Genomic DNA, 112,650 nt, shown 5'->3' on the forward strand with positions numbered 1-112,650 from the left:
GACTGGTCCAGGGAGATCTTCGGTGACCAGCCGAGCTCGTCGCCGATCAGGGTGGTGTCGGCCTGCTGCCACGGGGCGCCGAGGGCGGTTTCCTGGCCGGTGTCGTCGACGATCGTCGCCGGCTGGCCGCTGAGCTCGAACAATTGCCCGGCGACGTCGCGCGCGAGGGTCGCCCGGCCGGTCCCGACGTTCAGCACCGGTGGCAGCTTCCGGTCCGCGAGCGCGACCGCGAGCACCGCCTCGGCGACGTCCCGGACGTCGACGAAGTCGCGCCACACGTCCAGGGATCCGACCTCGATCAGCTGCCGCGACCGCAGGTCCCGGATCACCCGGCCGGTCAACGTGCTGTCCGGCGCCCCCGGCCCGATCACGTCGAAAATGCGCAGTACGACGGCATCGGCGCCGGCCCGCTGCGCCCGGAGGACGAGCTCGGATCCGGCCAGCTTGGTCATCCCGTACGGCCCGACCGGCCGGGCCGCACTCTCCTCGGACAGGCTGGTGCCGTGTGGCGCCCCGCCGTACTCGGCCGCGGAGCCGAGCTGGACGAACCGGGCGTGGCCGGCCTGGTCACGGACCGAGGCGAGCAGGGCCTCGACCGCGATCACGTTCGCCCGGACGAGCTCGGCCGGCTCGCCGACCGTGGCGCCGACCGCGTTGACGATCACGGTCGGCTTGTACATCCCGATCTGGGTGTCCAGCGCGTACGGGTGCATCGCGGCCAGGTCGCAGCGCCGGTGCGGCTCGCTCCGGGTCCGGCTCAGCCCGCGGTACTCGATCCCCCGGTCGGCGAGCAGCGCGCAGATCCTGGCGCCGAGGAAACCTCCCGCGCCGAACACCATCACCCGCTCAGTTCCGGTCACCCCTCCATCGTGCGGTCGTTATTTGTCGGTCGCGTGGGGGTTGTCGATCGTCAGCATCACAACTCTGTCCGTACGGCGTGGCACTGTGGGCGCCATGGCTGATCGAGTGGACGGGCGTCCGGCGGCGCCGACCGAGTCGACGATCCGGGACTGGGACGACGCGGACCCGTCCGGGCAGACGTACCGCCGGGTGCTGTTCGTGGACTCCGACCTGACCGAGGTGGACAACCGCGGCGGCGTGTTCGAGGAGTGCACGTTCCGCGGGGTGCGGTTCAACGCCTCGACGCACACGGACGCCGCGTTCGTGAACTGCACGTTCGTCCGGTGCTCGCTGTTCGACACGACGTTCGCCCGGTGCAAGTTCGTCGGCAGCTTCTTCGACGACTGCACGTACAGCCTGATGAAGGTGACCGGCGGCGACTGGTCGTTCACCGGACTGCCCGGCGCGGACCTGAAGGGCGCCGAGTTCACCGGCGTGAAGTTGCGCGAGGCCGATCTGACCGGTGCCCGGGCCCCGAAGGCGGTGCTGCGGGACCTCGACCTGTCCGGCGCGTCCCTGCACAGGGCCGATCTCACCGGCGCCGATCTGCGCGGATCCGACCTGTCGACGCTCGATCCACTGACCGTCACGCTCAAGGACGCCCGCATCGACGTCACCCAGGCGATGGTCGTCGCGGCCGCGCTCGGACTCGACGTCCGGCCCTGACCTGTGGATATCCCCAGGTAGTCACGCGGTCATCCACGGTCCTATCCACAGCCTGTGGATAACTATCCGGATAACTGTGTATTCGTACTGTGATATCTGACCGGCCGCGTCAGGGTCCCCCGGCGGTGCCGGGCCGGATGTCGCGGTCGCCGGACGACGAGCATCGCGGCGTGTTCGACCACCGCCGGGCTGACGACCAGGAAGCCCGGGCGGACGCGCCGGCTCAACGTCTGGACGCCGGCGGCCAACCCGACTCCGCAGACGGCGCCGAGCGAGTTCGCGATCAGGTCGTGCAACTGGCACGACCGGCCGAGTTGCGGCACCAGCGCCTGGACGGCCTCGACGGCGGCCGACATCCCGATTCCGGCGGCGATGCCGTCCCCGGGGCGGCCGCTGGCCAGCGTCAGCATGCCCGCGGCCGGCACGAACAGCACGACGTTGAGCAACCCCTGGAGTGACGTCAGCCCGCCGGTGGTGGTCAGGTGCGTGCCGCACTGGCCGATCTGACCGAGCCGGTGGGTCGTCGGGCTGAGTGTCGCCGCGATCACCAGCGCGAACGCGGCCGGTACGCAGAACGCCGCCAGCCGGGGGACCAGCTCGCCCGGGCGCCGAAGCGCGGACAGCGCGACCGGAAACGCCATGCCGGTCAGCACGAGCCAGGTGTCCAACAGATGTGGGATCCCGCGATAAGTCTCGAGCACGTGTCCGGACCCTCCCGTGGTCGACCTGACTCGAACTCTTCTCGACTTCCTGACTCGACGATCAGCCGCCCGCCGGTACCGCCGCCAGCCCTGTCCGGACATCTGCACGCAGCCGTAAACCCGCCGTGACAGTCTGTGACACTCCGTGCACAAATTGACACGGAAGGAAGGTGCTCGGGGCAACTATCTTGTGCCAGCCGGGGGGTGGGTACAGGGACCTCAGCCGACTCGGAGGGAGCAGTCGTGGCCGACCCGCAGCTGCGTGCGATGACCTGGAACATCTGGTGGCGGTTCGGGCCGCGCTGGCGGGAACGGCAGCCAGGGATCCTCGCGACGATCGAGCGGTTCACCCCCGACGTGATCGCGCTGCAGGAGGTGTGGGGCGCCGACGGCACCACGCAGGCGGAGGAGTTCGCCCACGCGCTCGGCTTCCACGCGGTCTTCGCGTCGCCGTCGTACCCGCGGTCCCCGGATCCGGCGTCGGCGCCCGACCACGACGGGGTCGAGCTCGGCGTCGCGCTGCTGAGTCGGTGGCCGATCGCCGACCACGAGGCGGTCCCGATGCCGGCCCGCCACCGGTCCTGGGATCCGGTCGCCCTGCGCGCCCGGATCACTCATCCGGCTGGTCCGGTACCGGTCGTGGCGGCCTGCCTGGAACACGCCACGACCTTCAGCGACGACCGGCTCTCCCAGGCGGCACTCCTCGCCGATCTCGGCACCGATCCCGCCGTCGACGGGCCGTGTCCGTCGCTGGTCATGGGCGATCTGAACGCCGCGGCGGACAGCGCCGTACTGCGTCCGCTGCGCGACGTGCTGATCGACGCGTGGACGGCAGGCGACGGCGCGCCGGACGCGGTCACGCTGCCGTCGACGCATCCGTCCGCCCCACTCGAGGCCGGCCCGGAGTTGGTCGACCAGCGGATCGACCACATCTTCTACCGCCCGGGCCACGAGGATCAGCTGGTCAACGTCGAGTCGGCCGTCATCGCGGGTGACGCCGTCGACGGCATCTACCCGTCCGACCACCGAGCCGTCGTCTGCGACTTCCGGTGGCGCAACCGGACGGCCGAACCCGGCCTGCTCTAGAGGCGGTAGTCGCTGTCGCGGCGGTCGGTGATGAACATGTAGCCCGGCGCGTGGGTGATCGCGTACGGCGGCCGGGACGCCATCAGCGCCGCCTGCGGCGTCACCCCGCACGCCCAGAACACCGGTACGTCGCCGTCGGCCGCGTCGACCGGATCGCCGAAGTCCGGTCGCGCCAGGTCGGTTATCCCCAGCCCGGCCGGATCGCCGATGTGCACCGGGCCGCCGTGCACCGCCGGCATCGCGCGGGTGATCCGGACGGCGTCGTCGACCCGGTCCGCGGGGATCTGGCGCATCGACACGACGAGCGGACCGTGCAGCCGGCCGGCGGGTTCGCACTCGCGGTTGGTCACGTACATCGCCACGTTCCGCCCCTGGTCGACGTGCCGCAGCGGGATGCCCTCGGCCGCCAGGGCGGTCTCGAACGTGAAGCTGCAGCCGAGCGAGAACGCGACCAGGTCGTCGCGCCACGCCTCGGTCGCGTCCGCCACCTCGGCCACCAGCACACCGTCGCGCCAGATCCGGTACTGCGGGAGGTCCGTCCGCAGGTCGGCTCCGCGCGCGAGCCGGGTCGTCGGGTCGCCCGGGTCGCTGACGTCGAGCACCGGGCAGGCCTGGGCGTTGCGCGTGCAGAAGAGCAGCACGTCGTACGCCCAGTCCGCGGGGACCGCGATGAGATTGGTCTGCGTGTAGCCGCCGGCCCAACCGGTGGTCGGCCCGCTGTAGTCGTCCCGGAAGAGCGAACGCGCCTGGGCCGGGGTGAGCGTTGCGATCGTCATGAGACCCCCTTCGCCGGTGATCTCACGATAGGGATTGTTGAACAATACGACAAGAGGTCAGATGACGAGTTCGTGGATCCATTCGCCGCGGGGCTGCTGGTGGAGACGCCAGTAGTGGTCGGCGATGTCGTCCGGGTCCCAGAGGCCGCCACGGGAGACGCCGCCGCTGACGGTGACGCTCGCGGCGTGGACGCCGGCGGCGCCGTACTGCTGGTCGAGCAGGGTGACGACCGTGCGCACGCCGGCCTTACCGAGGGACAGGCTCGCGTAGTCCGGCTTCGGCACCGGCATGCCGCCGGTGATCAGGAACGACCCGCTGCCGCGCTCGGCCATCGCGGGCGCGAGGTGGGCGGCGGTGGTGATCGCGCCGACCACGTTCACCGCGAACGCGTCGAGGTGCTGCTGCGCGGTGAGGTCGCCGATCCGGTCAGGCTGGATGAGGGCCGCGTTGTAGACGACGACCTCCGGCACGCCGTACGCGTCAACCACTCGATCGAGCGCGGTTCGGAGCGCGCCTTCGTCGGTCACGTCCGCGGTGACCGGCAGAACGTCTGCGGTTCCGAGCTCGCCCGCCGCGGCCTTCACCGTCGCCTCCGAGCGCGCTATCAGCCCGGCGCTCATCCCCTCCCGGGTAAACCGCCGCGCCACCGCCAGGCCCAGCCCGGGCCCCACTCCTACCACCACAACTCCAGACATGCTGGGAGCGTAAACCTTGCCACCAGGGTCAAGGTCAAACTGGTTAAGGGCGGTGGTGTTCTACGGCGGCTGCCGAGCGGTCGTCGCCGTCGGCGCGGAGGCCGGCGATCACGCCGTCGACGTCCGCGGCCGGGCGGTTCTGGCTGAGCTTGAACTTGGCCTCGACCCGCTTGATCGCGATCTCCACGCCGACGATCGCGCGCAGCTGCCCGCTGACGAACTTCGCCGGCGCGTCGTCCACCGACCACGGCTCCGCCCGCCCGGACTCGTGCCGGTCCGAGAGCCGCCGTACGACGTCCTCCACCCAGGCGGGGTCGTCGTGCACGGTCATCGTGCCGTGGACGTGAGCGGTGATGTAGTTCCAGGTCGGGACGACGCGACCGTGCTCCTGCTTGGAGGCGTACCAAGTGGGGGAGATGTAGGCGTCGGGCCCCCGCATGATCACCAGCGCGTCACCGATCACCGGGAGCTGCCAGTGCTCGTTGTTCCGCGCCAGATGCCCGAGCAACATGTGCCGCTCACGGTCGTACAGGAACGGCAACATCGTCGCCACCAGCCCATCAGGCGTCGCCGTCACCAGATCCGCCGCTCCAGCGTTGTCCAACAACCCCAGAACAGCCTCATCCTCGCCGGCAAAGTGCGCAGGAACATACATACAAGCCAGTCTCCCTACCGACGCCCCGGCCTGACAGGTCCAATCAGTGGGCCTTCGACCAACCCACTCCAGCAGGCTCGCGACCGCGGCACCGAATTCAGCTGCGGTAGGCCGTGCGTAGCTTGGCTGCTTCGTCGTAATCGTGGTGCCAGTCGCCGGTCGGCGGGAGGATGATGCGCTCGACGCCGGCGGCTTCGTAGGCGGCGAGTTGTTCGAGCGGGTCGCCGTCGAGCTGGGGCGCGACCACGGTCGCCTTCAACTGCTTGCCGTCGGCAAGTTCGTTGATCCGCTCCAGGTTGCTGCGTACCTCGTCCGGCGTCATCGCGATCGTCGCCCACCCGTCGCCGTACGCCGCCGCTCGCCGGTGCGCCCGTACGCCGTTCCCTGCCACGAAGATCGGCGGCACCTTCGCGCCGGGAGAGATCTGGTAGTCGGGGCTGGTGCCCGCGATCAGCTCCGGCAGCACGGCGAGCGCCTCGTCCGTCAGCCGCCCACGCTCACTGAACTCGACCCCGGCCGCACGCCACCCGATGTCACCGTGCGCCGGATTGCCCGTCCCGACGCCGACCACGAGGCGATCGTTGGAGACCAGCTGCAACGTGCTGATCTGCTTCGCCGCCCACGCGACCGGCCGCAACGCCAGCAGCATCACGTTGTACCCGATGGTGATCCGCTCGGTCACTGCGGCCGCCGTCGCCAGGACGACGGAGCTCTCCAGCATCGGCGCGCTCGCGATCAGATGATCCGTCGACCACACCGAGTCCAGCCCGGCCTCCTCGGCGTACCGCGCACTCGCCCGCACGTCGCCGAGGATCGGCCGCGCCGGATCCGGCGAGGACGTCGGCAGGATGACCCCGATCTCAATCGTCATACCCGGACCAACCTTGCTCCGGGTCGTCCGAATTCCCTGTCCGTGCACGGCCGTTCGACAGGAGGTGTCCGCCCGTCAGGTAGTGCACCTGGGCGCGCCGCCGCTCGCGCGTACGGCGTCTCACCGGTGCACTACCTGTCGAAAGGGCCCGGTCAGGGGATGTAGACCCCGTTGAACCACTGGCCGCGAGCGTCGTCGGTGTACACGTCGACGTTGAAGTTGTAGTTGCCGTGCCTGCCTTCCCACAGGTATCCGGGCAGGCCCGACGCCGCGTTGGCGTCGCAGATGATGTCGTCGGTGCACAGCGTCAGCGTCGGGATGTCGCCGAAGAAGTTGTCGGCACCGGCCAACGGCGCTCCGACGACCGGGGCAACCAGCGGGTGTGCGGCGGCGCCGGCCGAGCCGGGACCCGCGGCGCGCTTGGGATCGGCGATCAGCACCGCGTTGACGTTGTCGATCGTCTGCCAGTTCTCCGTCACCCAGGTGTGCACGACCGCGGCGCCGAGCGAGAACCCGACGGCCTTCACGTGCTGGTCGGGGCAGGCGTTGCGGTGATCGCGGATCAGCCGGTTCAGCTCGTTGACACCTTGCCGCGCGTTGTAGCCGATCGGCTGGGCCGGGTACCCGACGCGCTGGCTGATGTTGCCCTGCCAGTACGGCGCGTTGGAGTCGTTGTCACCGGTCCCGCCGACCACGATCGTGTACGTCCCAGCACAGTCGGCCGCCTGCGCCGCGGGCGCTGCCACGAGGTACACCCCACCGGCCGCCACCACCAGCCCGGCCACCAGAGCCGCAAGTTTCCGCATTCATCCTCCTCGGTCTTGATTGCTCAAAGTGATCGTATGATCACCAAGGGTCGACGATAAGCGTGCCTGATCACATCCCCATGACGCACGCGAATGCGGCCAGCGCTTGGCCGCATGCGTCCACCCCGAGGCTGCGATTGCCCGAGGCAACCTGTTGCGCGGGTTAAGGTCCGGGGATGAGTCGACGGGTGGCGGCGTACGCGGTGTGTGTTGAGGGCGGGCGCGTGCTGCTGGCGCGGTATGTCTCGCCGTACGGCGACGGGAGCTGGTGGACGCTGCCGGGCGGTGGTGTCGAGCCGGGGGAGGATCCGTTCGACACGGTGACCCGCGAGGTGGCCGAGGAGACCGGGTACGAGTCGGTCGTCGAGCAACTGCTGGGGGTCGACTCGCGCATCGTTCCAGCCGCCGTACGCCGTCGTCCCGGGCCCGACGACCACCAGAACATCGGCATCTTCTACGCCGTCCGCATCACCGCCGGCACCACCCGCCCCGAACCCAACGGCGAAACCGCCGAATCCGTCTGGACCCCGCTCACCGACATCCCAACCCTCCGCCGCGCCGCCCTCGTCGACATCGGCACAGCCCTCTCCCACACCCGCCCACCCACCGGCCACGTCCCACCCGTCCAGGCCGGCGGCCTGATCGAGCACTAACCATGGTGAAGTCGGAGGTGGGCGTGAGACGACGCTAGGTGTGGTGTTGATCAGGATGGTTGCGGAGACGTCGCAGCACGCTGGGCATGCCGACATCCTTCGCGAACAGCTTGACGGCGCGTCCTCGGCCTTCTGGGAGGAGCGGAGGGCTCAGGTCCAGGCGGCCGCTGACGTCTTCCGTTTCTGAGAGGTCAGCGCTGGTCGCCGTCGCCGCCGAGTACGCCGCGGGCTGCGCGGTCGGTGAGTTTGGTGATGTTTTGTTCGGCGACGTCCTCGAGGCGGATGCCGAGCCTGGTGCACAGCTCGGACAAGTACCAGAGCACGTCGCCCAGCTCGAGTGTCAGCGCCTGACGGTCGGCGTCGGTGATCACGCCCTGGCGGTCGCGGAAGATCTTCTTCACCTTGCCGGCGACCTCGCCCGCCTCGTTCACCAGCCCCAGCGTCGGGTACACGATCGGGTGATCGGTCGCGACCACCCCGCCGGTCCGCGACGCCGCCTCCTGGTAGCCGCTGAAGTCGAACGCACCCAGATCAGTCACCCGCGTCAGTCTGCCAGGCGTGGAATACTCGCTGGGCATGAACGAGCTCGTCACCGAGATGTTCGAGTACGACGGTGGCCGCCAGGCCGCCGTGTACCTGCCGTCGGATCCGCCCGAGGCCGTCGTGTACGCGGGTGACGGCCAGCTGATCTCCCAGTGGGGCAGCGATCTCGAGCAGGCCGACGTACCGCCGACGATGGTGGTCGGCGTGTACCGCACCGACGACCCGGACGAGATGGCGCGGATCGAGGAGTACTCGCCGTCGTTCAACCCGGAGCTGTTCGCGGCGCACGAAAAGTTCTTCGTCGAGGACGTCCGCGAATGGGTGCGATCCCGCTTCGGCGTCGCCTTGCCGGCCGAACGGACCGCGGTGTTCGGCGTGTCCGCGAGCGCCGAACTCGCGCTCGCGATGGGCGTACGCCACCCCGACATCTACGGCTCGGTCTTCGCCGCCTCACCCGGCGGCGGGTACCAGCCGCCGGACGTCATGCCCAGCCCGCTCCCGCGCGCGTACCTGGTGGCCGGCACCGAAGAGCCGTGGTTCATGGAGAACGCCGCCCGCTGGGCAGACGCCCTCCGCGATGCCGATGCGGACGTCGTACTCACCGAACGCCCCGGCAACCACGGCGACCCTTTCTGGCAGGCCGAGTTCCCGCGGATGGCAGCCTGGGCGTTCAGCCGCTAAGCGTCCTTGTGCCCGTTGACGTTGATCAGATTGCCGTCGGGCGCGCGGACGAAGAAGCGCCGGATCCCCCACGGCTCGGTGGTCAGCGGATACACGATCTCGAAGCCGCGCCGCTGCGCCTCGGCGTACGCCTCCTCGATGTCGTCGCCCACGGCAACCGAAATCACCGAGTCCGCCGGCGCCGTCGCATCACGGGTGACCAGCTGTACGGCGGCCCGCCCGTCGGGCGACTCGAATCTGGCCACCCAGTCCAGCTCGGTCAGCCCCTCGTCGCTGAGCCCGAGGTAGTCGACGTAGAAGCTGCGCGCTTCGTCGATGTCCGGCACCGACAGATTCGCCATCAGACGCGTGACCCGCACGAAGGTCTCCTTCCCTCGGCAGCCAGTCTGTTGCGTCTCACGGGACCAGTCCAGGGGTGGGTCAGCGGCAGACCCACCCCGCGCGCGTCACGCCGTCTCGGTCGGATGGTTGTGGCGCTCGCTGCCTGGGAAGCGGTGGACCTCCTGCGGCCAGTCCAGCGCGACGGCGAGTCGGCCGGCCCAGTATCGGGCGGTCTCGTCGTCAGACACGCTGACGACGCAGAAGCCGCCCAGGTGCTCCTTGGTCTCGACGTACGGCCCGTCGCTGAAGATCGGCTCGCCGTCCTTCGCCTCCACGCTGCAGATCGCGGTCGAGGCGTCGATACCACCGTCGCTGAACACGAAGACCCCAGCAGCCTCCATCTCCGCGATCACCGCCCGCCCCGCGGCGCTCTTCGCCCGCAGTTGCTCACCCGTGTGCTCAGGCACCCACTCGTCGTTGAACGAGATCAAGTACTGCGCCACAGCCGTCTCCTCTCAGTCCGGCGACCCGACCAGCCGCCACACCAACACCACGAACACGGACCCCGCGATCCGACACGTCCGAGAAGGTTTCCTACTTCTCTGTCGGATTCGCCGGGCTCCGTTCGTAGCGTAGGTGGAGGCGGACACCGGGTCCGCTCGAGCCAAGGGAGCAGGCATGCCCGAGTACCTCATCTACTTCAACCAGCAATGGGTCGGCGACCACCCCGAGGAGTGGTACCACGGCCGCGGGGACCGTGCCCGGGCCGTGACGGAGGAGATGAAGGCCGCCGGCGTGTATGTCTTCGCCGGCGGACTGGAGGAAGAGGACGGCCCGATCTACAGCGCCGACCCGACCAGCGGCGAGGTTCTCGTCACCGACGGACCGTACGTCGAGACCAAGGAGTACCTGGGCGGGTTCGCCCTGGTGAGCGTCGCCGACGACGAAGCCGCCAAGCTGTGGGCCGCCAAGGTAGCCGAAGCCTGCGGCTGGCCCCACGAAATCCGCCGCTTCAAGCCCCGCCGCCTCTAAGCCAAGTAACGCCGCCCGGCCGGGCGTCAGCTTGGCCACGGGGAACGCCGCGTCTGGGCCCGCTCGTTGTGACCGTCGCTGACCGCTGCGGACCGTGATCGGCCCTGGCTCGGGGCACGCGGAGGGCACGTACCGGCCCTACTGTCAGGTCCGTCGCTCGATGAGTCGGGCTCTTAGCGCGTCGACCTGGTTGTCGCTCAGACCTCCGTGACGAAGGTACGGCTCAACCCCGCCATACCTGTCTTCGAGGTGCTTGAGTGCTGCGAGCATCGTTTCTGGCCGGGCGGTGAAGGACTCAGCTACCTGGCTCCGCTCGGTGGGATCGTTGATCAGGAGCAACTGCTCGTCGAGGTGGTCGCGCATGCGGTCGTCCAGGACGGCGTAGTCGGCCGCGACGGCTTCAGTCGGTACGCCTGCGAGGCTCAGGGCCAGTGCGACCACGGTCCCGGCACGATCCTTTCCGGCGTGGCAATGGACGACGACTCCACCGGGCGGCGCGTCCGCGATCGCCCCGACCGCGGCGGCGAACAGCTCGGGGTGGAGGTCGAGCATCGCCACATATTGCTGGTCGATGCTCTGCGCCGGATCGTACGGATCGTCTGCGTCGTAAAGCGGCATGTTCCGGTAGAGAGGCTCGGTCGCGAACGGGGAAGGGTCTCCTTCGCACTCTGAGGGCGTGCGCACGTCGATGATGCGGCTCACGGAGGCCCGCCGTACCGCTTGAACCCCGGCCGCCGTCAACCGCGAAAGGTTGTCGGAACGGATCAACGCACCGGCACCGATCTGTCGCCCGTCACTCGTGGGGAGACCACCGAGATCACGAACGTTGAGGCAGTCGGGCCACGTGAGGCGCATAGGTCCGGTCACAGTGTGTTTGAACCTCCTTGGTCCGCCAGACGAGCACGGAGTCGTCAGCCACCGGGGCACGAGTCTGCACCGTTGGACGCCGAAACATCAGTCTTGAAGTTGCGGCCCGAAGCTGAAAAGAATGGATTGGGAGGACTTGCTGTTTCCGCTTGAGCATTCCGCGGCCTGGCACCGCCAAAGACAGAAGACCTAGTAGGGCTCTCGGGTTCCAGATAGCCGGGGAGCACCGGGCTCCAGGCCGACGCGGGCTACCCGAGTGGCCAAGCTGATCGCGTCGTACCATCCGCACCGCAGGAAAGCGTCGAGTAGTGCGGCTCGTCCAGCACCTCAGGAGCGGACCGGCAGAGCCGGTCGTCGACATCGCCGGCATCGTGCAACGCGTCAGCGCGCGATCAGCGGCTGGTCGCGCGGTGGCGTGCCGCACGCGTCGCCGACTGACACTCGGGTGATGGCGTTATCCGCGCCATGCCGCTTACCTTCTCTCAACCGACACTCCACCTGACGCGACCGCTAGTGGGCGTCTTCGGAATCGGTGGTGGAGAGGGTGTCGGCCCAGTCTGCGGACCATCGGGCTAGTGGGCGCAGGGCGCGGTGGGCGGCGTGGCCCAGGTCGGTGAGGGCGTAGGTGGTGTCCGGGTGCTGTTCGACGAGGGCGGCGTCGAGCAGTTCGGTCAGCCGTTGGCGCAGGACGCTGGAGGACATGTTGTCGCAGCGCTGCTGCAACGCGCGGAAGCCGACCGGCCCGTCTTGCAGTTCCCAGACGATCCGCAGGTTCCACCTCCGGCCGAACAGGTCGAGGGCGGCCATCAGTGGCCGGCCGGTGCTCGACCCTCGGACCGCGCGTCCCGGCCTCGGTGCCGCCATGTCAAACCCCCTTGCCGCTTCGATATCCGACACACTATCGTGCGATCCATCGATTCGATTTCCGAAGCGCGTTGGAAGGAGCTTCGTGAGGCGATCGCGAGCTGATCGGAGAGTGTTGTGCACAAGCTGATGGTTCTGTATCCCGAGCCCACCGATCCCGACCACTTCCGCGACTACTACGTGAGCAACCATCTCCCACTGGTCAGGCGCATGCCGGGCCTGCTCGCGTGGCGCTACAGCTTCGAGGTGGCAGCCACGCAGGGACAGACGCCGTACTTCGCGGTCTTCGAGGCCGAGTTCGCCGACGCTGCGGCAATGACCGCGGCGCGGGAGTCTCCGCAGGGCCGGCAGGTGGCTGCCGATGTCGCCAATTACGCCACCGGTGGTGTGGTCGTCATCCACTATCCGATGCACAACGGAACCCGCTGAACCTGCCGGAACGTCGATTTGTCCACAGGGTTTGTCACAGCAGTGGAGAACCCAGCCCAACGGTGGCGCCAGCCGAGAATCGCGCTCTGAGCTTCAGGAAAGCGGTGGTGGAGACGAGGGGACTTGAACCCCTAACCCCTGCCTTGCAAAGGCGGTTGTGGTGCTCACGCTGCCCTGAGCGTGGGATCGATGAGCGGGGCCTTGACCGGTTCAACCCCCTGAGTGACCGGTCGGGCCCATTGGTGCGCCCTTGTTAGGGCACGTGGAGGGCACGCCTTCCTCGGACAGATTCCGCTTGAGCCGCCTTCGTGCATGTACGTCGTGTTGCCCGAGTGCGGCAAGCTCATCAAGGCGTCCGGCCCGAGCGAGGAGATCCATGTGCCAGAGGTGGGCGTCATGGAGCGTGGCGTCGGAGCTGTAGCACTCCGCGACAACGCTCACGGCTGATATCGCACGGTCCCAGTCGCTTTTCTCCTCGGCCTCGCGAGCGATCTCATCCCACCTCATGACGACATCTTCGCCGCTGCTGTCTCGACAGGTCTACAGCTGCGCCGATCGCCGACCCGACCTGGCCATGACGCCTCGGGGGAGCCGACCTCGTGGAGCCTGCGTCAGACTGACATGGTGCCGACCGCCACACCTGCTCCGTCCCCCTAATGAGTGGGTAACAGGGTTCCGGGCGGCTGTTGACGTCTTCCCGTCCCTTGGCCGCCCAGGCCTTCTATCAGGCCGAGGCTACTGACGCCCGGGACCCGTTCGCAGCACTGATCCGGTTCGGCACGTCGGTCGAGTTGGCGGCTCGCCGGCCGGGAGTGTTGGTCGTGGTTTGAGCCCGCCCGCACGGTCGATACCTCGTTCACCGGGAGCCTCCGAGCTCTGATCCGCAGACCGGGGGCATGGGGGTTGCTGGGATCGCGAACGGCTCATCGGAGGGAGGACCGCAGAGTCTCGTCATTAGGGCGCCGCGCGTTCTCGCCAGGGTCCGAACCGGACCGAATGCCGGGCTAGAAGGAGGTGCACGCAGGTGAAGATGTACTGCGGATCGACTGGGCCGAAGGCCCCCACGACATCGCGTTGATCGACGAGTCCGCTCAGCTGATCGCGAAGAAGCGCATCGGCGAAACCGTGGCCGGGTTCGCCGAACTCACCGACATGTTCGCTGCGGTCGGCGACTCCGCCCTAGACCCCGATCGCGGTCGCGATCGAGACCCCACGCGGTCTGCTGGTCGCGGCCCTGCGCGCGACCGGGCGGCCGATCTATCCGATCAACCCGATGGCGGTCGCCCGCTACCGGGAACGGCACACAGTCAGCTGGGATGCCCGGCTGCGGGAGGCTCGCCCCCAGGTCGACAAGGACACGTTGGGGCACGCGGAGGGCACGCAGACCCTCAACGATGCAAAGGAGAACGGCGGCGCGAGCGGCGAATCACGCCCTGACCTGCATGAACGGCTTGGTGGAGACGAGGGGACTTGAACCCCTAACCCCTGCCTTGCAAAGGCAGTGCTCTGCCAGTTGAGCTACGCCCCCGTGGGGTGGTCAGTGGCCCGGGGTTACCGGGTCGGCGACCTCGGCCCAGAGGTCCTTCTCGGCGCGGGACTGCTGGGTCTTCTTGTAGACGAAGTATCCACCGACGCCGGCCAGCAGCACCAGCAAGATCTTTCGCAGCACTGGGACTCCTTGGGTCGGACTTCGAACAAAAGTGGGCCTAACTGGACTTGAACCAGTGACCTCTGCCTTATCAGGGCAGCGCTCTAACCGTCTGAGCTATAGGCCCGCGAACCGCGGTGTCGAACCCGGGAGAGATTACCGCACCAAGTGCCCTACTCCCAAACCGGTTCCGGCCGGGCCTCATCGGGCCCGGCCGTCGCTGGTCAGTCCTCCGACGCGAGGGTGACTTCGAGGCCGCCGAGAAGCGTGGCGGCGATGTTGTACAGGAAGGATCCGAGGGTCGCGAGCGCCGTGATGATCAGCACGTCCGCGCACGCCAGCAGCGTGGTGAACCCCATCACCTTGCCGGTGTTGATGTAGTTCTCGACCCGGAACGGCTCGCCGGCCGGCGTCCCGAGGACTTCCTGGACGGTCGAGTTGATGTTGTCGAACACGCCGGCCGCGCCGATCGCGGACCAGACGATGAAGACCGCCACCCAGGTGACGATGCCGAACGCGATCGCCAGCAGGAACGCCGTCTTCATCACCGACCACGGGTCGATGCGGGACATCCGCAGCCGCGCCTTCCGCGTCTGCGGGCGACTGGAGGTCTTCGCCTCCTTGGCGTCCTTCGCGGCGAGCCGACCCTGCCGGGCCTCGTCCCGCTCGGTCTTGGCGTCCTTGACCGAGGCAGCCTTGTCCAGCACCGCCTGACGCGCCGCGTTCATCCGGTCACCGAGCGACTCGGTCTTGGCCTCGCCCCCGCCGTACGGCGCCGCGCCGGCGGGTGTGGCCGTCGAAGGCGGCGACCACGGCTCCGGGCGGCCCGGCGTACTCGGCGCCGGCTGCTGCGGGCGCACCGGGTTGCCCCCGGGAGCGGCCGGTCGCGCCTGCGGGCGGTACTCGGACGGTCGCTGACCGTTCGGCGCACCTGTCCTCGGCTGGCCGTTGGAACGACCGTTGGAGGCCGGGTTGGCCGGGGCGGCAGACGGCTTCCCGCCCGGCGCCGTGCGCTGGGAGTTGGAGCTGTCGGCCGCACCTTCAGGCCATGTCGGCCTCGCGCGGTTGGTCATCAGTCACCCTCCTGGCCGGCTTCGTCGCTTTCGACGGTAGCCGCGCCGTCCACGTCCGTCGAACGCTCGTCATCATTCTGGACGCTCTCAGAGGTGGATTCGGTTGTCGATCCGTCCACATTCTGGGCATCAGACGGTTCTGTACCCGCTTCCGCGCCCTCCGACTCCTCCAGAGCCACGGTCAGATCGGTGTTCCGGGCGATCGCGACCACCGCGTCGGACTCGCCGACCCCGGCGAACCGGACGCCCATCGTGTCGCGGCCCTTGACCGGGACGCTGTCGACGCGGCTGCGGACGACCTGGCCGCTGGCCTTGATCGCCAGCACCTGGTCCTCGTCGACGACGATGATCGCGCCGACCAGCGAGCCGCGCTCGTCGTTCAGCTTGACCGCCTTGATGCCGAGCCCGCCGCGGCCCTGCTGCCGGTACTCCGACACCTTCGAGCGCTTGGCGTACCCGGCGTCGGTCACCGTGAAGACGAACTGCGTGTCCTCGTCCGCCCCGGCCCGGATCACCGACATCGACAGCAGCTCGTCGCCGGCGCGGAACTTCATGCCGGTGACGCCGGAGGTGGCCCGGCCCATCGGCCGCAGCTGCTCGTCGTTCGCGGTGAAGCGGATCGACTGGCCCTTGCGGGACACCAGCAGCAGGTCGTCCTCGGCGGTGGCCAGGTCGGCGCCGATCAGCTCGTCGTCCTCCTCGCGGAAGTTGACCGCGATGATGCCGCTCTGCCGGGCCGAGTCGTAGTCGGTCAGCGCCGTCTTCTTGACCAGGCCCTTCTTGGTCGCGAGCACGAGGTAGTCGGACTGCTGGTAGTCCCGCAGCGTCAGGACCTGGGCGATCTCCTCGTCCGGCTGGAACGACAGCAGGCCGGCGACGTGCGAGCCCTTGGCGTCGCGCGCGGACTCGGGCAGCTGCCACACCTTGGCCCGGTACACGCGGCCCTTGGTGGTGAAGAACAGCATCCAGTGGTGGTTCGTGGTGGCGAAGAAGTGGCTGATCTCGTCCTCGGCCCGCAACTGCGCACCCCGGACACCCTTACCGCCGCGGTTCTGCGTGCGGTACAGGTCGGTCTTGGTCCGCTTCGCGTAGCCGCCGCGGGTAATCGTGACGACCACGTCCTCGTCCGGCACCAGGTCCTGCACGGACAGGTCGCCGTCGGCCGCGATGATCTCGGTTCGCCGCTCGTCGCCGTACTTCTCCACGATCTCGCCGAGCTCGTCCTTGACGATCGTGCGCTGCCGCTCGGGGCTGGCCAGGATGTCCTCGAGGTCGGCGATGATCGCCTCGAGCTCCTGCAACCGCTCGATGATCTTCTGCCGCTCCAGGGCCGCCAGCCGGCGCAGCTGCATGTCCAGGATGGCCTGCGCCTGGATCTCGTCGATGTCGAGCAGCTGGATCAGGCCGGTGCGCGCCTCGTCCACGTCGGGGCTGCGCCGGATCAGCGCGATCACCTCGTCGAGGGCGTCCAGCGCCTTCACGTACCCGCGGTAGATGTGCGCGTTCTTCTCCGCCTCGCGCAGGCGGAAGCGGGTGCGCCGCTGGATGACCTCGATCTGGTGGTCGATCCAGTGGCTGATGAACAGGTTCACGCTGAGCGTGCGCGGGACGCCGTCGACGAGCGCCAGCATGTTGCAGCCGAAGGTGTCCTGCAGCTGGGTGTGCTTGTAGAGGTTGTTCAGCACGACGCGCGGCTGGGCGTCGCGCTTCAGCACGATGACGAGCCGCTGACCGGTCCGCGACGAGCTGTCGTCGCGGATGTCGGCGATGCCGTTCACCCTGCCGGTGTTCACCAGCTCGGCGATCTTCTGCGCCAGGTTGTCCGGGTTCACCATGTACGGCAGCTCGGTGACGACCAGGCTGGTGCGGCCCTTGGCGTCCTCCTCGATGTCGACGACCGCGCGCATCGTGACCGAGCCGCGGCCGGTGCGGTACGCGTCGTCGATGCCCTTGTAGCCGACGATCAGCGCGCCGTTCGGGAAGTCCGGGCCCTTGATGTGCTGCAGGCAGGCCTCGAGCAGCTCCTCCTGCGTCGCGTCCGGGTGCTCCAGCGCCCAGTCGACCGCGGCCGCGACCTCGCGCAGGTTGTGCGGCGGGATCTGCGTCGCCATGCCGACCGCGATCCCCGACGAGCCGTTGACCAGCAGGTTCGGGAAGCGGGCCGGCAGGATCACCGGCTCCTGCGACTTGCCGTCGTAGTTCGCCCGGAAGTCGACGGTCTCCTGGTCGATGTCGCGGACCATCTCCATCGCCAGCGGCGCCATCCGGCACTCGGTGTACCGCATGGCGGCCGCCGGGTCGTTACCGGGCGAGCCGAAGTTGCCCTGGCCCTGGATCAGCGGCGCGCGCATCACCCACGGCTGCGCGAGCCGGACCAGGGTGTCGTAGATCGCCGAGTCGCCGTGCGGGTGGTACTGACCCATGACGTCACCGACGACGCGGGAGCACTTGTTGAACCCGCGGTCCGGCCGGTAGCCGCCGTCGTACATCGCGTAGAGGATCCGGCGGTGCACCGGCTTCAGCCCGTCGCGGACCTCCGGCAGCGCGCGGCCGACGATGACGGCCATCGCGTAGTCGAGGTACGACTGCTGCATCTCGGTCTGCAGGTCGAGCGGCTCGACCCGGTCGTGGCCCGGCGAGGTGGGGGTCTCGGTCATGAAAAAGTCCCGTTCAGATCAGTACGTCGGTGTGTGGCGAGATCAGATGTCGAGGAAACGGACGTCCTTGGCGTTGCGCTGGATGAAACTGCGCCGTGCCTCGATGTCGTCGCCCATCAGCGTCTGGAACGTCTCGTCGGCGCGCACCGCGTCGTCGAGGGTGATCTGCAGCAGCACCCGGTTGGCCGGGTCCATCGTGGTCTCCCACAGCTCGTTCGCGTTCATCTCGCCCAGACCCTTGTAGCGCTGGATCGGGTTCTCCTTGGGCAGCTTCTTACCGGCCTCGGCGCCGGCCTCGAGCAGCCCGTCGCGCTCCCGGTCGGTGTAGGCCAGCTCGTGCGGCTGGTTGCTCCACCGGATCTTGTACAGCGGCGGCTGCGCGGCGTACACGTGCCCGCGCTCGATCAGCGGCCGCATGAAGCGGAACAGCAGGGTCAGCAGCAGGGTCCGGATGTGCTGGCCGTCGACGTCGGCGTCGGCCATGATCACGATCTTGTGGTACCGGAGCTTGTCCTCGTCGAAGTCCTCGTGGATGCCGGTGCCGAGCGCCGAGATGATCGCCTGGACCTCGTTGTTCTGCAGGACCTTGTCGATCCGGGCCTTCTCGACGTTCAGGATCTTGCCGCGGATCGGCAGGATGGCCTGGAACTTGGGGTCCCGGCCGCCCTTCGCGGAGCCGCCCGCCGAGTCACCCTCGACGATGTAGACCTCGCACTCCTCCGGGTTGGTCGACTGGCAGTCGGCCAACTTGCCGGGCAGACCGCCGCCGCCGAGCAGGCCCTTGCGGTTGCGGGCCAGGTCGCGCGCCTTGCGGGCCGCGATCCGGGCGCTGGCCGCGGCCGTCGCCTTGCGGATGATCTCCCGGCCCTCGGCCGGGTTCTGCTCGAACCAGGCGCCGAGCCGGTCGTTCACGACCCGCTGGACGAAGCCCTTCACCTCGGTGTTGCCGAGCTTGGTCTTGGTCTGGCCCTCGAACTGCGGCTCGGCGAGCTTGACCGAGATGATCGCGGTCAGGCCTTCCCGGATGTCGTCACCGGTGAGCCTGTCCTCTTTCTTCTTGATCATCCCCTGGTCCTCGCCGAAGCCGTTGACCAGCGAGGTGAGCGCGGCCCGGAAGCCCTCTTCGTGGGTGCCGCCCTCGTGGGTGTTGATCGCGTTCGCGAAGGTGTGCACGGACTCCTGGAAAGAGCCGCTCCACTGCAGCGCGACCTCAAGGCTCATGGTGTCGTCGGCGGCGGCCGCCTCGAACGAGATGACGTCGCGGTGCACGGTCTCGCGGATCCCGGTCAGGTACTTCACGTAGTCGACCAGGCCGTCGTCGTACTTGAACGACTGCTCCAGCGGCTTGCCGTCCTCGTCGAGGTGGTCGGGACGCTCGTCCCGGATCACCAGCTCGAGGCCCTTGTTCAGGAACGCGTACTCGCGGAAGCGGGTGGCCAGCGTCTCGTACGAGTACGTCGTGGTCTCGAAGACGTCCGGGTTGGCCCAGAACGTCACCGTCGTACCGTTCGAGTCCGACGTACCGACCTCGGCGAGGTCCGCGTCCGGGACGCCCATCGTGAAGGATTGTGTGTAGAGCTTGCCCTTCAGCTTCACGTCGACGCGGAGCGTGCTGGACAGCGCGTTCACGACCGAGACGCCGACGCCGTGCAGACCACCCGACACCTTGTAACCGCCGCCGCCGAACTTGCCGCCGGCGTGCAGCACGGTCAGCACGACCGTGACGGCCGGCTTGCCCTCGGACTCGACGATGTCGACCGGGATGCCGCGGCCGTTGTCCTCGACGCTGACGCCGCCGTCGGCGAGCAGCGTGACGACGATCTTGTCGCCGTACCCCGCCATCGCCTCGTCGACCGCGTTGTCGACCACCTCGGTGACCAGGTGGTGCAGACCGCGCTCACCGGTGGACCCGATGTACATACCGGGACGCTTCCGGACCGCGTCCAGCCCCTCCAGGACCTGGATCGCGCTCGCGTCGTACTCACGTTCCACGACCGTCGACGGGATCGCGTCCAGGTCGGGGGCGGAGGTATCACTGGGGCCGATGGGGTCGGCGGACTGGTTGGCGTCGATCTCGATCGGCTCGTCGGTCACCGGTGGTTGTCCTCCTCGGACCCCGCGTTCGCGAGGCATCGCGGCACAGTTGAGCCGCCCTCCACGGTGATGGCAGAGGTGCGGCTCGCTCTACACGGTCCATTCTACCCGTCGACCGAAGCAGAACCTGCCACCAGCCGCCTGAAACTCATGCCAGGGCGTCTTTTCTCCCTCATTCCCATGTCCCCTCTCGCGGGAGGGGGGCCAGAAAGCGCTCACGGCCTCTCAGTGGCCTCCGGGTGTTTCGCCACTGACGGTTCCGGCGCCCACTGGTCCAGACCGCACAGTCCGGTCGGGGAGCGTATGCCCGGCGCGCACCCACCGCCCTCTAGGATCGCAGCCGTGGAAAGTCTCGACGAGGTCATCGATGCGATGATCGCCGACCGGGTGATTCACCGGCACCGGCGCATCTGGTTGCTCCTGATCGCCCTCGTCGTGGTGGCGGCGCTGGTCGTGCTGGCCACCGGCGGCTGGAAAGAGAAGAAGGGCCGCACGGTCCCGACCCTGGACGCCCCGGCGACGGTCACGGCCGGCCGGTTCGAGTTCAACTTCACCAAGGCCGAGATCATCCGGAAGCCCAAGGGTGAGTACAGCGACGCCGAGACCATCCTCCGGGTCTACTTCACCGCGAAGAACATCGACTCCGAGGAGTTCACCAGCGAGTCGATCCAGGGCGATCTGCTCAGGTTCGTCCCGGGTGGAGGCCAGGACCTGATCAAGTCCAACGGCGGTGCCTGCCGCGGCGACAACCTCAACTGGGTGCTGGTCTACGGGCTCCCGCCGGAGGAATGCAGTACGAAGTTCGACGTCGATCCGGACTTCGCCGCCGACGTCGTCGAGATCGGTGTCCTGCAGGAGCACTACGACAGCGACAACGGGGCCCTCGGCGTGAACGAGAAGCCGTACTGGCACAACGAGGACCCGGCCGCCGTCGTCCGGCTGAAGCCGACCGTTGTGATCGACGACGGGAAGAACAAGTGAAGCTCTACCGCCCCGCTACCATCTTGGTCGGCCTGCTGTTCATCCTGATCGGCGGAGTGGCCCGGCTGGCCGGCCCCGACCAGGTGTACGGCGACGACTCGAACCTGAAGGTCGTGCACGGCACCATCGGCGAGGCCCTTCCGTACGCGGGCAGCGGGTCGACGGTCAAGGTGACCCGGATCAAGTTCGCCCGCAAGATCCTCAGCGGGGACGCGGGCACCGACGACAAGCCGATCGACACCAACGGCATCTTCGTCGCGGTCGAGTGGGACACGGTCCGCGGCGTGAAGGACCCCGAATCGTTCACGCCGACGCTGATCACCGACGGCGACAGCGTATACGAGAAGGTCAGCGACCCGAACGAGAGTGAGATGAACTTCCCCGATGCCGGCTTCGCCTGCACCGGGGCCATCGTCTTCGAGGTCAACCCGACCGACCTGAAGGGCCTCACCCTGAGACTCAAGCCGAGCATGTTCTGGAACGTGTACAACTCCGAGGTCCGCGTCGACCTGGGCATCCCGACCGAGGACATCGCCCAGCAGATGGTCGACCACGCCGACGAGCAGTACGTCGTCAACGACTCGGTCACCCGGGTGGCGTCGTGAACCTCGCGGGCCGGGTGAGCCGGCTGGTCGTGCAGGCGTCGCTGCTGGTCGGCCTGCTGGGCGTCGGGTCGTTCACGATGCTGCACCCGTACCTGAGCGACGACGAGCAGCTCTACAAGCAGGGCCGGATCGACGAGGTCGTCAACCAGGGCCCGGTCACGGTTCAGAGCATCGAGTGGAAGCTGGACTCGCTGCAGGCCTACACCGCGATCCTGAACGAGGACGGCGAGGCGATCGAGCTCGACGCCCCGGCCGGGTCCGTCTTCATGCTGGCCACGCTGACCGTGACCCCGCGGAAGGGGCTCATGCTCAAGGACCAGGGCTTCAGCTGTGACGCGCTGCTGCGCGACAGCAAGGGCAACACCTGGGACGACACGCTGGCGACCGGATACCCGCTGCCGACGTTCTGCGGTGACGACGACCATCCGTTCACGATGGACAAGCCGGCCAAGATCGCGAAGGTCTACATCGTCCCGAAGAGTGTCGTCCCCAACCTGGTCGGCCTGACCGTCGAGGACTTCTACATCCACCGACGGGTCCTGATCACTCCCTGACGGGCAGCGGTCAGACGGTCGCGGGGGCGGGCTCCTTGATCTCCTTCGGCGCCTTGGCCTGGGCGATCGCCGCGGCCTCGGCCCGGCGCTCGTTGCCGACCGAGATGCACAGGTCGAACGCGGCGGCCAGGAGCGCGATCCGCAGCGGCTCGAAGAGCAGCCCCTGGATCAGGCTCGCGATCTCGTGGTTCATCAGGCCCCAGTACGACGCGTGGATGCCGAGCATCCGCTGGAAGGCGACGAACGCCCAGTCGTTGCCGAGCAGCCAGAACGTGTAGACCAGACAGACCACACCGAGGAACACCGGGCCGACCCGGACCAGCAGCCGGAACGCGTTGATCGCGGGGTAGAACTTCTCCCGGACACCGGCCAGCAGCAGGTCCGGCGCCTTGTAGGTCAGGCCGACAATCCGGCCCCGCTGCGGCGCCTCCTCCGCCTCGGTCTGCGCGCCGAGCCGGCGCTCCAGCCGCGTCCCGCGGAAGACACCGCCGCTGGACAGCACCCGGTGGCCGAAGACGACCGTGGTGATCGCAAGCCACGTCAGCGGCTCGGCGATGCCCAGCTTGAACATCGGCCAGAGGGTCTCCCACAGGAATCCCCAGAGGAACTCGATACCGGCCGGGATCGGGATGTGGATCTTGTCGAAGAAGCCCTTGACGCCGTCCCACCAGTCCAGCGACCAGTACCAGAAGCTGCGGTCCTTGAACCACTCCTTGCCCTCGTCGATCGCGTACGGCGTGATCACGAAGGTGAGCAGCACGAAGAAGGCCTCGGCCCAGACCTGCGTCAGCTTGACCGGGCGGCTCGGCCAGCGGTCGTCGACGGACTGCAGGACCCGGCGCAGCACCAGCAGGATGGCAAGCGCGGGCAGGTAGTTGTGCCAGCTGTGGATTCCCACCTTGAAGAACCCCGAGCCGGGCTGCAGTCCGTTCTGCACCAGGTACGTCGCGCTCAGCTGGCTGACCTGGCGGTCGAAGAAGCCCCAGGCGGACCAGACCGCGACCAACGGCAGCAGCGTGACGGCCAGCAACTCGAGCAGCCCGCGCTGCGTCGGGTCGGACGTTTCCTCGGCCTCGTCGCTCGCCGCGTCCCGCCAGCGGTACAGCGACATCGCGCAGGTGCGGATCATGCCGACGGCAGCGACGATCTGGAGCAGCACGCCGACCGCGAACAGGCCGGTGCCGAGACTGGAGTGCAGATGCTCGGCCAGCCAGATCGCGCCCTGCGAGCACACCGTGAAGCCGACGAACCCGGCCACCCACCAGGTGGTCATGGGCAGGAGGTTCTTCCACCAGAGCCGGAACGTATCTCCGATCAGGTGGACCATCTCGCGAAAGCCGTCGACGAGCGTGCGCATCGCGCCTGATCCTAGGGGAGGGCCGGGTCCTCCCAGCAACTCAGTCCGTCATCCGTAGGTATCGCGGGGGCCGCGGCCGCCTCGGATGGTGCGGGGGCCCTTGCGCCAGGTATAGGTGTTGGGGCCGAGGACCTTGACCTGTGAGACCGTGCCTTCGCCGAGTTCGGCGTTCAGGCGGAAGAGCAGTTGCGGGACGAGCAGGTCCAGTTGGACCTTCCACGCGGTCGACGACGTACGGACGGTCAGGACGGTGTCGTCGTACGACTCCGGTTTGCAGTGTTCGGCCATCTCCGGGCCGACGATCGACGGCCAGCGTGCCATCACGCCGTGGACGGCGACGTCGACCTCCCAGCCCTGGTCGCGCATCAGCCGGCCGAGCGTGTTGGTCAGCTGCTGGGGATCGCGGTCGTCGGGGCGGGCGCTGCTGATCTGCGCGCCGAGGCGGGGACGGCGGCGGCGCTTGACCGGCTTGATGCCGCCCTTCGCCGCCTGCTGCTTGAGCCGCGCCGCCAGCGACTTGGCCAGCTCCAGGCCCTGCTTGTCGTGCTCGGCTTCGATCGCTGCGTCGCTCTCGGAGCCGCTCTCAGAGGAATCCGGGGGTTCAGGCACGCTGAACGACCCCCTCACCCACCTCGAAGCGCGCTCCACTGAGCTCGGCAGGCACGTCCGCGCCGACCGCTGCGGTCACCAGCACCTGCTCGGCCGGCGCCACCAGCTCGGCCAGCCGGTCCCGGCGCTGCGAGTCGAGCTCGGCGAACACATCGTCGAGGATCAGCACCGGTTCACCCCCGTCCGCGCGCAGCAGGTCGTACGACGCCAGTCGCAGCGCGAGCGCGAACGACCACGACTCACCGTGACTCGCGTACCCCTTCGCGGGCAAGTCCCCGAGCCCGAGCAGTACGTCGTCGCGGTGCGGACCCACCAGTGACACGCCACGGTCGAGCTCGTCCTGCCGCTTGTCCCGCACCGCCGCCAGCAGCACCTCCTCGAGCTGCTCCCGGGACGCCACGCCGGGCTCGAGCAGCACCGACGACTTGTACTCGAGCCGCGCGTCACCCTTGCCGCGGGCAACAGCGTCGTACGCCGTCGAGACCAGCGGCCGCAGCGCCTCCAGCAGCTCCAGGCGGGTGGCCAGCAGCTCGGAGCCGGTCCGGGCGAGATGCGAGTCCCAGACCTCGAGCGTCCGGAGCTGTCCCTCGGCGGCGCTCGTACGGTTCTGCCGGCGGGCCTGCGACGCGCTCCGCAGCAGCGAGTTGCGCTGCTTGAGCACCCGATCGTAGTCCTGCCGTACCCCGGCGATCCGCGGTGCGCGCAGCGTCAGCAGCTCGTCGAGGAACCGCCGGCGCTCGGACGGATCGCCCTTCACCAGGGCGAGGTCCTCCGGCGCGAACAGCACCGTGCGCAGCAGCCCGAGCACTTCCCGTGGCCGCGGCACCGGCGACCGGTTGATCCGGGCCCGATTCGCCTTCCCCGGATTGATCTCCAGCTCGACCACCACGTCGCGGTCGTACTGGCTGCGGATCTCCGTCCGCACGATCGCCCGGGTGGCGCCGGCCCGCACCAGCGGTGCGTCGTTCGCCACCCGGTGCGACCCGAGTGTCGCGGTGTAGTGGATCGCCTCGACCAGGTTGGTCTTGCCGTGGCCGTTCGGCCCGACGAAGGCCGTCACGCCCGGAGCGAGCTGGACCTCCGCCTGCTGGTAGGACCGGAAGTCGATCAGACCCAGGGCGGTGACGTACACCTCAGTTCTTGGGCGGGGTCGCGTACGACGGATCGGCGGCCTCGGCACCCTTCACCGCGTGTCCGCCGAACTGGTTGCGCATCGCGGCGATCGCCTTCATCGCCGGCGAGTCCTCCTGGCGGGAGGCGAACCGCGCGAACAGCGCGGCCGAGATGGCCGGCATCGGTACGGCGTGGTCGATCGCGGCCTCGACGGTCCAGCGGCCCTCGCCGGAGTCGTCGGCGTACCCACGGATCTTGGCCAGGTGGCTGTCGTCCTTCAGCGAGGCGACCAGCAGGTCGAGCAGCCAGGACCGGATCACGGTGCCCTCGCGCCAGGACTCGAACGCCTCCGGCACGTTCTCCACGACGTCCGCGGCCTCGAGCAGCTCGTAGCCCTCGGCGTACGCCTGCATGATCCCGTACTCGATGCCGTTGTGGACCATCTTCGAGAAGTGCCCGGCGCCGACCTTGCCGGCGTGCACGAAGCCGAACTCGCCCTCGGGCTTCAGCGCCTCGAAGATCGGCATCACCTGCTCGACGGTCTCCTTGTCGCCGCCGCACATCAGTGCGTAGCCGTTCTCCAGGCCCCAGACGCCGCCGGACACACCGCAGTCGACGAAGCGGATGCCCTTCTCGGCGAGCTGCGCGGCCCGGCGGGTGTCGTCGGTCCAGCGGCTGTTGCCGCCGTCGATCACGATGTCGCCGGGGGAGAGCAGCTCGGCCAGCTCGGTGACGACCGGGTCGATCGCCTGCACCGGGACCATGATCCAGACCACCTTGGGCTGGTCGGAGGCGGTGAGCTTGCCGACCATGCCGGCCAGGTCCTTGGCGTCGGAGATGTCCTGGTTGTGATCGAACCCGACCACCGTGTGACCGGCGTTCCGGATCCGCTGGCGCATGTTGCCGCCCATCTTGCCGAGACCGACAAGGCCGAGCTCCATCGTGAATCCCCTTGTTCTGTTGGTGTTCAGCTGTTCAGGCGGACCGGCATCAGCACGTAGCGGAACTCGCTGATCGGATCGCCGTCGAAGTCCGTCACACCGGTCAGTTCGGCCGGCTTCGTCGCCTGCGTGAACGCCAGGTGCGCGACCGGCGTACCGATCGCGCCGAGACCGTCGAGCAGGTACGTCGGGTTGAAGCCTACGGTCACCGGATCGCCGACCACCCGGGCCTCGAGCGACTCCGACGCCTGCGCCTCGTCGCCGCTGCCCGCGTCCAGGGTCACGCTGTCCTCCTCGAAGGTCAGCCGGACCGGAGCGTTGCGCTCCGCGACCAGTGCGACGCGCTTCACGGCCTCGACCAGGGTCGCGGTGTCGATCCGCACCCGGGTCGCGATCGCCGCGTCGGTCGGGATGATGCCGCGCACCTTCGGGAACTCGCCGTCCAGCAACCGGGTGGTGGCGCGCCGGTTGCCACCGGACACCTCGCCCTCGAAGCCGACGATGCCGTCACCGGTGCCCGGAGCGGCCAGCGACACGATGACGTCGGAGCCGGTCATCGCCTTGGCGGTCTCGGACAGCACCCGGGCCGGCACCAGCGCGGCCGCGGACGCGTCGGGGGACTGCGGGTTCCACTCGAGCTCGCGGATCGCCAGCCGGTAGCGGTCGGTGGCCAGCAGCGAGATCGTGGAGCCCTCGATCTCGACCCGGACACCGGTCAGCACCGGCAGGGTGTCCTCGCGGCCGGCGGCGGTCACCACCTGGGAGACGGCCTGGGCGAAGACGTCGGCCTTGACCGTCCCGCTGGCGGCCGGGAGCTCCGGCAGAGCCGGATATTCCTCTGTGGGAAGCGTCTGCAGCGTGAACCGCGAGCTGCCACAGGTGACCTGTGCCTTCGCGCCGTCCACGGCGACGTCCACAGGCTGGTTCGGAAGGCTCTTGGAGATGTCGGCAACGAGCCGGCCGGAGATCAGGCACTTCCCCGAGTCGGCCACCTGCGCGGGCACCGTGACCCGCACCGACGTCTCGTAGTCGAAGCCGGACAGGGTGATCTGCCCGTCCTCGGCTTCGACGAGAAGGCCGGCAAGGATCGGGACGCTGGGACGACTGGGCAAACTGCGCGCGGCCCAGGCCACCGACTCGGCCAGTACGTCGCGCTCGACGCGAAACTTCACCGCTGGGTGCCTCCTGATTCGGCTGTGTGCCAGGCAGATCCTGCCACGGACAAGTGTGCTGTGCGCCCATCGGGCCTGACGTGGCGCTTCGGGCGGGTCGCGTCGGCGTCGTTCCAATACTGCTCCGGGTGCTTCCGAGAACAGCCTGACAGGTCCCGCAAGGCGGCGCGAGATCGGGGTTTTCCCCAGATCGGGCCGCTCGATCGTTTTGTGGCCTTCGAGCTCTCTACAGATTCCATAGTGTTCTTCGCACCGGTGGATACTGTGGAAAAGCGGCGACTTCCCAGGTCAGAGGCCGAATCGGGCTGGGGACGCCGTGTGGACGACGCCCGCTTGTGCTGAGGACGACGGTGGACGGCGAAATCTGTCCCCACAGCCAATCCACACCACCGACGGGGCTTTCCACGGCAATACCCACAGTTTTCCACAGCTGTGTCCCCAGCCTGTGTGGTTACTGCTGCTTGGCTTGGTGCTTGATCCGGTTGGTCAGTTCGGTGACCTGATTGAAGACGCTGCGGCGTTCCGACATCAGTTGCCGGATCTTTCGTTCGGCGTGCATCACGGTCGTGTGGTCGCGGCCGCCGAACTGCTGGCCGATCTTCGGCAGCGACAGATCGGTCAGCTCGCGGCACAGATACATGGCGATCTGCCGCGCGGTCACCAGCACCCGGCTGCGGCTCGAACCGCACAGGTCGTCGATCGACAGACCGAAGTACGACGCGGTCTGGCCCATGATCATGCTCGCGGTCACCTCGGGCTTGCTGCCTTCGGGGATCAGGTCCTTCAGCACGATCTCGGCCAGGCTCAGGTCGACCGGCTGCCGGTTCAGGCTGGCGAACGCGGTGACCCGGATCAGCGCGCCCTCGAGCTCGCGGATGTTGGTCTGCACCTTCGACGCGATGAACTCCAGCACCTCCGGCGGCGCGGTCAGCCGCTCGGTCGCGGCCTTCTTCCGCAGGATCGCGATCCGGGTCTCGAGGTCCGGCGGCTGGATGTCGGTGATCAGGCCCCACTCGAACCGGTTCCGCAACCGGTCCTCCAGCGCCTCCAGGCGTTTCGGCGCGCGGTCGGAGCTGATCACGATCTGCTTGTTCGCGTTGTGCAGCGTGTTGAAGGTGTGGAAGAACTCTTCCTGGGTCTGGATCTTGCCTTCCAGGAACTGGATGTCGTCGATCAGCAGCACGTCGACGTCGCGGTACCGGCGCTGGAACTGGGACGCCTTGTCGTCGCGGATCGCGTTGATGAAGTCGTTGGTGAACTCTTCGCTGGACACGTACCGCACGCGGGCGCCGGTGTAGAGGCTGCGAACGTAATGCCCGATCGCGTGCAGCAGGTGTGTCTTGCCCAGACCCGAGTCGCCGTAGATGAGCTGTGGGTTGTACGCCTTGCCCGGCGCCTCGGCGACGGCGACCGCGGCCGCATGCGCGAACCGGTTCGAGCTGCCGATGACGAACGTCTCGAAGGTGTACTTCGGGTTGAGCCGGGCTTCACCCTGCGCCTCCGTGGCCGGCTGCGACGAACCGTTCGGCGGCGGGGCGACCGATCCGAGCGGCTGGCCGAACTGGGACTGCGGCTGCGGCGCCGGCTGCTGCTCGTAGTGCTGCGGGGCCGGCGGCGCGCTGAAGTGATTGTCCGGGTCGGTCAGCGCGGACTGGATGGTCGGCTGGAAGGCACCGTCCGTGCGCAGCGGCTCACGCACGGCGGGCGGCTGCAGTGGCTGCTGGATCGGCTGCTGCTGCGGCGCGTGCTGTTGCGGTGCGTGGTGCTGCGGTGCCTGCTGTTGAGGAGGCTGTGTGTACTGCGGTTGCGGCGGCGCCTGCTGTTCGCGCAGCTCCGGGTCGAGGGACGGGTCGACGGTGACGGCGATGCGGATGTCACGGCCGAAGGTCTCGGTGAGGATCCGCTCCAGGTCCGGACGGAGGCGGGTCTCGAGCTGACCGCGGGTGAAGTCGTCGGGCACCGCGACGATCGCGGTGCTCTCGTGCAGCGTCACCGGACGCGAGTTGGTCAGCCAGGCCCGCTGGTTCGGCGGCAGACCGGCAAGCACCCGAGCCCAGGCCTCCCCAAGATCAGTCACCACCGGAACCGCTTGCGGAGCCCGCACCTGCTGCGCCGGTTGCACCTGCTGCGCAGGCTGCGCCTGTGGCGCGTGCTGTACCGGTTGTCCGGGTTGCACCTGCGGCGCGTGCTGTACCGGTTGCCCGGGCTGCGCCGGCCGCCCCTGCGCCTGCGGTACATGCGGTGACTGCTGTGTGTGCGGTGACTGCTGTGGGTGCGGTGACTGCTGTGCGTGCTGCCCGTGTTGTGCCGGCTGCCCGTGCTCTGCGCGCTGCCCGTGTGGTGCCGGCTGCGCCTGCTGTGCCGGCTGCACCTGCTGTGCCGGCTGCGGGTGCTGTGCCGGCTGCGGGTGCTGTGACGACTGCGGGTGCGGCGCGTGTTGTGCCGACTGCGCCTGCGGGACATGCGGTGCCTGCTGCACCTGCGGTGCCGGGGCGTGTGGTGCTTGTGCTTCCTGCACCTGCGGCGCCGGCTCATGGTGCTGTTGTTGAGCCACCGGCGGCTCCGTTTGCTGGACCGGCTGTTGCTGCGGCTCTTGCGGTGCTGGCTGCTCCGGCACGTGCGACTGCTGAGTCTGCGACTCCTGCGGCTGTTGCGCGGCGGCCTGTTGTGCCGGCTGCGTCGGCATATGCGATTGCTGACCTGGCTGGTCGGGCCGCGACTCCTGTGAGCGCAGCTCCTGTGCCTGCTGAGATGCCGGCTGCACTGGCGAAACCTGCTGGGACGCGGGCTGCTGTGGCGCGGGCCGGTCGGACCCGGGCTGGTCGGACTCGCCGTCGTGTGGCGCGGCCTGCGGGGACGAGACCTGCTGTGGGGCGTCCTGGTGCAGGGCTTCTTGGTGAGGCAGGTGCTGCTGGTGGAACTGAGGGGTCAGGTCGTGCTGACCTACCTGTTCTTCAGCGGGCTGCTCGTCCGACGGCTGGTGCCGCTCCGCGGGCGCGGCTGCGTCCTGCTGAGCCGGTCTGCCGTCGGGTGACCACTGGTTGGTGGCTGCGTCGTCCACACGTGCCTCCCCCTCGATCGGTACCGCTCCTGCTGCCGTGCCGCCAGTACCCCAATCGGGGGCACCCCAGGCGTTGCCGGCACCGGGGTGCTGGTTCACGGCCGGCGCCGCACCGAAGTACGACGTGTCGGCCGCGGACTGGGGTGGGCCGGACGGAAGATCGGTGGCCGCGCGCTCGAGCTCGGAGCGATAGCCGTACGGAGCCGGGGGCGGCGCGGGACGGTAGCCCGCGGCGGGCGGCTCGGGCATCGGGATCGGGAGCGACGGGCTCAGATAGTCACCGGGGTCCATCCGCGGCAGCGGCGTCTCCGCGCGCGGTGCGGCGTCGGTCCGGGGCAGCGGCTCCGGCGCCGGCGGCACCTCGGTGCGGAAGTTGGCGTCGGGCTCGGGCCGGAGGCCGGCGTCGGGCTCGGGGCGGAGGTCCTGCCGGCCGTCGCCGGGGTGGTCCGTCCGGTAATCGGCCGGGGTGAATTCCACCGGTGTGAATTCCGCACTGGCGGAATGGTCCTCGACCACGCGTTGCTCCCCGAATCCATCGCTGCGGTGGCCGGCGCGATCCGGACTGATCCGGGCTGCGCGACCATTCGACCCGACCACCGTGCGGGCCGCTGTCCACACGGTTGTCCACAGTTGTGAACGACCGCCGGAGCAGGTTGGTTACCGATCGCGGGGTGTGGGACCTCTGGTGTGAAGAAGTGACGCTAACAAGTCCGCCCACACGGCTTCAAGCCGTCATCCACAGGCTATGAACAGGAAATTGGGGGCAACTTGCGGCGTGTCGGGTAGACGGCGGAGCGTAGTCATGGTGCGAGATCGCTCTCTGTTGCCGATCCGACCGGACAGTGACGAGTCCTGGTCCGACCACCTGTCCACTATCCTGTCCACAAGCCTGTGGAAAACCTTGGGGATACCTGGTTTGACCTGTCCACAAGGAGCCACGTACCGTGGATCGGTCGGTGTTGAGCCGGCCGTTTCGTGCTGCGCTCCCTGCGGGACCACTTCTGGTTCTCCGACGGTGCGCAGGATGCATCAACGGGCAGATCCGAATCAGTGGATTTGTCGACAAATTTTGTGTTCTCGAGTAACCGGAGTCATTCCAGTGAGCAAGCGGACCTTCCAGCCGAACAACCGTCGTCGGCACAAGAAGCACGGCTTCCGTCTTCGGATGCGTACCCGTGCGGGTCGCGCGATCATCGCCGCCCGCCGTGGCAAGGGTCGTCAGCGCCTCGCGGCCTGAGCGACTCGTCGGACGGTGACCACCTCGTGTTGCCCGCGTCGAACCGGTTGCGCCGGTCCGACGACTTCCGTCGCGCCGTCCGGTCCGGTCGGCGCGCGGCGCGACGCGCGGTGGTCCTGCATGTGCTGGCGCAGGCCGACACAGGCGATGCTGTCGGCCCGGCGCGCGTCGGGTTCGTTGTGAACAAGGCGGTGGGCAACGCGGTTCTGCGGAACCGGGTCCACCGCCGTCTGCGTGCTGTCCTGGCGACACGGCTTCCCGAGTTGCCGGCCGGCAGTCTGACCGTCGTCCGCGCTCTCCCGTCGTCCGCCGAGGCGTCGTACGACGAGCTGGCGGCCGACGTCGACGGCGCCCTGGGCCGGGTGCTGCGGCGATGATGCGGATCAATCCCGTGCGGAGCGGGATCATCGGTTTCCTGAAGTTGTACCGGCTGCTGATCAGCCCGCTGTACGGGCAGGTCTGCAGGTTCTACCCGAGTTGTTCGGCGTATGCCTTGGAAGCGGTCGAACGCCACGGTGCGGTGCGCGGTAGCTGGCTGGCGATGAGGCGACTCATCCGCTGCCACCCGTGGAACCCCGGAGGCTACGACCCCGTTCCTCCCAGAGATGTCGACCAGCGCGGAGAGTCTTTCTCCGCCAACCAGCCCGGACCGTCCGCCGACGCCGGGCCTGTGCAGCGAGGTGTGTGAGTGACTCTTCTGGCCATCCCCGGACTCGCGGTGTGGGACGGGATCGTAGATCTGTTCAACACGGTGATGACGCCGCTCTACTGGGCCGTGTCGGCGCTGCTCGTCGGCTGGCACTGGCTGTTCAGCCAGGTGCTCGACCCGAACAGCGGCTGGGCGTGGGCGCTGTCCATCGTTGGTCTGACCGTCACCATCCGGACCCTGCTGATCCCGCTGTTCGTCCGGCAGATCCGCTCGAGCCGCAACATGCAGCTGCTGCAGCCGAAGATGAAGGAGCTGCAGAAGAAGTACGGCCACGACCGGGAGAAGCTCGGTCAGGAAATGATGAAGCTGTACAAGGAGACCGGGACCAACCCGTTCTCCTCGTGCCTGCCACTGCTGCTGCAGTCGCCGATCTTCCTGGCCCTGTTCCGGGTGCTCGACTATGCGGCCAACGGCAAGGCGCACAGCGCGATCATGGAGCCGTACGTCTACTCGCTGCAGCACGCGAAGATCTTCGGCGCGGAGATCTCGCAGACCTTCCTGAAGGCGAGCGGCCCCGGCGCGAACAACGTCAAGGTCGTCGCGATCGTCCTGATCATCCTGATGACGACGACGATGTTCATCACGCAGCTGCAGCTGATGCGCAAGAACATGCCGAAGGAGGCCCTCACCGGCCAGGCCGCGCAGATGCAGAAGATCATGCTGTACGTCTTCCCGATCTTCTTCCTCATCGGTGGCTTCAACTTCCCGATCGGTGTGCTGATCTACTGGTTCGTCTCGAACGTGTGGACGATGGGTCAGCAGTTCTACGTGATCCGCCGCAACCCCGCCCCGGGCACGCCGGCCTACGACGCGATGCAGGCCCGCAAGCGCGAGCACAACCTGCGCCATGGCCGGGCGGCGGAGGAGGGCGTGGCGGGTGCCGGCGGCACCGCGACCGAGACCGTCACGACGGACCGTCGTCCCGCGCAGCGCCAGCAGCCGAAGCGGCAGTCGCGCAGCGACCGGAAGACCGGTGGTCCGGCCGCCGGTGGCGCGGCCGCCTCGAGCAACGGGCAGCCGTCCTCGAGCACCCCGCAGGACACGCCGCCGAAGCAGGACGCACCGAAGAAGACTCAGGCCGCCGCTGCCAAGAAGCAGCCGGCCGGCAAGAAGGGCACCGGAGCCAAGCGCCAGCCCGCGGCGAAGTCGGCCGCGCAGAAGAAGGCGGCGCAGAAGCGCTCCGGCGGGTCGCGCTGACCGCCTGGGCGCGCACCCCCCTTATTGCTCAGTGAGCCCCGGGTCCCCGTGAGGCGGATCCCGACATTGTGAAGGAGTGGCCGTGACCGACGGCATGCAGAACACCGACACGGCGGAGCAGTCCGCCGGCACGAGCTCGGCCGAGGACCGCCTGAAGGCGCTCGAGGCGGAGAGCGATATCGCGGCGGACTACCTCGAGGAGCTCCTCGACATCGCCGATCTCGACGGCGACATCGACATGGACATCGACGGCGACCGGGCCGCGGTCTCGATCGTCGGCGCTGAGCTGAACAACCTCGTCGGCGAGAACGGGAAGGTGCTGGAGGCGCTCCAGGAGCTGACCCGGCTGGCCGTGTACCGGGAGACCGGCGAGCGGTCGCGGCTGATGCTCGACGTGTCGAACTACCGGGCGAACCGCAAGGCGGAGCTCGAAGAGGTCGGCCGTAAGGCCGTCGAGGAGGCGAAGGCGACCGGCACCCCGGTGCGGCTGGACCCGATGACACCGTTCGAGCGCAAGGTCGTGCACGACGTCGTCGCGGCCGCCGGCCTGACGTCGGAGTCCGAGGGCGAGGAGCCCCGCCGCCGCGTGGTGGTTCAGCCATGACAGCGCACCGATGACCGAACACGTTTCACGTGAAACACCGCCGCTCGTGGACAAGCTGTTTCCACGGGCGGCGGTCCGGCTTTCGGCGTATGCCGAGTTGCTGGCGACAGAGGGCACGCTCCGCGGCCTGATCGGTCCGCGGGAAGTCCCGCGGCTGTGGGACCGGCACCTGCTGAACTGTGCCGTGGTCGAGCGGCTGATCCCGGAGGGCGCATCGGTCGCCGACGTCGGCACCGGCGCGGGCCTGCCCGGCATCGTGCTCGCGATCGTGCGGCCCGACCTCCGGGTGGATCTGGTGGAGCCACTGCTCCGCCGGACGACCTTCCTCCAGGAGGCCGTCGATTCGCTGGAGCTCGGCAACGCGACCGTCGTCCGGGCGCGGGCCGAGGATCTGCCGCCGGCGTCGTACGACGTCGTCACCTCGCGGGCTGTCGCTCCGTTGGGGAAACTGGCCCGCTGGTGTCTGCCGCTCTGTGTCGAGGGCGGACTGATGCTGGCCATGAAAGGGGCGTCCGCAGAGGAGGAACTGGACGCCTCAGAACGCGAGTTGATGAAGCTCGGCGCAGAGCTTTGTCATATTCACCAACTCGGCGGCGATGAACTGGCCAACCCCACGACTGTGGTGAGTATTGTGGCCGGACGTGCTGCAGGGGGATCCCGGCACGGAAGACACGGGAGGTGAGCGGGTTGGTGAGTCGTGCTCTCGGATGGCCCGAGAAGAGCACCGGCGAGCCGGGGTCGTCCCAGGGGATCGGCTGGCCGACCGAACCGGACTCCGCCGTTCGAGTGGTGACTCAGGAACCCGCTCCCGACACGTCGCCCGCCCCGGCACCCCCGGTCCAGACTTCTTCGCCTGCGGCTGCCGAGCAGCCGTACAGCTCGCCGCCGATCGACACCTCGAGGCTTCAGGCCGCCGCCGCGGCCGGTCTCGGCGGTCCGGCGGCCGACGGCGCGGCGTCCGTTTCACGTGAAACCCCCACCATGCGGGATGATGGTTCCGGGCCCGATTCGGCGTCACTGGTGGACGTCGAGCCGGACTTCTCGGAGTCTCCACCGCCTGTGGATGACCACCGCATGAAACTGCCCCCGCACACGGGAATTCGTCCACAGAAGCCTGTGGACGGAGCTGGGGGTAGACCCGCCCCGACCCCTACCGACATCCTCTTCGGGCCAAGTCCCGCACCTATTGGAATGGGCGCTATGACTGCCGCACAGATCGCCGCGCGGGCCACGTCGGACGAGCTTCAGCGACGACTCCTCGAGACTCCGATCGCCGCCGCCACCGAACGGACCCTGCTGGTGAATGAAGGACGCACGATGGGCCGCGAGTTCCCGCTGCCCGCGCAGACCCGAGTCTTCGTCGTCGCCAACCAGAAGGGTGGCGTGGGCAAGACCACGACGACGGTGAACGTCGCGGCCGGCCTCGCCCTCTACGGCGCGAAGATCCTGGTCATCGACCTCGACCCGCAGGGCAACGCGTCGACGGCCCTGGGTATCGACCACGCCGAAGGTACGCCGGGGGTGTACGAGGCGATCATCGAGGGCGAGCCGCTGAGCAAGCTGATCCAGCCGTGCGCGGAGCACCCTGGCATCCAGGTGATCCCGGCGACGATCGACCTGGCCGGTGCCGAGATCGAGCTCGTCAGCCTGGTGGCCCGCGAGAGCCGGCTGAAGAGTGTCCTCGAGGCCTACCTGACCGAGACCGAGACCGCGGGGGAGAAGTACGACTACGTCTTCATCGACTGCCCGCCGTCGCTCGGCCTGCTGACGGTGAACGCGCTGACCGCGGCCCGCGAGGTGCTGGTCCCGATCCAGAGTGAGTACTACGCCCTCGAGGGTCTCTCGCAGCTGCTCCGCCACATCGACATGGTGAAGTCGCACCTGAACCCGGCGCTCGACGTGTCGACGATCCTGCTGACCATGTACGACGCCCGCACCAAGCTGGCCGGCGAGGTGGCGGCCGAGGTCCGCGGTCACTTCAAGGACGCCGTCCTGCGGACCGCCGTGCCGCGATCGGTGCGGATCTCCGAGGCCCCGAGCCACGGGCAGACCGTGCTCGCGTACGACCCGGCGTCGGCCGGTGCACTGTCGTACCTGGAGGCGTCGCGCGAGATCGCGATGCGGAACAACGCCTGAGTCAGGCGCATCGGCGTGGCAGTGTTTCACGTGGAACGCAGGCCCCACGGTTTCACGTGAAACAGGACACGCAGGCTGCGGTGACGGCCGTGGCCGCCGCTCAGCGTTGTGATTAGGTCAGCAGTAGCTCAGCAGGCAGTCGAACTCGAGGGAGCGCGATGAACACCCGACTCGGACGCGGACTTGGTGCGCTGATCCCCAGCTCGCCGGCGCCTGGCACCACCACCCTCGGCAGCAAGTCGAACTCGATCCCGGGCGCACCCCCGGTGGCGACGCCGACCGCACCGCAGGGCGCGCAGGGACCGGAGCTGGCCGCGGTACCGGGCGCGTCGTTCGCGGAGATCGAGGTCGACAAGATCACCCCGAACCCGAAGCAGCCGCGGACGGTCTTCGACGAGGAGGCGATGGAGGAGCTCGTCCACTCGGTCAAGGAGATCGGCTTGCTGCAGCCGATCGTCGTACGACGGCTCGAGGGCGAGACGTACGAGCTGGTCATGGGCGAGCGCCGCTGGCGCGCGACGCAGGCCGCCGGGCTGACCACGATCCCCGCCATCGTCCGGGAGACGTCGGACGACGCGATGCTCCGGGACGCGCTGCTGGAGAACCTGCACCGCAGCCAGCTGAACCCGCTCGAAGAGGCGGCGGCGTACCAGCAGATGCTCGACGACTTCGGCTGCACGCAGGAGGTGCTCGCGACGCGGATCGGACGGTCGCGGCCGCAGATCTCCAACACGCTGCGCCTGCTGAAGCTGCCGGCCTCCGTGCAGCGCCGGGTGGCGGCCGGAGTGCTGTCGGCCGGCCACGCGCGGGCGTTGCTTGGTCTGCCCAGTGGCGACGCGATCGAGCGACTCGCGCAGCGGATCGTCGCCGAGGGGCTCTCGGTCCGCACGGTCGAGGAGATCGTGGCGCTCGGCGACATGAACGCCGACGACACGTCCGCGCCGCGCCGCCGGAACAAGCCGGTCGCGCCGCGGCTGATCGACCTGGCCGACCGGCTGTCGGACCGCTTCGAGACCCGCGTGAAGGTCGACCTCGGAAAGACCAAGGGCAAGATCACCGTCGAGTTCGCGTCGCTCGACGACCTGGAGCGCATCGTCACACTGATGGATCCCAACAAGGGCAGCGGGGGCTGAGGCTGATCGCTCGTCACAACGCCCGCCGAATTGTCGGCGGGCGTTGGTATGTGTGGTGCCTGTCGAGCCCGAGGAGGCCCAGGTGCAGAACCGACCGCGCGTCGTGGTCAGCGTAGGAGCGAGTGCCGACGGGAAGGTGGCGCTGACCCGGAATGCGCTCCTGATGCATCAGCCCAGCACGGCGCTGTGGGAGTCGATGACCCCGTCGGCGCCGGACTCGGTCGCGATCGATGTCGGCGAGCTGGTCAGGCAGCAGTACGGGTGCAACGCCATCCTGGAGGGGAGTGGCAGCCTGGTCGCCGAGGACGAGATCCCCGACGAACTACCGGCGTACGACGGCGACCCGGCCGTGCTCTATTGCCACTTCCTGCCGGCCGAGGTCGTCGGACAGCCGTCGCTCAGGTGGTTCACGGTCGTCGACAGCCGCGGGCGAGTGCGCTGGACGGAGAAGCACGAGGGCTGGGGCGCGCTCGTGCTGGTAGCACGATCGACACCCGCCGACTATCTGAGCTACCTCCGGCGGGAACGCATCTGCTATCTCGTAGCCGGCGAGGAGCGCGTCGACCTGCAGCGGGCGCTCGCCGCGATGGGATCGGAGCTGGGCATCAGCTGCGTGTTGTCGACCGCGGGCGGCGGCTTGAACGGCGCGCTGCTGCGGGCCGGTCTGATCGACGAGCTGCACCTGACGGTGGCGCCGGCGCTGGTCGGTGGATTGGGGACGCCGTCGATCATGGATGGCTCACCGCTCGGGGTCGGCGAGGCTCCGACGCGCTTGCAGCTACTTTCGGTGCATTCGGATGCGGGCGGCAGCGTTCGGCTGCATTACGCCGTCCTTCGGGCTGAAAACGGGCGTCCACCAGAGCCGCCGGGCCCAGAAATCACACGGATGTAAGTCCGGCGAGGCGGCTTAGGATCCCGCTCACAGAGCTAGTTAACGCCACGAACAGTCGAGATTCGTCGGCAGAGAGATATATCGACATATCCATGTCAGCGCCGACTGGCAATGTTTCATGTGAAACATTGCGACCTAGCGGCCGAGAAGCTCGTGGGTCGTCTTGCGCTCGGCGTAGAACGAGAGGAACGGGATGGTGCCGGCGACCGCCATCAGGACCAGCCGGGGCAACGACCAGCGGACCCGACGGAACAGGTCGAACGTGCCGAGCAGGTACACGACGTACAGGAAGCCGTGCAGCGGGCCGATCACGTTCATCGCGCCGGGGTCGTCGGCCAGGTACTTCAGCGGCATCGCGACGAACAGCAGCAGGAGCAGCATCACACCGACGATGTACGCGATCACGCGATAGCGGGTGAGAGCCCCGCGGACGGCCGGAGTGAGCGGCTGCGGGCTCGCGGACGTGGCGGGGTCGGCAGAGGAAGTCACGCTGAAACGGTACCGCTTGGCTCCACAGGCTCCCCGACCTGGTCGCCTGTCTCTTCGTCTGGCGGCGAGCGATGCGCGTCCAGCACCATCCGCCCCCACATCCAGAGCGTGAACGCCGCGAAGATCCACCACTGAACGGCGTAGGCGACGTTCCGCAGCCCGGCATGATCCGTCGGCGGCGGAGGCGGTACGACGGTGGCCGGCGCCGGCGACGGGACGGCGCCCGCGCCGACGGCGGTCTGGACGACGAACGCGTCGTACACCCGGTAGTCCACCAGGTGCACGATCGTCGGGATTCGCAGCGACGACAGCACCCGCCCCTTCGCGGCGTCGTCCGACGAGTCCTCCGCCTCGGACGCAATCACCGAGCCGGTCAACTGCGTCGGACCAGTTGGTGCCTGCGCGGCCGGGTCTGTGACAGTCGGCACCCAGCCGCGGACGACCATCACCGCGCCGGAGTCGGCGAGCTTGAGTGGCGACACCACCCAGAAGCCGTTCTTGCCGTCCTGGGCGCGGTCCGCGATGAAGACCTGGTCAGCGGAAGGCCCCCAGGAGCCCTCGACGGTGACGCGCCGGCCGACGGCCTTCGATGGCAGGCCCTCGTCAATGGAGAAGAGCGACTGCAGCGCGACCGGCGGTGCACCGGCACGCTGAGCGGTGGCGTCGGCGGTCTTCGACCGGTAGACGCTCAGTTGCCACACTCCCATGGCGGTCATGACTCCCGCGAGCGCCAGCGCGAGCACGAGGAGACCGGACCACTGCGGCGTCAGCACAGTCCGCCACAGGGGCCGAGCGGGCTCCGGGGAGCGGGGGTCTGGCATTGCTACGTCCGGCGTTCAGCGAGCTGCTGCGGTGGCAAGCAGGTCGCGGCAGAGCACACCCAGCTCGATCCCGGCTGCCTCAGCGGCCAGCGGGACCAGCGATGTCTCGGTCATCCCCGGAGCAACGTTCACCTCGAGGAACCACGGCACCCCGGCCGCGTCGACCACAAGGTCGGTCCTGGAGAGGTCGCGCAGCCCCAGCGCCTGGTGCGCCTGGACAGCGGCCGCGGCGCACGCACCGGCGGCCTCAGGCTCCAACCGAGCCGGTACGACGAACTGCGTCGCGCCTGCCGTGTACCGCGCCTCGTAGTCGTAGAAGCCCGAGTCCGGGCGGATCTCGACGGCCGGCAGGGCCCGCGGTCCGTCGCCGGTGTCGACGACCGTGACGGCCACCTCGGTCCCGTCGACGTACTGCTCGATCAACGCGACCGGTCCGTAGGCGTAGCAGTTCACCATCGCCGACGGCAGCTCCTCGGCCGACCGGACGATCGACGCGCCGAGCGCCGACCCGCCCCGGGCCGGCTTCACGACCAGCGGCAGCCCGACCTGCTTGATCACCGCCTCCATCAGCGCCGCGGCACCGAGCTCGCGGAACGTGTCGTGCCCGAGCACGACCGAGGCAGGCGTGTGCAGTCCCGCGGCGCCGACCACCGTCGCGGCGACCGGCTTGTCGAACGCCGTCCGGCACGCGGCCGCGTCGGCCCCGACGTACGGCACGCCGTACAGGTCGAGGACCTGGCGGAGAGCGCCGTCCTCGCCGGTGACGCCGTGCAGGACGGGGAACACCGCGTCCGGGGGATCGTCGCGCAGCCGATCGACCAGTGAGGCGTCGACGTCGCGCTGTTCGACCTCGACGCCGACACTGCGCAGGGCGTCCGCGACTCGGCGGCCGGACCGCAGCGAGACATCCCGCTCGTGCGACAGCCCACCTGCCAGTACCAGCACTCGACCCAGATCACTCATCACAAATATCCCGATCACTCGTGGGCGACTCCGGCACGGTCGCCGGTCCCGAGGCCCACTCGAACGGTACCCCTACCGGTTCCCGGGCCCCCGGCCGCCCGCAGCTCCCTTGCGCAACCTTTGCGAAGCGGAGCTAGGAAAGCTCCGGCCCCGGAGCGTCGTACTCACGGCCGGCGCCGGGTGGCAGCGGGCCGAACGTCTGCCGGAGCTCGAGCTCCTCGTTGATCACCGCGGCCAGCCGGCCGACTCCCTCGGCGATCCGCTCCGGCGTCGGATGACAGTAGGACAGCCGCATGCACTGGGAGCCGAAACCGTCGGAGAAGAAGGCCGTTCCGGGCACGTAGGCGACGCGCGCCGTGACCGCCCGGGGCAGCATCGCCTTCGCGTCCAGTCCGTCCGGCAACGTCAGCCAGACGTAGAACCCGCCCCGCGGCCGCGTCCAGGTGGTTGCTGCTGGCATCTTTTCCGCCAGTGCCGCGAGCATCGCGTCCCGGCGCTCGCGATACATCTCCCGGAACTGCTTCACCTGCCCCATCCAGTCGTGCCGGACCAGGTACGACGAGATCGCCAGCTGGCTGAAGGTCGGCGGGCACAGCGTCGCGGACTCCTGGGCCAGCACGAGTTTCTCCCGGACGGCGTGCGGCGCGACTGCCCAGCCGACCCGGAAACCGGGGGCGAACGTCTTCGAGAAGGAGCCGAGGTAGATGACGCCTTCCCGGTCCGCGGCGCGCAACGCCTGCTGCGGCTCACCTTCGAACCCGAGCAGACCGTACGGGTTGTCCTCGAGGATCAGGAGCTCCGCCCGCTGGCAGATCTCCAGCACCCGCGCCCGCCGCTCGTCGGACAGCGAGACCCCGGCGGGGTTGTGGAAGTTCGGGATCGTGTAGAAGAACTTGATCCGCTTGCCGGCTGCCCGGACCGACGCGATCGCCTGCTCCAGCGCCTCCGGCACGACACCGTCGTCGTCCATCGCGACGTGCACGACCTCGCACTGGTACGCGCGGAACACGCCGAGCGCGCCGACGTACGACGGGGCCTCGCAGATCACCACGTCGCCCGGATCGCAGAACACCCGGGTGACCAGGTCGACGGCCTGCTGGCTGCCGACCGTGACGACGACGTCGTCGGGGTGCGCCTCGATGCCCTCCAGCCGCATGATGTCGCAGATCTGGTCGCGCAGCACCGGGTCACCCTGGCCGGAGCCGTACTGCATCGCGGTGGCGCCGCTCTCGATCACCAGGTCGCGGACCGCGCCGCCGACCACGTCGAGCGGCAGGCCGCCGATGTTCGGCATACCGCCCGCGAGCGAGACCACCTCGGGCCGGCTGGCGACCGAGAACAGCGCCCGGATCTCCGATGCGGTCATGCCCTTCGTCCGGGCTGCGTACGCCTCGACGTAGTTGTCGAGACGGGTCTGCCGGACATCGGGCACGTCAGCACTCACGAGGGCCACTCCAACGGTGATCGAGGGGGAAGTCACCAGGTTACGTCGACAGACCCAGGTCGGGACTGGGGATCGGCGTGACCTCTCACTACCATGCCTTATAGGGGCAGGTTCGACCATGCCGGAATCTGGCTGCTGAGACAGCCGGGCGGCGCGGTGCGGCCTGAGAGGTGGAACCGGAAGGCGGAAACTGGGATGAGCGTGGGCAGGACAGCCGGATGGGCGCTCGGCGGGTTGGCGCTGGGCGTACTGGCCGGGTTCGCCGGCGAGCTGTTCCGGCGGCAACCGGCGGCGAAGGTGCAACAGCGGTACGTCGCCCCCGAGGCGACCCGGACGCCGGACGCGCGGACGCCGGTCCCGGTCCCCGAACCGGCGGCCGAACCAGCCAGCCGCTGACAGACCGTGACGAAGCCAACAGCACGTAGCGCTGAACGGACGCCCTGATGGCCCGACGGCTGGAACCGCTGACGCTCGCCAACCTCGGCGAGCTGCCGGTGCCCTGCCGTGACTGCGTGTTCTGGGAGCTCGATCCGGTGGCGGCGCGGCAGGCCGACCGCAACGGCGACACCGGGCTGGAGAAGGAGGCCTGGCTGTCCCAGTTGCTGCTCGACTGGGGAAGCGCGGGCATCGTCTTGTCGGTGGACGACGAGCCGGCCGGCTTCGCGGTGTATGCCCCGGCGACGTACCTGCCCCGGATCCAGGCGTTCCCGACCGCACCCGTCAGCCCGGACGCCGTCGTACTCGCGACCGGCCGGATCCTGCCGCGGTACCTGGGACTCGGGCTCGGCAAGATCCTGGTCCAGGCGGTCGCCAAGGACGTGCTGAAGCGAGGCTTCCGCGCCGTCGAGGCGTTCGGGGACTCGCGCTGGGACGGGCCCGGATGTGTCTGGCCGACCGACTTCCTGCGGGCCGTGGGCTTCGGGGTGGTGCGCGACCACCCGCGCAATCCCCGGCTACGGCTGGACCTGCGGTCCGCGATCACCTGGCGCAGCGAGATGGAGGCCGCCGTCGAGCGCCTGATGGGTGCCATCCGTCCGGAGCAGTCGCCGTCGGCGCCGGTCACGGTCCGGGACGCACTCCGGACAGGACCGGAGTAGCCGATGTTCTGGCGGTTTCTCGGCGACGTGATGTTCGTCCTGCACGCCGCCTTCCTGCTGTTCTTCGTGATCGGCGCCTTCCTGGCCTGGAAGTGGCCGAAGCTGATCTGGGCCCATCTGGCGATCGTGGTCTGGAACCTCGCCATCGTGATCGTGGACTACGACTGCCCGTTCACCGGCGCGGAGAAGTACTTCCGCCGCCGCGGCGGCGAGATCCCGTACGAGAGCGGCTACATCAACCACTACCTGGACGGTCACATCTGGCCGGAGGGCGCGACGCCGATCGCGGAGAAGGTCGGCTTCACGCTCGTCGTGATCGGGTACATCGGGTTCTTCATCATCCAGCGGCGGCGCCGCGCCAAGCTCAGGGGTGAGTCAGTGGGACCCCGGACGTGAGCCGGGGACGCGCTCCTCATACTGGAGAAGTGCCCATCGACGACTACCTCGCGGCCCTGAGCAAGGAGCTCTGGGGACCCCGGCGCCGTAAGGCGGACCTGCTGGCCGAGGCGCGCGACCACCTGACCGACGCCGCCGAGGCCTTCGAGGCGGACGGCATGGACAGGCGCGACGCGGAGAAGCACGCGGTGGCCGACTTCGGGACGCTCGAGGAGGTCGCGCCGGGCTATCGTGCGGACCTCGCCGTCAGCCAGAGCCGGCGGACGGCGGTGCTGCTGTTCGCGGCGCTCATCATCCAGCCCGTCGTGTGGCGGGAAGGTGCCTGGAGCTGGAACAGCGGGCCGGACGACCCCAACCCGCTGAACGATTTGCTGCAGGCGTTGGTCCGCGACGTCGGTACGGTCGCCATCGTCGGAGCCGTGCTCGCGGTCGTTGCCGCGGGCATCGGCCTGCGCTACCCGGTGGTCCGGGAGCACCTCGCCGGCGTGACCACGGTCTTCGCGCTCGCGAACGCGGCGGCGATCGGCGCGATCAGCCTCCTGATGGCGCTGACCAGCCCGCATCCGAACGGCCTGCTCGACCTCGGCGTGGTCAGCGGCTTCGTCGTCCTGCCGCTGCTCCTGGTCGCCCAGCAGGCCACCCGCGGCCTACGCCTGGCCCGGGCGTAGCACCCCTTCCACCACCGCCCGGAAGGTCACCCACTCCTGCTTGCCGGCGGCAAGCATCTTCGCGCCGGCGCTGGTGAGCTGGTACGTACGGCGCTTGCGTCCGCCGACCGTGCTCCACTCGCTGGCCAGGTAGCCGGCTCGCTCCAGGCGGCGGAGCGCCGGGTAGAGCGTGCCGGTCGGCAGATCGAGTTCGCCGCCGCTGCGCTCCAGCAACGCTTCCATGATCGCGTAGCCGTGCAGCGGTTCGTGCTCGACGACGGCCAGGATCATCGGGTCGAGGTGTCCACGCAGTGCATCCGCCTTCATGTAGCCAGTCTACTCATGCGTCTGTTAATGTCGATAGGCAACATGTAGCCAATCTACTTATGAGGATCTGCGATGAGTGTGGACACCCCGACCCGACCAGTGACCCGGCCCGGTGTGCTGCACCGGGTTTCCGGGTGGGCGATGCGGCACGCCGGCCTGGCGCTCCTGCTCTGGGTCCTGGCACTGGTTGCCGTCACCGTCGCGTCGACGGTGGTCGGCGCGAACTACAAGAACGACAACTCGCTGCCGGGCACAGACTCGCAGCGGGTGGCGGACCTCTTCGCGGCGCACCAGCCGCAGGGCGACACCGCGAGCGTGCAGCTCGTGTTCCGGGCCGAGGGCGGACTCCAGGTCGAGAGGTCCAGGGTCGCCTCGATGCTCGCGGTGGTGCGGGACCTTCCACATGTCGCCTCGGTCGCCGATCCGTTCGCGTCCCCGGGCGCAATGTCGACAGATCGACGTACGGCGTACGCGACGGTCGGCCTGGACGCCACCGTCGCCGACATGCCGGTCGAGGACGTCCGGACGATCATCCAGCGAGCGCAGGACTTCGCCCGGCCGGGTTTCCAGGTCGAGGCCGGCGGCGATCTGGCCCGGAACGCCGCGGAGAGTTCGGGCGGCGCGTCCGAGGGCGCGGGCATCCTGGCCGCACTGGTGATCCTGGTGTTCCTCTTCGGATCGTTGCTGGCGGCAACGCTTCCGCTGCTGACCGCCGTGTTCGCGGTCGGCAGCACGGTCGCCTTGCTGATGCTCGCGTCGCACTTCTTCACGGTGCCGGAGTACACGACGCCGGTGATGATGCTGGTCGGGCTCGGCGTCGGCATCGACTACGCGTTGCTGATCTTCTCCCGCTATCGCCACGAACTGCTGAAGGGCACGGCCGACCCGAAGGTCGTCGCGCTGGACACCGCGGGCCGTTCGGTGATGTTCGCGGGGTGCACGGTGGTGATCGCGTTGCTCGGTCTGCTGGCGCTGGGGCTCGGCTCGCTGCAAGGCGTCGCGCTCGGGGTCACGTTGACCGTGCTGATGACGATGCTCGCGGCGGTGACCTTGCTGCCGTCGTTGCTGACGCTGTTCGGGAAGCGGATCGAGCGGAGCGTCCGCAAGCATGCCGCCAAGCAGCGGCGTACGCCGGGCGACGGGTGGCGGCGGCTGGCCGGCATGGTGCAGCGCGGGCCGTGGGTGCCGCTGGTGCTCGGCGTCGTGGCGTTGGTGGCGCTGTCGCTGCCGGCGCTCGGGATGCGGCTCGGGTTCGCGGATGCGGGGACGGACGATCCGGCCAAGACCAGCCGGAAGGCGTACGACCTGCTGGCGGACGGGTTCGGGCCCGGCTTCAACGGTCCGCTGGTCGTCGTGACCGAGGGCACGCAGACGCAGGCGCTCACCCAGGCGCTGGCGACCGACTCCGGGATCGCGGCCGTGACTCCGCCGCAGGTGACGCCGGACGGCAAGGTCGCCACTGTGCTGGCGTTCCCGAAGTCCGCACCGCAGGACAAGGCGACGAGCGATCTCGTCGAGCGGTTGCGGAAGGACACCCTGCCGAAGCTCGGCGGGACGTACCTGGTCGGTGGATCGACGGCGGCCGCGGACGACTTCGCGGCGGCGGTGAGCAAGCGGCTGCCGATCTTCGTGCTGGTCGTGGTCGGCTTGTCGGCGCTGCTGCTGATGGCGGTGTTCCGGTCGGTGCTGATCCCGTTGAAGGCCGCCGCTCTCAACCTGCTCAGCATCGGTGCCTCGCTCGGCGTCATCACGCTGGTGTTCCAGCAGGGCTGGTTCGGCGCGCAGGCCGGGCCGATCGAGGCGTTCGTGCCGGTCATGATCTTCGCGATCGTGTTCGGGTTGTCGATGGACTACGAGGTGTTCCTGGTCTCCCGGATCCACGAGGAATGGCGGCGCACCGGCGATCCCCGCGTCGCGGTCCGGGAAGGGCTCGCGACGACCGGCAGCGTGATCACCGCGGCGGCCGCGATCATGATCGTGGTGTTCGGCGCGTTCCTGCTCAGCCCGGACCGGATGCTGAAGCAGTTCGGCCTCGGCCTGGCCACCGCGGTGCTGCTCGACGCCGTACTCATCCGCTGCGTCATCGTCCCCGCGGTGCTACGTCTCCTCGGCCGCCGCGCGTGGTGGCTGCCGAGCGGGCTCGACCGTGTTCTCCCGAAGATCAAGCTCGAGGATCACTCGTAGCGCGAGCTCCAGACGCGGGCCTTGTAGATCTCCGCTCCGGACAAGGTCCGCGTCGCCGCGGGGACGGCGAAGTTCACGGTGTCGGTGCACCACGTCGTCCGGCAGCCCGCCTTCGGGGACGTCCGGACCTGCTGCGCGTTCGGCATGCTGCTGACGCTCTTGATGCCGGCCTGGTCGAACGTCGCGACAACTGCCGCCGCGGACTTGCTGACCTGGTACACCTTCGAGCCGGTGGAAACCCACAGCAGGTCGTGGTTCTCCAGCACCGGAGTCAGGTCGTGGCCACCGCCGGTCGGCAGAGTGATCACCGGACCGTCGCTGATCACCGGTTCGGCGGGCGTGCCGGTGATCTTCAGTCCTGCCAGCTTGCTGCCGCCCAGGACCCACAGCAACTGGCGGGTGGGATCCCACTGGACGCCGTGCGCGTCCGGCAGCGGATAGGTCACGTACGTCGACGTGCCTTGGGAGGCCGTGTAGATGCGGACGAATCCACCGGTGCTCGCGGCCACCGCCACGTTGCCGTCGGGCAGCAGTTCGATGCTGTGCGGGTTGTTGGCTGAGCCAACGTTGGCGGCCCACAGCTTCCGGCCGGCCGGGTAGCTGATCAGTCCGGCGAGACCGCGGGAGTCCGTGACCAGGGCGACGTACGCGCCGCCCTTCATCCGCAGCTTCACGTCGGACGGCAGACCCCAGGCGCCGGTGAGCCCCGAGAAGCCGTTGGTGCTGGTGGGCGACCAGGTCCACTTCTGCGCGGTGCCGGAGTTCCAGTCGGCCACCGCCGGATCCATCAGCCGGATGCGGGCGGCCGCGGCGTTGTCGTAGTCCTGGTCGGTGATCGCGACCAGGCGGCCGGCCTCAGCGGCTTCGGCCGGTGCCGGTGTGAGGAGGACTGCCAACAGACCGAGACAGCTGAGCCAGCGGATCATTGCCACCCCCAGGTTGGAATGTCACAACCCAGGGTAGGCGAGCTGTTACTCGCTGACTACTCAGACGGTGAGTTGCCCGAAACGGAGCATGCCGGTGGCGGCGTCCTGCTCCGGCGGCAGGTACACGCGCTGGATGGCGACCACGATCGCCTCCGCGATCACGTCGCGGAACGCCGGGTCGGCCAGCCGCGCGGAGTCGTGCGGGTTGGTCACGTAGCCGATCTCCAGCCGCACCGCGGGCATCTTGGTCCGCCGCAGCAGGTCCCAGGTCTTGGCGTGCGTCCGGCAGTTCAGCAGGTCGGTCCGGGCGACGATCTCGCGCTGCACCAGGCCGGCGAACTGCTCGCCGACGCTCGACGAGGCGCCGTGCAGGTCGTTGCCGTAGTAGTACGTCGCGACGCCCTGCGCCTCGGGGTTCATCGACCCGTCGGTGTGCAGCGAGACGCACAGGTTCGCGTCGGTCTCGTTCGCGAACGCGGCCCGGGCCAGCTCGTCCGGCCCCTGGTCGCGGCCGCGGGAGAGGTACGCGCGGACGCCGGTGGCGCCGAGACGGCCCTCGATCCGGGCGGCCAGGTCGTACGCGATGTCGGACTCGCGCAGGCCGAAGCCCTCCCAGCCGTAGTCGAAACCGCCGTGGCCAGGGTCGATCACCACGGTCTTGCCGGACAGTCGCGGTCCGGCGGCGCGGACGGCCTCGCGGGCGCGCAGCGCGTCCGGGCGGCCGCCGGTCGCCATCGGGCGGATACGCTCCAGCGCCTTGAACGTCGACGGGCCGCAGGTGCCGTCCGCCGGGAGGCCCATGTTGCGCTGGAACTCGGTCACCGCACGCTGGGTGTCCGCCGCGAAGATCCCGTCGATCCGGGCGACCGCGAACCCGAGCTCCTGCAGCTTGGCCTGCAGGCTCAGGACGTCGTCACCGCTCAGCGGATGCGACGGCACGTACGTCAGCAGCCGGTCGCCCAGCCGCCAGCGCGCGTCGTCGATCGCCCGGTAGGTCTGCGGGCCGACGACGCCGTCGATCATCAGCCCGCGTTGCTGCTGGAAGCCCCGGACGGCGTGCGCGGTCGCTTCGTCGTAGACGTCGTGACCGCCGGTCAGCAGCCCGAGCCGCTGCAGCTTGCCGACGATCTCGGCGACTGCCTCACCGCTGTCGCCGATCCGGTACACGCCGTGGGGGGCTTCCATCAACTGGCTCCTCTAACCGTGGCGGACGGGGTTGTCCTGCTTCTCAGCCAGTGAAGTCGGCCAGCTCCTTGAGCAGCGCCGCCTTCGGCTTGGCGCCGACGATGGACTTGGCCAGCTCACCGTTCACGTAGACGTTGATCGTAGGGATACCGGTGACGCGGTAGTTGCTCGGGGTGACCGGGTTCTCGTCGACGTTCATCTTCAGGAATGTGATCTTGTCGCCGTGGTCCTGGTTCAGCTCTTCCAGGATGGGGGACACCTGGCGGCACGGGCCACACCACTCCGCCCAGAAGTCGACCAGGACCGGCTTGTCGCTCTTCAGCACCGTCTGGTCGAACTCGGCGTCGGTGACAGCGTTCATCTTCTCGCCCACGGGCGTATCTCCTTCAGTGAGGTGTGAGGTTCAGGTCAGACAGAGACGGGCTGGGTGGCCGCGGCGGCGGCCGCGGTGGCCGCGTCCTCGAGGGTGGCCAGGAAGCGCTCGGCGTCCAGGGCGGCCGCACAGCCGGTGCCGGCCGCGGTGATCGCCTGCCGGTAGGTGTGGTCCACCAGGTCACCCGCGGCGAACACGCCCGGCAGGTTGGTCTCGGTGCTGTTCGGCTTGACCAGCACGTAGCCCTCGGCGTCCAGGTCGACCTGGCCCTTGACCAGCTCCGAGCGCGGGTCGTGGCCGATCGCGATGAACAGGCCGGTGGCCGGCAGCTCGCGGGTCTCGCCGGTGACGGTGTCCTTCAGCGTCAGGTGCGTCAGCTTGTCCTCGCCGTGGATCGTGTCGACGGCCGAGTTCCAGTGGAACTCGATCTTGTCGTTGGCGTACGCCCGGTCGGCCATGATCTTCGAGGCCCGCAGCTCGTCGCGGCGGTGCACCAGGTGCACCTTCTTCGCGAACTTGGTCAGGAAGGTGGCCTCCTCGACGGCGGAGTCGCCACCGCCGACGACCGCGATCTCGTGGTCGCGGAAGAAGAAGCCGTCACAGGTCGCACACCAGGACACGCCGTGACCGGACATCCGGTCCTCGTCGGCCAGCCCGAGCTTGCGGTAGCCCGACCCCATCGCCAGGATGACGGCCTTGGCGCGGTGCTCGGTGCCCGCCGAGTCGGTGACCACCTTGATGTCGCCGGTCAGGTCGACCTTGATCACGTCGTCCGGCACCAGCTCGGCGCCGAAGCGCTCGGCCTGGGTGCGCATCTCGTCCATCAGCGCCGGGCCCATGATGCCCTGCGAGAAACCGGGGAAGTTCTCCACCTCGGTGGTGTTCATCAGCGCGCCGCCGGCGGTGACGGAACCCTCGAAGACCAGCGGCTCCAGCGCCGCGCGCGCGGCGTACACGGCGGCGGTGTAACCGGCCGGGCCGGAGCCGACGATGATGACGTTGCGGACTGTGGTGGAGTCGCTCATGCAGGCGTTCCTCGTGTCGTCGAGACAGTGACGTCGTACTCAACGGATCCTAGAGGCCGACCATTCCCCCCTGACCGGGGCGGTGGGGCGGGTCCGTATAAATACGGTACCCATCGCGGGCGCGCGTCACCGCATCGACGTACGGTCGTGGACTCAGCGGTTGCGCAGCGTCACCGTGGTCTCGTAGATCGAGCTCGGTACGCCGCCCGCGACGCTACATCCGGTGACCGCGAACACCTGGATCTCGCTCGGCTGTGAGCCCTGCAGGCCGATGATCGTGGCCCGCTTGCCGTTGACCTTGGCGGGCTGGACGAGCCGGACGTTCGAGTTCGCCTGGCCGGCCGCGAACGACCGGGCACAGGCCTGCTCGTCGGCCGAGCCGTGCAGGATCGCGCCCGGGGTGTGGTCCAGCCAGCGCTTGGTCGACGGACCGATGTCCTTGGAGCTGACCGTGACCGTGTCGGCCGGCGGCGTGTTCGGGTCGGCGGCCGCGGCGCCGTCGTTCGCCTGGTCCTTGGTGGCGAACACCACGCCGACGCCGAGCGCGGCGATCAGCACCACACCGGCCGCGGCGCCGAGCAGCTTCGGCAGGTGCCGGCGCGGCTCCTCGCGGATCTGGGCCAGCGAGTGCACGCCGACCGTGGACGCGCGCAGCACCGACTCGGACACGATCACCGCGTCCAGGTGCTCGGCGACGTCGGTCGGCATCGGGATGTCGGCGCGCCCCTCCTCGGCCAGGTCCCTGGTCAGTTCCAGGAGGGCGTCGTACGTCTGCTGGCACTCCGGGCATGCCTTCACATGCTCACGAGCGCGGTGCGCCTCGGTCGCGGGCAGCAGGTTCTCGATCAGGTCGGCGATCGTGTCCGTGTCCAGGTGCTCGAGGTGCTCACTGGTCGGCAGACCGGGATCGGTCATCGGGGGCTCGCCTCCTCACGGGAGGTGCGTAGCCGTAGCCACAGGGTCATAGGAAGAACTCCGTCGAAGGCGTCGGTCGTCCGGTCGCCAGAGGCAGGCGACTTCGCTTCGACGGGGGACCAGGTCATTCGGTTCCCACCGCTTCCGCGGCGGACTTGTCCGGTGCGTCGGACTCCCGGGTCGTCTGCCAGTGCCGCAGCAGCGGGAGCAGTTTGGCGCGGCCGCGGGCACAGCGCGACTTGACCGTGCCGGGGGCGCAGTCGAGGATCGCGGCCGCCTCCTCGATCGAGTAGCCCTCCATGTCGACCAGGACCAGCGCCGCGCGCTGGTCCTCGTTGATCTGCTTCAGGGCGTTCAGCACGTCGAGCCGGCGCTCCCGCACCTCGGCCGGGTCGTCCTCGGACGGCCCCGCCAGCTCGGCGGCGCGGTCCTCGTCCTCGGGCAGCGGGTCGGCGGCCCGCACCTGACGGCGGCGGATCCGGTCCAGACAGGCGTTCACCACGATCCGGTGCAGCCAGGTGGTCACCTTCGCGTCGCCGCGGAACGAGTCCGCCCGCCGGAACGCCGAGATGAACGCCTCCTGCAGCGCGTCCGCCGCCTCCTCGGGCTCGCCGAGGGTGCGGATCGCGACCGCCCACATCCGGTCCCGGTGCCGCTTCACCAGGAACCCGAACGAGTCCGGGTTGCCGGCCACGTGCATCCGGAGCAGCTCGTGGTCGTCGAGCTGGTCGTAACTCACCGGACCGTCGACGGGGGCAGGCTGCACCGCGCCCTGCGGCACCGGGTCGTCCGCGCCGATGCGGGGGACGTCCGGCCGGGGCGGCGGATTGCCCGAGTCCACGTGAGCGGTCATTTCTGGATCGTGACCTCCGAGATCGTGCCCCGGTACTTGCCGCCGTCGTCCTTCGGCAGCTTCGTCAGCCAGACGAGCACGTACTGCGTCTCGGTCGGTGCCGAGGGGGTAAGGGTCACCGTACCCTCAGGCTGGTTCTCCTGGGTGGCGACAGGCTTCCAGCCGTCGACCTCCGTCGGGGCGGCGCCGCCGTCGCTCTTCGGGACCAGCAGCTGGACGCTGGTGCCGTCGCCCTTCAGCGCGACCTGCACCTTCGACACGGCCGTCGGCGCGCCAAGGTCGTAGTAGATGCCGACGCCCGGCTTCTGACCGCCGAGGTTGGCCCGGCTGTACGACATGGTCGTCCAGGTCGTCGTCGCCTTGCCGTCGTAGGTGTTCTTGACGTCCTCGGGGTGCTCGTTGCCGTTGCCGGCCGGCTCCGGGTCGAAGTCCTTGGCGCCGACGATCTTCGCCGCGCCGCCGGTCGACGACGGAGTGGTGCTGGTCTGCGGCGGGGCGCTGCTCTTGGTCCCGCCGTCGTCGCTGCCCTGGTCGTTGTTCATCGCGCCCTTGAGCAGGAACTGCGCCATCGCGATCACCGACAGCAGCGCGAGGATCGCGAGCAGGATCAGGATCCGGCCGCCCCAGGAGCCCTTCGGCTTCGGCTCGTCGTGCCGGCGCCGGCCGTTCCCGTTCGACGGCGGCGGTGGCTGGCGGCGCACCGGACGGGTCTCGGCCGCCTGGTTGTACGCCGGTTGGGGGGCGCCGTAGCCGTTCTGCGCCTCGGCGTACGACGGCTGGGGCGTCGGGTCGAGCGCGGGCGGCGGGGGCTGCGGCACCACCTGGGTGGCGTCGTCGATGCTGCCGTTCTGACGGGCGACCTGGACGGTCTCGTCCATCTGGTTCGGCGGCTCGTGCGAGCTGCCGACGACCCCGGACAGCGCCGCGGACAGGCCGGCCGCGCTGGTGATCGGCGGAGCGTGGTGCCGCGGCGGGTCGCCGAGCAGGCGGTCGCTGATGTCGTCCAGCGAGCGCGGCACGCCGGCGCGCACCTGGCGCGGGCTCAGCAGCCGGCCGTGCTCGACCGGCGCGGGCTGCAGGCCCCAGGCAGGAGCCGGACCGGGCCAGCGGCCGGTCAGCGAGGCGAAGAGCAGCTCACCGAGCGAGTGGACGTCCTCCTCCGGCGAACCGGCGCCGGACGACCGTAGCGCCGCCTCGGTGGAGACGCCGATGATCTTGATCGCGCCCGCGTCGGTGACCACGACCGTGGCCGGGCTGATCGCGCCGTGCGCGTAGCCGGTGCGGTGCAGGTTCTCGAGGGCCTCGGACACCTCACGGGCCAGCCAGCCGGCCTGCTGCCCGGTGAGCGGGCCGCTGCCGAGCATCCGCTCCAGCGTCCGGCCGCCGGCCCACTCGCGCACGCAGTACGTCACGCCGTCGTGCATGTCGCAGTCGAGCACCCGCAGGAACCGCGGGTCGTTCGCCGCGGCGGCCCGGCGGGCGGCGTCGAAGAGCAGGTTGGTCCGCGGGTCACCGACCGGCAGGACGTCGACGACGACCGCGCGGCTGAGCACCTCGTCGACGGCACGCCACACCCGGGCACCGTCGATCTCGGCCAGCAGCTCGGCGATCCGGTACCGCCCGGCCAGGAGGGCACCAGGACTCACGGTCTGGTTCGACACGGTGTCTCTCGCCCTCCTTGATGCCCAGCGGCCTGATCGCAGGCCCCATGTTAGTGCCCCGCTGACCGGACAGGTGGTGCACTAACGCACAAGCGGTCCGGATCAGCGGCGGATCGGCAGCTTCGATGTGACCATGGACACCACGTCGTTCACTTCGTGGATGCGGAGTACCCGGGACACCGCGGCGTACACCGGCAGCATCACGACCGCCGCGACGGCGAGCTGCAGGACCGCGCCGAGCGGGCCGGACCAGTCGATCGCCAGGCTCACCACCCAGAGCACGACGCGGCCCGCGCCGGCGCCGGCGACCGCCGCGATCACCATCGCGAGCAGCGGCAGCCCGATCCCGGCGCCCGGGACCCGCGGCACCTTGCGCCGCAGCACCGGCCGGGAGATCAGCACGGCGACCAGGTAGGCGAGCGCGTACGCGGCGCCGAGCACCACACCGCTGAACCGCAGGTGCGCCTGGTCGAGCAGGACCCGGACGCCGATCACGGCTGCGGCGATGTTGGTCGCGGCGATCACGCACTGCAGGAAGAACGGCGTCCGGGTGTCCTCGAAGGCGTAGAAGGTGCGGAGCTGGAAGTACTGCACGGTGAACGGCACGATCCCGAGCGCGAGCGTCATCAGCGTGTACGCCATCAGCGTCAGGTTGTTCTTGCCCGAGCCGTAGCCGGCGATGATCGTCACGATCGGGTAGGCGAAGGCGATCATCGCGGCCGCCGCCGGGACGACGATCGCGAGCGTCTGCCGGATCGACCGGGCGGACAGCTGCGCCACCTCGGCGGTGTCACCGTCGGCCGCGAGCGCGGACATCTGCGGCAAGGCCGCGGTGGCGAGCGAGACCGTGACGATGCCGTGCGGGACCAGGATGATCAGCATCGCGGTGCTGTACGCGAACAGACCGGCCTTGGCGCCCGGGTCGCCCGAGGCGCTACCGGCGATCGCGAGCCGGGTGACGACGACCAGGGTCACCTGGTTGACCGCCACGAACAGCACCGTCCAGATGCCCAATCGGGCAGTATGTCCCAGACCGGTACCGCGGAGGCCGAACTTGGGCCGGTAGAAGTGCCCGCTGGCCCGCAGATACGGCAGCAGCACCAGGAGCTGGACGGCGATACCGACCGTGTGCCCGAGACCGAGCAGCAGCTCCTCGCCGTGGCTGTAGGTCGGGGGATTGTCGCCGACCCGGTAGACGAACAGGAAGATCACGATCGAGGCGCACGCGACGATGTTGTTCGCGATCGGCGCCCACATCATCGGGCCGAACCGGCGGCGCGCGTTCAGCACCTGCCCGACCAGGACGAACGCGCCGTAGAAGAAGATCTGCGGCAGGCACAGCCGGACGAACATGATCATGTTCGCCTTCTCGGTCGCCCGGGACGGGTCGTGCAGCTCCTCCGGCATGTACAGCTCGGCGATCGCCGGCGCCGCCAGCACACAGGCGACCGTGACGATCGCGAGCACGACGAAGCCGAAGGTCAGCAGCCGGTTGGTGAAGTCCTGGCCGCCGTCGTCGTGGTTCTTGATCGCGCGCACCAGTTGCGGGACCAGCACGGTGTTGAAGACGCCGCCGGCCAGCAGGATGTAGAGACTGTTCGGGATGGTGTTCGCGGCGGTGAAGATGTCGCCGCGCAGCGCGGTGCCGATGGCGGCCGCGAGCAGGGCGATCCGGACGAATCCGAGCAGGCGGGACAGCACCGTTCCGGCTGCCATCACCGCCGCGGAGCGCAGGGTGCGGTCAGCCATCCTTCGAACCGACTCCTTCTTTCAGGGACGCGTCCGGGGCTTCGGCGGCGCCGTGCGTCCCGGGGCGGTCGTGGGCGGGATCAGGGGCGGCGGTGTCGGCGGCCTCGGCCGGGCCCGCGCTGTCCACTGTCTCGGTCGTGTCCGTCGCGTCGGCGGTGGCGGATCCGCTGCTCGCGGCGGCCGCGGTGCGGCGCTCGGTGCGGACCCGGCGGTAGATGCGGACGAACGACGTCCCGAACAGCAGGGCGCAGGCGGCGCCGACCAGGATCCAGCCGACGCTGCCGTACTGGCTGGCCTGGATCAGCAGTTCCTGGGACTTGCCGACCGGGTTGCCGTCCGCGTTGACGACCTGGGCGTTGGCCCGGATCAGACCGTTCTGCTCGGCGCTGGCGTTGATCCGCGGCGTCCACTTCTGACCGGGACCCAGCACGACGGTCTGCGGTGTCTTGATCTTCAGGTCGGACCGGTTCAGCGAGGTGACCACGATGCCGACCCGGACCGACCAGTCGGTCTCGTTGGTGATCGTCAGCGGGAACGTGCCCTTGCTGCCGGCCAGGTTGACCTTGATCTCCTTGCGCAGCCCGCGGTCCACGCTCGCGTTCACCAGGTGCACCTTGCCGAGCTGCTGGTTGGCGGAGCCGAGCTCGATCGCGGTGAAGTGCCTGGCCTCCTCCGGGTAGCCGCTCCAGTTGGACGAGGTGGACCGCAGCAGCGCCTGCGTCATCACCTCCGGCAGCGCGTTCCCGTCGTCGAGCAGGTTCTGCATCGTGGTGGTTGCGTCGTCGAGCTGTTTGATGCCGTCCAGCTGGGTCTCGGTGAGGATGCCGTTGGTCTTGGGCGCCGGCGGTGCCTTGGTGGTCAGCGGCCGCTGGTTGGCGGCGACCACACCGGCGACATCGGTGGCCTTGATCCAGGGCAGCTGCGACAGGCTGCCCGCGAGCGCGGCGGTCGCGACTCCGTCGCTGTCCCAGCCGCGCGGCGGTGCGACGACCACCGACGCGGTGCCCTTGCCGCCGGCCGCGATCAGCGCGGTGACGGCCGCGAACCGCTGCCGGACCTGGAGCGGGCTCTCGGCGGTCTCCGGGTCCGGGCCGCCGGCCGTCAGCGACGAGTCGGCGATCACCGCGCGCTCCGCGCTATGCGTGCCGTCCGGCGTCAAGACGTTGTACACGGGGGTGCTGGTCAGCACCGGACGACTGGCCGCAGGCCATGAGGAGCTGCTGACCAGGTTCAGGTCATCGGGGGTGGAGCCGGGGAAGCCGCTGGCGGCGGCAGCCAGGTAGCGGCTCGCGGCGGCCCCGCCTTCGAGCCACAGGCCGTTGGTGAATCCGGGGGCCAGCTCGCCGCCGGACCGTTCGGTCTTCGTCCGGGCCTGCGCGACCAGCTTCTTCAGCGGGTCGCCGGAGTCCACGAGGCCCGCCACGTCGGGATCGCCGTACGGCAGCAGCACGACCTGGTTGCCGCGGGTCCGGCCGGCCTCGAACTCCTTCAGCCAGGCGGTCGCTACCGCCTGTCCGGAGCCCGGCGTGACCTGCCCGTTCTCGCCGACGACGAGGTATCCCCCTGTCATCTGGCGGATCTCGTCGAGTGTCGCCGGGTCGACCAGCCAGGTGATCTTGTGGGCCCGGCCCAGCGCGAGCAGGCGGCCGAGCGATCCGGCCGGGGCCAGGGCCTGGGCGAGCGACTCGTTGGCGAAGTTCTTGCCGCCGAGCTGGGTCGGACGGTGCCGCAGCGGTACGACGAGGGCGGTGTTGACCGATCGGGTCAGCGGTTCCTTGCCGAGCACCGGCATCAGGGTGCGGGCCCGGCCGGCCATCACCCGCTCGCTGTTCGGCGGCTTCCCGCGGAACGCGACGCCGACGACGTACACGCCGGTCTGGCCGGTGATCCGCCATTCCTTCCACGGCACCGTCAGCGTGAACTCGACCGTCTGCTTCGGCGCCAGCGGCTGCTCGAACGGCTGGAAGGTCTGCTCGTCGTTGGTCAGGTTGCGGCAGCTGTCCCGGTCGTTCATCGGGACGTTCTGCTCGCTGGGGATCGCGTCCAGCGCGGCGGTGCTGGCCAGCCGGGTCCGGTCGATACAGGCCAGCGCCTGCGGATCGTCGAACGTCACCGAACTGGTGTTCGTCACCCGGCCCTTGATCACGACCTGCTGACCCGCCTTCGGCGCGGCCGGCCCGAACGAGTCGATCGTGACCTGGACGGCCGGCTCGTCGGCCGGCGCGGCCTCGGCCGGAGCGCCCAGGGTCGCTGCCGAAGCAGCAACCAACAGGCAAGCACCCAGCACCGCTGGGAGCCTCAGTCGCCGTCTGAACACGCCGTCACCGTAACCTAGTTCCCCGTGTCACCCTTTGCCGACCAGTCAGCCTCAGCCGGATCGTTGTCCGCGGTGCAGCAGCGTGCCGTCCAGGCCCTGCTGCAACTCGCTCCGGTCGTCGACGAACTGGGCTCCCGCTTCACCGCCGCAGGCCACGAGATCGCGCTGGTCGGCGGCCCGGTCCGGGACATTCTCCTCGGCCGGGGGAGCAAGGATCTGGACTTCACCACGTCAGCGCACCCGGACGTGATCGAGCGGTTGCTGTCCGGCTGGGCGGACCATGTCTGGGACATCGGCAAGGCGTTCGGCACCATCGGTTGTCGTAAGGGTGAGTGGGTCCTGGAAATCACGACCTACAGGTCGGAAACCTACGATCCCATCTCGCGCAAACCGGAGGTGGCCTACGGCGACTCCCTGGAGGGCGATCTGGCCCGCCGGGACTTCGCGATGAACGCGATGGCGGTCCGGCTGCCGTCGCGGCAGTTCGTCGACCCGTACGGCGGGATCGAGGACGTCGCGAACCAGCGGATCCGGACCCCCGGGACGCCGGAGGACTCGTTCTCCGACGACCCGCTGCGGATGATGCGGGCGGCCCGGTTCGCGGCGCAGCTCGGCTTCACGCCGGACCCGGCCGTGGTGGCGGCGATGACCGCGATGGCCGACCGGATCACGATCGTGTCCGCCGAGCGGGTCCGCGACGAGCTGGAGAAGCTGATCTGCTCCGACCACCCGCGGATCGGGCTCGACCTGCTGGTCTCGACCGGTCTGGCCGAGCACGTGCTGCCCGAGCTGCCGGCCCTGAAGCTGCAGGTCGACGAGCACCACCGGCACAAGGACGTCTACCAGCACTCGCTCACCGTCCTCGATCAGGCCATCGATCTGGAATCCCGTCTGTCTGTTCCGACGCCGGATTTCGTCGTTCGGTTCGCGGCGCTGATCCACGACATCGGCAAACCGAAGACCAAGCGGAACGAAGCCGGCGGCAAGGTCACGTTCCATCACCACGACGTGGTCGGGGCCAAGCTGGCCCGCAAGCGGATGAAGGCGCTGCGGTTCAGCAACGAGCAGATCGACCAGGTCAGCAAGCTGATCGAGCTGCACCTGCGCTTCCACGGGTACGGCGACGGCGAGTGGACCGACTCCGCCGTCCGCCGGTACGTGCGGGACGCGGGCGACCAGCTCGACCGGCTGCACATCCTGACCCGCGCGGACTGCACGACCCGCAACCGCCGCAAGGCGGAGTCGCTGCGCGCCGCCTACGACGACCTCGAGGAGCGCATCGAGCGCTTGAAGGAGCAGGAGGAGCTCGATGCCCTGCGCCCCGACCTCGACGGCAACCAGATCATGGAGATCCTCGGCGTCCCGCCGGGCCGCGAGGTCGGCGAGGCCTACAAGTTCCTGATGGATCTCCGCCTGGACCAGGGCCCGCTCGGCGAGGACCGCGCCCGGGAGGAGCTCCTCACCTGGTGGTCGAACCGCGCCTGACCGGCTGGGCGGGCACAGCCGCGTAGGCCTTGGTCACCGCGGCGACCGACGCAGGGTGCGGCTCGTAGGTCGTGGTGCCGTCCTGGGTGGTGATGGATGCCACCGGGAGCGCCGGGTCGATGGAGTTGGTGAGGTAGGCGGCGTCGTACGTCTTCAGGTCGGCGACGGAGACCGGCACGGTGGTGTAGCTGTCCAGGCCGCGCTGCAGGACCTGCTGCCTGATGCCGGGGAGGGCCGGCGCCGACGGGAACACGAGATCCGAGCCGCGGGCGAAGCAGATGTTCCAGATCGAGGCTTCGGAGATCTCGCCCGTCGCGGTGTGGAAGACGGCGTCGTCGTAGCCGGACAGTTGCGCCTTGCGACCGTAGTACGTGAGGTCGAACGTGCCGGTGTGCTTCAGGTGCGGGACGGCGCGCTCGTGCTGGAAGGCGAGGAGCCGGAGCGGCTGAGCGCCGGCCTGCACCGGCGGGCTGACGCGGGTCAGCAGGTGGAGCTCGTCGGTGAAGAAGACGTTGACGCGGATCGAGAGATCGCCGGAGCCGGCCTGGTCGAGCGCCGCCTCGAGGTCGCGACGGACCCGGTCCTCGGGCAGTGCCTGACCGAAGACCTCCCGCGTACTGCGGTCCAGGCGCTCGAAGTGCAGGTCGAGCCCGTCGACGTGCCCGTCGCGCACCTGCATCGAGGTGAAATGCCCGTACGCCGTTGCGCGCAGCAACATCGCGTCGACCGCCGGTGACAGGGCCCCGTCCAGCAACAGAAGATCGCTCACAGGCCCTAGTCTCGCGGTGTGGACGTGTGGAGCATCATCGGGTGGGGCGGATCCGCGCTCGTCGTGTTGTCGCTGCTGCAGACCCGGATCCTGCGGCTGCGGATCCTGAACCTGGTCGGCTGCGTGATCCTGGTCGGGTTCAACGCCGTGGTCGGCGTCTGGCCGATGGTGGGTATGAACGCGGTGCTCGCGGTCATCAACGTCGTGCACCTGTGGCGGCTGCTCCGGCACCGGCACGACGAGAAGGAGTACCAGGTGCTGCAGGTCGACGAGGCGGACGAGTACCTCGGCTACATCCTCCAGCGGCACCAGAAGGAGATCGCCCGGTTCAACCCCGGCTTCACGGCCGGCACCAGCCAGTACGCGTTCCTGGTGCAGCACGGCGACCGCACCGTCGGCGTCGTCCTGGCGCACGACGCGGGCGACGGCCGGGCGCAGATCGACCTCGACTACGCGGTCCCGAAGTACCGCGACTTCACGCCGGGCGAGTTCGTCTACCGGCGCAGCGACGTCTTCACCGATCGCGGGTTCCGCCAGGTCCTCGCGTCACCCCGGATGCGCGACTCCACGCCGTACCTGAAGAACCTCGGCTTCCGCCGCGACGGCGACGACCTGGTGCTGAACCTCTAGAGATCCTTCGCGTAGCAGAGCGAGGCGATCTCGTGCTCGAACGGCGGGTACGGCGGGGTGGGGTGGTAGCCGTGGTTCGTGTACAGGGCGATCGCCTCGACCTGCTTGGTGCCGGTCTCGAGGCGGAGCCGGGTCATGCCGCTGGTGCGGGCCGTCGCCTCGACGGCCTCGAGCAGGATGCGGGACAGGCCCCAGCCGCGCGCGGACGGGGCGACGTACATCCGTTTGATCTCGCCGAGGCCCGGTCCGACCGGTTGCAGGCCGACGCAGCCGACCGGTGCTCCGTCCAGCGTGAGCAGCGTGAACGCGATGTCGGGATGCAGCGCGACAAGCGGCTGGTCCGCGCCGTACATCGCCGCCAGTTCGGCCTGCTGGGCGGTGGTCAGGGCAAGCACCTCCGCGTCGGTCGGCGGTGCCGGTCGCAGTTCCACTCCCTCGATCACCATGCCATCGGACGGTAGCAACATGGCATGACGCTCCTGTTTCCGTTTCCTCTCCGTGGTCTGATGGGCCAGTGAGGACGTTGGAGGAGACCGCTGCTCTGGTGCGGGACGGTCGACTGGACCCGGTGCTACTGGTCGAGGACGCGCTGGCCCGGGCGGCCGCCGTCGAGCACCTGAACGCGATCGTGCACCTCGACAGGGACGGTGCGCGTGCGGCAGCCGCGGCACATGACCGGACCGGCACGCTGGCCGGCGTACCTGTGCTGGTGAAGGAGATCATCGAGGTCGAAGGTCTGCCGTACCGCTGCGGGTCGGCGTCCATGGACGAGGCCGGCCGTCAGGACGCGGAGATCGTACGCCGGCTGCGGGCCGCCGGGGCGATCGTGATCGGGCTCAGCCACACGCACGAGTTCGCGTACGGCTGCACGGGCACGTCGAACCGGGTCGGACCGTGCCGCAACCCGCACGACCCGGCCCGCATGACGGGCGGCTCCAGTTCGGGCTCGGCGGCCGCCGTCGCGGCCGGGGTGGTTCCGTTGGCCATCGGGACCGACACCGCGGGCTCAGTCCGAATCCCGGCCGCGTTGTGTGGAGTAGTCGGCTTCAAACCGACCTACAACACGCTGCCCACCGACGGTGTCTTCCCACTCTCCCAATCCCTCGACCACGTCGGCGTTTTGACCGGCACCGCCGCAGACGCCATCTACGCGCTGACAGCCCTTAGCTCGACTGCCCGACCTGTCTCAGCCGTGCGGCCCCGTCTGGGGATTGTCACGAACTCTGAGTACTTGCAGCTGAGCCCTGTGGTTCTTAGTGCGTGGACGGCCATGGTGGAGAGGTTCGGCACCGTGGAAGTGCAGTTGCCGGATTGGTCCACAAGTTTCTCCACAGCTGCGAATCTGCAGGGACCGGAAGCGGTCGCCAATCACAGGCACCGCAGCCACGACGCCTACCAACCCGACGTCCGCCAACGCCTGCTCGAAGCCGCACAAGTCCAGCCGGCCGACTACGAACGGGCGAAGGAACAGGCGGCGGTGATCACGGCGGAGCTGAACGCCGTGCTGGCAGACGTCGACGCCGTACTCACTCCGACGGTCCTCACCACCGCGCCGCCGATCACCGCGGCAGACCTCGAGGTCCGCAAGCAACTGCTGACCAACACCCGCCTGGCCAACCTGACCCGGCACGCGGCCGTCAGCCTGCCGATCCCGGCTGACGGCCTTCCCGTGGGCCTGCAGGTCATTGCTGCGAGCAACGAGCAGGCGGCCGCGGTCGCGTGCTGGATCGAAGCTCAGCGGTAGAGGCGCAGATCCGCCAGGCTCCACCAGTTGCCGGCAGTGCCGTTCTGAGTGACCCGGATGTACCGAGCACGCGTCGGCGGCAGCTCGATCGTCGTCAGCTGACCGCTCGACGTCCCACTGGCGACGGTCCGCCAGTTGCTCCCGTCATTGCTGACAGCAACCGAATGGCCGTGCGCGTAGTCGCCGATGTTCCCGCCGCTGTCCAACGCGACCTGCCGGAACGTCTGTGTCTTCCCCAGATCCACCTGTACCCACTGACCTGGTGCCTGCGCCGTCTTGCTCTGCCACACGGTCGATCCGTCCGCGTCGATCAGCAGACCGGCGTCGGCTGCATTGTCGCTCGCCGTCGCGCTCTGCGGCATCAGTTGCTGCGGTGAGTCCGCCGCCGTCCGTCCCCAGGTGAAGGTCGCGATCGACCCGCCGGGCAGCTCGTACTCGAAGGTCTCGTTCCCGAGCGCCACCGCGAACGACCGCGGGTCGTCGTTCTCGTTGTGGACCAGCAGCGCTGTCGTACCGTCCGGGTTGCGGAACGCGGCCGACATCAGCTGCCCGTTCCATCCGGTCGTCCCGTACGACGTACTCCCGATCCGCACCGCACCCGGCTTCACGAACTTCGACAGGTGGCCGATCGTGTAGTACTCCGCGTCCGTCGACATCGAGCCGTCCGGCTGCAACGTCACCAGGCCGGTGCACGTGTCGCAGCCGCCGAGGTGCGGGCCGCCGGTCGAGTCGAGCGCGATGTTCCAGTTCACGACCGACCTGGCCCAGTTCCGCGTCGTACCGAGCATCAGCGTGCGCGCGTGCCAGGTGAGCGTGCCGCGGAAGATCTGCGGCGGGGTGTCGTTCGGCCCGTGCGAGCCGGAGCACTCGGTGAACCAGATCCCCTTCGACGGGAACGCCTTGTGCAGGTCCGTCTGCTTCGACGGGTCGCCGGAGTAGCAGTGGTACGCCGTCCCCGCGATCCACTTCGCCGCGGAGGACTGGAGCAGCTTGTACGGGTAGTCGGTCTCCGGGTCCTCACCGGGCGGGGTGGAGGCGATGTCACCGGGGTGCGTGGTCCAGTTGTGGTCGTAGCCGAGGATCTTCGTCCGTGGGCTGACCTTCTGCAGCAGCGGACCCAGGGCCGTGATCACTGCTGCTTCCTGGCGGACCGGCATGTCCGTGCCCGGGTACGCGCTCGGCTTGCGGTTCTGGGGCTCGTTCTGGATCGAGAGGAAGTCGACCGGTACGCCGGCCCGCGTGTACGCCTGCACGAACTTCACGAGGTAGCGCGCGTACGCGTCGTACACCTTCGGGTCGTCCTTCAGGCGGCCGCCGACGAGCGAGTCGCCGGTCTTCATCCAGGCCGGCGGGCTCCACGGCGTGGCCATCACCTTGAGCTGCGGGTTGAGCTGCTTCGCGCGGCGGAGCAGCGGCAGCACCTGCTGCTCGTCGTGGGCGATGCTGAACTGCCGCAGCCCGAAGTCGGTCTGGCCGGCGGGGACGTCGTCGTACGTGTAGTGCTCGGCCGCCGCGGTGAAGTCGGACGAGCCGACGGGCTGCCGCAGGAAGCTGACGCCGATGCCCTGTCGCGGATCGAACAGCGAGCGCATCGTCTTCTCGCGGTCGGCCGGACCGAGCCGGTACAGCACGGCGGCCGACGAATCGGTGATCGAGGCGCCGAAGCCGTCCATGGTCTGGTACGTCGTCCGCGGATCGACCGTGATCGTGGTCCGATCGCTCGCCTGAGCACGGAACGAGACCGGCGCGCGCTCGTGCAACAGTTCGGCGCGGTCGGGCGTGGTGACCCAGACCTGGACCTGGGTCGTCGGGGGATGGGCCTGGGCGGGCCCGGTGAGTGACGCCACCGCGAGAGCAAGGGCGACGCCGAAGACAGGTGTTCTCATCGCACTCCTCGGGAATGAAACAAACGGCCCCAGAAAACGCTCGCTGACGAAGGCTGTCAAGGGTTGGGAGCGTGGGGCTAGAGTGCTGAGCGTGAAACAACGGGATGTAACAAATGCCGCGCGCTAGAGCGACAGTCCGGGACGTCGCGGCCGTGACCGGAGTGTCGATCGCGACGGTGTCCCGGGTGCTCAACCAGGCGGGCAGTGTCGCGCCCGAAACCCGGCGGCTCGTCGAGCAGGCGATCGAGGAGCTCGGCCTGCGCGCGCCAGCGCCGCGCGGTGGTACGGCGAAACCGGTCGACGGGGCCGTCTACGTGCGCTGCCCGTACGTGCTCACCGACTACTTCGGGCTGATCGTGTCGTCGATCGCCGAGACGCTGGACCGCCACGGCCGGCAGGTCGTCCTGAACGCGGGCGAGGCCGCGCAGCACGAGCGCGTGCTCGGCCGGCTGCCCGGCCAGCGCTCGCTCGGCGGCGCGATCCTGATCCTGCCGCCGGAGCCGAGTGACGAGCTGGTCCGGCTGAGTGCGCGACGTTTCCCGTTCGTCGTCGTGGACCCGCGGACGGCACTTCCGCCCGACATCCCGTCCGTGTCCGCCGCCCACCACTCCGGCGCCCGGCAACTCACGGCGTACCTGACCGGGCTCGGGCACACCCGGATCGGGGTCATCGCCGGTCCGCGCGAGTGGCTTGCCGCGGACGCGCGGCTCAGCGGCCACTCCGCGGCTCTCGCCGACGCCGGCATCCTGCCCGACCCGTCGCTCATCCGCCACGACCAGCCGACCACGCGGCACGGCTACCGCGCCGCGTGCGAACTGCTCGATCTCGATCCCCGCCCGACGGCGCTGGTCGCCTTCAACGACAAGGCCGCCGTCGGGGCGCTCGAAGCCGCTCGGGAGCGCGGGCTGTCGGTTCCTCGCGATGTGTCGATCGCCGGGTTCGACGACCTGGACCTCAGCCGGGCCACGACCCCCCAGCTGACGACGGTCCGCCAGCCGCTGCAGGAGATGGGCCGGATGGCCGTCAGTCTCCTGATCCGTCTGCTCGACCGCCACGACTTGGAGGCGCTGCACGTCGAACTCGCGACGACCCTCTCGCCGCGCGCCTCGACCGCCCCGCCGCCGTGAGCTGATCGCCTGTCCAGATGTGGAGTTAGGCAGTGCGCGAAACGGCTCGGTTGTGGCAGGTTTTAGACATGAACCTTCGGATTGGCATTGCCGGGATCGCCATCGAGTCCAGCACGTTCTCGCCCCACCGGGCCGGCCTGGCCGACTTCGACGTCCGCCGCGGCGACCGCATCCTGGAGCGGTACGACTTCCTGGCCAAGGACTGGGCGCAGGGGATCGAGTGGGTGCCGCTGCTGCACGCGCGTTCCCTGCCCGGCGGTGCTGTTCTGCCGGAGGTGTACGACGAGCTGTCGGCCGAGATCATCACCCGCCTCGAGGGCGCCGGCGAGCTGGACGGGTTCTTCTTCGACATCCACGGCGCGATGAGCGTCGTCGGGCGGCAGGACGCGGAGGCCGACCTGGCCACGCGGATCCGGTCCGTGCTCGGCCCCGACGTCCTCGTGTCCGCGTCGATGGACCTGCACGGGAACGTGTCCCGCGAGCTCGGGACCGCGGTCGATCTGATCACCTGCTACCGGATGGCGCCGCACGAGGACGCGATGGAGAGCCGCGAACGCGCGCTGCGGAACCTGGTCGAGCGGGTCCGGTCCGGGCAGGGGAAGCCCGGGAAGGCGTGGGTCCAGGTGCCGGTGCTGCTGCCCGGTGAGAAGACGTCGACGCGGCTCGAGCCGGCGAAGTCGATCTATCACCGCGTCGGCGAGATCGCGGACGAGGCCGGCGTCCTGGATGCCGCTGTCTGGGTCGGGTACGCGTGGGCCGACGAGCCGCGGTGCCGGGCCGCGGTGGTCGTGACCGGCGACGACGATGCGCTGATCACCGAGCGCGCCGCGGAGTTGGCGCGGGCGTACTGGGATGCTCGGGACGGGTTCGAGTTCGTGGCGCCGACCGGGACGCTGCACGAGTGCGTCGCGGCCGGGCTCGCGTCCGGCGCGCGGCCGTTCCTGATCAGCGACTCCGGCGACAATCCGACGGCGGGTGGTGCCGGTGACACGTCCTGGACCCTCGGCGAGCTGCTCACGATCGAGGAGCTGACCTCCGGCAAGGCCACCGCGATCCACGCCAGCATCGCCGACGCCGAGGCGGTCGCCGCCTGCGTCGCGGCCGGCGTCGGCAACCAGGTCGAGGTCACCGCCGGCGGCAAGGTCGACTCCGGTCCCGCCGGCCCGGTCGCGCTGTCCGGCACCGTGTTCTCGATCTCCGAGGATCCCGTCGGCGGCACGGTCGCGGTTGTGAAGGCCGGCGGCCTGCACTCGATCCTCACCACCCGCCGCAAGCCGTACCACCACATCGCCGACTTCACCCTGCTGGGGCTCGACCCCGCCACCACCGACCTGGTCATCGTCAAGATCGGCTACCTCGAACCGGAGCTCTACACCCTCGCCGCCGACTGGCTCCTGGCCCTCACCCCCGGCGGCGTAGACCAAGACCTCCTCCGCCTGGGCCACCACGGCGTACTCCGCCCCCTCTTCCCCTTCGACCCCGACATGCCCACACCCGACCTCAAGCCCGAACTCCTCCCGTAAGAATCTGCCCCACGCGCGCTACGCCGACCCACGTCGTCGCTCCGCTCCTCCTACGGGTCGGCTACGCGCGCTCCCACCCACCCTCCGGCTACCGCCGGCGCATCTGTTTCCGGCTACCGCCGGGGTTCCGGCTTCCGCCGGGATTTGCGGGCTGCCGCCCGCCTTCGACAACGGGGCTTGTCACGACGCGCCGCCGTCGTAGCCGAGCATCTCGGACCCGCTTCGGAGCACCCGCGGCCGACGCCCGGCGCAAGCGTTCCGGCCGGCGCTGGGCGTTGCGGGCTGTCGCACGCCTTCGACAACGGGCTGATCGTCACGCGCCGCCCATCTACCCGAGGCGTGACGTGCCGCCTACGTACCCGCGGCGTGACGTGCCGTCCCCCCGCCCCAGGGCGCGCCGCACCGCCCACGTACGTGACGGGCACCGCACGCCCACGTACCTGAGGGGCGCCGCGTAGTTGGTGACCTTGGGGTGTTGTGTGCTGGCGGAGCGAATCCGGGTGCGTCTCTCGGACCTGATTCTTGCTGTGGGCATCGGTTTGATGTCTTGATGAGGGTGGGGGGCGGGTGTAGCTTCAAAACGCCTCGTGATCGTGGTGCTGGGGTGGCGCTTACGTGGTGACGCTGGAGGATACGGAGCGTTGCCGGGGGTGGGGACCCGAGGTCGGTGGCGTTCCAGGCTGGGGGAAGCCATGGGCCGTCGATGTGTGCCGGACGAGGTCCGGCCGGTGGGGCGTGCTCCGCCCTGGTTCCGAAGTAGTTCGCGCGATCCCGGCTCGCCCAGGCCGGGGGGATGCGCTCGCTGACGTCCTGCATCGCGCGGGACGAAGCCGCGTCTCGATGGGTAGGGCATCCTGCGTAAGCCCCCAACCGCTCGAGGTGGGCCGACGCCGACCACGTCGCCTGCTCGACCTGCCTGCTCCACCGTTCCGGACACGACCGCAGTACTGCTACGTGCTCCACTCGGAAGGGCAACAGCACAGTGACATCACATGCAAAGCCGCGAACGCTCCGGCGTTTCCGGCGTCCCCTGATCTTCGCCACCGGCATCACGCTGCTGATGGCCGCCCTGGTACCGAACGCCAACGCCAACTTGCCCGGCAGCACCTTCGAGGGCAACGACGGCAACATGGTCGTCAACACGACCGGCAACAAGGACTGGACCAACGCGCCGAACCGTGTACGCGGTGACGATCTGGCCAGCGGTTCGAGCGACAACTCCTTCGGTCAAGGCACGAAGGAAGACGACCCGAACGTCTCCGTGGTCACCGGCTCGATTCCGCCGCAGAAGAGCGACCTGACCCGCTTCTACGTCGCCAGCGAGACTGCGGCCAACGGCAAGGTCTACTTGTACCTGGCGTGGGAGCGGTCGAACGTGCTCGGTTCGGCCAACATGGACTTCGAGATCAACAAGCTCGCGCAGCCGAACCTGACCACGACCGGCCAGAAGACGCTCAACCGGAGTCCCGGCGACCTGCTGATCACCTTCGATTTCACCAACGGTGGCGGCACCCCCGTGCTCGGCCTGCTCAAGTGGACCACCACAGGCGCGGCCAGCCAGTGCTTCTCGGCGAACTCCTTGCCGTGCTGGGGCCAGCGGGTCGATCTCAGCGCCGCCGGTTTCGCCGAAGGTGCGGTCAACGCCGGCACCATCTCGGAGCCGATCGCGGGTGGGACTCTCGCCGGTCTCGAGTTCGGCGAGGCAGCCATCAACATGACCGACGCCGGTATCTTCCCGGCTGGTCAATGCACCGCGTTCGGCAGCGCGTTCCTGAAGAGCCGCTCGTCGGCGTCGTTCCCGGCCGAGGTCAAGGACTTCGTCGCACCGCAACCGGTGAACATCGCGAACTGCGGCAAGATCATCATCCGCAAGGTCACCGAGAACGGCGACGCCAGCTTCGGTTACACCACCACTGGTGGTCTCAGCCCTGCGACGTTCTCGTTGTCGAACGGGCAGTCCCGGACCTACAGCGACACAACGCAGGTGCAGGCGGGTAGTTATTCCGTCACCGAGTCGACACTTCCGGCCGGCTGGACGTTGAAGAGCTTGGTTTGCACAGCCACGGGAACAGGGACCAGTTACTCGACAAGTGGTGCGGCCGTGAGCATCACGATGGCACCTGAAGGAATCGTTGACTGCACCTACACCAACCACATCAACAACCATCCGGCGATCACGACCACGTTGTCGGCGGAAACCGTCGTGGTCGGTGGATCCGTGCATGACTCGGCGACGCTGACGGGTGCCAGTGCGAATGCCGGTGGGACGGTGACCTACACCGTGTACTCCGACTCGACCTGCTCCACGAGCTTCGCGGACGCGGGGACCAAGACGGTGACGAACGGTGTCGTTCCTGACTCGAACGCGGTCACCTTCAACTCGACAGGGGACTTCTACTGGCAGGCTGCTTACAGCGGGGACGCGAACAACGACCCGGCTACGAGTGTCTGCACCAGTGAGCACCTGGTCGTGAACAAGAAGTCGCCGTCGATCGCCACCACCTTGTCGGCCGAGACCATCGAGGTCGGCGGTAGCGTGCACGACTCGGCGACGTTGAGCAACGCCACGGCGAACGCCGGCGGGACTGTGACCTACACGGTCTACACCGACAGCGCCTGCTCGACCGGTGCGCAGAGTGCCGGCACGGTGAACGTGACGAACGGTGTCGTACCGGACTCGAACGCGATCACGTTCAACACCGCGGGCGACTTCTACTGGCAGGCCGCGTACAGCGGTGACGCCAACAACAACGCAGCGATGAGCGTGTGCACCAGTGAGCACCTCGTTGTCACGAAGAAGAACCCGGCGATCAGCACCGCTCCGAACCTGATCCCGAACGACGACGCCACGATCAGCGGCGCCCTGGCTCCGACAGGCACGATCACGTTCAAGTTGTTCGCTCCTGCTGACGCGACCTGCGCCGGCGCCAGCGCGTACACGCAGACGGTGACCGTCAACGGCAACGGGACGTACAGCACGTCCAACACGTCGTTCGTCGCGAGCACGCTCGGGACCTGGCGTTGGCAGGTCACCTACAGCGGCGACGCCAACAACAACCCGGCCACCTCGGCCTGTGGTGTGGAGCGCTTCACCCTCGCCAACGGCTGACGGTAAATCTGCAACTCACTACAACTTACGCAGCATCTGGAGGGCCTCGATCGAGTGGTCGACGAGGTGGTCGGCCGAGTAGGGGCGATCCTGCTCGGGCAGGCCGGACCACTCGATCGCCAGGTCCTCGGCGTACGACAGCCAGGCGTGGATGCGGAGGTAGTCGGCGGACGCGGGCTCGTCGGCCACGTCGGGCGTGCCCAGGTAGGTGAGGACGCGCTTGGTGAGGCCGGCGCGCGTCTCGTCGTACACCTTGACGGCGAAGTCGTCGCCGCCGGCGGCGCCGCGGACGAACGAGATGTACGCCGTGCGGCGCCTGGTGATGAACGCGACGAACTGGACGAGCATCTCGCGCAGCTGGTCCTCGGGAGGCAGCGTGTCGGCGGGCTTCGTGACCCGGAGCAGGCGGCGGCCGGCCGCGGAGATGACCGCGAGGTAGTAGTCGCGCTTGCTCGGGAAGTAGTGGAACAGCAGCCCGCGGGAGATCCCGGCCTCGGCGGCGATCGCGTCGATGGACAGCTCATGGATCGGTTGGTCGCGAAGCATCATCAGGCCGATCTTGACCAGTTGCTTCTTGCGGTCTTCCGCTGACAGCCGGTGATCCATGCTATTGAGCATTGCTTAGAGGCCCGCTACGGTCAAGGCGAGGGAGAGGAGTCTTGATGGGTTTCGAACCTTCGGCCAGGGCTCAGGAACTGATCACCCGCGTGGAAGCCTTCCTGCGGAGTGAGATCGAGCCGGTCGAGGCGGAGCTGCACCACGCGATCCGCACCGCCGGTGACCCGTGGCAGCCGCAGCCGCTGATGAAGGACCTGCAGGTGAAAGCCCGTGACGCAGGTCTGTGGAACCTGTTCCTCCCGCCCGCGGAACCAGGCAACGAGCAGTACGGCGAAGGTCTCAGCAACCTCGACTACGCCCCGATCGCGGAGCTGACCGGCCGGTCGTTCGTCGCGCCGTACATCTTCAACTGCAACGCTCCGGACACCGGCAACATGGAGGTCCTGCTCCGCTACGGCAACGCCGACCAGAAGAAGCGCTGGCTGGAACCTCTCCTGGACGGCTCGATCCGCTCCGCGTTCTGCATGACCGAGCCGGACGTCGCGTCCTCCGACGCCACCAACATGCGGGCCACCGCGGTCCTCGACGGTGACGAGGTCGTGCTGAACGGCCGCAAGTGGTGGAGCACCGGCGTCGGCCACCCGGACTGCGAACTGCTGATCTTCATGGGCCTCACCGACCCGGACGCCCATCGGTACGAGCGCCACACCATGGTCCTCGTCCCGCGCGACACCCCGGGCGTGAAGGTCGAGCGTCTACTCCCCGCGATGAGCAGGTACGACGAGCCGCACGGCCACGGCGAGGTGTCCTTCACCGAGGTCCGGGTGCCGGCCGCGAACATCCTGGTCGGACCGGGCAGGGCGTTCGAGATCGCGCAGGGCCGCCTCGGTCCGGGCCGTGTGCATCACTGCATGCGTCTGGTCGGCCTGGCCGAGAAGGCGCTCGAGCTCGCACTGCAGCGCGGCACCAGCCGGACCGCGTTCGGCAAGCCGCTGGTCAACCTCGGCGGCAACCGGGAGCGGATCGCGGACGCCCGGATCGCGATCAACCAGGCACGGCTGCTCGTGCTGCAGACGGCGTACCTGCTGGACACGCAGGGGCTGGTCGGGGCGTTGAGCGAGGTCAGCCAGATCAAGGTCGCCGTGCCGCGGATGGCGCAGGACGTCATCGACATGGCGATCCAGTTGCACGGCGGCGGGGGCCTGTCCGAGGACTTCCCGCTCGCGGCCGCGTGGACGAGTGCCCGCGCGTTGCGACTGGCCGACGGGCCCGACGAGGTGCATCGTGGGGTGATCGCGAGGATCGAGCTCGCGTCGTACCTTGCCGCAGCTCAGGAGGGCAAGTGAGTCGGGTTCTGGTCACCGGTGCCGCCAGCGGGCTGGGCGCTGCCCTGGTCGCCCGGTTCGTTGCTGACGGCCACCAGGTGCTCGGCACCGATGTGGCGCCGGACGCACCGGGCAGTACGCCGTACCTGAAGCTGGACGTCCGCAGCCCCGAGGACTGGGACGCCGCGGTCGCCTGGTGCGAGGAGAACTGGGGCGGTCTGGACATCCTGGTGAACAACGCCGGTATCGCGACCGGCGGGCGGATCGACGTCGAGACGCTCGCCGAGTGGGACCGGGTCGTCGACATCAACCTGATGGGTGTGGTCCGCGGCTGCCGCGCGTTCGTACCGCTGTTCAAACGGCAGCGCGCCGGTCACATCGTCAACACCGCGTCGGCCGCCGGACTCGTCCATCCGCCGATGATGAGCTCGTACAACACCGTCAAGGCCGGCGTCGTCGCGCTCTCCGAGACACTGTCGCACGAGCTCCATCCGTACGGCGTGAACGTGTCGGTGGTCTGCCCGTCGTTCTTCCGGACCAACCTCGCGGACTCGATCCGCGGCGCGGACAGCGCGATGGGCGCGACCGCGCGGCAGCTGATCGAGAAGTCGCCGCGGTCCGCGGACGACATCGCCGTCGCGGTCCTCGAAGGGATCAAGAAACAGCGCTTCCTGATCGTCCCGGACCGTCCGGCGCAGCTCGCCTGGCTGACGAAGCGGTTCGCCCGCCCGCTGTACGACCGCCAGATGCGCCGGATCGCCGCGCGGGCCGACGAACGTGCGGCCGCGGCCGAGACCCGCCCGCCGGACGGGCGGTGACGGGAGTGCCGGACGGCGCTCGACCGGTGCGGGACGAGGACGCGTTCGACGTACCCGCGGTCGATGCCTGGCTGCGGCGGCAGACCGAGGTACCGGCCGGGCTGCCGGAGGTGAAGCAGTTCTCCGGCGGCGCGTCGAACCTGACCTATCTGCTGAGCTACCCGGGGCACGACCTGATCCTGCGCCGCCCGCCGGCGGGGACGAAGGCGAAGAGCGCGCACGACATGGGCCGCGAGTTCCGGATCCAGCAGGGCCTGAAGCCGGTCTTCCGGTACGTGCCGGAGATGGTTGCCTACTGCAATGAGGACTCGGTGATCGGATCCGAGTTCTACGTGATGGAGCGGGTCGTCGGCACCATCCCGGGGCATCACGCGCTGGGGGTCGACCTCACCCCGGCGCAGACCCGCCAGCTGGGGTTCACGCTGATCGACACGCTCGCCGAGCTGCACGCCGTCGATCCGGTGTCCGCGGGTCTCGACGATCTCGGTCGCGGTGCTGGGTACGTCGAACGCCAGGTCAACGGCTGGTCCGAGCGGTACCGCAAGGCGAAGACATGGAACGTGCCGAGCTACGAGCGGGTGATGGCCTGGCTGGCCGCTCATCAGCCGGCCGACGTACGCACGTGCGTGATCCACAACGACTTCCGGCTCGACAACGTCGTGCTGGCGCCGGACGATCCGCTGCGCGTGGTCGGCGTACTGGACTGGGAGCTGGCCACGCTGGGCGATCCGCTGATGGATCTCGGCGGCGCGCTCGCGTACTGGGTGCAGGCCAACGACGACTGGACGTTCCGCCGGTTCAGGCTGCAGCCGTCCGACGCGCCCGGCATGCTCACCCGGGCCGAGATCGTCGAGTACTACGCGAAGCAGTCGGGGCTGACGGTGGACAACTGGGCGTTCTACGAGGTGTTCGGGTTGTTCCGGCTAGCAGTGATAGCGCAGCAGATCTACTACCGCTATCACCACAAGCAGACGCGGAACCCGCGGTTCAAGAACTTCTGGCTGCCGGTCAACCTGCTCGAGCGGCGCTGCCGCAAGATCATCCGGCAGGCGTGAGTGCCGGCCATCTATCTGATCCGGCACGCGCAGGCGTCGTTCGGTGCCCGCGACTACGACAAGCTGTCGGCGCTCGGTGAGCAACAGGCCGCGCGGCTCGGCCGGACCTTCGCCGAGGTGAAGCCGGAGCTCGTGGTGTCCGGCTCGATGCGCCGGCACCAGCAGACCGCGTCGCTGGCGGGCTTCACGGCGGAGGTGGATCCGGGCTTCGACGAGTTCGATCACCAGGAGGTGATCGTCGCGCACAAACCGGCGTACCGGCGGCACGCGGTGATGGTGGCCGACCTGGCCCGGACCGGCAACCCGCGGCGGGCGTTCCAGGAGATGTTCGGCGCCGCGACCCAGCGGTGGATGGACGGCGGCGACGGGTACACCGAGACGTTCCCCGCGTTCTGCGAACGGTCCGAGGCGGCGGTACGACGGACCGCCGCGCGGCTCGGGAAGGGCGAGACGGCGCTCGTCTTCACGTCCGGCGGGCCGATCGCGGCCGTGGTCAGCCGGCTGCTGTCCGGCGGCGACGGGCTGTGGGCGAAGCTGAACCCGGTGACGATCAACACCGCGATCACCAAGGTCGTGTCCGGTCGCGGCGGGCTGACCGTGGTGAGCTACAACGAGCACGTCCACCTCGGCGCCGACCTGCTCACGTACAGATAGGACTCCCGATGCGACGCAACATCCTGATCACCGGCGCCAGCTCCGGCCTCGGTGCGGAGATGGCGCGGCAGTTCGCCGCGAAGGGGCACAACCTCGCCTTGACCGCACGGCGTACCGAACGGCTCGAGGAGCTGCGAGCCGAGCTGGTCGAGCGTTATCCACAGCTCACGGTCGTTGTCCACAGCCTCGACGTGACCGATCACGACCAGGTGTTCAAGGTGTTCCGGGCGATCGACGCCGAGCTGCCGCTGGATCGGGTCGTCGTGAACGCCGGCCTGGGCAAGGGCGCGCCGCTCGGCACCGGCAGGTTCGACGCCAACCGCGACACCGCGCTCACCAACTTCGTCGGCGCGCTCGCCCAGGTCGAGGCGGCGCTCGAGCTGTTCCGCCCGCGGAACGCCGGTCACCTGGTGCTGATCGCGTCGATCTCCGCGCTGCGCGGGTTCCCGAAGACGATCACGACGTACGCCGCGACCAAGGCCGGGCTCGCCTCGCTCGGCGAAGGGCTGCGGCTGGAGTTGATGGGCAAGCCGATCAAGGTCAGCACGATCTACCCCGGCTACATCCGCTCGGAGATGAACGAGCACGTGCCGAACACACCGTTCATCGTCGGCACCGAGACCGGGGTCCGGGCGATGGTCGCGGCGATCGAGGCGGAGAAGGCGAAGGCGTACGTGCCGGCGCGGCCGTGGTGGCCGCTCGCGCAGGTGATGCGGTTCGCGCCGCTGCCGGTGCTGAAGAGGATGATCTGAATGCGGTGGGGCCTGACGGTGCCGCTCACCGGCGTACCGCTGCGGGAGCATCGTTCGCTGATCTCGTCGCTGTCGGATCTGGGGTACACGGATCTGTGGTCGGCGGAGGTGGCCGGCGCTGATGCGTTCACGCCGCTCGTGCTCGCGTCCGAATGGGACTCGTCGCTGCGGCTGGGGACAGCTGTCGTACCGGTGCACACGCGGGGTCCGGCCGCGTTGGCGATGAGCGCGGCGGCGTTGGCGGACCTCGCGCCGGGGCGGTTCGTGCTCGGGATCGGGGCGTCGTCGGAGACGATCGTGACCGGCTGGAACGGGATCGCGTACGACCCGCCGCTGGCGCGGACCCGCGACGTACTGCGGTTCCTGCGGGCGGCGTTGGCGGGGGAGAAGGTCGACGGGGAGTTCGACAGCTTCACGATCCGGCGGTTCCGGCTGGAGAAGGCGCCCGACGTGCCGCCCGCGATCATGCTCGCCGCGCTCCGCCCGCAGATGCTCCGGCTGGCCGCGCGCGAGGCCGACGGGGCGATCACGAACTGGCTGTCCGCGGACGACGTCCGCCGGGTGCGGGCCGAGCTCGGTCCGGACAAGGAACTCGCCGCGCGGATCTTCGTGTGCGTCACCGAGGACGCGGAGATGGCGCGCAACATCGGGCGCTTCCTGATCGCGACGTACCTGACCGTGCCCGGGTACGCCGCGTTCCACGACTGGCTGGGCCGCGGCGAGCTGATGAAACCGATGCGCGACGCCTGGTCCGCCGGCGACCGCAACGCCGCGATGGCCGCCGTCCCCGTCGACCTCATCGACGACCTGATCGTCCACGGCACCCCGGCCCAATGCCGCGCCCACATCAACCGCTACGTCGAGAACGGCCTCGACACCCCCATCATCGCCACCCTCCCCACCGGCACCAGCCTCCTCGAAACCGCCCGCTCCCTCACCCCCAACTAGAACTGCGGCGCCGTGGAAAGGACAGCGCTCCGCGCTGGCTGTCTGTTGTCGCCTTTGGCGGGGCGTCGTGGTGTGTGGAGCTGTGCCGTGGCGACGAGCTTTGGTGGCGGGTTCGTGTGGCTGTTGTCTGACGGGTTCCGGCGTCGCCGGCCGGTGTCGTTGGGAACTGCGCCTGGCGGATGACTTGCAGCGGGTGGAAGCACACCGTTGGGAGGCAGGGCGTCATGCTGTCCGCTTGTGGTGGTGCACGGGGTGCTGGGAGGGCGCCGCGCGCGCAGTTGTCGACTGGGTGCGGATGGTGCCGGCTAACGCGGAGAGAGTTGGAAGGCGCGGATGCACAGGGGTTCTGGGGCGATCTGGTGGATGACCAGGGCTCCGGTGACGGTCATGTTCTTGGTGGTGCCGGTGAGGGGGATGACGTAGGTGGGGGATTGGCCGATGGGTTGGCCGGGGGTGAGTTTGGTGGGTGGGGTGAGGAAGGTTCTCATCAGGGTGGGGATGAGTTGGCGGGAGCTCTCGCAGGCGAGGGTGGCTGCGGTGGTGGGGTTGTTGGCGTTGAGTTGGGTGACGAAGCGACGCGCCAGGTCGGTAACCGCAGAAGCGCCGGTCGCCGGGCCTGCCGTGGTGTTCGGGCGGGCGGTCGTCGGCTTGGGCGCGGCGGTCGGGCGAGAGCCGGCGGTGGGACGGGTGTTGGCGGTCGGGCGGGAGGTGGTCGCCGGGGTGTGGGAGGTGACCGCGGGGCTGTGCGAGGCGGCTGACGGAGGGGCGGCGGCGCTGCCTGGTTCCGGGTCTGAGGTGCGGTTGACGAGGCGGAACGCGAGGACACCGATCGCCCCGAGTGCCACCAGTACGAAGACGAGGATCAGCGCGATGATCAGCCCGGCGCGGCTCTTCCGGGGCGGTTGTCCGTACGTCGGCGCCGACTTGTAGTCGCCCGGCTGCGGCTGCCAGCTGTATTCGGGCCCGGGCGGCGGTGAGCTCACAGGGTCAGTGTGGCAGCGGGATCAGCTCAACCGGTGCTCTCGCAGCCACATCGTTGCGCGGCGGTTGGAAGCGCGCGAGAGCCAGGCGTCCTGGATCACCTCGGTCAGTTCCTGCTTGGACAGTTCGCCCAGTTCACACGCACGGACCAGGACCGACGGGTGGCCGTCGAAGTGCGGTGTGGTGAAGAACGGGTTGGAGTCGTCGGACACCAGCGCGAGCTTCTCGGTCTCGGACTCGACCCAGATCATGATCACGTCGGCGTACTTCTCGCCGCTCATCGGATCCACCGCGTCCGGCCGCGGCGTACGGAAGAACACGAACGACTTCCCGCCGACCTGGTACACGGGCCGGTCGGTCCCGTCGTCGCGTTCCCACTTGGTCACATGCGGCATCCCGGACGCGATCGCGTGCACGTCCGCCACCCGCGCTCTCCTCGCGCCCATGCGCCCGAGTCTAGGCAGCGCGCCGCTGGCGGGTTGTTTGACCGCCGTCGTGCTGTAACCCGTCAGCCGTGACATAAGCCGCCAGTGGGCCTGGTTCTTAGCTGGGTGGGCGGCGTGGGATCCAGATGGTGAAGGTCGAGCCCTCGTTCAGCCGGCTGGTGACGGTGATGTGGCCTTGGTGGGCTTCGGCCAGGTGTTTGGTGATGGCCAGGCCCAGGCCGCTGCCGCCGGTGGTGCGGGTGCGGGAGACGTCCGCACGGTAGAAGCGGTCGAACAGGTGCGGGAGGTGCTCCGCAGCGATGCCGGTGCCGTTGTCCGTGACGGTCAGGTTGTAGCCGTTGTCCACAGGCCGTACGCCGACCACAACCTGGCCGCCGGGCGGGGTGTACCGGATCGCGTTGGACACCAGATTGCCCAGCGCCTGCCGAATGCGGGCGCCATCGACAACTGCCGGCGCGGGAGAAGTAGCTGTGGACGAGAGAGTGACGGCAGCCTGCTCAGCGGCAGGGCGGTGCGCGGACACCACTTGAGCAGCCACTTCGGAGAGATCACGTGAAGCGGGATGCAGGCGGAGCATGCCCGCGTCGGCGAGCGCCAGGTCCTGGAGGTCCGCAACAAGGTGCTCGAGCAGACCAGTCTCCTCCAGCAAAGAGGTGACCAGTGCGTGGTCGAGCGGCACCACGCCGTCCTCCGACGCGACCAGGTACCCCTTGATGTTGGCCAGCGGCGTCCGCAGCTCGTGCGCGACGTCGCTGACCATCGCCTTGCGCTGGAAGTCGTGCCGCTGGATCGCCTCCGCCATGTCGTTGAACGCGTGCCCGAGCCGAGCCACCTCGTCCTTCCCGCTCACCGGCACCCGCGCCGCGTGGTCGCCGTTCCGCATCCGCTGCGTCGCGCCGGTCAGCGCCACGATCGGCCGGACCAGCCGGCGTCCCGCGAAGAGCATCACCAGCGCCGCGATCAGCAGTACGCCGAGCGCGGTCGCCGCCGTCCGCAACAGCCCTTCGCCGGAGAAGACGTTGAACGTGCTCTTCGCCCCGAGGTACAGCTTCGCGGGCGGAGCGACGTACGGCGTGAGCGCCTGGACGCGGGCCTGCTGGAGACAGTTGCCGAATGTGTCGCCGACGAGTTCCTTCACCGTCGGGTCGACCGACTTCAGGCCCTGGAACTCGGTGACCTTGTAGTCGATCCCGGCGGCGTCCAGACAGGCGGTCGAGCGCCGGACCTCGTCGTCGTTGACAATCTTCGCCTTCGCGCTCGGCGCGGTCAGTCCGGGCGGCATGCACTCGTCGTCAGCCGACGTGTTGGCCTTCTCGATCCGGACGCCGGCCACGGACTGCGTCGACTCGACCATCACCTGGGGCACGGCCCCGGCGATCCGGTTCACACTCGCCGGCTTGCCCATGGCGGTGGAGCAGTCCGCCGCCTGCTGCGCGAGCTTGTCACGCTCCTTCAGTTCGTCCTCGGTCAGGCCCCACTCCGGGTAGGCGACGAACGGCGGCCCGATCGCGGCGGATGCGACGAATCCCCCGGTCGCGGCGACGGTCTTCCGTGCGGCGTACACGGTCATCCCGCCGCTCAGCTTCCCCAACCCGGACGTGCGCACGTCGACGGTTGCCGCCGGCACCGACGGCAGCTCCGGCGCGGCGCCGAGCATCCGGGCCGAGTCCGCGATCACCTCGCCGGTCTCGGTGGTGACCGCGATCCGCCGGCCGAGCTTGCCGGCCAGGTCGTGCACCAGCTTGTCGACCCCGGACCAGGTCGGGTGATCGGCGGCGTACTTCGACAGCTCGCCGTAGATCTCGCCGTCGACCCGCAGTTGCCCGGTGTTCGCGTCGATCTCGCCCTGCAGCTTCTCCGACGTGCTGTACGTCGCGATCACCGCGGTCGCGATGACGGCGCCGAGCGCGACCGCGAGCGACAGCCCGAGGAACCGGACCAGCACGCTACGACGCATGACTGACCGCCTTGTCCGCGAGTTTGTAGCCGACGCCGTACACGGTCTTCAGGTACGCCGGGGCGCCTGACGACGGCTCGATCTTCTTCCGCAGGTTCATCACGTGCACGTCGACGGTCCGGTCGAACACGTAGTGGTCGAAGCCGAACGCGTGCTCGAGCAACTGCTGCCGCGAGAACGCCCGACCCGGCGAGGCCGCCAGGCAGGCGAGGATCTTGAACTCGGCCGGTGTCAGCTCGACCAGGCGGCCCGCCAGCCGGACCTCGTGGCGTGCCGGATCGATCTCCAGTTCACCGACCCGGTACACCTCGCCCTCGGCGCGGCTGCGGGTGCGCCGCAGCACCGTGCGGACCCGGGCGACCAGTTCACGCGGGTTGTACGGCTTGGTCAGGTAGTCGTCCGCGCCCAGGTCGAGCCCGAGCAGCAGGTCGTCCTCGGTGGAGCGGGCGGTCAGCATGATGATCGGCACGTCACCATCGGCCCGGAGGACGCGGCAGACGTCCAGCCCGTCGACCTTCGGCATCATCACGTCGAGCACCAGCAGGTCCGGACTGCGCCGGCGGGCCTCGTCGATCGCCTCCCGGCCGTCGTGCACGACGACGGTCAGGTGCCCTTCCCGTTCGAGGTACCGCCGGATCAGCTCCGCCTGCTTGAGGTCGTCTTCGGCGACCAGGATCCGCGCTGGCATAGTCCTCAATGTCCCCGAAACAGATGAGAATCCGATGAAGATCGGCTGAGAGCATCAGGTGCAAACGGGACCTTCACAGGTTCTTGACGGCCCGGGCGGCACGCTCCACAGCCATGAAGACAACTGCACTCGCCGTGGTGGCGGTCCTGGCGCTGGCCGCCTGCGGGAACGACAAGGCGCCGGTCGCGTCCGACCAGAAGAGCGACAAGAGCCCGCTCGCGGAGTACATGGGCGACGGGTTCGTCAGTTCGTCCGGCGGCGGCGGGTTCAGGATCGCGACCCGGGCCGGCGGCGCGCAGCAGCCGACCGAGGAGGACCTGGCCAAGCAGCGCAAGGTCGAGGACGCGACCGTGACCTGCATGAAGGCGGCCGGGTTCGAGTACGTCGCGGTCCCGCCGGAGCAGAACGCGAAGAGCAAGTTCAGCGAGGCGTTCAACCTGCCGCCGGACAAGTTCGCCGAGCAGTACGGGTACGGGATCAGCACGATCGACTGGTCGAAGGCCGGGGAGGACGACTCGAACCCGAACACCAAGATCCGCGCCGCGCTGTCGCCGGCCGCCCAGAAGGCGTACGACAAGGCCCTGAACGGGCCGAACGCGAACGGGAACGGCGCCGTCGTGATCCAGGGCGGCAAGGACGGCCCGAGCTCGAGCGGCGAGATGGACCTCGGCTGTCGTGGCAAGGCGGTCAAGCAGGTGTACGGCGACGACGCGAACCGCAACGTCGACTTCAAGAAGTTCGACAGCCTGTTCAAGGACATCCAGGCGCTGCAGAAGCGGATCGACTCCGACCAGCGCGTCGTGGACGCGACCACCGCCTGGACCGACTGCATGGCCGACGCCGGGCACTCCGGATTCAAGAAGGTCGACGACCCGCGCCAGCAGATCCAGCAGAAGCTCGACACGCTGACCGGGAACAAGCCGCCGGCCAAGAACGGCCCGTCCCAGACGATCAAGGGCCCGCCGTCGTTCGACAAGGTCGACTCGGCGAAGCTGGCCGAGCTGCGCAAGTCCGAGATCGACCTCGCGGTGGCGGACCAGAAGTGCAAGGCCAAGGGGTACGACGACGCGTACAAGAAGGTCCAGTACCAGGCCGAGCAGGAGTTCGTCGACCAGCACAAGGCCGAGCTCGAGGCGTACCGCGACGAGATGGCGAACCGGTGACCGCTTCGCCCAAGTCCCGCCGCCGGGTCCTGGTCAGTGTGGCCGGCGTGGCCGTCGCCTCACTGGGAATCGGTGTGGTGGCGGGCAGCCGGATCAGCTCGCCGGAGGACGCCGCCGCGAAGACCGCGGCGCCGAAGGCGTCGCAGATCACCGTGCCGGTGGCGAAGAAGGCACTGTCCAGCAAGGTGGTCGGCCGGGGTGACGCGTCGTTCGACGGCGCGGTGAACATCCGGGTCGAGACCAGCGGGATCAAGACCGCGCCGATCGTGACCGGCAAGGTGCCCGCGGTCGGCTCGACGCTCACCGAGGGCAAGGCGCTGCTGGAGATCACCGGTCGGCCGGTGATCGGGCTGGCCGGCGTCCTGCCGATGTACCGGACCCTGTCGCCCGGCAGCAAGGGACCTGACGTGCTGCAGCTGGAGCAGACGCTGGACCGGCTCGGGCTCGATCCGGGTGATGTCGACGACGAGTACGACCTGGACACCTCGGCGGCCGTGGAGCGGCTGTACGAGGAGGCCGGCTACGACGCCCCGGTGGCGGACGAGCAGTTCACCCAGGCCGTCGACCAGGCGAAGAAGCAGGTCGACGCCGCGAAGAAGCAGCTCCGGCAGGCGCAGTCGCAGCTGAAGGCGGCCAAGGACGCCAAGGCGAAGGACACGTCCGTGCAGCAGGGCGCTGTCGACGACGCCGAGGAGAATCTCGCCGACGCGCAGGACGCGCGGAGTGATGCCGAGTTCAAGGCCGGTACGCCGCTCCCGGTGTCCGAGGTGGTCTACGTGAAGACGCTCCCGCGCCGGGTCGACGACGTGAAGGTCGAGCGTGGCGGGACGGTGAACGGTGTGGTGATGTCGGCCAGCGGCGCGTCGCTGGTCGTCACGGTCAAGGTCGACGCGGAGACCGCGCAGCGGCTGAAGGCGGGGATGGCGGCAACGCTCGACCTCGGCGACAGCGTCTCGGTCGCCGCGAAGGTCCGCCGGGTCACGAAGAACGGGAACCAGTACGACGTCGTGGTCGCGCCGAACGCGCTGACCGCGAGCCAACTGGCCCTGCTCCGGGACGCGAACGTGCGGGTCACGATCCCGGTGAAGAGCACCAGCGGCAAGGTCCTCGCCGTACCGGTGGCCGCGCTGTCGTCCGGATCGGACGGCGCGTCGCGCGTCGAGGTCCTGCGGAACGGGAAGGTCGAGCTGGTCCCGGTCACGGTCGGGCTGACCGCGGACGGGTTCGCGCAGGTCACGCCGAAGGGCGACGCGAAGCTGACCGAGGGCGATCAGGTGGTGGTCGGGCGATGAGCACCGCGGTGGCCTTACCGGCGCCGGTCGTCGAGATGATCGGCGTGCGGCGGTTCTTCCCGGGACCGCCCGAGGTCCGCGCGATCAAGGGCGTCGATCTGACCATCGGGCAGGGGGAGTACCTGTCGATCGTCGGGCCGTCCGGGTCGGGGAAGTCGACGTTGCTGCACCTGCTCGGCTTGCTGGACAACCCGACGGGCGGGGTCTACCGGCTCGACGGCGTGGACACGATGAGCCTGCGGGAGCGGCGGCGCGCCGTACTGCGCGGGGAGCGGATCGGGTTCGTGTTCCAGTCGTTCCACCTGCTCGACCACCGGACCGTGCTGGAGAACGTGGCGCTCTCGATGGTGTACGTCGGGGTGCCGCGCCGGCAGCGGATGGCGCGCGCCCGGGTCGCGCTCGAACGGGTCGGGCTGTCGCACCGGATGGAGTTCGCGCCGACCACGCTCTCCGGCGGCGAGCGGCAGCGCGTCGCGATCGCGCGGGCCCTGGTCGCCGAACCCAGCCTGCTGCTGGCGGACGAACCGACCGGCAACCTCGACAGCGCCAACGCGGAGGCGATCCTGCAAGTGTTCGACGAACTGCACGCCGAGGGGATGACGCTGGCCGTCATCACCCACGACGACCACGTCAGCCGCCGGGCCCAGCGCCAGGTGCGTATCGTCGACGGAACCCTCCAGTGGTAACCCAAGCAGGCCCCCCGGACCCGACCGGCGGGCCGTCCACTTCCCCCCACACCGGCGGACATCACTCAGCACGCCCTCGGCGACGATCCCGTCCCGCCGTGCGGGACCTGCTCGACGAAGCGCTCGCGGGTGTTGCCGCCCGGCCGACCCGGCTGATCCTCACCACGCTCGGCACCGTGCTCGGTGTCGCCGCGCTGGTGGGGACGGTCGGGCTCGGACAGACGGCCGCCGGGCAGATCACGCAGCGGTTCGACCTGGCCGCGGCGACGCGTGTGGTGGTGGAACCGGACGACAAGGGAGGGCAAGAAGGTGAGGCGGCGACCCAGCTCCCGTGGGACGCGCCGGCCCGGATCGAACGGCTGAACGGCGTGGAAGCGGTCGGCACGGTCAGCACTCTCGAGATCGGTGACGACCTGGTCCAGAACGTGACCGGCCTGGACGGCGGCACGGGCAAGGCCCTCCAGGTGATGGCCGGTTCATCCGGTCTCTGGGACGCCGTCCGGGCGGTGCTCAAGACCGGCCGGTTCTTCGACGACGGTCACGACCAGCGCGCCGACAAGGTGGTTGTCCTGGGCAAGCACGCCGCCGAGCGGCTCGGCATCAACCGGGTCGACGCCCAGCCGGCCGTGTTCATCGGCGACGAGCCGTACACGGTGATCGGCATCCTCGACTCGGTCAGCGGCCGGGCCGACCTGAACGACGCGGTGATCATGCCGAACGGCACAGCCCGCCAGGCCTACGACCTCGAGTCCCCGGACGCCGTCGAGATCCGTACGGCGGTCGGCGCCGCGCAGCTGATCGCGGAGCAGGCGCCGATCGCGATCGAGCCGAACAACCCGAGCACCCTGACCGTGGACGCTCCGCCGAAACAGGGCGCCGTACGGAAGGGGGTCGAGTCCGACCTGAACGCGCTGTTCCTGCTGCTCGGCGCGGTCGCGCTGCTCGTCGGCGGTCTCGGCATCGCCAACGTGACGCTGCTGTCGGTCCTGGAACGCATCTCGGAGATCGGCTTGCGGCGGGCGCTCGGCGCGGCGCGGCGACATATCGCCGTTCAGTTCCTGGTCGAGAGCGTGATCGTCGGCTTCCTCGGCGGTCTGCTCGGTACGGCGGTGGGCGTCATGCTGACCGTCGGTGTCTCGTGGGTCCGGGACTGGACGCCGATCCTCGACAACCGGCTGGCGTTCGGTTCACCCCTGCTGGGTGCGTTCATCGGTCTGGTCGCCGGAACCTATCCCGCCTGGAAGGCCTCCGCCATCCAGCCGATCACCGCGCTGCGAGGCACGTGAGTAGACCACCGCGGTGAGCGCGAAGCCGGCCACGATCAGCGCCAGGACCAGGTAGGACTTCCCGCTGTCGGGCAGGATCGCCGCGCCGAGCGCGGCCGCGGAGACCTGCCCGACGTTGAAGATCATGTCGTACAGCGAGAACACCCGACCGCGGTACACGTCGTCGACACCCGTCTGGACGAGGGTGTCGACGCTGATCTTGATCCCCTGGGCGCAGAAGCCGACCAGGAACCCGCCGATCACCATCGCCGGCTTCGTGAAGAGCCCGATCGGGAAGGCGCAGACCACCGCCGCGGCCGCGAACAGCAGCGTGATCCATTGCCGCAGCGCCAGCACCCGGGTGCCCCACGGCGTCACGAGCGCGGCGACGAACAGACCGGCGCCGACCGCACCGGTCGCGATCGCGAGTCCACCGAACGCTTGATCCAGCTGGCCGGGGCCGTAGAAGTAGTTGCGGTACAGCAGGATCATCGAGACCGTCAGCAGCCCGAAGAAGAACCGCAGCGAGCCGATCGCGGCGAGGCCGAGGGCGGCCTGCCTGCGTTCGCGGAGGTGCCGGCCACCGTCCACGAGGCCGGCAGCGATCGTGCGGAGCGCTTCCAGGATGCCGGGCTCGTCGCCGTTGAGGTCCGGGCCGAGCTGGTCGCGCCGCAGCCGGAGAGCGAGCAGCGCGGCGGCCGTGTAGATGACGACGGTCAGTCCGAGAACGGCGAGGTCCGAGTCGACGAGCAGTTTCACCCCGGCGCCGATGCCGCCCCCGACCAGGAAGGCCGCCGTACCGGACGTCGGGGTGACGGCGTTGGCCATCACCAGCTCGCTGCGTTCGACGACGTGGGGGAGACCGGCGGAGAGTCCGGAGAGCAGGAAGCGGTTGACGCCGAGCGTGAGCAGGACCGCGAGGTAGAACAGCACACCCGCGTTACCCGCTGCGACGATCGCGCCGACGCCGATCACGAGCGCGGCGCGGGTCAGGTTCGCGCCGAACAGGATCTGGCGGCGTGACCACCGGTCGAGCAGGACGCCGGTGAACGGGCCGAGGATCGAGTACGGCAGCAGCGAGACGGCGAACAGACCGGCGATCGCCGCCGCGTCGGGCGCCCGCTCCGGCGAGAACAGCACGTACGACGCCAGCGCGACCTGGAAGACCCCGTCGCCGCACTGCGACGTCAGCCGAACCGCGAACAACCGCCGGAAATCCCGCCGCCGAAGCAACGTCCCAAGATCCCGGATGAACCGCACGCCTGCACTGTAACCGCCGCGCCTGTCGAGAACGCCCGCCCTGCTCCGACGTAAGGGTATGAACGAGAAGCACGCAGCCTGGGTCGACATCACCGCCACGGACGCCCCGGCGTCCCGAGCCTTCTACGCCGAGCTCTTCGGCTGGCGCCTGCGGACGGTCGAATCGCTCGACTACGCACTCGTCGAGCCGGGCCCCGGCACCTTGCCGGGCGGGATCGGGTCCGCCGACGAGGCGCACCCGCCCGGCGTCACGACGTACTTCTCCGTGCCTGACGTCGACCTGACGCTCATCCGCGCCACCGCGCTGGGCGCGAAGGTCGCGACCGCGCCGTGGAGTGTCCCGGGTCTCGGCCGGATGGCGGTGATCCTGGACCCGGACGGCAACCGGGTCGGCCTCTGGCAGGACTAGCGCTGCAAGCGGTCCGCAGCGGTGTCGCCCCGGTTGCCGACCGATTCGACGCCGCGGGCCCGGCCGAGGCCGAGCAGCGGCATGTTGCCGTAGATCGTTTCGGTGTTGCCGGCCGGCACGACGTACGTCTCGTGCCAGATGCCGACCGCGCCGCCCTTGTACGAGTTGCGGAAGAACTCGACCCAGGCGGGCCGGTGCGTCCGCCCGGCGTCGTTCGCGAACGCCTGGAGCTTCTCCACCGACTCCCAGTACTGGATCAAGGTGATGCCACGCCACGTCGGCAACGTCCGGAATCCGAGCAGGCCGCTCTCCTTGTCCTTGCTCAGCTCCCGCAGCATCGGTCCCATCGCCCGCGCGACCGGCACCCACTCCCGCACCTTGCGCACCGAGTTGACCCGCATCCCGATCAGGAACACGACCAGCTCCCCGTCGTACGCCGCTGTCTGCCGTCCCTGGATGACGTCGCCCATGTCCGCCCCTCACGTCGGTAGCCGCGGGCCCAATTCAATCCTCTGTTAAGGCCATCCGGGAACGCGCCGGAGCTGATGGCAGGCGCTGCTGGGAGCGGTAGTGTCGTTCTGTCGGTGTCACAGTCCGTTGTGTACCGGCTACGATGGCTCCTCAGTTCGGAGCCGCAGCGCGGATGGGATTTTCATGGCTGAATCGCAGGATGGCGACGTCGACCCGCGGATGTACGAGCAGCTGAAGCTCGACCGGCCGCACGGCGCCCGGGTGTACGACTACTTCCTCGGCGGGAAGGACAATTTCGCGATCGACCGGCAGGCCGCCGAGCACTTGCTGCAGGCCTTCCCGGGATTCCGCACCGCCGCCCTGTCGAACCGGATGTGGATGCACCGCGCGGCGAAGTACGCCGCCGAGCAGGGCATCACGCAGTTCCTGGACATCGGCACCGGCATCCCGACCGAGCCGAACCTGCACGAGGTCGTCCAGAAGATCGTCCCGTCGGCCCACGTGGTGTACGCGGACAACGACCCGATCGTGCTCGCGCACTCCCGCGCGCTGCTGGTCAGCACGCCGGAGGGCAAGACGGCCTACCTCGAGGCCGACGTCACCGACCCGGACGCGATCCTGCAGTCGGACGAGGTCAAGGAACTGATCGACTTCAGCAAGCCGGTCGCGCTCAGCATCGTCGGCGTCTTCCACTACCTGCCGGACGCCCTGAAGCCGTACGACCTGGTCCGCCGGCTCGTCGAGCCGCTGGCGCCCGGATCGCTGCTGATCTTCTCGCACTGCACGCCGGATTTCGCGCCGGACCTGTGGGAGCGGGCCATGGTCGTCTACAAGGCCGACGGCGGCGACGCGCAGGTGCGTTCGAAGGAAGAGGTCACCCAGTTCTTCGAGGGCACCGAGCTGATCGAGCCCGGCGTGGTGTCGCCGTTCCGCTGGTACCCCGACGAGGAGACCCAGCGTCTCGTCGACAAGGGCGAGTTCACCGACATCATGTGCAGCCTGTGGGTCGGAGTCGGCCGCAAGCCCTGACGGGATGGACCGCGGCGCGTATCCGCACCACCTGGCGATCACGCTGCGGTGGAAGGACAACGACGTCTACGGGCACGTCAACAACGTCGAGTACTACAGCTTCTTCGACACCGTCATCAACGACTTCCTGATCCGCCGCGGTGGGCTCGACATCCACCGCGGCGAGGTGATCGGGCTGTGCGTGGACTCGCAGTGCACGTTCAAGCAACCGCTCGAGTTCCCCGGGGTCGTCGACGCAGGACTGCGCTGCGGGCAGCTCGGCAACTCCAGCGTGCGGTACGAGATCGCCTTGTTCCGTGAGGACTCCGACGAGCCGGCCGCGACCGGCCGGTTCGTGCACGTCTTCGTCGGGCGGCACGACCGTCGCCCGGTGCCGGTTCCGGACGAGATCCGCAAGGCCCTCGAAGGGATCACCTGATGATCGTGCGCGGCGCCGTACTGCGGGAGATGGGCCGACCGGCGCCGTACGGCGAGTCGCGGCCGCTGCAGGTCGAAGACGTCGAGCTCGCGCCGCCGGGGCCGGGGGAGCTGCTGATCCGGATCCGCGCGGCCGGGCTGTGCCACTCGGACCTGTCCGTGATCGACGGCTCCCGCCCGCGGGTGATGCCGATGCTCCTCGGCCACGAAGCCACCGGCGAGGTCGTCCGGTCGGAGTCTCCCGACTTCGTCGCCGGTGACGTCGTTGTCTGCGCCTTCGTCCCTGCCTGCGGCAACTGCGCCCCCTGCGCCGACAGCCGCCCCGCCCTCTGCGAACCCGGCGCCGCCGCCAACACCGCGGGCACGCTGTTGACGGGTTCGCGCCGCCTGGACGGCGTACATCATCATCTGGGCGTGTCCGGGTTCGCGGATCATGCGGTGATCTCGGCCCGTTCGGCGGTGAAGATCGATCCGTCGATCCCCCCGGAGATCGCCGCACTCTTCGGCTGTGCGGTCATGACCGGCGTCGGCGCGGTCGTGAACACGGCCCAGGTCCGCGCGGGCCGCAGTGCCGCGGTGTTCGGACTGGGCGGCGTCGGCCTGTCCGCCCTCCTTGGCGCCGTCCTCGCCGGGGCCCAGCCGATCGTCGCGGTCGACGTCGTACCGTCCAAGCTCGCCCTCGCCCAGGAGCTCGGCGCAACCGCCGTCGTCGACGCCCGTGAGCCGGACGCGGTCGACCAGGTGCGCGCGGCCACGGCGGGCGGCGCGGAGTACGCGTTCGAGACCGTCGGCAGCGCGAAGGTGCTCGAGCAGGCGTACGCCGCCACCCGGCGCGGCGGCACCACGATCACCGTCGGCCTGCCCCATCCGTCGCAAGCCTTCACCGTGCCCGCGGTCAGCCTGGTCGCGGAAGAGCGCACGGTGAAGGGCTCGTACCTCGGGTCGTCGGTGCCGTCGCGCGACATCCCGCGGTACGTCGCCCTGTACCGGGCCGGCCGCCTGCCCGTCGACCGGCTGCTGACCGCGACGATCGGCCTCGACGACCTGAACGAGGCCTTCGACGAGCTCGCCGCCGGTGCGACGATCCGTCAGGTGCTGCTGTTCTGAAGGTTCTCCGCAGCCTTCTGGAACGTGTGCTCGTTACGGTCCTGCGCCTCCGGCGTGTAGTTGTCGCCGAAGAAGTCGGCGGTCGCGACCGGCCGGATCTCCAGCAGCCCGGACGACTCGGGATCGCCGGCCGCGCGGGCGTCCGCCGCGATGCACCGCCAGCCCCACTCCATCGCTTCCTCACGGGACGCGACCTCGATCAGGCAGAACCCGGCGATCAGCTCCTTGGTCTCCGCGAACGGCCCGTCGACCACCCGGCGCTTGCCCTCGTCGAGCTGCAGCCGGAAGCCGTGCGAGCTCGGCAGCAGCCCGTCGCCCGCGAGCAGGACGCCCTTCTCCGCCATTTCGGCCATCACCAGACCCATCGCGGTCAGGCCCTCCTCGGTCGGCGGCTGCCCGGCCTCGGACGCGTCGCTCGCCTTGAACACCATCATGAACCGCATCGAACCCTCCCAAGTCGACGTTAAATCCCGAGACGAATCTATACAGCGGCAGGGACTATCCGGCAGGCTACGCTCAGTGCGTTCGCGTACACCGCTCGTGAGTATGTCAAGTGAGGCACGCCGGAGTACCTGAGGAGTTTCCGCCCCATGCCCAACCGCCCCCGCCCCAAGTCACGCCGGATTGCAGGTCTCGCCTGCGCCGGCGCCGTCGTTTTCGGATCCCTGGCCGTCGCGCTCGGCAACCAGGCCGACGCCCAGCAACCCGCTCCGCTCCCGATCGACCAACTGCTCGGCCAGGAGCTGCAGGGCAAGGCCGCGCTCGGCCGGGTCCAGTCCCGGCTGACCGAGATCGCCGCTCAGAACAAGTTGTCCACAGACCACCTCCGGCAGATCCTGGCGACTGACCGGACCGCTTGGCTCGACCGCGGCGGCAAGCTGTTCTACCGCGAGCCGGTCGCCACCAGAGGCGAGTTGAAGACCGCCGCCGCGCCGTCGCCGCGCTGGGCGACCCAGGCCGTCGCCGGTGCGACTGGTCCAGCCTTCGAGCTGCACAGCAAGCCGGGGTCGAACCGGGTCATCTACCTCGACTTCGACGGCCACACGATCACCGGTACGGCGTGGAACACCGGTGGCAAGCCGGCCACCGTCAACGTCACGCCGTACGACACCGACGGCAACACGAGCAACTGGAGCACGGCCGAGCAGGACGTCGTCCGCGATGTCTGGGCCCGGGTCGCCGAGGACTACGCGCCGTTCGACGTGGACGTCACGACGCAGGAGCCGGCCGCGTCCGCGATCACGCGCACCGGTTCGTCCGACCTGCAGTACGGCACGCGGGTGCTGATCGACCCGACCACCTGGTACCAGTCGGGCTGCGGGTGCGGCGGGGTCGCGTACGTCGGCGTGTACGACAACACCAGCAACCACTCGTACTACCAGCCTGCTCTGGTGTTCACCAAGGGCGTCGGCACCGGCGCGAAGAACATCGCCGAGGCCGCGTCGCACGAGGCAGGGCACAACGTCGGCCTCTCGCACGACGGCACGTCGTCCGTCGGGTACTACGCCGGCCATGGCGCCTGGGCGCCGATCATGGGTGTCGGCTACTCGAAGGCGATCAGCCAGTGGAGCAAGGGCGAGTACTCCGGGGCCAACAACAAGGAAGACGACTTCGCGGTGATCGGCCAGAACGGGCTGGCGCTGCGGGCCGACGATCACGGCAACGGCACCGGTGACGCGACCGCCCTGACGCTCGGCACGAGCGTGAAGGGCGTCTACGCCAACGACTCCGACGTCGACACCTTCCGGATCGACCTCGCGGCCGGCACGTTCACCTTCGCCGCGTCGGCGGCCGCGTCCGGCGCGGACCTGGACATCAAGCTCCAGTTGCTGAACTCGTCGGGCGGGGTCGTCGCGACCGCGGACCCGGCGTCCGGGCAGTCCAGCTCGGCCACACCGACCGGGCTGAGCGCGAGCATCAGCCGCCAGGTCGCGGCCGGCCGCTACTACCTGCGGATCGAGAACACCGGGTACGGCAACCCGCTGAACACCGGCTACTCGACGTACGGCAGCCGCGGCGCCTACACCGTCCGCGTCACCGCGGGCTGACCCCTTGAGCCACCCGGGGCCGTCGATCCCACCGAGATCGACGGCCCCGGGGTTGTTGTTCGGGGGGATCCGCCCACCCGGGGGGACGTGAGGAGGAACCCGCAGTGAACAGATTCCGCAGCACCAGCGCACTCGCGTGCGCTGGTGCTGTCGTTCTCGGAGGCCTGGCGGTGGCACTCGGCGCCCAGGCCGATGCGCAACAGACACCGGTCGACCAGTTGCTGTCCGAGCCGTTGGCCGGTGCGTCGGCGCTCGGGAAGGTCCAGTCGCGGTTGCGTGAGGTTGCCGCGCACAACGGCGTACCGACGGACCAGTTGCGGCAGATCCTTGACACTGACAAGACGGCGTGGCTCGATGCCGACAGCAAACTGTTCTTCCGCGAGCCAGGTCTGCCTGCCGCTCGGAAGGCGGCCGAGGCGTCACCGCGCTGGGCGCGGACGGCCGCCGAGGGCGCGACCGGGCCGGCGTTCGAGCTGCACAGCAAGCCGGGCTCGAACCGTGTCATCTACCTGGACTTCGACGGTCACACCATCACCGGCACGGCGTGGAACGCGTCGAAGGGCATTGACCCGGTCAACGTCTCGGCGTACGACACGGACGGCGATCCGGCCAGTTGGAGCACGGCCGAGCAGGACGTCGTCCACGAGGTGTGGGCTCGGGTTGCGGAGGACTACGCGACGTTCGACGTGGATGTGACGACGCAGGAGCCGCCGCAGTCAGCGATCGACCGGTCGGACGCGTCGGACCTCGCGTATGGAACGCGGGTGTTGATCGATCCGGACACCTGGTACCAGTCCGGGTGCGGGTGTGGCGGCGTCGCGTACGTTGGTGTGTACGACAGCACCAGCCAGCACGACTACTACCAGCCTGCGCTGGTGTTCACGAAAGGCGTCGGCACCGGCGCGAAGAACCTGGCCGAGGCGGCGTCGCACGAGGCCGGACACAACGTCGGGCTCTCGCACGACGGGACCTCGACGGTCGGCTACTACCAGGGCCACGGCGCCTGGGCGCCGATCATGGGCGTCGGGTACTACCGCGGCATCAGCCAGTGGAGCAAGGGCGAGTACGCCGACGCGAACAACAAGGAAGACGACTACGCGGTCGTCGGATCGCACGGACTCGCACTGCGGGCAGACGAGGCTGGTGACACCGTAGGCGACGCTGCCGCGCTGACCGTCGGTACGCCGGTGCCGGGGATCATCGCGGCCTCAGAGGACACTGACGTCTACGGCTTCGAGGTCAGTGCTGCCGGCAACTACACCGCGACGGCGAGCGCCGCTCCGAGCGGCGGCAACCTCGACATCAAGCTGGACCTGCTGGACAGTGCCGGCGCGGTCGTTGCCTCGAACGACCCGGCATCCGGGCAGAGCGACGCCGGTACGCCGACGGGGCTCGGCGCGAGTGTTAGCGGCAGCTTGCAGCCGGGTAGGTACTACCTGCGGATCGACAATGTGGGCTACGGCGACCCGCTGAACACGGGCTACTCGACGTACGGCAGCCGCGGCGCCTACACCCTCGGCATCTCGCCCTCCTGATCCCTGTGGCTGGCCGGCCTCTGGCGGGCCGGCCAGCCACAGGCCTCGTTCCTAGAGCGCACGCTCGAGCGCCGCGGTCAGTGCGACCGGGCGTACTTCGAGTCCGTCGAACCGCCAGCCCTTGTCGGTGCGGCGTGCACGGTACAGGTGGACGGCGGCCGCGATCGCCTCGGTCTTGTCGTCGAGGACGTAGACCGCGGTGTCGTGCGCGCGCACGGTTGCGGTGTCGCCGTCGACCTCGATCACGAGGTTCGACTTGTTGTGCAGCGTGCGGGCGTAGTCGTCGTGGCGCGCTCGTGCCAGGTCGATGACCGCCTCGACGCCCTTCGCCTCGCCCCGGCGGGAGGTGACGACGACGTCCTCGGTGAAGAGACGGTCGCTCTCGTCGTACCGGCGCTCGTCGATCCACAGGCTGTGGCGGGCGACCAGGTCGGCCAGCTCGGTGCGGTCGATGAGTTCTTGCAGCTCGGTCATGGCGGACTCCTTGAATGGTTAGTCTTACTAACGTTGGCTGTGCCAATGAATATAGATCGTTAGTCCGACTAACGCAAGCGGCGTATGCTGGCGCGTATGGAGCCGGCGGAGCTGCGTTTCGACCATGGCGACGAGACACCGGAGCGCCTCAAGGCGCAGCTGTCACGCCTGCTCGGGATGACCGCCGGCCAGACCCAACGCGTAGCCGCCGACGCACTCCGCGCCGTCGGCGCCCACAAGGACCATTTCGTGGTGCTGGCCGCCTTGGCCGAATTCGGCCCCGCCAGCCAAGCAGCCGTCGCGGGTCGGGCCCGCGTCTACAAGAGCGACCTGGTCGCAGTCCTCAACGAGCTCGAATCCGGCGGCTGGATCGCCCGCACCCCCGACCCCACCGACAAACGCCGCAACATCATCACCCTCACCGCCGCAGGTGAGGACCGCCTAGCCGAACTGGACCGCATCCTCACCACGGTCAACGCCCACATCACCGCCCCGCTGACCCCGGAGGAACGCTCCCAACTCTTCGCCCTGCTAACCCGAATCAACACCCACCTGTCCCAGTAACCAACGCCGGGCGTCGGTGCTGGTAGGTCGGCGGGGGGTGGGGTTCGGGTTAGGAGGGGATCAGGTGGTGGGTGGCTAGGTGGGCCAGGGCGGTGGAGGTGTCGGCCAGGACTGAATCGTCGAAGCGGACGAGGCTTGAGTGGTTGGAGGGGGCTTCGTCGGGGGTTACGTCGTCGGGGCGCGCGCCGACCATCGCGAACGTGCCAGGTACCTCGCGCAGCACCATCGAGAAATCCTCGGCGCCCATCAGCGGGTTCTCCAGCGGCTGCACCCGCTCCGCGCCGAACACGCCGGTGAGCACGTCGAAGGTCTCCGCCGTACGCCCGGCATCGTTCACCGTCACCGGGTACTGCGGGTTGAGCCGCGCGTCGACCGTGCAACCGTGGGCGGCCGCGATCCCCTCCGCCAGCGCCGGCAGTTCGCGGGTCAACTGGTCCAGCATCGCGTCCGACAGCGTCCGCACGGTGGCGCCGAGGCGGGCCGTGTTCGGGATGACGTTGATCGCGACGCCGGCCTCCAGTTGCGTCACCGTGATCACCACCGGGTCGAACACGTTCACCCGTCGAGTGGTGTACGCCTGCAGCGCCAGCACGATCTCCGCGACCACCGGCACCGGATCCACCGTGCGATCGGGCATCGATCCGTGGCCGCCCTTGCCGCGCACCGTGATGTGGAGCTGGTTCGAGCTTGCCATGATCGTCCCGGGCCGTAGCTGGAACGTTCCCTTCGCCGCCTGCGCCCAGACATGCAATGCGTACGCCGCGATCGGCTTGTCGCCGCTCGCCTCCAGAAGGCCCTCGCGCAGCATGTACCCCGCGCCGCCGAGGCCTTCCTCGCCTGGCTGGAACATGAAGATGACGTTCCCGTGCAGTTCTTCCCGGTGCGCGCTCAGCAGCCGTGCCGCTCCGATCAGCCCCGCGGTGTGCAGATCGTGGCCGCAGGCATGCATGTTGCCGTTCTCGGCCGCGTACTCGAGGCCGGTCTCCTCCACCACCGGCAACGCATCCATGTCGCCGCGCAACAACACAGTCGGCCCGGGCGTGCCGCCTCGCAGCACCGCCACCACCGACGTCACCTCGTTGCCCGTGGTGACTTCCAGCGGCAACCCCGCCAGAGCATCCATCACCACCGCCTGGGTCCGAGGCAGCACCAATCCCACCTCGGGCTCCCGATGGAGCACACGCCGCACCTCGACCAGCTCGGCCAACCTCTCAGCACCCTCAGCAACCAGGTCCACCGACACTCCTCTCGTCACAGCCTCCGCGTCCGCGCCTTCCGCCGGCATACTCGGCCCGCAGCCAGTCGTACGTGCTCTTCCGGCACGAGTCACCGTACCCGGGGCGCGGCACCCCGTCCGCGTCCCTGGCAAATCACCCAACTCCATCCTCGCCGACCGTCCACTGGTCTGCAGCGTCACTCCCGGGACAACCCGCTAGACCCAGGCGCCTCCCGCCGACGCCCACCAGCCGAAGCACTCCACCCCGACAGCCCATCCGAACCCGCACCACCCTGCCCCGCACCACCCTGCCCCGCACCACCCTGCCCCGCACCGCCTTGCTCTGGACCGCCTTGGGCCGCGCCACCCTCGGCCGGACTATGGGCAGCTCGGCTGTCGTGGTGGGGTGTGGGGTGTGTGCGGCCTGGGGCCGTGGTGGCGCCCAGGCCGGCGTCTAGTGCTCGGCGTAGGTCCTGGTTGGCGGACCAGTGGTTGGCGATCTTCTGGATCTCGTCGCCTGCCTTCCGGACGGCGCTTCGGCCCGCGAGACCGGCCATGCGAAGGTCGGAAGGATCGTTCTTGTCGTAGTCGTACACAGCGGCGATCGGCCCATGCATAGCCTCGGCGATGCGGCTGATCGCATCGGCCTTCGCGGTCTCAGGAACCAGCTGGCTCAGATGCTTCGTGTACAGGAGCTCCGCGGCGACCCGGAACTTCTCCGCGGTGTTCACCACCGCCATCCGGTGGATCACCTCGGCGGGCTCCAGATCGACGTCCGCACCGACCGCAGCGCTGAACGCGTCGACTGCAGGAATGTAGGCCGCATAAGCGTGCGGAGCCTGCACATCCTTGATGCCCGGAGCGATCCGCTCGAGATCGAGCTCGTCGATGAAACGGTTGAGCTCATTCTGCGTCGCCCGCTCCGTGACTCCCTCCTCGAAGACCTTGTACGCCCTGCCCTCGTACTCATCGAGCGGGAAGGCCAACGACGTACCCGCCCCGGCCAGCAGATGGATATTCTCGTGGAACACGGTGCGCAGAGCTTCGCGGTACCTGTCCAGTGTCTCTTCGTCGTGCTGCAGGTACGCACGATCGAACATGTCTTGCAGCGGCTCGATGACATCCAGCGGGTGGTACTGGATCGTGCCGTTCCAGGTCACCCTCGACACCTGGTCGTCGCCGTGCGGGAGCACTTCGTAGCGCTTGTTCCAGGCCGAGTGGTGCGCGCCCATCACCGCTACCGTGAGGTCCGCCTGGACCCGCATCAGCTCGGCGAAACTCGTGATCACCGGTCGACAGTCCTCGCTACTCGGCGTTCCCCGGAGCGTCTCGTAGGTCGGGGTTGTTGAAGCGGATGCCTTCGATGTCCATGGCGAGCGGCTCGCCGAGCTGACGGATCCGGGTTGCCTCGACCCCCGCAACGGTCTGGGCGATCCGGCCGATCTCGGCGATGGCGGCCTGGAGGAGCTCGATGCGTTCGGCCGGGGTGCCTGTGGAGCCGAGCGCTCGTGACTGCACCCGCATCGCTGCCGCCGTTTCGTCCGACATCGGAGGGACCTTGTAGTTCAGCACGCCTTCCAGTGAGGCCAGGCTCCGCTCCGCGCGCTCCCGGTCCGCCGCCGGCTCCACCGCCGGGACCAGGCTCCGCAGCCGTTCGACCTCGATCGGCAGCTGCTCCTCAGGGATCTCCTTGGCCATCACCGCCTCGACCAGCCGCTGCTCCTCTTGGTCGTACGCCGCGTAGTCCATGGCCCTCAGTATCCCGGTGGTCGGGGGCCGCTCGGGGATCTTCGCTCGTGAACCAGGTGACCATGCGCGTCGCGGGGGCGGGCGGGCGACGTGTGAGTGGTCGCCGGATGTCTGAGGGTCGGGGTGGCGATCCCGGACAGAGCTGATTGGTGAGGTGACGGTGCACTGCGGATCGGTGTGGGAGGCGGAAGGGCGCAGTCGTCGGAACGGCTCGTGCACTCGGTGGTGTGAGTTTCGCGGTCGATGGCGGCGAGGAGCTGGGTGGCGGTGCCGAGGGAGTGCTTGGCTGCCGTGGCGGGTGGGTCCAGTTCGTGAGTCTCCAGCTGGGCGAGCCCGGAGCGGAGCATCGACTCGATGCGGGAGCGGGTTTCGGTGTCACGGAGGTCGTGGGAGCTGCAGGTGTGGTCGACGAGGAGGGGAAACTGGCCGGCTGCGGTCTGGCGGTTGAGGAGGGCGAGGGTAGCGCCGGGGGAGAGGTTCTTGCGGAGGTCGAGGTCGGTGGTGATCTTGCGGACGGCAGGGACGAAGGCGGCGTAGTACCCGGTGGACCGGACCGAATCGATGCCGGGGGCAACCTTGTCGATCCCCAGCCGGTGGATGAAATCGTCGAGGTGGTCCTGGGCCCAGGCTTCGGTGACACCTTCCTCCAGTTGGCGACTGCCGGGTTTGGTGAAGGCTTCGCGGGCCGCCTCCTGGGTGGCGTCCTCCGGGCCGAGGAAGTGGGCGTGCTCGTGCAGCAGCGTCGCCAGGGACTCGCGGTAGGCGACGAGGGTCGGAGTCGGCCGTCCTTCGCCGGCGTGTTCGTACAGGTGGCGGAGCGGGTCGACGATCGACTCGCGGTCGAGGTAGAGCGTGCCGTCCCAGTGGGCGAGGCCGAGCATCGCGCTGGACGATTCGATGATGTGGCCGTTCCACGCGGACCGGTCCGCACCCGCCAGCTCGCGGGCGGTGTCTCCGCTCGCCGCCAGGAGCTCCGGGACCGAGGTCGGGTGGGCCGCCAGAGCCGTCGTCACGAGCCCAGCGCGGAAGAGAGCCGGACCAGTGAGTCCGCCGTCCGGCGGAAGCGCGCGCGATCGTCCGGATCGTCGGCCTGAGCGGCGAGGCGGACGAGTTCGGTGATCAGCCAGTCGGCCCGGGCCTGCCGTTCGGCGCGCGGGGCGAGTGCGGCCGGCGGCAGGTCGGGTGCTGTGCCGGGCGTGGGGGTACCGATCGAGTGCTGCATGAGATGTCCTCCCGAGTCGTGAAGTCGGCGGAGAACATACGGAGATCGGCCCCGGAATCCACGGCGGATTTCGGAACTGTGGATAACTGCGGTGTATCGATGGACCTACTGCTGTGCGGACTCCTGCAGCTCGTGGATCAGCGCCGCGATCGGGAAGTACGCCCGAAGCGCCGTGATGCGGTCGCCGTCGACCTCGTACACGACGGTGTACGGCAAGCGGACCGTGGTGCCTGTCGCCGGTACGCCGGCGAACTCGGCCGTGTGCTTTCCGGCGAAGACGGCCTCCAGAGCCGCGACGCCCTCGCCGTACATGACGTTTCTGATCTCCGGTGCCGCGTCGAACAACTGGGTGTGCAGGGCGAGGATGAAGTCGCGCACGGCCTCCCGGCCGCGCACCTCGTCGCCGGTCTCCATCGTTGTCCACAAGATGTCGTCACTGAAGAACGACGCGAAGTCGCCGCCGTTCAACAGCGCCGCCAGGTAGTCGCGCAGCGTGGATTCGGTCTGTGCCACAGACATCTGGGGCCCCTTTCCACGGAAGGCCGCGGCCCGATGTCGCGGCCTCTGGACCGGCATCCCGGTCCCCCCACCGGCCAGTCAAACACCGTGCCGGCACCCGGGAAAGGGGGCTCCGAAGCTGAGCGTGAAGGTCAAACGCATGACGTTCAGAACAGTGTAGGCGGCTCGCTCGCGACGGGCTCGGGGAGCGGGGCGAGGTCGGGTACGGCGGCGGCGACGGTGGCGTGGAAGCGGCGGGCGAGGTTGAGCGACTCGGCGTTGTCCGGCGTGTGCAGGAAGATCGTCGGGGAGCGGCCTTCGGACAGCCAGCCGACGACGAGTTCGACGAGGTACGCCCACCCGTCGACGGTCTCGTCCACGGAGTCGCGACCGATGTAGCGGACGATCGGGTGGCCGGTCAGCGCGCGGGTCCGGCGGGCGACGCGCGGCTTCTTCATCCAGGCGTCCCGCTCGGCCAGGCTGATCGGGCGGCGGGCGAACAGCGTGCCGGTGTCGAACGGGATCCACTCCGCGTTCGCGCGCGCCAGGACATGCTCGAGGTTCGCCGCGGCGCGGGGGTCGTCGAAGAAGTCGCGGTGCCGGACCTCCACGGCGTACCGGTGGTCGCGGGGGGCCTGGTGCAGGAAGGCGGCGAGCGCGCCGAGGTCGGTCGGCGAGAACGCGGCCGGGAGCTGGATCCAGACCGCGTGGTTACGCGGGCCGAGCGGCTCGATCGCCGCGAGGAACGCGCGGAACTCGGCGTCGACGTTCGTCAGCCGGCGCTCATGCGTGACGACCTGCGGCAGTTTCACCACGAACCGGAAGTCAGGCGGGGTCTGCGCGGCCCACGACGCCACCGTCGACACCGACGGCGTCCCGTAGAACGTGGTGTTGCTCTCCACCGCGGTGCACCACGAGGCGTACGACCGCAGCTTCTCGCGGGCCGGCTGCGGCCACGCGGGATGTGTCCACTGGGCACATCCCACGTGAAGCCGCATCGTCACAATCTAGCGAGGAACCTCAGCGCTCGATCTCGCCGCGGATGAACTTCTCCACCTGCTCGCGGGCGACGTCGTCGGCGTACTGCTCCGGCGGCGACTTCATGAAGTACGAGGAGGCGGACAGGATCGGGCCGCCGATGCCGCGGTCCTTGGCGATCTTGGCGGCGCGGATCGCGTCGATGATGATGCCGGCCGAGTTCGGCGAGTCCCAGACCTCGAGCTTGTACTCCAGCGAGAGCGGGACGTCGCCGAAGTTGCGGCCCTCGAGCCGGATGAACGCCCACTTGCGGTCGTCCAGCCAGGCGACGTAGTCCGACGGGCCGATGTGCACGTTGCGGTCGTCGATCTCGTCGCGCAGCTGCGAGGTGACGGACTGGGTCTTGCTGATCTTCTTGGACTCCAGCCGCTCACGCTCGAGCATGTTCTTGAAGTCCATGTTGCCGCCGACGTTCAGCTGGTACGTGCGGTCCACGGTGACGCCGCGGTCCTCGAACAGCTTGGTCAGCACCCGGTGCGTGATGGTGGCACCGATCTGCGACTTGATGTCGTCACCGACGATCGGCAGGCCGGCGGCGGTGAACTTGTCCGCCCACTCCTTGGTGCCGGCGATGAAGACCGGCAGCGCGTTGACGAACGCGACACCGGCGTCGATGGCGCACTGCGCGTAGAACTTCGCGGCCTGCTCCGAACCCACCGGCAGGTAGCACACCAGGACGTCGACGGCCGCCTCACGCAGCGCCGCCACGACGTCGACCGGAGCGGCGTCCGACTCGGTGATGGTCTCGCGGTAGTACTTGCCGAGGCCGTCGAGGGTGTGACCGCGCTGCACCGTGATGCCGGTCGGCGGCACGTCGCAGATCTTGATCGTGTTGTTCTCGCTGGCGCCGATCGCGTCGGCGAGGTCCAGGCCGACCTTCTTGCCGTCGACGTCGAACGCGGCCACGAACTCCACGTCCCGGACGTGGTAGTCGCCGAACTGGACGTGCATCAGACCGGGGACGCGCTCCTCGGGCTTCGCGTCGCGGTAGTAGTGCACGCCCTGGACGAGCGAGCTTGCGCAGTTGCCGACGCCGACGATCGCTACGCGGATCGAGGTCATCTGGAATCTCCTTGGGTAGGCGGGTGGTGCTGGTCAGGGGGCCGCTGTTGCCGCCGCTCGCCGTCGATCAGCTCGTTCAGCCAGCGGACCTCGCGCTCGGCCGACTCCAGGCCGTGCCGTTGCAGCTCGAGGGTGTAGGCGTCGACCCGCTCCGCCGTCCGGCTCATCGCCGCCCGGAAGTTGGCCAGCCGCTCCTCCATCCGGGCCCTGCGGCCCTCGAGGATGCGCAACCGGGTGGCCGGATCGGTCCGGCCGAAGAACGAGAAGCGGACGCCGAACGTGTCGTCCTCCCAGGCCGACGGGCCGGCTTCGTGCATCGCGTGCGCGAAGTAGTCCTTGCCGTCGGCGGTGATCGTGTACACGATCTTGGGCCGTCGCCCCGACTCCGGTGTCCCGGGGTCGGCCGTGATCAGCCCGTTGCGGAGCATCGCTTTCAGGCACGGGTACAGCGAACCGAACGACAGCACGCGTCCCCAGCCGAACTGGGCGTTGACGCGCTTGCGGAGCTCGTAACCGTGCATCGGCGCTTCGTGCAGCAGACCGAGTACGGCGAGCTCGAGGACCCCACTGCGGTTTCCCATGAGCTACCTCCCTCGGTCTAGTTTGTCATGACCTGATGTATCGGTTCGATACATCGTGTCGCCACTGTAAGCAGAGTCGAGCCCTGTGGACAACTCTTGACAAACAAGACCTTTGTCACCTACGTCCGGCGGCACGCCCGGGAAACCTGTTACGTCAGAGGCCGATCTGCGTTAATCGAATGACACCCAGCGTCGTAGCCCGGGAGCGGACAGTAATGACCGACAGTCATGCGAAGCACGCCAGGCCCGACGTCGCCGCCGAGGGCGCGCTCGCCCGGCTGGCGCTGCGGTTCACCGCGTTCACCGAGAAGTGGCTGCCGGACGCGTTCGGCTTCGTCCTGGTCGGCACGTTCGTGGTACTGCTGTTCGGCCTGGTCACCGGTGAACCGCTGCTGAAGCGCCCCGACGACCCGGCCGCGACCAAGGGCTTCGGGCTGGTCGATGCCTGGGGCATCGGGTTCTGGTCGCTGATCACGTTCACCCTGCAGATGGCGATGATCATCATCGGCGGGTACGCCGTCGCGACCAGCGGACCGGTCGCCAGGCTGATCACCCGGCTGGCGCGGATCCCGGCGAGCCCGCGCAGCGCCGTCGCGTTCGTCGCCGCGATCGCGATGCTGGCGTCGTACCTGAACTGGGCGTTCAGCCTGATCTTCGCGGCGATCCTCGCGCGCGAGGTGGCCCGCAACGTGCCGAAGGCGGACTATCGCGCGCTCGGTGCGATGGCGTTCCTCGGGCTCGGGACGGTGTGGGCGCAGGGCCTGTCCGGCTCGGCGGCGTTGCAGGTGGCGAGCGCGAGCAGCAGCCCACCGCCGGTGCAGGAGGTGATCAAGGCCGGCGGCCACGCCGACGGCCTGATCCCGCTCAGCGACACGATCTTCACCTGGCAGGCGCTCGCGGCGACGCTGATCGTGTACGTCGTGGGCGTCGCGATGGCGTGGTTCGTCGCGCCGGGCGAGGGCAACGCGCGGACCGCGGAGCAGATCGGTATCGAGCTCAGGCCGCTGATCGGGCGCGGCTCGGCGTACAACGGTCAGCGTCAGGAAACGCGCAGACCCGGTGACTGGCTCGAGCACTCGCCGCTGTTCAGCCTGCTGGTCGTCCTGCTCGGCGTTGTCTATCTGGTCCGCTACTTCAGCGGAAAGAGCTTCTTCAACGCACTGGACCTGAACACGGTCAACCTGATCCTCTTCCTGCTGGCCCTGCTCCTGCACTGGCGACCGTGGCGGATGGCGCGCGCGGTGCGCGACGGTGCGCCCGCGGCGGCCGGCGTACTGCTCCAGTTCCCCTTGTACGGCGGGATCTTCGGGATGATCGCGTACACCGGGATCTCCGCGCGCCTGGCCGGATGGCTGGTGCAGGCGAGCAACCAGTTCCTGTTCCCGCCACTGGTCGCGATCTACTCGTGCGTCCTCGGCATCTTCGTCCCGAGCGGCGGCAGCAAGTGGGTGATCGAGGCACCGTACGTGCTGCAGGCCGCGAACGAGCTGCGGGTCGACGCGGGCTGGATGGTGGTCGTGTACGACCTCGGCGAGGCGAGCGCGAACCTGCTGCAGCCGTTCTGGATGCTGCCGACGCTCGCCATCCTCGGCCTCAAGGCGCGCGACATCATGGGCTACACCTTCACGATGTTCCTGGCGTGTTTCCCGGCCGCGCTGATCGCCGTGACATTGCTCGCACCGCACGTCACGGGGTAACCGCTTGCACCGGTTTTGAGCCCCGCCGGACCGGCTTGCTAGCATCCGGAGCGGATTCGGGCGTATTACCACACCCACCGTAGTCTGTGGGGCAATGACTTCCGCGAGATCGTCGAGGATTGCACAGTGAGTGAAGCTCGTAGAAAGGCCGCCCCGCCTCCCCGGCGGAAGAAACATTGGGCGGTCCGGGTGCTCGGCTGGGTGGCCGCACTCGTCTTCCTCGGCATCATCGGCTCGGTCGCGGCGTTCTTCGTCGTCTACCAGACCACGAAGATCCCGGACCCGAACAAGGAGTTCGCCACCAACACCACCACGGTGACGTACGCCGACGGGCGCAACCCGCTGGGCACCTTCTACGAGCAGAACCGGCACACCGTGCCGCTGGCGCAGATCCCGAAGCACGTCCAGGACTCGGTGATCGCGGCCGAGGACCGGACGTTCTGGACCAACCCCGGCATCTCCCCGAGCGGCATGGTCCGGGCCGCGGTGAACATCGCCCGCGGTGAGCAGTTGCAGGGTGGTTCGACGATCACGCAGCAGTACGTGAAGATCATGTACCTGACCCAGGAGCGGACGGTCTCCCGGAAGTTCAAGGAACTGTTCATCGCGACCAAGCTCGGTCGGCAGCAGGACAAGAGCAAGACCCTCGAGGGCTACCTCAACACGATCTACTTCGGCCAGGGCGCGTACGGCATCGCCGCCGCCGGCGACACCTACTTCGGTGTCAAGGAACCGGCCAACCTGTCGGTTCCGCAAACGGCACTGCTCGCGACCGTGCTCAACAACCCGACGCTGTTCGACGTCACCGACACGGATCCGCGCACCAAGACCCGGATCATCGAGCGGTACAGGTACGTGCTCGACGGCATGCAGCAGATGGGCACGATCTCCGAGGCCAAGGAGAAGCAGTACGCCAACAGCCTGCCCGACCTGAGCAAGATGAAGAAGAAGAGCAGCCGGTACGCCGGACCGAACGGCTTCCTGCTCGACATGGCGCGCAAGGAGCTCGCGCAGCGCGGTTTCGACGAGGACGAGATCACCGGCGGCGGCCTGAAGGTGACCACCACCTTCAACTACACCCAGCAGAACAAGATGCTGAAGGCCGCCAAGGAGCAGCCGAAGAAGAACGCCGGGCTGCACGTCGGAATGGCCGCGGTGCAGCCGGGCACCGGGCAACTGCTGGCGATGTACGGGGGGCCGGACTTCCTGAAGAGTCAGCTGAACTGGGCGACGACGAAGGCGAGGCCGGGTTCGTCGTTCAAGCCGTTCGCACTGGCCGCGGCGTTGAAGGAGGGCAAGTCCCTCTGGGACACCTACCAAGGTGACAGCCCGATCGTGATCCAGGGACAGAAGTTCGGCAACGAGCTGAACACCGACTACGGCGACGTCACGCTGATGAAGGCGACCGAGCAGTCGATCAACACCGCCTTCTACGAGCTGGTCGACAAGACCATGGACAACGGCCCGTCCAAGGTTGTGGACGCGGCCGAGGCCGCCGGCATCCCGGCGTCCAAGACGCTGGAGAAGGACCGGGGGGCGCCGGCGACCGTGCTCGGCCCGGACGCGTACGCGTCGCCGGTCGACATGGCGAACGCCTACGCGACGTTCGCTGCCGAGGGCAAGTACACGCCGCTGCACGTGATCAAGGAGGTCCGCGGCCCGGACGGCAAGGTGCTGTGGTCGGACGCGACGGTCATGAAGCAGCAGAAGCAGGCCTTCACGCCGGAGATCGCGAACCTGGTCAACTACGCCCTGCAGAACGTGGTCCAGAAGGGCACCGGTGAGGGCGCCAAGGATCTCGACCGTGCGGTCGCCGGGAAGACCGGCACCGCCGGTGGTGTCGCGGTCGAGGACCGCAAGGAGAACGCGGCGTGCGACGGCTGTAAGGACGGCTCGGCGACGCTGACCTCGTGGTGGACGGGGTACACGCCGGACGAGTCCACGTCCGTGTTGTACCGGGCCGGCGCGACCGGTGAGTCGGACCTCGACCCGTACAGCGACGACCCGGCGTTCTTCGGCGGCAACTGGCCGCTGAAGACCTGGCTGGCGTTCATGAAGTCCGCCCTCGACGGCGTACCCGAGGCCGAGTTCAACGAGCCGGACGAGGAACAGATCAAGGACACGTCGACCCCGACGTACACCCCGCCGCCGAGCACGCCGCCGCCGAGCACCCCGCCGCCCAGCACCCCGCCCCCGAGCACGCCTCCGCCGAGCACCCCGCCGCCGAACACCCCGACGGGCAGGCCGACGAAGACCAAGCCGACCCAGACAACGACCACCCCGGTCATCCCGACCCTGCCAACCGGCGGCCCGTCCAAACCGACCGACACACCGCGAACACCCGGCGGCGGTCAGTAGCCCGACCAGAACGGCACCCCGTCCAGGGGTGCCGTTCTCATTTGCAGCAACGTGCAACTGCAGCAAAGTGCAGATTCGTTGACCCGGCAATTTCCGGCCACCTAGCGTTCCCAGAGCGTAAATCGCCAACCGCAGAGCGTAGTTTCTGCTGAGAATCTGGGGGCACTTCATGCTGGGAACCAAGCTGTCCCGCGCCGTCCTGGCGCTCGTCTCCCTGGCCGCGTTCTCGCTGACCGGAGTCAGCTCCGCCAGCGCCGTGGCCTGTACCTACAACAACTGCAACGGCATGGACCCGCAGGACGCCGGCTGCAGCTCGGGGTCGACGACCCTGAAGAACTTCACCACCGCGAAGGGCGTGTACGTCGAGCTGCGGTACTCCAGCACCTGCCACGCGACCTGGACCCGTATCTCGGCGACGTGTACGCCGGGGCAGAAGCCGTACCTCGAGACCGGCTACATCGACTACTACGGCACGTACCACCGGCAGAACATCTACGTCGGTCCGGACCAGACCCTGTTCGGCTGCACCGGTAACGACAACCCGCCCCGCGAGGTCGTCTGGACGCCGATGTCGTCCTTCCACCGGGAGCGGATCACCTACGGCGTCGACGACTACGGCACGCGGCACGCCTACACCACCATCACCAGCTGCAACGACTGCCTCTGAGCATGAGGACGACGAGACGTCAGAGCCTCGCCTTAGGCCTGTCCGTGTCAGTGGTCCTGGGACTGCTGCCGCAACAGGCCGAGGCGGAGCCCGTTGACCAGCCGGCCAAGGCCCCGGCTGCCGCCCCCGCTCCCGTCGACAAGTCGAAGCTTTCCGCAGCTCAGGCAACCGAGGTGCTGGGCGCCGGCTGGCAGAAGTCGACGGACCGAGCCTGGACTCTGGTGCCCGCCAAGGACGGTCTGAACGTCCTGGTGGCGAAGGAGTCGGAAGCCTACGCATGGAAGCCGATCGCATCGCTGAGCGAGCCCGGCTTCGACACCGATCAATGGATCGGCAACGCCTGCATCACCGACTCGGGTAACCGACTGGTCGTTGTGTACGCGCCGCGCGGGTTCACCAACGACGAAGTGGCGAGGGACCGTGCAGCGTTCACCGCGGTCGTCGACCTCAACAGCGGTGCTGTGCGCAAGCTCGCGGTGACCAGCACGCTCGCCTACTTCAACCCCGGCTGCGGTAGCGGTGAGGCCGCCGTACTGTCGCAGTACGACCACAGCAGCTCGCCACGCACACGTCTGATCAAGGTCGACGCGGCGACAGGCAAAACCACCCGGCCGATGGTGTCGTCCGGCGAGGTGACGTCAGCAGTCCCGATCGGGAACAAGGTCGTTGCGGCGCTCGGACGACGACTCGTCGAGGTCGGGCCGCAAGGACAACTGACCCCTCGCTCGACGTTCGCCGGCGCGGTGTCGCGGCTTCGCGTCGCCGACGGTCGGCTGGTGCTGTCGGACACCGCCGGCGAACGCACAACTGTGCGGCGACTGAGCACTTCGCTGTCGACTCCGGAGGTCATCGGATCCGGAGATCGAACCACGCTCACCACCTTCCAGGCTCCTGGCGGCAAGGTGTTCCTGGCCGGAGCCCGGCAGCAGTCGAAGGTAGCCCCGGGCATCGGATTCGCACCGGCCGGGAAGCAGCAGATCTCTGCCAACGGCGGTCTGATCGTCAAAGACGTAGCACTCGGTAAGGACGGTCAGGCGGTCATCTCCGCGGTCACGCGGGCCGGCACCCCGGCAGACTTCGAAGTACCTCTGCCGGCTGGATCCAGCGGAAGTACGTCGCCTGCGTTGACGCTCAGCCAGGCGACCGCGACGGCCGGGGAAGCAGACACTCCGATCGACGCAGGTGCGACCTGTGCCGTGCCACGCAACGACATCCAGACCCAGGTCTACCAGCCGAACCCGCGGCAGATCGAGTGGGCGGTCGACCAGGCTGTGAACAACAACCTCAAGACGGCCCGGCCCGCGGACTGGAAGCGATCGGGACTCCCTTCGTACGCGCCGCAACTGCTGACCCAGTTCCAATTGCCGGCGCTGCACGGCGGTGGCACGATCCCTGCCCAGGTCCTGCTGGGGATCCTGGCGCAGGAATCCAATCTCTGGCAGGCCTCCGGCCACGCGATCGAGACTTGGACAGGCAATCCGCTGATCGGCAACTTCTACGGCCGGGTGGGCAACGGGTGGTCGATCGACTTCTCGAAGGCGGATTGCGGGTACGGCGTCGGTCAGATCACCGACGGCATGCGCAAGGGCGACACAGTCTGGGGCGGGCTGAACGAGCAGCGGGCCATCGCTCTGGACTACACCGTCAACATTGCCGCGGCCGCCAAGATTCTGGCCGGGAAGTGGAACGAGCTCTACGACGCCGGCCTCCTGATCGACGGTGCGAAGGCGAGCCGGATCGAGTCGTGGTTCGGCGCGGTCTGGGCGTACAACTCCGGCTTCCACCCCAAGCCGGCCACCGCGGGCGAGCCGTGGGGTCTCGGCTGGACCAACAATCCGCTCAGTGGACTGTGGGATCCGGCCCGGACACCCTTCCGGCAGAAGGCTTCCGACGCGGCTCATCCACAGGACTGGCCTTATCCGGAAAAGATCATGGGATGGGCCGCCTTCCCGATCGACAACCCGCGGCTCGGTGCGGGCTACCGAGCCGCCTGGTGGTCCGACAGCGGCGGGGTCTCGGGGGTGACGAAGCGGTTGCAGGTCAAGCCGCCACTGGCCACCTTCTGCTCGCTGAGTGTGAACGCCTGCGATCCGGCGGCCGCGGCCGGCGAGCACTGCACTCGCGCCGACGACAAGTGCTGGTGGTACCCCGCGGTCTCGTGGAAGGACTGCAACAACGCCACGGCCGATCCCTGCGGGCACGGCCTCACTCGTTTCGACACGACCTACCCGGAGCCACAGCCTGACCAGGCGAACACACCTCCGGATCCGGAGCAGAATCCACCGGTGTGTGACGCGAGCGGTCTCCCCGCCAACGCACAGGTCGTGGACGACGTCCCGGCCGGGACGTGGAGTCGCAGACCGCAGTGTGGCTCGCCCTCGAACTCGGCCGGAACCTTCGCGCTGAAGTTCGGCGCGGTAGAGGTGAACGGCGAACCAGTGCAGTACACCTCCAAGATCGACTTCCACCAGATCGGTCTGGGGTACCAGGGCCACGCCTGGTTCACGCACACGACGTGGAATCAGGAAGCCGACCAGAGCCACACCGTCACCGGGACGTGGACACTGGGGTCGGCCATGCCCGGGTGGGCGCGGGTACTCGTCCATCTTCCGGGCGTGGCCAGTAACACGCGACAGGCGGAGTACGTCGTCGATCGAGGTGACGGCAGGCCGCCGGTGGCCCGGTACGTCAACACGTCGGTCGGCGCGAACAAATGGGTCAGTCTGGGCGTGGTCCAGCTCGGCGCCGGCCGTCCGTCGGTGACCTTGTCGAACCGCACCTATGACGCCAAGTACTTCGATTCGACCATCAACCCGTGGGCGCTCGACCGGCAGGAGAACATCGCCTGGGACGCGGTGGCCTTCCAGCCGCTGCCGGCCAAGCCGTTGATGGTCGCGGCCGTCGGCGACTCGTACGGGTCCGGAGAGGGAGCAGGCGACTACTTCCGGGAGACCAACCATGACGGCGGCGACAAGCTGGCGCGCAGCGCCTGCCACCGCTCGCAGAACGCCTGGGCACGGCGGGTCCACCCGCCCGTCCTCGGCGGAGCATCGCTCGGCGAAGCCGCCGACGCCTTCTCCACGAAGGCCGAGCTGAACTTCGTGTCCTGCTCCGGGGCGGTCGCCGCCAATGTCTCCGGCTCTGTGCACGTACCGACACAGCCGAGCTATCTCGGCGGTGGCCAGTACGACGAGATCGCCCAGCTGGAGGCCGGGTACGTCGACGAGAACACCGACATCGTGTTCGTCAGCATCGGAGGCAACGATGCCGACTTCGGGAACGTCCTGATGTTCTGCGGCGGGGTCAGCGCGGCCCACTGTTACGACGACATCCGGCCGGGTCACCAGCAGACGCTCGACGTGGAAGAACGCGAGCTGATCGCGAACGAGGTCCAGACCGAGATCGGGCGGGCGATCGAGCGCATCAGTCTGCGGGCGCCGAACGCGCAGATCGTCTACACCGGCTACCCGCGAATCTTCGACGGTACGCCGTTCGCCTGTCCCGACGGTTTCGGGGTCGAGGAGATGAGCTGGATGAACGACATGAGCAACCTGCTCGCGGAGACGACGATCGCCACACTCGATCTCGAGCGGCAGTCAGGTCGCAATGTCAGCTATGTCGACACCAGGCCGGCGTTCACCGACGGCGGGGTCTGCAAGGGCACCGGCCTGAACCAGATCATGCCGATCAAGACCGATGGTGACGATCCCGCCGACACCGTGTCGGCCGAGTCGTTCCACCCGAACGCCATCGGGAACGGGATGTACGCCGATGCGGTAGAGGAGAAGATGGGCTGGTGATCACCCGACTCACCGCGGTCGTCGCGGTCTGCGCGCTGCCGGTGCTCGCGTCCTGCCGGCAGCCGGAGTCGTCGGGGCCGGTCCTGGTGGATCCGCACTCGGCGGAGTTCGTGCAGCGTCGCGACGACGTGGTGAGGTCGGCGGTGGAGCTCGAGGCGCGGATCGCCGCCGCCGCGAGCTCCGCCGTCGAGCCGGATCCGGCGCAGCAGGTGGTGTGCCGGGCCGGCAACCGCGGGCCGAAAGGCGTGGACGCCTTCGACTCGGTCTGCGGGATGCAGCGGCTCTCGGTCGTGAAGACGGCCGACCCCGGCCGGGCGTTGCTGGCGATCGACGACGCGCTGGGCAAGCTGGGGTACACCGGCACCTGGCAGGGCGGCACGGAGCCGATCGACAAGGACGACGTGCGAAGCGGCAAGGTGCCGTCGTCCCGCATCTCGTTCGCCTCGTACGGTGCCGGGGGCCTGACCGTCGACCTGCAGGTCGGGCATCGGGGCGACCGGCCGTCGTACGTGGTTCGCACGTCGCTCGGCACCGGCTACTTCAACGACGCGGGCGGCTCGGGATGGGCGGCCGCGGGAGCACAGACGGCACCCCTGGCGGAGTCGGTACTGGCTGTCACCGTCACGGACCCGGCCTTCATCGAGAAGCCCCCGACAGACGGGGGCTAGGTCTCTTGGCACGGCCATGAGGGACGATGGGGGCGTGACTCGGGTGGACTGTGGTGGGCGGTGGTGGGGGCGTGTTTGAGCGTTCGGCTGCCGACGAGCCGCGGCCTGGGCGGGCTCGGCGGGCTCGGGTTGACGGGGTCGGGTGGCAGCGGTGGATGCCGGCGGCGATGACCCGGGAGGTGCTCGGGTGGTGGCTGGTCAGCCGGGTCGCGTTGTTCGTGCTGTCGGTGTCGGCGCCGTTGCTGTTCAACCGGGGCAGCGACTACCCGAACGTGTGGCGGGCCTGGCTGCAGTGGGACGTCTGGCACCTGAAGGCGGTCGCGGAGTTCGGCTACAACCACGGCGAGCCGTCTGGTGCGCCGCTGGCCGCGTTCTTCCCGGGCTTCCCGTTGCTGGTGCGGCTGGTCAGCTACACGGGCATCGGGTACGTCGCCGCCGGCATCGTGGTGTCGGCGGTCGCCAGCGCGGTCGCGGGCGTGTACCTCGCGCGCCTGGCGCAGTACGAGTTCCCGGAGCTGAAAGGCATCGGCCCGAACGCGGCGATGATCTGGTACTGCGCTCCGGTCGGCGTCTTCCTCGCGGCCGGGTACACCGAGGCGCTGTTCTGCGCGTTCGCGTTCCCCGCCTGGCTGGCCGCGCGGCAGGGGCGCTGGGCCCGCGCCGCCGTCTTCGTCGCGCTGGCATCCACGGTGCGGGTGTCCGGGCTGTTCCTGATCTTCGCGCTGCTCGTCGAGTTCGTCACGTCGAAGAAGCGGGACTGGCTGTCGCTGCCGTGGCTGGCGCTGCCCGCCGTCCCGGTGCTCGGCTTCATGGCGTACCTGAAGCAGATCCACGGCTCGTGGTTCGCCTGGCAGGAGGCGCAGGAGAAGGGGTGGGCGCGCGAGTTCACCTGGCCGTGGACCTCGCTGGTGCACACTTTCGAGGCCGCGAGCAAGGGCCACTTCTCGGCCGACCGCAGCGACTGGACCTGGATGTTCCGGGCCGAGCTGGTCGCGCTGTTCATCGGGCTGCTGCTGCTCGCCTGGCTCTTCTGGCGCCGGTCCTGGGGCGAAGCGGCCTGGGTCGCGGCCACGATCGGCGCGTTCTGTACGTCGTTCTGGATCTACTCACTCACCCGGGCCACCCTGCTGATGTGGCCGCTGTGGATCGGGCTCGCGGTGCTCGCCAGACGCAGACCCTGGGTCGGCCGCCTCTATCTGGCCGTGGCGATACCGCTGGGCGCGATCTGGGCGGCCGGCTTCTTCACCGGCCGCTGGTCCGGCTGAGTAGTTCTGCTCATGCCCTGAACCCGCCGTGTACTTACCGTGATCCCATGGAAGCCCGGACGATCGGCAGGGTCGCGCTGCAGGCGGTGTTCGTCGGCGTGCTGGCAGGCGCCGCGTACGCGCTGATGCGTCAGTTCGGCGCCCCGCTGTGTCCGCCGACCGGGGTGAGCTGCGCGGTCGAGCACGGCGGCGCGCTGTTCGCCGTACAACTCGGGGGTGTGGCGACGGCTCTGGCGTTGCCGGTGCTGGCGCTCCGGGCCGGTCTCGGGTGGGTGTTCGCGGTGGCCGCGACCGCCGGGATGCTCGCCGTGAACCTGGTCTGGTTCCTGGCGTTGTCCGGCATATGGACAGTTCTGGGGTGAGGCAACCCTCGACAGGGTTCGAGCGTCGATACAGATGAAGGGGTGGCAGTCCGGGCGGGGACCGCCACCCCTCCTTCACCTTCCGGCGGAACCTCTCAGGGGCAGGCTCCGCCGGTGACGGTACCGAGGGCGACGGCCGCAGCCGTCGCCCTCAGTCATGTCAGCCGTAGTTGCGGTCGATCGACTGCGAGGGTGTCGGGCTCGGCTTCGTCTCGGCGACGCGCTTGTCGCTCGGGTGGGTGCCGGTCTCGATGCCCTTCAGGGTGCCGAGCAGTTCGATCTCGGACAGCGTGACGCCGTCGGCGCCGGCTGCCGGGGTGAGCACCAGGCGGTACTGCGTGTAGGCCTTCGGCGAGGCGATGCTGAAGGACCTGGTGTACGACGTCCAGGCCCACGTCTCGCCGGTACGCCGGTCCACCGTGCTCCACGTCGTACCGTCGTTCGAGCCCTCGAGCGTCCACGCGGACGGCGCCGTACCGGTGGCACCGCTGGTCAGCGTGTACATGCCGACCGGACGACCCTGGGGCAGGGCCACCGTGACCGTCGGCCGCGCACCGGTCAGCGTGACCTGCGTCTTCGTGTCGTTGTCGATCAGCGCGG

114 protein-coding genes, 2 tRNA genes and 2 pseudogenes (2 of these 118 running past the window's edge) are annotated in these 112,650 nt (G+C 69.0%); 58 read left to right on the forward strand and 60 right to left on the reverse strand.

The window, feature by feature from the left end:
* Positions 1-860: the 5' portion of an NAD-dependent epimerase/dehydratase family protein gene (locus ABZW60_RS11005; RefSeq protein ID WP_355475581.1), read on the reverse strand. 31 nt of this gene lie to the left of the window's left edge; only the first 860 of its 891 coding nucleotides appear in the window; it begins with the start codon at positions 858-860; the stop codon falls past the left edge of the window.
* A 94-nt stretch (positions 861-954) separates the two neighbouring features.
* On the opposite strand from ABZW60_RS11005, the gene ABZW60_RS11010 reads away from it, so the two are divergent.
* The gene (locus ABZW60_RS11010; RefSeq protein WP_355475582.1) at positions 955-1,566 is read left to right on the forward strand and encodes a pentapeptide repeat-containing protein; all 612 of its coding nucleotides are present in this window, start codon (positions 955-957) and stop codon (positions 1,564-1,566) included.
* Positions 1,567-1,628: 62 nt separating this feature from the next.
* On the opposite strand, the gene ABZW60_RS11015 is transcribed toward ABZW60_RS11010, so the two are convergent.
* Entirely contained in the window at positions 1,629-2,267 is a 639-nt protein-coding gene (locus ABZW60_RS11015; RefSeq protein ID WP_355475583.1) for a VanZ family protein, read from the reverse strand.
* Positions 2,268-2,510: 243 nt separating this feature from the next.
* Here ABZW60_RS11015 and ABZW60_RS11020 point away from each other — a divergent pair, with 243 nt between their 5' ends.
* Positions 2,511-3,353 (forward strand): endonuclease/exonuclease/phosphatase family protein, encoded by an 843-nt coding sequence (locus ABZW60_RS11020; protein ID WP_355475584.1) that lies wholly within the window; start codon positions 2,511-2,513, stop codon positions 3,351-3,353.
* On the opposite strand, the gene ABZW60_RS11025 is transcribed toward ABZW60_RS11020, so the two are convergent.
* The 5 genes from ABZW60_RS11025 to ABZW60_RS11045 form a co-directional block, all read right to left on the reverse strand.
* Positions 3,350-4,129 carry a putative hydro-lyase gene (locus ABZW60_RS11025; RefSeq protein WP_355475585.1) on the reverse strand — a complete coding sequence of 260 codons (780 nt, stop codon included), beginning with the start codon at positions 4,127-4,129 and terminating at the stop codon, positions 3,350-3,352. The two genes, ABZW60_RS11020 and ABZW60_RS11025, sit on opposite strands and share 4 nt — an antisense overlap.
* A 57-nt stretch (positions 4,130-4,186) precedes the next feature.
* Complete coding sequence (locus tag ABZW60_RS11030; RefSeq protein WP_355475586.1) at positions 4,187-4,825, reverse strand: SDR family NAD(P)-dependent oxidoreductase; 639 nt, start codon at positions 4,823-4,825, stop codon at positions 4,187-4,189.
* Between the two features lie 43 nt (positions 4,826-4,868).
* The gene (locus ABZW60_RS11035) at positions 4,869-5,480 is read right to left on the reverse strand and encodes an FMN-binding negative transcriptional regulator (RefSeq protein ID WP_355475587.1); all 612 of its coding nucleotides are present in this window, start codon (positions 5,478-5,480) and stop codon (positions 4,869-4,871) included.
* A 97-nt stretch (positions 5,481-5,577) separates the two neighbouring features.
* On the reverse strand, positions 5,578-6,351 hold the full coding sequence (locus ABZW60_RS11040) for an LLM class flavin-dependent oxidoreductase (RefSeq protein ID WP_355475588.1): 774 nt from the start codon (positions 6,349-6,351) through the stop codon (positions 5,578-5,580).
* A 152-nt stretch (positions 6,352-6,503) separates the two neighbouring features.
* Entirely contained in the window at positions 6,504-7,157 is a 654-nt protein-coding gene (locus tag ABZW60_RS11045; protein WP_355475589.1) for a cutinase family protein, read from the reverse strand.
* A gap of 176 nt (positions 7,158-7,333) precedes the next feature.
* Here ABZW60_RS11045 and ABZW60_RS11050 point away from each other — a divergent pair, with 176 nt between their 5' ends.
* Entirely contained in the window at positions 7,334-7,810 is a 477-nt protein-coding gene (locus ABZW60_RS11050; RefSeq protein ID WP_355475590.1) for an NUDIX hydrolase, read from the forward strand.
* Positions 7,811-7,841: 31 nt separating this feature from the next.
* Positions 7,842-7,997 (forward strand): annotated as a pseudogene (locus tag ABZW60_RS11055) (DUF664 domain-containing protein); the annotation flags it as partial.
* 4 nt (positions 7,998-8,001) lie between these two features.
* Here the strand turns inward: ABZW60_RS11055 and ABZW60_RS11060 are convergent.
* Entirely contained in the window at positions 8,002-8,349 is a 348-nt protein-coding gene (locus ABZW60_RS11060) for a nucleoside triphosphate pyrophosphohydrolase family protein (protein WP_355475591.1), read from the reverse strand.
* 19 nt (positions 8,350-8,368) lie between these two features.
* On the opposite strand from ABZW60_RS11060, the gene ABZW60_RS11065 reads away from it, so the two are divergent.
* Positions 8,369-9,034, forward strand: a complete 666-nt coding sequence (locus ABZW60_RS11065) for an alpha/beta hydrolase-fold protein (protein ID WP_355475592.1) — start codon at positions 8,369-8,371, stop codon at positions 9,032-9,034.
* Here ABZW60_RS11065 and ABZW60_RS11070 read toward each other — a convergent pair.
* Complete coding sequence (locus tag ABZW60_RS11070; RefSeq protein WP_355475593.1) at positions 9,031-9,393, reverse strand: VOC family protein; 363 nt, start codon at positions 9,391-9,393, stop codon at positions 9,031-9,033. The two genes, ABZW60_RS11065 and ABZW60_RS11070, sit on opposite strands and share 4 nt — an antisense overlap.
* A gap of 87 nt (positions 9,394-9,480) precedes the next feature.
* Positions 9,481-9,858, reverse strand: a complete 378-nt coding sequence (locus ABZW60_RS11075) for a YciI family protein (RefSeq protein WP_355475594.1) — start codon at positions 9,856-9,858, stop codon at positions 9,481-9,483.
* 175 nt (positions 9,859-10,033) lie between these two features.
* Between ABZW60_RS11075 and ABZW60_RS11080 the strand changes: the two genes are divergently transcribed.
* Positions 10,034-10,387 carry a YciI family protein gene (locus ABZW60_RS11080; RefSeq protein WP_355475595.1) on the forward strand — a complete coding sequence of 118 codons (354 nt, stop codon included), beginning with the start codon at positions 10,034-10,036 and terminating at the stop codon, positions 10,385-10,387.
* A gap of 144 nt (positions 10,388-10,531) precedes the next feature.
* Here ABZW60_RS11080 and ABZW60_RS11085 read toward each other — a convergent pair whose 3' ends face one another.
* On the reverse strand, positions 10,532-11,242 hold the full coding sequence (locus ABZW60_RS11085) for a tyrosine-protein phosphatase (protein ID WP_355475596.1): 711 nt from the start codon (positions 11,240-11,242) through the stop codon (positions 10,532-10,534).
* A 522-nt stretch (positions 11,243-11,764) separates the two neighbouring features.
* On the reverse strand, positions 11,765-12,118 hold the full coding sequence (locus ABZW60_RS11090) for a helix-turn-helix domain-containing protein (protein ID WP_355475597.1): 354 nt from the start codon (positions 12,116-12,118) through the stop codon (positions 11,765-11,767).
* A 117-nt stretch (positions 12,119-12,235) separates the two neighbouring features.
* Here ABZW60_RS11090 and ABZW60_RS11095 point away from each other — a divergent pair, with 117 nt between their 5' ends.
* A complete protein-coding gene (locus tag ABZW60_RS11095; RefSeq protein ID WP_355475598.1) occupies positions 12,236-12,547 on the forward strand; it encodes an EthD family reductase in 312 nt (103 codons plus the stop codon).
* A gap of 312 nt (positions 12,548-12,859) precedes the next feature.
* Positions 12,860-12,994, forward strand: a complete 135-nt coding sequence (locus ABZW60_RS11100) for a hypothetical protein (RefSeq protein WP_355475599.1) — start codon at positions 12,860-12,862, stop codon at positions 12,992-12,994.
* Positions 12,995-13,999: 1,005 nt separating this feature from the next.
* On the opposite strand, the gene ABZW60_RS11105 is transcribed toward ABZW60_RS11100, so the two are convergent.
* From ABZW60_RS11105 to gyrB, 6 genes are all read right to left on the reverse strand, one after another.
* Positions 14,000-14,075, reverse strand: a tRNA-Ala gene (locus tag ABZW60_RS11105).
* 9 nt (positions 14,076-14,084) lie between these two features.
* Entirely contained in the window at positions 14,085-14,213 is a 129-nt protein-coding gene (locus ABZW60_RS11110) for a DLW-39 family protein (RefSeq protein ID WP_327641047.1), read from the reverse strand.
* Between the two features lie 35 nt (positions 14,214-14,248).
* Positions 14,249-14,322: transfer RNA gene (locus ABZW60_RS11115), tRNA-Ile, on the reverse strand.
* Positions 14,323-14,419: 97 nt separating this feature from the next.
* The gene (locus tag ABZW60_RS11120; RefSeq protein WP_355475600.1) at positions 14,420-15,268 is read right to left on the reverse strand and encodes a DUF3566 domain-containing protein; all 849 of its coding nucleotides are present in this window, start codon (positions 15,266-15,268) and stop codon (positions 14,420-14,422) included.
* A complete protein-coding gene (gyrA, locus tag ABZW60_RS11125) occupies positions 15,268-17,925 on the reverse strand; it encodes a DNA gyrase subunit A (RefSeq protein WP_355475601.1) in 2,658 nt (885 codons plus the stop codon). Before gyrA ends, ABZW60_RS11120 begins: the two co-directional genes overlap by 1 nt.
* Positions 17,926-17,967: 42 nt before the next feature.
* Positions 17,968-20,019 (reverse strand): DNA topoisomerase (ATP-hydrolyzing) subunit B, encoded by a 2,052-nt coding sequence (gene gyrB / locus ABZW60_RS11130; protein WP_355475602.1) that lies wholly within the window; start codon positions 20,017-20,019, stop codon positions 17,968-17,970.
* 342 nt (positions 20,020-20,361) lie between these two features.
* On the opposite strand from gyrB, the gene ABZW60_RS11135 reads away from it, so the two are divergent.
* Genes ABZW60_RS11135 through ABZW60_RS11145 form a run of 3 tightly spaced genes read left to right on the forward strand, consistent with a single transcriptional unit; the run spans position 20,362 to position 22,159 of the window.
* The gene (locus ABZW60_RS11135) at positions 20,362-21,000 is read left to right on the forward strand and encodes a hypothetical protein (RefSeq protein ID WP_355475603.1); all 639 of its coding nucleotides are present in this window, start codon (positions 20,362-20,364) and stop codon (positions 20,998-21,000) included.
* A complete protein-coding gene (locus ABZW60_RS11140; protein ID WP_355475604.1) occupies positions 20,997-21,605 on the forward strand; it encodes a hypothetical protein in 609 nt (202 codons plus the stop codon). The genes ABZW60_RS11135 and ABZW60_RS11140 overlap by 4 nt, the downstream gene beginning before the upstream one ends.
* Positions 21,602-22,159, forward strand: a complete 558-nt coding sequence (locus ABZW60_RS11145; RefSeq protein WP_355475605.1) for a hypothetical protein — start codon at positions 21,602-21,604, stop codon at positions 22,157-22,159. The genes ABZW60_RS11140 and ABZW60_RS11145 overlap by 4 nt, the downstream gene beginning before the upstream one ends.
* A 10-nt stretch (positions 22,160-22,169) precedes the next feature.
* On the opposite strand, the gene ABZW60_RS11150 is transcribed toward ABZW60_RS11145, so the two are convergent.
* The 6 genes from ABZW60_RS11150 to dnaA form a co-directional block, all read right to left on the reverse strand.
* Complete coding sequence (locus ABZW60_RS11150) at positions 22,170-23,516, reverse strand: hypothetical protein (protein WP_355475606.1); 1,347 nt, start codon at positions 23,514-23,516, stop codon at positions 22,170-22,172.
* 48 nt (positions 23,517-23,564) lie between these two features.
* The gene (locus tag ABZW60_RS11155; protein WP_355475607.1) at positions 23,565-24,125 is read right to left on the reverse strand and encodes a DciA family protein; all 561 of its coding nucleotides are present in this window, start codon (positions 24,123-24,125) and stop codon (positions 23,565-23,567) included.
* Positions 24,118-25,257 carry a DNA replication/repair protein RecF gene (gene recF, locus ABZW60_RS11160; RefSeq protein WP_355475609.1) on the reverse strand — a complete coding sequence of 380 codons (1,140 nt, stop codon included), beginning with the start codon at positions 25,255-25,257 and terminating at the stop codon, positions 24,118-24,120. The genes ABZW60_RS11155 and recF overlap by 8 nt, the downstream gene beginning before the upstream one ends.
* A 1-nt stretch (position 25,258) precedes the next feature.
* Positions 25,259-26,179 (reverse strand): phosphogluconate dehydrogenase (NAD(+)-dependent, decarboxylating), encoded by a 921-nt coding sequence (gene gnd, locus ABZW60_RS11165; protein WP_355475611.1) that lies wholly within the window; start codon positions 26,177-26,179, stop codon positions 25,259-25,261.
* A gap of 26 nt (positions 26,180-26,205) precedes the next feature.
* Positions 26,206-27,351 carry a DNA polymerase III subunit beta gene (dnaN, locus tag ABZW60_RS11170; protein WP_355475613.1) on the reverse strand — a complete coding sequence of 382 codons (1,146 nt, stop codon included), beginning with the start codon at positions 27,349-27,351 and terminating at the stop codon, positions 26,206-26,208.
* Between the two features lie 451 nt (positions 27,352-27,802).
* Positions 27,803-29,428 carry a chromosomal replication initiator protein DnaA gene (gene dnaA, locus ABZW60_RS11175; protein WP_355475615.1) on the reverse strand — a complete coding sequence of 542 codons (1,626 nt, stop codon included), beginning with the start codon at positions 29,426-29,428 and terminating at the stop codon, positions 27,803-27,805.
* A gap of 12 nt (positions 29,429-29,440) precedes the next feature.
* Between dnaA and ABZW60_RS11180 the strand changes: the two genes are divergently transcribed.
* From ABZW60_RS11180 to ABZW60_RS11235, 12 genes and pseudogenes are all read left to right on the forward strand, one after another.
* Positions 29,441-29,596 carry a hypothetical protein gene (locus tag ABZW60_RS11180; RefSeq protein ID WP_355475616.1) on the forward strand — a complete coding sequence of 52 codons (156 nt, stop codon included), beginning with the start codon at positions 29,441-29,443 and terminating at the stop codon, positions 29,594-29,596.
* 45 nt (positions 29,597-29,641) lie between these two features.
* Positions 29,642-29,767, forward strand: coding sequence for a hypothetical protein (locus tag ABZW60_RS11185; protein ID WP_355475618.1), 126 nt, complete (start codon positions 29,642-29,644; stop codon positions 29,765-29,767).
* Between the two features lie 9 nt (positions 29,768-29,776).
* Positions 29,777-30,079: a hypothetical protein gene (locus ABZW60_RS11190; protein ID WP_355475619.1), complete on the forward strand. Its 303-nt coding sequence runs from the start codon at positions 29,777-29,779 to the stop codon at positions 30,077-30,079.
* Positions 30,080-31,511: 1,432 nt separating this feature from the next.
* Positions 31,512-31,649 carry a 50S ribosomal protein L34 gene (gene rpmH, locus ABZW60_RS11195; RefSeq protein ID WP_130386492.1) on the forward strand — a complete coding sequence of 46 codons (138 nt, stop codon included), beginning with the start codon at positions 31,512-31,514 and terminating at the stop codon, positions 31,647-31,649.
* Positions 31,650-31,675: 26 nt separating this feature from the next.
* Positions 31,676-32,026, forward strand: a complete 351-nt coding sequence (rnpA, locus tag ABZW60_RS11200; RefSeq protein WP_355475621.1) for a ribonuclease P protein component — start codon at positions 31,676-31,678, stop codon at positions 32,024-32,026.
* The gene (yidD, locus tag ABZW60_RS11205) at positions 32,026-32,337 is read left to right on the forward strand and encodes a membrane protein insertion efficiency factor YidD (RefSeq protein ID WP_355475875.1); all 312 of its coding nucleotides are present in this window, start codon (positions 32,026-32,028) and stop codon (positions 32,335-32,337) included. Before rnpA ends, yidD begins: the two co-directional genes overlap by 1 nt.
* A gap of 9 nt (positions 32,338-32,346) precedes the next feature.
* Positions 32,347-33,327: pseudogene (gene yidC / locus ABZW60_RS11210) on the forward strand (membrane protein insertase YidC); the annotation flags it as partial.
* Between the two features lie 322 nt (positions 33,328-33,649).
* Positions 33,650-34,159, forward strand: a complete 510-nt coding sequence (locus ABZW60_RS11215) for a R3H domain-containing nucleic acid-binding protein (protein WP_355475877.1) — start codon at positions 33,650-33,652, stop codon at positions 34,157-34,159.
* Between the two features lie 10 nt (positions 34,160-34,169).
* Positions 34,170-34,841 (forward strand): 16S rRNA (guanine(527)-N(7))-methyltransferase RsmG, encoded by a 672-nt coding sequence (gene rsmG / locus ABZW60_RS11220; protein WP_355475623.1) that lies wholly within the window; start codon positions 34,170-34,172, stop codon positions 34,839-34,841.
* Between the two features lie 518 nt (positions 34,842-35,359).
* Complete coding sequence (locus tag ABZW60_RS11225; protein ID WP_355475625.1) at positions 35,360-36,295, forward strand: AAA family ATPase; 936 nt, start codon at positions 35,360-35,362, stop codon at positions 36,293-36,295.
* A gap of 158 nt (positions 36,296-36,453) precedes the next feature.
* Entirely contained in the window at positions 36,454-37,428 is a 975-nt protein-coding gene (locus ABZW60_RS11230) for a ParB/RepB/Spo0J family partition protein (protein WP_355475627.1), read from the forward strand.
* A 103-nt stretch (positions 37,429-37,531) separates the two neighbouring features.
* Entirely contained in the window at positions 37,532-38,320 is a 789-nt protein-coding gene (locus ABZW60_RS11235; protein ID WP_355475879.1) for a RibD family protein, read from the forward strand.
* Positions 38,321-38,455: 135 nt separating this feature from the next.
* On the opposite strand, the gene ABZW60_RS11240 is transcribed toward ABZW60_RS11235, so the two are convergent.
* From ABZW60_RS11240 to ABZW60_RS11255, 4 genes are all read right to left on the reverse strand, one after another.
* Positions 38,456-38,809, reverse strand: a complete 354-nt coding sequence (locus ABZW60_RS11240; protein ID WP_355475629.1) for a DUF3817 domain-containing protein — start codon at positions 38,807-38,809, stop codon at positions 38,456-38,458.
* The gene (locus tag ABZW60_RS11245) at positions 38,806-39,582 is read right to left on the reverse strand and encodes an SURF1 family protein (protein ID WP_355475631.1); all 777 of its coding nucleotides are present in this window, start codon (positions 39,580-39,582) and stop codon (positions 38,806-38,808) included. The genes ABZW60_RS11240 and ABZW60_RS11245 overlap by 4 nt, the downstream gene beginning before the upstream one ends.
* A 63-nt stretch (positions 39,583-39,645) precedes the next feature.
* Positions 39,646-40,593, reverse strand: coding sequence for a D-alanine--D-alanine ligase (locus tag ABZW60_RS11250; protein ID WP_355475632.1), 948 nt, complete (start codon positions 40,591-40,593; stop codon positions 39,646-39,648).
* Between the two features lie 133 nt (positions 40,594-40,726).
* Positions 40,727-42,037 carry a PLP-dependent aminotransferase family protein gene (locus ABZW60_RS11255; protein ID WP_355475634.1) on the reverse strand — a complete coding sequence of 437 codons (1,311 nt, stop codon included), beginning with the start codon at positions 42,035-42,037 and terminating at the stop codon, positions 40,727-40,729.
* Between the two features lie 195 nt (positions 42,038-42,232).
* On the opposite strand from ABZW60_RS11255, the gene ABZW60_RS11260 reads away from it, so the two are divergent.
* From ABZW60_RS11260 to ABZW60_RS11275, 4 genes are read left to right on the forward strand one after another with little or no spacing between them, the layout of a single operon-like run.
* Positions 42,233-42,433, forward strand: coding sequence for a hypothetical protein (locus ABZW60_RS11260; RefSeq protein ID WP_355475635.1), 201 nt, complete (start codon positions 42,233-42,235; stop codon positions 42,431-42,433).
* A gap of 47 nt (positions 42,434-42,480) precedes the next feature.
* Positions 42,481-43,134: a GNAT family N-acetyltransferase gene (locus ABZW60_RS11265; protein WP_355475637.1), complete on the forward strand. Its 654-nt coding sequence runs from the start codon at positions 42,481-42,483 to the stop codon at positions 43,132-43,134.
* Between the two features lie 3 nt (positions 43,135-43,137).
* Positions 43,138-43,530 carry a DUF2784 domain-containing protein gene (locus ABZW60_RS11270; RefSeq protein ID WP_355475639.1) on the forward strand — a complete coding sequence of 131 codons (393 nt, stop codon included), beginning with the start codon at positions 43,138-43,140 and terminating at the stop codon, positions 43,528-43,530.
* A 29-nt stretch (positions 43,531-43,559) separates the two neighbouring features.
* Positions 43,560-44,198: a permease prefix domain 1-containing protein gene (locus ABZW60_RS11275; protein ID WP_355475641.1), complete on the forward strand. Its 639-nt coding sequence runs from the start codon at positions 43,560-43,562 to the stop codon at positions 44,196-44,198.
* Here the strand turns inward: ABZW60_RS11275 and ABZW60_RS11280 are convergent.
* Positions 44,178-44,504, reverse strand: coding sequence for a helix-turn-helix transcriptional regulator (locus ABZW60_RS11280; protein WP_355475643.1), 327 nt, complete (start codon positions 44,502-44,504; stop codon positions 44,178-44,180). The genes ABZW60_RS11275 and ABZW60_RS11280 overlap by 21 nt on opposite strands.
* A gap of 72 nt (positions 44,505-44,576) precedes the next feature.
* On the opposite strand from ABZW60_RS11280, the gene ABZW60_RS11285 reads away from it, so the two are divergent.
* Positions 44,577-46,688 carry an MMPL family transporter gene (locus ABZW60_RS11285; RefSeq protein ID WP_355475645.1) on the forward strand — a complete coding sequence of 704 codons (2,112 nt, stop codon included), beginning with the start codon at positions 44,577-44,579 and terminating at the stop codon, positions 46,686-46,688.
* Here ABZW60_RS11285 and ABZW60_RS11290 read toward each other — a convergent pair.
* The 9 genes from ABZW60_RS11290 to ABZW60_RS11330 form a co-directional block, all read right to left on the reverse strand.
* Positions 46,679-47,584 carry a DUF6528 family protein gene (locus ABZW60_RS11290; protein ID WP_355475646.1) on the reverse strand — a complete coding sequence of 302 codons (906 nt, stop codon included), beginning with the start codon at positions 47,582-47,584 and terminating at the stop codon, positions 46,679-46,681. The genes ABZW60_RS11285 and ABZW60_RS11290 overlap by 10 nt on opposite strands.
* Before the next feature lie 90 nt (positions 47,585-47,674).
* Positions 47,675-48,799 (reverse strand): N-acetylmuramoyl-L-alanine amidase, encoded by a 1,125-nt coding sequence (locus ABZW60_RS11295; RefSeq protein ID WP_355475648.1) that lies wholly within the window; start codon positions 48,797-48,799, stop codon positions 47,675-47,677.
* Between the two features lie 43 nt (positions 48,800-48,842).
* Positions 48,843-49,160: a thioredoxin gene (trxA, locus tag ABZW60_RS11300; RefSeq protein ID WP_355475881.1), complete on the reverse strand. Its 318-nt coding sequence runs from the start codon at positions 49,158-49,160 to the stop codon at positions 48,843-48,845.
* A gap of 47 nt (positions 49,161-49,207) precedes the next feature.
* The gene (trxB, locus tag ABZW60_RS11305; protein ID WP_355475650.1) at positions 49,208-50,197 is read right to left on the reverse strand and encodes a thioredoxin-disulfide reductase; all 990 of its coding nucleotides are present in this window, start codon (positions 50,195-50,197) and stop codon (positions 49,208-49,210) included.
* Positions 50,198-50,350: 153 nt separating this feature from the next.
* Positions 50,351-51,112, reverse strand: coding sequence for a hypothetical protein (locus ABZW60_RS11310; RefSeq protein WP_355475651.1), 762 nt, complete (start codon positions 51,110-51,112; stop codon positions 50,351-50,353).
* Positions 51,113-51,236: 124 nt separating this feature from the next.
* A complete protein-coding gene (sigM, locus tag ABZW60_RS11315) occupies positions 51,237-51,965 on the reverse strand; it encodes an RNA polymerase sigma factor SigM (RefSeq protein WP_355475653.1) in 729 nt (242 codons plus the stop codon).
* Positions 51,962-53,626, reverse strand: coding sequence for a protein kinase family protein (locus ABZW60_RS11320; RefSeq protein WP_355475655.1), 1,665 nt, complete (start codon positions 53,624-53,626; stop codon positions 51,962-51,964). The genes sigM and ABZW60_RS11320 overlap by 4 nt, the downstream gene beginning before the upstream one ends.
* A gap of 102 nt (positions 53,627-53,728) precedes the next feature.
* Positions 53,729-55,375, reverse strand: coding sequence for a murein biosynthesis integral membrane protein MurJ (murJ, locus tag ABZW60_RS11325; protein ID WP_355475657.1), 1,647 nt, complete (start codon positions 55,373-55,375; stop codon positions 53,729-53,731).
* Positions 55,368-57,644, reverse strand: coding sequence for a hypothetical protein (locus ABZW60_RS11330; protein WP_355475659.1), 2,277 nt, complete (start codon positions 57,642-57,644; stop codon positions 55,368-55,370). Before ABZW60_RS11330 ends, murJ begins: the two co-directional genes overlap by 8 nt.
* 111 nt (positions 57,645-57,755) lie before the next feature.
* Here ABZW60_RS11330 and ABZW60_RS11335 point away from each other — a divergent pair, with 111 nt between their 5' ends.
* Positions 57,756-59,177: a CCA tRNA nucleotidyltransferase gene (locus ABZW60_RS11335; RefSeq protein ID WP_355475882.1), complete on the forward strand. Its 1,422-nt coding sequence runs from the start codon at positions 57,756-57,758 to the stop codon at positions 59,175-59,177.
* Here ABZW60_RS11335 and ABZW60_RS11340 read toward each other — a convergent pair.
* Positions 59,152-59,946: an aminotransferase class IV gene (locus ABZW60_RS11340; protein WP_355475661.1), complete on the reverse strand. Its 795-nt coding sequence runs from the start codon at positions 59,944-59,946 to the stop codon at positions 59,152-59,154. The two genes, ABZW60_RS11335 and ABZW60_RS11340, sit on opposite strands and share 26 nt — an antisense overlap.
* Positions 59,947-59,964: 18 nt before the next feature.
* Here ABZW60_RS11340 and ABZW60_RS11345 point away from each other — a divergent pair, with 18 nt between their 5' ends.
* Complete coding sequence (locus ABZW60_RS11345) at positions 59,965-60,576, forward strand: hypothetical protein (protein ID WP_355475662.1); 612 nt, start codon at positions 59,965-59,967, stop codon at positions 60,574-60,576.
* Here the strand turns inward: ABZW60_RS11345 and ABZW60_RS11350 are convergent.
* Positions 60,573-61,022, reverse strand: coding sequence for a GNAT family N-acetyltransferase (locus tag ABZW60_RS11350; protein WP_355475663.1), 450 nt, complete (start codon positions 61,020-61,022; stop codon positions 60,573-60,575). The genes ABZW60_RS11345 and ABZW60_RS11350 overlap by 4 nt on opposite strands.
* Before the next feature lie 68 nt (positions 61,023-61,090).
* On the opposite strand from ABZW60_RS11350, the gene ABZW60_RS11355 reads away from it, so the two are divergent.
* Positions 61,091-62,320 (forward strand): amidase, encoded by a 1,230-nt coding sequence (locus ABZW60_RS11355; protein ID WP_355475665.1) that lies wholly within the window; start codon positions 61,091-61,093, stop codon positions 62,318-62,320.
* Here ABZW60_RS11355 and ABZW60_RS11360 read toward each other — a convergent pair.
* Positions 62,311-64,206, reverse strand: a complete 1,896-nt coding sequence (locus ABZW60_RS11360; protein WP_355475667.1) for a discoidin domain-containing protein — start codon at positions 64,204-64,206, stop codon at positions 62,311-62,313. The genes ABZW60_RS11355 and ABZW60_RS11360 overlap by 10 nt on opposite strands.
* 113 nt (positions 64,207-64,319) lie before the next feature.
* On the opposite strand from ABZW60_RS11360, the gene ABZW60_RS11365 reads away from it, so the two are divergent.
* From ABZW60_RS11365 to ABZW60_RS11375, 3 genes are all read left to right on the forward strand, one after another.
* Positions 64,320-65,333 carry a LacI family DNA-binding transcriptional regulator gene (locus tag ABZW60_RS11365; RefSeq protein WP_355475669.1) on the forward strand — a complete coding sequence of 338 codons (1,014 nt, stop codon included), beginning with the start codon at positions 64,320-64,322 and terminating at the stop codon, positions 65,331-65,333.
* 68 nt (positions 65,334-65,401) lie between these two features.
* Positions 65,402-66,856, forward strand: a complete 1,455-nt coding sequence (locus ABZW60_RS11370; RefSeq protein ID WP_355475671.1) for a M81 family metallopeptidase — start codon at positions 65,402-65,404, stop codon at positions 66,854-66,856.
* A 982-nt stretch (positions 66,857-67,838) separates the two neighbouring features.
* A complete protein-coding gene (locus tag ABZW60_RS11375; RefSeq protein ID WP_355475673.1) occupies positions 67,839-69,965 on the forward strand; it encodes a hypothetical protein in 2,127 nt (708 codons plus the stop codon).
* Between the two features lie 18 nt (positions 69,966-69,983).
* Here the strand turns inward: ABZW60_RS11375 and ABZW60_RS11380 are convergent, their stop codons facing one another.
* Positions 69,984-70,571 (reverse strand): TetR/AcrR family transcriptional regulator, encoded by a 588-nt coding sequence (locus tag ABZW60_RS11380; protein WP_355475675.1) that lies wholly within the window; start codon positions 70,569-70,571, stop codon positions 69,984-69,986.
* Between the two features lie 56 nt (positions 70,572-70,627).
* On the opposite strand from ABZW60_RS11380, the gene ABZW60_RS11385 reads away from it, so the two are divergent.
* Genes ABZW60_RS11385 through ABZW60_RS11410 form a run of 6 tightly spaced genes read left to right on the forward strand, consistent with a single transcriptional unit; the run spans position 70,628 to position 76,075 of the window.
* Positions 70,628-71,869 carry an acyl-CoA dehydrogenase family protein gene (locus ABZW60_RS11385; RefSeq protein WP_355475676.1) on the forward strand — a complete coding sequence of 414 codons (1,242 nt, stop codon included), beginning with the start codon at positions 70,628-70,630 and terminating at the stop codon, positions 71,867-71,869.
* Complete coding sequence (locus ABZW60_RS11390; RefSeq protein ID WP_355475678.1) at positions 71,866-72,666, forward strand: SDR family NAD(P)-dependent oxidoreductase; 801 nt, start codon at positions 71,866-71,868, stop codon at positions 72,664-72,666. Before ABZW60_RS11385 ends, ABZW60_RS11390 begins: the two co-directional genes overlap by 4 nt.
* Complete coding sequence (locus ABZW60_RS11395; RefSeq protein WP_355475680.1) at positions 72,663-73,721, forward strand: phosphotransferase family protein; 1,059 nt, start codon at positions 72,663-72,665, stop codon at positions 73,719-73,721. Before ABZW60_RS11390 ends, ABZW60_RS11395 begins: the two co-directional genes overlap by 4 nt.
* Positions 73,722-74,375: a histidine phosphatase family protein gene (locus ABZW60_RS11400; RefSeq protein ID WP_355475681.1), complete on the forward strand. Its 654-nt coding sequence runs from the start codon at positions 73,722-73,724 to the stop codon at positions 74,373-74,375. It begins immediately after the preceding gene.
* A gap of 8 nt (positions 74,376-74,383) precedes the next feature.
* Positions 74,384-75,127 carry an SDR family oxidoreductase gene (locus ABZW60_RS11405; RefSeq protein ID WP_355475683.1) on the forward strand — a complete coding sequence of 248 codons (744 nt, stop codon included), beginning with the start codon at positions 74,384-74,386 and terminating at the stop codon, positions 75,125-75,127.
* On the forward strand, positions 75,128-76,075 hold the full coding sequence (locus ABZW60_RS11410) for an LLM class F420-dependent oxidoreductase (RefSeq protein ID WP_355475685.1): 948 nt from the start codon (positions 75,128-75,130) through the stop codon (positions 76,073-76,075).
* A 305-nt stretch (positions 76,076-76,380) separates the two neighbouring features.
* On the opposite strand, the gene ABZW60_RS11415 is transcribed toward ABZW60_RS11410, so the two are convergent.
* From ABZW60_RS11415 to ABZW60_RS11430, 4 genes are all read right to left on the reverse strand, one after another.
* Complete coding sequence (locus tag ABZW60_RS11415; protein ID WP_355475686.1) at positions 76,381-77,058, reverse strand: hypothetical protein; 678 nt, start codon at positions 77,056-77,058, stop codon at positions 76,381-76,383.
* A 21-nt stretch (positions 77,059-77,079) separates the two neighbouring features.
* Positions 77,080-77,502: an MmcQ/YjbR family DNA-binding protein gene (locus ABZW60_RS11420; RefSeq protein ID WP_355475688.1), complete on the reverse strand. Its 423-nt coding sequence runs from the start codon at positions 77,500-77,502 to the stop codon at positions 77,080-77,082.
* Positions 77,503-77,599: 97 nt separating this feature from the next.
* The gene (locus ABZW60_RS11425; protein ID WP_355475690.1) at positions 77,600-79,459 is read right to left on the reverse strand and encodes a HAMP domain-containing sensor histidine kinase; all 1,860 of its coding nucleotides are present in this window, start codon (positions 79,457-79,459) and stop codon (positions 77,600-77,602) included.
* Positions 79,449-80,147, reverse strand: a complete 699-nt coding sequence (locus ABZW60_RS11430) for a response regulator transcription factor (protein WP_355475692.1) — start codon at positions 80,145-80,147, stop codon at positions 79,449-79,451. The genes ABZW60_RS11425 and ABZW60_RS11430 overlap by 11 nt, the downstream gene beginning before the upstream one ends.
* Positions 80,148-80,260: 113 nt before the next feature.
* Here ABZW60_RS11430 and ABZW60_RS11435 point away from each other — a divergent pair, with 113 nt between their 5' ends.
* The 4 genes from ABZW60_RS11435 to ABZW60_RS11450 all read left to right on the forward strand — a co-directional run bounded on the left by ABZW60_RS11435 (position 80,261) and on the right by ABZW60_RS11450 (position 84,574).
* On the forward strand, positions 80,261-81,310 hold the full coding sequence (locus ABZW60_RS11435; RefSeq protein ID WP_355475694.1) for a hypothetical protein: 1,050 nt from the start codon (positions 80,261-80,263) through the stop codon (positions 81,308-81,310).
* Positions 81,307-82,602 carry a peptidoglycan-binding protein gene (locus tag ABZW60_RS11440; protein ID WP_355475696.1) on the forward strand — a complete coding sequence of 432 codons (1,296 nt, stop codon included), beginning with the start codon at positions 81,307-81,309 and terminating at the stop codon, positions 82,600-82,602. The genes ABZW60_RS11435 and ABZW60_RS11440 overlap by 4 nt, the downstream gene beginning before the upstream one ends.
* Positions 82,599-83,288: an ABC transporter ATP-binding protein gene (locus tag ABZW60_RS11445; RefSeq protein ID WP_355475698.1), complete on the forward strand. Its 690-nt coding sequence runs from the start codon at positions 82,599-82,601 to the stop codon at positions 83,286-83,288. The genes ABZW60_RS11440 and ABZW60_RS11445 overlap by 4 nt, the downstream gene beginning before the upstream one ends.
* A 98-nt stretch (positions 83,289-83,386) precedes the next feature.
* Positions 83,387-84,574 (forward strand): ABC transporter permease, encoded by a 1,188-nt coding sequence (locus tag ABZW60_RS11450; protein ID WP_355475700.1) that lies wholly within the window; start codon positions 83,387-83,389, stop codon positions 84,572-84,574.
* Here the strand turns inward: ABZW60_RS11450 and ABZW60_RS11455 are convergent.
* Positions 84,476-85,813, reverse strand: coding sequence for an MFS transporter (locus ABZW60_RS11455; protein ID WP_355475702.1), 1,338 nt, complete (start codon positions 85,811-85,813; stop codon positions 84,476-84,478). The two genes, ABZW60_RS11450 and ABZW60_RS11455, sit on opposite strands and share 99 nt — an antisense overlap.
* Before the next feature lie 58 nt (positions 85,814-85,871).
* Here ABZW60_RS11455 and ABZW60_RS11460 point away from each other — a divergent pair, with 58 nt between their 5' ends.
* Positions 85,872-86,222, forward strand: coding sequence for a VOC family protein (locus tag ABZW60_RS11460; RefSeq protein WP_355475704.1), 351 nt, complete (start codon positions 85,872-85,874; stop codon positions 86,220-86,222).
* On the opposite strand, the gene ABZW60_RS11465 is transcribed toward ABZW60_RS11460, so the two are convergent.
* The gene (locus ABZW60_RS11465; protein ID WP_355475706.1) at positions 86,219-86,692 is read right to left on the reverse strand and encodes a DUF4188 domain-containing protein; all 474 of its coding nucleotides are present in this window, start codon (positions 86,690-86,692) and stop codon (positions 86,219-86,221) included. The two genes, ABZW60_RS11460 and ABZW60_RS11465, sit on opposite strands and share 4 nt — an antisense overlap.
* Before the next feature lie 184 nt (positions 86,693-86,876).
* Here ABZW60_RS11465 and ABZW60_RS11470 point away from each other — a divergent pair, with 184 nt between their 5' ends.
* From ABZW60_RS11470 to ABZW60_RS11480, 3 genes are read left to right on the forward strand one after another with little or no spacing between them, the layout of a single operon-like run.
* Complete coding sequence (locus ABZW60_RS11470) at positions 86,877-87,722, forward strand: SAM-dependent methyltransferase (protein ID WP_355475708.1); 846 nt, start codon at positions 86,877-86,879, stop codon at positions 87,720-87,722.
* Between the two features lie 4 nt (positions 87,723-87,726).
* Entirely contained in the window at positions 87,727-88,140 is a 414-nt protein-coding gene (locus ABZW60_RS11475) for a thioesterase family protein (RefSeq protein ID WP_355475710.1), read from the forward strand.
* Positions 88,140-89,246 (forward strand): zinc-dependent alcohol dehydrogenase family protein, encoded by a 1,107-nt coding sequence (locus ABZW60_RS11480; RefSeq protein ID WP_355475712.1) that lies wholly within the window; start codon positions 88,140-88,142, stop codon positions 89,244-89,246. Before ABZW60_RS11475 ends, ABZW60_RS11480 begins: the two co-directional genes overlap by 1 nt.
* Here the strand turns inward: ABZW60_RS11480 and ABZW60_RS11485 are convergent.
* The gene (locus ABZW60_RS11485) at positions 89,228-89,689 is read right to left on the reverse strand and encodes a YciI family protein (RefSeq protein WP_355475714.1); all 462 of its coding nucleotides are present in this window, start codon (positions 89,687-89,689) and stop codon (positions 89,228-89,230) included. The two genes, ABZW60_RS11480 and ABZW60_RS11485, sit on opposite strands and share 19 nt — an antisense overlap.
* A 147-nt stretch (positions 89,690-89,836) precedes the next feature.
* Between ABZW60_RS11485 and ABZW60_RS11490 the strand changes: the two genes are divergently transcribed.
* Both ABZW60_RS11490 and ABZW60_RS11495 read left to right on the forward strand, forming a co-directional pair.
* The gene (locus ABZW60_RS11490) at positions 89,837-91,294 is read left to right on the forward strand and encodes a M12 family metallo-peptidase (RefSeq protein WP_355475716.1); all 1,458 of its coding nucleotides are present in this window, start codon (positions 89,837-89,839) and stop codon (positions 91,292-91,294) included.
* Between the two features lie 104 nt (positions 91,295-91,398).
* A complete protein-coding gene (locus ABZW60_RS11495) occupies positions 91,399-92,829 on the forward strand; it encodes a pre-peptidase C-terminal domain-containing protein (protein ID WP_355475718.1) in 1,431 nt (476 codons plus the stop codon).
* A gap of 51 nt (positions 92,830-92,880) precedes the next feature.
* Here ABZW60_RS11495 and ABZW60_RS11500 read toward each other — a convergent pair whose 3' ends face one another.
* Complete coding sequence (locus ABZW60_RS11500) at positions 92,881-93,303, reverse strand: nuclear transport factor 2 family protein (protein WP_355475720.1); 423 nt, start codon at positions 93,301-93,303, stop codon at positions 92,881-92,883.
* 96 nt (positions 93,304-93,399) lie between these two features.
* Between ABZW60_RS11500 and ABZW60_RS11505 the strand changes: the two genes are divergently transcribed.
* Positions 93,400-93,867 carry a MarR family transcriptional regulator gene (locus ABZW60_RS11505; protein ID WP_355475722.1) on the forward strand — a complete coding sequence of 156 codons (468 nt, stop codon included), beginning with the start codon at positions 93,400-93,402 and terminating at the stop codon, positions 93,865-93,867.
* Between the two features lie 49 nt (positions 93,868-93,916).
* On the opposite strand, the gene ABZW60_RS11510 is transcribed toward ABZW60_RS11505, so the two are convergent.
* The 9 genes from ABZW60_RS11510 to ABZW60_RS11550 all read right to left on the reverse strand — a co-directional run bounded on the left by ABZW60_RS11510 (position 93,917) and on the right by ABZW60_RS11550 (position 101,233).
* A complete protein-coding gene (locus ABZW60_RS11510) occupies positions 93,917-95,104 on the reverse strand; it encodes a M20 family metallopeptidase (RefSeq protein WP_355475723.1) in 1,188 nt (395 codons plus the stop codon).
* A 176-nt stretch (positions 95,105-95,280) separates the two neighbouring features.
* A complete protein-coding gene (locus tag ABZW60_RS11515; protein ID WP_355475725.1) occupies positions 95,281-96,315 on the reverse strand; it encodes a hypothetical protein in 1,035 nt (344 codons plus the stop codon).
* Positions 96,316-96,388: 73 nt separating this feature from the next.
* Positions 96,389-96,832, reverse strand: a complete 444-nt coding sequence (locus ABZW60_RS11520) for a hypothetical protein (protein ID WP_355475727.1) — start codon at positions 96,830-96,832, stop codon at positions 96,389-96,391.
* Between the two features lie 5 nt (positions 96,833-96,837).
* Positions 96,838-97,845 (reverse strand): hypothetical protein, encoded by a 1,008-nt coding sequence (locus ABZW60_RS11525; RefSeq protein ID WP_355475729.1) that lies wholly within the window; start codon positions 97,843-97,845, stop codon positions 96,838-96,840.
* Positions 97,842-98,054 carry a hypothetical protein gene (locus ABZW60_RS11530; RefSeq protein WP_355475731.1) on the reverse strand — a complete coding sequence of 71 codons (213 nt, stop codon included), beginning with the start codon at positions 98,052-98,054 and terminating at the stop codon, positions 97,842-97,844. The genes ABZW60_RS11525 and ABZW60_RS11530 overlap by 4 nt, the downstream gene beginning before the upstream one ends.
* Positions 98,055-98,159: 105 nt before the next feature.
* Complete coding sequence (locus ABZW60_RS11535) at positions 98,160-98,573, reverse strand: nuclear transport factor 2 family protein (protein WP_355475733.1); 414 nt, start codon at positions 98,571-98,573, stop codon at positions 98,160-98,162.
* A gap of 146 nt (positions 98,574-98,719) precedes the next feature.
* Positions 98,720-99,550, reverse strand: a complete 831-nt coding sequence (locus tag ABZW60_RS11540) for a DUF72 domain-containing protein (RefSeq protein WP_355475735.1) — start codon at positions 99,548-99,550, stop codon at positions 98,720-98,722.
* 22 nt (positions 99,551-99,572) lie between these two features.
* A complete protein-coding gene (locus ABZW60_RS11545; RefSeq protein WP_355475737.1) occupies positions 99,573-100,652 on the reverse strand; it encodes an inositol-3-phosphate synthase in 1,080 nt (359 codons plus the stop codon).
* Positions 100,649-101,233: a PadR family transcriptional regulator gene (locus ABZW60_RS11550; protein ID WP_131284360.1), complete on the reverse strand. Its 585-nt coding sequence runs from the start codon at positions 101,231-101,233 to the stop codon at positions 100,649-100,651. Before ABZW60_RS11550 ends, ABZW60_RS11545 begins: the two co-directional genes overlap by 4 nt.
* A 215-nt stretch (positions 101,234-101,448) precedes the next feature.
* On the opposite strand from ABZW60_RS11550, the gene ABZW60_RS11555 reads away from it, so the two are divergent.
* From ABZW60_RS11555 to ABZW60_RS11585, 7 genes are all read left to right on the forward strand, one after another.
* Positions 101,449-102,930, forward strand: coding sequence for a TIGR00366 family protein (locus ABZW60_RS11555; protein ID WP_355475739.1), 1,482 nt, complete (start codon positions 101,449-101,451; stop codon positions 102,928-102,930).
* A 126-nt stretch (positions 102,931-103,056) separates the two neighbouring features.
* Positions 103,057-105,288, forward strand: a complete 2,232-nt coding sequence (locus ABZW60_RS11560) for a transglycosylase domain-containing protein (protein WP_355475741.1) — start codon at positions 103,057-103,059, stop codon at positions 105,286-105,288.
* Positions 105,289-105,457: 169 nt separating this feature from the next.
* Complete coding sequence (locus tag ABZW60_RS11565) at positions 105,458-105,955, forward strand: DUF2690 domain-containing protein (RefSeq protein ID WP_355475743.1); 498 nt, start codon at positions 105,458-105,460, stop codon at positions 105,953-105,955.
* A 44-nt stretch (positions 105,956-105,999) separates the two neighbouring features.
* Positions 106,000-109,755, forward strand: coding sequence for a hypothetical protein (locus ABZW60_RS11570; protein ID WP_355475745.1), 3,756 nt, complete (start codon positions 106,000-106,002; stop codon positions 109,753-109,755).
* Positions 109,752-110,423 carry a hypothetical protein gene (locus tag ABZW60_RS11575; protein WP_355475746.1) on the forward strand — a complete coding sequence of 224 codons (672 nt, stop codon included), beginning with the start codon at positions 109,752-109,754 and terminating at the stop codon, positions 110,421-110,423. Before ABZW60_RS11570 ends, ABZW60_RS11575 begins: the two co-directional genes overlap by 4 nt.
* Before the next feature lie 167 nt (positions 110,424-110,590).
* The gene (locus ABZW60_RS11580) at positions 110,591-111,688 is read left to right on the forward strand and encodes a mannosyltransferase family protein (protein WP_355475748.1); all 1,098 of its coding nucleotides are present in this window, start codon (positions 110,591-110,593) and stop codon (positions 111,686-111,688) included.
* 47 nt (positions 111,689-111,735) lie between these two features.
* Positions 111,736-112,050, forward strand: coding sequence for a hypothetical protein (locus ABZW60_RS11585; protein WP_355475750.1), 315 nt, complete (start codon positions 111,736-111,738; stop codon positions 112,048-112,050).
* Positions 112,051-112,210: 160 nt separating this feature from the next.
* On the opposite strand, the gene ABZW60_RS11590 is transcribed toward ABZW60_RS11585, so the two are convergent.
* A protein-coding gene (locus ABZW60_RS11590; RefSeq protein ID WP_355475752.1) for a GH92 family glycosyl hydrolase crosses the window boundary here: on the reverse strand, positions 112,211-112,650 show its end. Its footprint extends 3,511 nt past the window's final position; only the last 440 of its 3,951 coding nucleotides appear in the window; the start codon falls outside the window, past its right edge; it ends in the stop codon at positions 112,211-112,213.

This window comes from Kribbella sp. NPDC003557 (genome assembly GCF_040610805.1).
Classification (GTDB): Bacteria; Actinomycetota; Actinomycetes; order Propionibacteriales; family Kribbellaceae; genus Kribbella.

Coding starts and splice junctions, on each gene's coding strand:
- ABZW60_RS11365 (WP_355475669.1), top strand. CDS start 64,320: ATGCCGCGCGCTAGAGCGACAGTCCGGGACGTCGCGGCCGTGACCGGA.
- ABZW60_RS11445 (WP_355475698.1), top strand. CDS start 82,599: ATGAGCACCGCGGTGGCCTTACCGGCGCCGGTCGTCGAGATGATCGGC.
- gyrA (WP_355475601.1), bottom strand. CDS start 17,925: ATGACCGAGACCCCCACCTCGCCGGGCCACGACCGGGTCGAGCCGCTC.
- ABZW60_RS11350 (WP_355475663.1), bottom strand. CDS start 61,022: ATGGTGATCGAGGGAGTGGAACTGCGACCGGCACCGCCGACCGACGCG.
- ABZW60_RS11540 (WP_355475735.1), bottom strand. CDS start 99,550: ATGCGGCTTCACGTGGGATGTGCCCAGTGGACACATCCCGCGTGGCCG.
- ABZW60_RS11265 (WP_355475637.1), top strand. CDS start 42,481: ATGGCCCGACGGCTGGAACCGCTGACGCTCGCCAACCTCGGCGAGCTG.
- ABZW60_RS11035 (WP_355475587.1), bottom strand. CDS start 5,480: ATGTATGTTCCTGCGCACTTTGCCGGCGAGGATGAGGCTGTTCTGGGG.
- ABZW60_RS11485 (WP_355475714.1), bottom strand. CDS start 89,689: ATGCGGTTCATGATGGTGTTCAAGGCGAGCGACGCGTCCGAGGCCGGG.
- ABZW60_RS11410 (WP_355475685.1), top strand. CDS start 75,128: ATGCGGTGGGGCCTGACGGTGCCGCTCACCGGCGTACCGCTGCGGGAG.
- ABZW60_RS11120 (WP_355475600.1), bottom strand. CDS start 15,268: ATGACCAACCGCGCGAGGCCGACATGGCCTGAAGGTGCGGCCGACAGC.
- ABZW60_RS11405 (WP_355475683.1), top strand. CDS start 74,384: ATGCGACGCAACATCCTGATCACCGGCGCCAGCTCCGGCCTCGGTGCG.
- ABZW60_RS11520 (WP_355475727.1), bottom strand. CDS start 96,832: ATGGACTACGCGGCGTACGACCAAGAGGAGCAGCGGCTGGTCGAGGCG.
- ABZW60_RS11475 (WP_355475710.1), top strand. CDS start 87,727: ATGGACCGCGGCGCGTATCCGCACCACCTGGCGATCACGCTGCGGTGG.
- ABZW60_RS11425 (WP_355475690.1), bottom strand. CDS start 79,459: ATGCGTCGTAGCGTGCTGGTCCGGTTCCTCGGGCTGTCGCTCGCGGTC.
- ABZW60_RS11470 (WP_355475708.1), top strand. CDS start 86,877: ATGGCTGAATCGCAGGATGGCGACGTCGACCCGCGGATGTACGAGCAG.
- ABZW60_RS11465 (WP_355475706.1), bottom strand. CDS start 86,692: ATGGGCGACGTCATCCAGGGACGGCAGACAGCGGCGTACGACGGGGAG.
- trxB (WP_355475650.1), bottom strand. CDS start 50,197: ATGAGCGACTCCACCACAGTCCGCAACGTCATCATCGTCGGCTCCGGC.
- ABZW60_RS11515 (WP_355475725.1), bottom strand. CDS start 96,315: ATGGGCGCGCACCACTCGGCCTGGAACAAGCGCTACGAAGTGCTCCCG.
- ABZW60_RS11230 (WP_355475627.1), top strand. CDS start 36,454: ATGAACACCCGACTCGGACGCGGACTTGGTGCGCTGATCCCCAGCTCG.
- ABZW60_RS11500 (WP_355475720.1), bottom strand. CDS start 93,303: ATGACCGAGCTGCAAGAACTCATCGACCGCACCGAGCTGGCCGACCTG.
- ABZW60_RS11435 (WP_355475694.1), top strand. CDS start 80,261: ATGAAGACAACTGCACTCGCCGTGGTGGCGGTCCTGGCGCTGGCCGCC.
- ABZW60_RS11225 (WP_355475625.1), top strand. CDS start 35,360: ATGACTGCCGCACAGATCGCCGCGCGGGCCACGTCGGACGAGCTTCAG.
- yidD (WP_355475875.1), top strand. CDS start 32,026: ATGCGGATCAATCCCGTGCGGAGCGGGATCATCGGTTTCCTGAAGTTG.
- ABZW60_RS11380 (WP_355475675.1), bottom strand. CDS start 70,571: ATGGATCACCGGCTGTCAGCGGAAGACCGCAAGAAGCAACTGGTCAAG.
- ABZW60_RS11490 (WP_355475716.1), top strand. CDS start 89,837: ATGCCCAACCGCCCCCGCCCCAAGTCACGCCGGATTGCAGGTCTCGCC.
- ABZW60_RS11535 (WP_355475733.1), bottom strand. CDS start 98,573: ATGTCTGTGGCACAGACCGAATCCACGCTGCGCGACTACCTGGCGGCG.
- ABZW60_RS11505 (WP_355475722.1), top strand. CDS start 93,400: ATGGAGCCGGCGGAGCTGCGTTTCGACCATGGCGACGAGACACCGGAG.
- ABZW60_RS11295 (WP_355475648.1), bottom strand. CDS start 48,799: ATGGAAGCCCCCCACGGCGTGTACCGGATCGGCGACAGCGGTGAGGCA.
- ABZW60_RS11545 (WP_355475737.1), bottom strand. CDS start 100,652: ATGACCTCGATCCGCGTAGCGATCGTCGGCGTCGGCAACTGCGCAAGC.
- ABZW60_RS11565 (WP_355475743.1), top strand. CDS start 105,458: ATGCTGGGAACCAAGCTGTCCCGCGCCGTCCTGGCGCTCGTCTCCCTG.
- ABZW60_RS11150 (WP_355475606.1), bottom strand. CDS start 23,516: ATGCGCACGCTCGTCGACGGCTTTCGCGAGATGGTCCACCTGATCGGA.
- ABZW60_RS11310 (WP_355475651.1), bottom strand. CDS start 51,112: ATGACCGATCCCGGTCTGCCGACCAGTGAGCACCTCGAGCACCTGGAC.
- ABZW60_RS11260 (WP_355475635.1), top strand. CDS start 42,233: ATGAGCGTGGGCAGGACAGCCGGATGGGCGCTCGGCGGGTTGGCGCTG.
- ABZW60_RS11550 (WP_131284360.1), bottom strand. CDS start 101,233: ATGGGAAACCGCAGTGGGGTCCTCGAGCTCGCCGTACTCGGTCTGCTG.
- ABZW60_RS11555 (WP_355475739.1), top strand. CDS start 101,449: ATGACCGACAGTCATGCGAAGCACGCCAGGCCCGACGTCGCCGCCGAG.
- trxA (WP_355475881.1), bottom strand. CDS start 49,160: ATGAACGCTGTCACCGACGCCGAGTTCGACCAGACGGTGCTGAAGAGC.
- ABZW60_RS11460 (WP_355475704.1), top strand. CDS start 85,872: ATGAACGAGAAGCACGCAGCCTGGGTCGACATCACCGCCACGGACGCC.
- ABZW60_RS11090 (WP_355475597.1), bottom strand. CDS start 12,118: ATGGCGGCACCGAGGCCGGGACGCGCGGTCCGAGGGTCGAGCACCGGC.
- ABZW60_RS11045 (WP_355475589.1), bottom strand. CDS start 7,157: ATGCGGAAACTTGCGGCTCTGGTGGCCGGGCTGGTGGTGGCGGCCGGT.
- ABZW60_RS11385 (WP_355475676.1), top strand. CDS start 70,628: ATGGGTTTCGAACCTTCGGCCAGGGCTCAGGAACTGATCACCCGCGTG.
- murJ (WP_355475657.1), bottom strand. CDS start 55,375: ATGGCTGACCGCACCCTGCGCTCCGCGGCGGTGATGGCAGCCGGAACG.
- ABZW60_RS11085 (WP_355475596.1), bottom strand. CDS start 11,242: ATGCGCCTCACGTGGCCCGACTGCCTCAACGTTCGTGATCTCGGTGGT.
- ABZW60_RS11420 (WP_355475688.1), bottom strand. CDS start 77,502: ATGGGCGCGAGGAGAGCGCGGGTGGCGGACGTGCACGCGATCGCGTCC.
- gnd (WP_355475611.1), bottom strand. CDS start 26,179: ATGGAGCTCGGCCTTGTCGGTCTCGGCAAGATGGGCGGCAACATGCGC.
- ABZW60_RS11030 (WP_355475586.1), bottom strand. CDS start 4,825: ATGTCTGGAGTTGTGGTGGTAGGAGTGGGGCCCGGGCTGGGCCTGGCG.
- ABZW60_RS11215 (WP_355475877.1), top strand. CDS start 33,650: ATGCAGAACACCGACACGGCGGAGCAGTCCGCCGGCACGAGCTCGGCC.
- ABZW60_RS11530 (WP_355475731.1), bottom strand. CDS start 98,054: ATGCAGCACTCGATCGGTACCCCCACGCCCGGCACAGCACCCGACCTG.
- ABZW60_RS11080 (WP_355475595.1), top strand. CDS start 10,034: ATGCCCGAGTACCTCATCTACTTCAACCAGCAATGGGTCGGCGACCAC.
- ABZW60_RS11270 (WP_355475639.1), top strand. CDS start 43,138: ATGTTCTGGCGGTTTCTCGGCGACGTGATGTTCGTCCTGCACGCCGCC.
- ABZW60_RS11580 (WP_355475748.1), top strand. CDS start 110,591: ATGACCCGGGAGGTGCTCGGGTGGTGGCTGGTCAGCCGGGTCGCGTTG.
- ABZW60_RS11025 (WP_355475585.1), bottom strand. CDS start 4,129: ATGACGATCGCAACGCTCACCCCGGCCCAGGCGCGTTCGCTCTTCCGG.
- rsmG (WP_355475623.1), top strand. CDS start 34,170: ATGACCGAACACGTTTCACGTGAAACACCGCCGCTCGTGGACAAGCTG.
- ABZW60_RS11285 (WP_355475645.1), top strand. CDS start 44,577: ATGAGTGTGGACACCCCGACCCGACCAGTGACCCGGCCCGGTGTGCTG.
- ABZW60_RS11250 (WP_355475632.1), bottom strand. CDS start 40,593: ATGAGTGATCTGGGTCGAGTGCTGGTACTGGCAGGTGGGCTGTCGCAC.
- ABZW60_RS11480 (WP_355475712.1), top strand. CDS start 88,140: ATGATCGTGCGCGGCGCCGTACTGCGGGAGATGGGCCGACCGGCGCCG.
- ABZW60_RS11010 (WP_355475582.1), top strand. CDS start 955: ATGGCTGATCGAGTGGACGGGCGTCCGGCGGCGCCGACCGAGTCGACG.
- ABZW60_RS11370 (WP_355475671.1), top strand. CDS start 65,402: ATGAACCTTCGGATTGGCATTGCCGGGATCGCCATCGAGTCCAGCACG.
- ABZW60_RS11360 (WP_355475667.1), bottom strand. CDS start 64,206: ATGAGAACACCTGTCTTCGGCGTCGCCCTTGCTCTCGCGGTGGCGTCA.
- ABZW60_RS11430 (WP_355475692.1), bottom strand. CDS start 80,147: ATGCCAGCGCGGATCCTGGTCGCCGAAGACGACCTCAAGCAGGCGGAG.
- sigM (WP_355475653.1), bottom strand. CDS start 51,965: ATGACCGCTCACGTGGACTCGGGCAATCCGCCGCCCCGGCCGGACGTC.
- ABZW60_RS11585 (WP_355475750.1), top strand. CDS start 111,736: ATGGAAGCCCGGACGATCGGCAGGGTCGCGCTGCAGGCGGTGTTCGTC.
- ABZW60_RS11040 (WP_355475588.1), bottom strand. CDS start 6,351: ATGACGATTGAGATCGGGGTCATCCTGCCGACGTCCTCGCCGGATCCG.
- ABZW60_RS11280 (WP_355475643.1), bottom strand. CDS start 44,504: ATGAAGGCGGATGCACTGCGTGGACACCTCGACCCGATGATCCTGGCC.
- ABZW60_RS11100 (WP_355475599.1), top strand. CDS start 12,860: ATGTACGTCGTGTTGCCCGAGTGCGGCAAGCTCATCAAGGCGTCCGGC.
- ABZW60_RS11050 (WP_355475590.1), top strand. CDS start 7,334: ATGAGTCGACGGGTGGCGGCGTACGCGGTGTGTGTTGAGGGCGGGCGC.